Here is a 115,343-nt window from a genome sequence, read left to right as displayed (position 1 = left end):
TTGTGAAATTCGGTCATAGTGTAAGAGGTCTTATTTAAACAGGCTTTCTACAAGGAAATAATAATGGAAACTGCACCTCGCTTTAGCGCGCATGTCATGGCCGCACTTATTGCTGCTAGCCCTTTGGTCTATTCAACGATTAACCCTGCAATTGCACAAGATAGGTTTGCCGATGTCGAAGTTAAAGCGACGGCAATAAAGGGCTCTGTGCACATGCTTACGGGAGCTGGCGGAAATATCGGCGTATCAGCTGGGGAAGACGGCGTTTTGATCATTGACGATCAATTTGCGCCACTTGCTGAAAAAATAGCGGCGCAGCTTGGGGAGTTAGGCAGCGATAAACCTAAATATGTAATAAACACCCATTATCACGGCGACCATACTGGCTCTAATGCGTTTTTTCATAGTCACAAAGGTGCGACTATTCTTGCCCATGAAAATGTGCGTGTTCGTCTAGCTAACGATGAAAAAGTAAAACCCGAAGCCCTGCCAACCATCACTTATGAAGACGGGATTAAAATTTACTTTAATGGTGAAACACTTCACGTAATGCATTTAGCCGTCGGCCACACCGACGGTGATAGCGTAGTGTGGTTCGAGCAACCCAACGTCATGCACACGGGCGACTTATTCTTTAACGGTCGTTTTCCCTACATTGACCAAGGCGCAGGTGGCAATGTCGTTGGCTATATGGACTCAGTAAAGCAGCTATTGACTAAAATAAATGAAGAGACGGTTATCATTCCAGGTCACGGTGATATTAGCAATAAGCAAGAATACACCGCGTTTTTAGCTATGATCAGCGAAACTTTTGACTACGTGAAAGCACTTAAACAAGACGGAAAAACCCTTGATGAAGTGAAAGCGATGGGCTTAGATGAAAAATGGGCTGATTGGAGTTGGAATTTCATCAATGAAGAGAAGTGGATAACGACGCTCTACAAAGACGCCTAGTAAAAAATAACAGTGGGGTCAGAGTCAGGACTCTGACCCCCAATAAAATATGTTGCATTGTAAAACGCGGCTTTATCAGCGACTACTCACTAAATGTTTGAATATATAGCTGCTCTACTTTATCTCGCGCCCACTGTGTTTTTCTAAGAAACTTAAGTGACGACTTAATCGATGGGTCGTTGTTAAAGCAGTTCACCTTTATGCGGTAATACAATCCGTCCCAGCCGTAGCGCTCATGAAGCTGTATCACGACTTTCTCTAGCGTTAAGCCGTGAAGCGGGTTATTGGGTTGTTGGTTCATAGTATAGCGCTGCTCTGTCTTAATTCGAACTGCTAGTTTATCACGAACAATGGGGTCAGAGTCACAACTCTGACCCCATTCCTCTTTAAGGCTTTAGCCCGCCTAAAATAATGTGCTGAATGTTGCTTAGCGTGCTTTCAAAGAAAACGGGATCGCTTAAATCTTTACCTGTTACGGCTTTTATCTGCACGCTAAAATCGGCGTAGTGCTGCGTAATAGCCCAAATGCTGAATATCAAATGTATTGGGTCGACAGGTTTTAACTTACCTGCTTTTATCCATTCGTTAATGACGGCGCTTTTTGCATCCAGCAATGTTTTAAGCGGCGTTTCTAATTCTTTTATTAAAAGTGGCGCACCTTGTACTACTTCCATACAAAAAAGCTTAGATTCGGCTGGGTTATCTCTCGACATTTCAAGTTTTACTTTAATGTAGTTGCTTAGGGTTTCTATAGGGTCTTGTTCTGCTGAAAAGCTTTGAAGGGGCGTTAACCATACATCCAACAGGTGGGTGATAACCGATAAGTACAATCCATCTTTACTTTTAAAGTAATAAAGCAAGTTACTTTTTGAGACATTCGCTAACTCGGATACTTGCTCTACCGTCGTACCGCTAACGCCGTTTTTTGAAAATAATGATAGCGCTGCATCCATAATTCGGGTGCGCTTTTCTTGAAGCGCTTGTTCACGCCGCTTTTGAGTTGTAGGGCTAAACGCTCTTGCTGTTTTTGTATTTTCGTGACCTTCAGTTTTACTCACTTCTCATCTCTTCTTAACCGAGTTCTCCGCGATTTGATACCTAGTTTACGTGGACTTTTCGTTGCTATAAACCCATTCGCACAAATATGCACCAATTAAGTTCAATTGCACTGGACTTGGTGTTCCAATTTGAACCAATGGGTCCAATTTAAACTTTGAAATTGATTAAGTTGCTGAATTTTATGAATTTAATAATTTGGCCTGCTTTATGCTGTTCACCATGTATACCGCCACTTCAATGTTTTGAATTCGGCAACCTTAAAAAAAGCGGGGTTAACCGCTTAAAACGCATACAAGCAGAGGGAACAACATGGATATAGGTGTATTTATTCCGATTGGTAACAACGGCTGGCTAATTTCGAAAAATTCGCCTCAGTTCAAACCATCATTCGATCTCAATAAAGAGATTGTAATGAAGGCAGAAAAGTACGATATGGACTTCGCGCTCTCTATGATCAAGTTGCGCGGTTTTGGCGGTGAAACCGAATTTTGGGACTACAACTTAGAGTCGTTTACGTTAATGGCAGGCCTTGCCGCCGTGACCTCAAAAATTCAGCTATATGCCACAGCTGCCACACTCGTCTTGCCACCTGCGATCATGGCGCGTATGGCCAGTACCATCGATTCTATTTCGAACGGCCGTTTTGGGGTCAACCTTGTTACCGGATGGCAGCGCCCTGAATATTCGCAAATGGGTATGTGGCCGGGCGATGAATTCTTCGGTAACCGCTACGAATACCTAGATGAATACATTCAGGTAGTAAAAGAGTTATGGGAAACCGGAAAAAGCGATTTTAAAGGCGAGCATTTCCAAATGGATGATTGTCGCATGCTGCCCAAACCACAACGAAAAATTCCACTTATCTGTGCGGGCCAAAGCGCAGCTGGCATGGATTTCTCGGCCCGTCATGCCGACTATAACTTCTGTTTTGGCAAAGGTGTGAATACACCTACCGCATTTGCTCCCACCGCAGCGCGCTTAACCGAAGCGGCTGAAAAACACGGTCGCAGCGTGGGGTCTGCTGTACTCATCATGGTTATTGCCGATGAAACCGACGAAGCAGCCATGGCGAAATGGGAAAGCTATAAAGACGGTAAAGATCAGTCAGCGTTAGATTGGATGGCAACGCAAGGGGCCGCTGATAAGAAATCGGGTAAAGACACTAATATTCGCGATATGACCAACCCAACCTCAGCGGTAAATCTGAATATGGGCACGCTGGTAGGGTCTTACGAATCGGTGGCTTCTATGCTAGATGAAATTGCCACAGTGCAAGGTTGTGAAGGCGTATTGCTAACCTTTGATGACTTCCTTAAAGGCATGGATGATTTTGGTACTAGAATTCAGCCGTTAATGAAATCCCGTCAGCACTTGCTTAGCACATCGGGAGCAGCCTAATGTCTGCCGGTGAAGTATTTGAAGTATCGGGGTGCTTTCAAGCACGCCAAACAGGGCAGCCCGTACTGCCGGCTAAACCTGAGCCTTTAACCCTAAACCCATCTGAAACCGCCGTGATAGTTGTGGATTTGCAGAACGCTTATGCCAGTAAAAACGGTTATTTAGACAAAGCGGGGTTTGACGTTTCCACTACGGCGCCTGTCATTGAAAATACCATTAAGGTACTGGAAACCGCACGGGCTGCAGGCATGCCGGTGGTGTTTTTACAAAATGGTTGGGATGCCGACTATAAAGAAGCAGGCGGCCCGGGTTCGCCTAACTGGTATAAGTCTAACGCCCTTAAAACTATGCGCAAACAGCCAGAGTTAAAGGGAAGTTTGCTTGCCAAAGGAACCTGGGACTACGCACTTGTAGACGCACTAAAGCCTCAAACCGGCGATATCGTTATCCCCAAAACCCGTTATAGCGGTTTTTACAACACCAGTTTAGACAGCATGCTGCGCGCCCGGGGTATTCGCAACTTAGTGTTTACCGGCATTGCCACCAACGTGTGCGTGGAATCTACGCTGCGCGATGGCTTCCATCTGGAATATTTTGGTGTGGTCCTCGCTGATGCCGCTTATCAAGCAGGTCCGCCAGATATTCATGAAGCGTCTCTTTTTAATATACAAACGTTTTTCGGTTGGGTCTCTACCACGGCGCAATTTTGTGAGGTGTTTAAGTCTTCTTAGTTTCAAAGGCCCAGCCGTGAGCTCACGGCACGTAAAGCGAAAACCCATTTAGCTTCAACCCATAGCAGCTATTAAAAAGTGGGAAGAAAGCTTAAAAAGCGAAAACCGATAAGAGTAAAAATGAAGGGCAACAAATAGCGCTGCCTTTATAAAAAACTAGCTAAAGCAGTACTAAAAGCACTGTGTAAATAGCGCAAAGAATGAGGAATGTAATTATGCCAAAGAAAGCCATTATTCCAGCAGGTACATCAACGCCAATCGCTCCTTTTGTACCGGGCTCTATGGCGGACAATATTCTCTATGTGTCAGGCACTTTGCCTTTTGACGAAAACAATGACGTAGTGCATGTAGGTGATGCAGAAGCGCAGACTCGCCATGTGTTAGAAACCATAAAAAGTGTTATTGAAGAAGCGGGCGGCACTATGGATGACGTCACCTTCAACTCAATTTTTATTACCGATTGGGACGATTACGCCGCGGTAAACAAGGTATACGCCGAATACTTCCCGGGTGAAAAACCAGCCCGTTATTGCATTAAGGTTGGGCTAGTAAAGCCTGAAGCCTTAATTGAAATCGCCTCTACAGCACACATCGGGTAAGCAGTTATGTTCGGACTTCCCATTAATTGTGCCCATTGGTTTTATGTAGGTGAGCTTTATGCCTTCTAACGTGCAGACAAGCGGAGTTGATACGCACAAGGGAGTGCATTACGACATGCACTACGAATTTCACGGATTGACATCGCCCGACGCGCCAACTGTTGTTTTCAGTTCAGGGCTAGGCGGGGCTGCTAAGTTTTGGCAGCCCCAACTCTCTGACTTTCCCCAAAACTACCGAGTGATCACTTACGACCAGCTTGGAACCAACAAAAGTGTGGGTGACTTGCCAGCGAACTACAGTATTTCTGACATGGCAAATGAACTCGCTGCACTACTGAAAAAACTGGAAGTGCAGCAATGTCACTTTGTTGGTCATGCACTTGGTGGGCTGGTGGGCCTAGAGCTAGGGTTAACTCAGCCAAACTTACTGCAAAGCCTAGTGCTAGTAAACGCATGGAGTAGCCCCAACCCGCACACCTTGCGCTGCTTTGGTATACGTAAAGCCTTACTCGCTGCGGATAGGAAAGACATGTATCTACAGTTGCAGGCGCTGCTGCTGTATCCCCCTGATTGGATAGCGGCTAATGCACAGCATTTAGATGATGAAGAGGCGCATTTACTCAATCATTTTCCCGATGTAGATAACTTGCTAGCTCGTATCGGCGCGCTAAGTGCGTTCGATATCGATGACAAGCTAGCCACTATCACTACACCAACGTTAGCGCTTGCCAATAAAGACGACACCTTGGTGCCGTGGCAGCGCTCAAAAATACTAGCTGATGCCATGCCTAACGCAGAGTTATCGGTAATGGAATATGGCGGTCATGCATCGAGTATTACGGTGCCTGAGGCATTTAATAAATTGGTGTTGGGATACTTACAGCGCATAGCTTAATTGTTCACAAGTAAGCACCTTAGATAAGCGCCTCAGAACAATGCGCTCAAGAAAATACCTGGGTGGCTAAGACACTGCCTAGCAATTTGAAAACTGGAAAGACATAGAAATGACGGTATCAGAAAAAACTGAATATGAAACAAAAGGCCCTATTAGCGAAAGTGGTCTAGCCCAGCTATTTAGCGGCGCACACACGCACACTACATGGCTCGATAAAACGATAGAGGAAGCCCTGCTTAAGCAGCTTTATGACTTAGTTAAAGTTGGTTCGACATCAGCAAATTGCAGCCCGGCGAGATTTGTTTTTATTACGTCAGATGAAGGGAGAGAAAAACTTAAACCATGCCTTTCTAGCGGTAACGTAGAGCAAACCATGACAGCACCTTGCACAGTTATCGTGGCCTACGATGAAGAGTTTTACGAAGAACTTCCTACGTTATTCCCTTATGCAGATGCGAAAAGCTGGTTTACTTCAAGCCCAGAAGCGGCCTATGAGACTGCCATGCGCAATAGCTCTATGCAGGGCGCTTACCTAATTAGCGCCGCTCGTGCACTAGGTCTTGATGCTGGCGCCATGTCTGGTTTCAACCCCACATTACTTAACGAGACTTTCTTTTCCGATAGCACGTGGAAGGTAAATTTCTTACTTAACATTGGCTATGGCGATGGAAAGAAAGTGCACAAACGTTTGCCTCGCTTAAGTTTCGAGCAAGCTTGTCAAATATTGTAACGCCAACACAAAGGATATTTGTATGACTATTACAGCAATAAAAAACGCAGTAACAGAAGTGCTACCCCCGGTAACTCCAGAAGCTTATCGAGAAGGTATGTCGAGTTTAGCAGCAGCGGTAAACGTCGTTACAACAACTGGCCCAGAAGGGCGTGCTGGTTTTACAGCAACGGCAGTGTGCAGCGTAAGCGATAGCCCAGCGACCTTACTGGTGTGTTTAAACCGAGGTGCGTCTGTGCATAAGGTATTTAAGAACAGCACGCATCTAGTTATCAATACGCTAACCTCGCAGCATCAGTTAATTTCAAACACCTTTGGTGGTAAGGCGCCTATGAGTGAACGCTTCGAAATTGGCGAGTGGGTGGAATCTACGACCGGCTGCCCTAGGCTTGCTGATGCTGCCGTGAGCTTCGATTGTATTATTACAGAAGTTAAAAGTGTGGCCACTCACGACGTTATCTTTTGCCAAGTGGTAGATATCAAGCAAGACCCAGAAGCCGACGCGCTTTTATATTATCAACGCGGCTATCACAGCGCTTGCAAAGACGCATAACTAAAGGATTAGACAAATAATGAAAGTAGTAGGCCACTTTATAAATGGTGAAACCTGTACCCCAAAAGGGCGTATGCAAGATGTTTATAACCCGGCAACAGGGGAAGCAGAGAAGCTCGTTTTACTTGCATCAAAAGCCACGGTGAACGACGCCATTGTCAGCGCGCAAAGTGCATTTATTGAGTGGCGTAATACGCCAGTAAGCAAGCGCGCTCGCGTTATGTTTAAGTTCAAAAGCTTACTTGAAGAACATGCTGATGAAATTATCGCGCTAATTGGAGCCGAGCACGGAAAAATAAGCCACGACGCGGCTGGCGAGCTACAGCGCGGTATCGAGAATGTAGAGTTTGCCTGTGGCGCGCCACAGTTGCTCAAAGGTGAACATAGTAAAAATGTTGGGCCTAGCATAGACTCTTGGAGTGAGTTTCAACCCCTTGGCGTGGTGGCGGGAATTACACCGTTTAACTTCCCTGCCATGGTGCCACTTTGGATGTTTCCGCTCGCTATCGTGTGTGGCAACACCTTTGTTTTAAAGCCCTCTGAACGAGATCCAAGTTGCGCTATTTTCTTAGCTAAGCTCCTTAAGGATGCAGGGCTACCTGACGGCGTTTTCAACGTTGTTAATGGAGACAAAGAAGCGGTTGATCAAATACTTGATGATGAGCGCATTAAAGCGGTGAGTTTTGTAGGCTCAACGCCTATTGCCGAATATATCTATTCAAAAGCAAACGCGAACGGCAAGCGCTGCCAAGCCTTAGGCGGCGCTAAAAACCACGCCATTGTGATGCCTGATGCCGACGTTGATAACGCAGTTAATCAGCTGTTGGGCGCAGCCTTTGGTTCATCGGGGGAGCGCTGTATGGCGTTATCGGTGGTGGTTGCCGTGGGCGACAAGATAGCGGATGAGATTGTAGATAAGATGCAGTCGGCCATGAAAGACTTGAAAGTAGGAGCATTTGACGATGCGACTAACGATTTTGGCCCGCTTATTACACTTCAGCACAAAGAGAAAGTAGAAGGGTACATTACAAGTGCAGCTGAGCAAGGTGCTAACGTAGTCGTTGACGGGCGAAGCCCCACAGTAGAGGGGTATGAAACGGGCTTTTTCTTAGGTGCCACGCTTATCGATAAAGTCACGCCGGACATGACCAGTTACAAGGCTGAGATTTTTGGCCCTGTATTGCAAGTCATGCGGGTTGAAACTATGGAGCAAGCCATGCAGCTCATCGACGAGCATGAATACGGTAACGGTACTTGTATTTTCACCCGTGACGGCGAGGCTGCCCGTTATTTCTCAGACAACATCCAAGTGGGCATGGTAGGTATAAACGTACCGCTGCCTGTGCCTGTGTCTTATCACAGCTTTGGTGGTTGGAAGCGCTCGCTTTTTGGTGATCTTCACGCATACGGACCTGACGGCGTGCGTTTTTATACTAAGCGCAAAACCATTACCCAACGTTGGCCTTCAAGTGGCGTACGAGAAGGAGTCAGCTTTTCATTTCCAAGTTAATGTCATGGCGTACTGACCTTGATTAACCATAAATGACCATAAGAACTTTGCCCACGCACGGTAACTATTAAGCCTTTATGGCAAATAGTTGCTCGCAGCAGGTAAAAGAACAGAGATTTAGGCTCAGCCATGAGCCATCAATAATAACAATTTAAAACCGCAAGCCTTTGACAGTTCCTCTCCAGTCCTGTCTTAGGTTTGCACCCCAGTGGCAATCGATAAGCAGTTCACGTCGACCGTTACTCTTAAAAAAATATCGGGACAACACCGCCGCAAGGCTTGTTAAAAAGAACTATAAACGAGAGTAAAACATGCATACGTTAAACACACACAAGCGTCTGCTGGCGTTAACCGTAGCTATGGCTTTAAGTACGCCAGCGGCCTTTGCTGCAGAGAATGTTTGGGAAAGTATTGAAGTTACCGCGCAAAAGCGCAATGAGAATATAAGCGATGTGGGTATCGCTATTACCGCCTTTTCAGGAGAGCAGTTAGAGGCGCTTGGCCTTGAAAGCAGTACCGAGCTTATTGCGTTTACCCCAGGCGTGTCGTTAGCCGGGGATATTGGTGGGCAGCGCGCTATTTTTAATATTCGAGGCGTGGTGCAAAACGACTACGCTGATTTGGCTGAGGCTCCTGTTGCCGTATACGTAGATGGAGGCTATTTAGCCAGTACCCAAGCGCAAACCTTTGGCTTATTTGATGTCGCTCGCATCGAAATTCTTAAAGGCCCACAGGGAACATTATTTGGAAGAAATGCCACAGGGGGACTGGTTAATACGGTCACCGCAAAGCCCACTGCCGATACAGAAGGCTACGCAGAATTTACTGCAGCGCGCTTTGAACAATATCGCTTCGAAGGGGCGATATCTGGCGAGATAGCAGATGGTATTTATGGCCGTTTTTCAGGGTTTACCAATCAGCAAGGTGAAATACTCGAAAACATTTACGAAGACGGGGCAGCACCCGATACCCGTTTAGGTTCAGTAGGCGGTGGGGAAGATGGATATAACGATGATACTAAAGCGTTCCGTGCTCAGCTGCTGTTTGACATTGGCGAAGAAGGCTCGTTGCTTTTAAGCGGTAACTGGTCAGATACCACCAAAAGCGAAGGCCCGTATCAAGTGGTGAATACCACCGAAATAAAAGATGCCGACGGCAATGTGATTGACGTTATTTACGCTGCTGACGACCCGCTTGGCTGCGACACAATTCAAGCAGGCGTGTGCGTAGATGGTAATTTCAATGGTGACCCCTTCCGCCCAGTACAAGGCGGTGACTTCAACGGTAACTTCGACCCTGACGGTTCGGGTAATAAGGTTAACAAAGACTTCGCCTTCGACGATCAAAACAAAATCAAATCAAAAGGCCTGGCGGCAACATTAGACTATGCCTTTGAAAGCTTCGATTTCTTTGCCATGTCAGATTATAAAGAGTTCAAGCGAACTGTTGGTCTTGATTCTGACCAAACTGCGTCACCAGAACTTATTTTCCAATCTAACAGCACCATTGAGCAGTTTAGCCAAGAGCTTCGTTTCTCAGGTGAAACCGCAGATTTAAAGTGGGTTGGGGGGCTTTATTATCTTTCTATCGATACTGATTACAGCCAAGGCTTGGCGGGTTCACCCACTACCTTTTTCTTAGGCGGTGAAGAGAATAATACCTTAGTGGCGCTTGAAACCGAGTCTTACTCTGCATTTGGGCAAGTAGACTATAGCTTAACTGATGACTTGGTATTAGTTGGTGGCCTTCGCTACACCCGAGAAAACAAAGATTTTGTGGGGAATGTTTATCAGAACGAGAACACCAACGACCGAATTATTGAGATTAACACCAGCACCCCTTCGTTAGAATTTACAGAGCAAAGTAATGATCAAAACTTATGGTCAGCAAAGCTTCAGCTGGAATACAGCGTGGGTAATAGTTTGTATTACGCAGGTATCAATCGCGGCGTGAAAGCGGGGAGTTTCAATACGCCTTTATTTGGCGGCTTTAGCTTTTATGAACCTGAAGAGCTCACTTCTTACGAAGCTGGCCTAAAGCACAGCTTTATGCAGGGAAGCGGCGTATTTAATGCAAACGTATTTTACTATGATTACAGCGATTATCAGTCGTTTTCATGGGTGAATAACGCGGGCGTTGTAACTAACGAAGAGGCTTCGTTTAGTGGGGTAGAGCTAGAAGTGTTTTTAACGCCGACAGATAGCTTAGATGTAATGGTTAACTTCTCGTATACCGATGCAGTGGTTGAAGATTTAGAAGTGGCTTCAGGTTATTTTGCCGATACTACGCCGCCATTTACCCCCGAATATCAGGCGTCCGCCATGCTTCGCTATAACTGGGATGCCTTTAACGGCAATATGGCAGCGCAATTGTCAGCTAGCTATCAATCAGAAACCTTTCACAACGCGCGTAATTTTACCGCTCATCAAATTGATAGCTACGCCACGGCCGACACGCGTTTAACCTGGGTTGACGCTGAGGATAAATGGAGTCTAGCTGCCTACGTAGATAACCTGTTTGACTCTGACCATGAACTTATAGGCTTTGACGTGACGGGCTTTTATGGGACCAGCCAAATATCCTATGCGAAGCCAAGAACCTATGGCGTAACGGTAAGGCGTAATTTTTAATTTGAGTAGTAATGCGCTTTATTCCTATTGAATAAAGCGCCATATCTTGCTCCAAAAAATACGCGTGGCTAGCAGAGATACTAAAAGTATAAAACGGTATGTAGGTATAGCTTTATCAAAGCACGCGAAACGGCAGTGTTTTTGCTTTTCTTTTAGTCTTACAGGCAAAGACGCTGCATTTAATAAGCTAAACGTGAGTAAAAGACTTCGCGAAGAGCGACTTTTTATCAATAAGCAATGTTTGTTAAATGTCACTATGCGCACTACAAACTCAACAAGGAAAGAGATCGTGGATAACACCAACAATCAACCCATGACAAAACCTTCCCATTACGATGGCGATTTATGGAACGAAGATTTAGCGCCAACCAGTAAAATAGCAAGAACCTGGGGGTGGAAAGATTATGCGGCATTATGGGTCGCTATGGTGGTGTGTGTACCTACATACCTCTTATCTGCCGGCCTAGTATCTGAAGGCATGAATTGGTACCAGGCGGTGATTACCGTACTGTTAGGCAACGTTATTGTACTGGTGCCAATGATGTTAATTGGTCATGCGGGCGCTAAATACGGCTTACCTTTTCCTGTATTGCTACGTAGTGCTTTTGGTACCAAAGGCGCGAAGATTCCTGCTCTGGCTCGCGGTCTTGTAGCCTGCGGGTGGTTTGGTATCAATACATGGGTTGGTGGCAGCGCGATATACGTTATTTTAAATAGCGTGAGCGGCGACGCTTTTGTGGGGCAGGCGCTGCCATTTTTAGGTATAGATATTACCCAAACTCTGTGCTTCTTTGCTTTTTGGGCAATGCACTTAGTTTTTATTAAGCACGGCACCGAATCTATTCGCTGGCTTGAAACTTTTGCTGCACCATTTTTGATCTTAATGGGCTTAGCGCTTCTTGCTTGGGCATACATCAATGCCGGTGGATTTGGCGCTATGTTATCTACGCCATCTCAATTTGTCGAAGGGGGCGCTAAAGAAGGGCAGTTTTGGTCAGCTTTTTTCGCAGGTCTTACATCTATGGTGGGCTTTTGGGCAACCATGGCATTAAATATTCCCGATTTCACTCGCTTTGCTAAATCACAAAAAGATCAAATGTTAGGCCAAGCTATTGGCTTGCCATTACCTATGGCACTGTTTGCCTTCATTGGCGTAGCGGTAACGTCGGCAACCGTAACCATTTACGGTGAAGCTATTTGGGACCCAGTGGCCCTTGCGGGCAGAATGGGCGGCATGGGCGTGGTCTTTGCGCTCGCGGCATTAGCGCTTGCTACTTTGACCACAAACTTAGCTGCGAATATGGTGGCTCCGGCCTACGGGTTTTCGAATATGGCACCATCTAAAATAAGCTTCAGAATGGGCGGATACATTACCGCAGGAATTGGTGTAGCTATTTTTCCTTGGAAGCTGCTTGAAACCGCGGGTGGTTATTTATTTACATGGCTTACGGGATATTCAGCGCTCCTTGGCCCAATTGCAGGTATTCTAATCGCCGACTATTTTATCTTAAGAAAATCGACGTTAAACATCGATGCGCTATTTCAACACTCTGGCGAATATGGCGCGAACAACGGTTGGAACATGGCGGGTGTGGCTGCACTTATTATTGGTATTCTGCCTAATATTCCTGGCTTTATGCACGCCGCTGGTTTTGTAGACAGCGTACCAGCCATTTTCGATACGCTGTACGCCTACGCATGGTTCGTGGGGCTAATTATCGCCAGCATGGTTTACCTTCTGCTGTCCAACAGAGTACCCTTCACCATGCAGGCAAAAAGCGCCTCCCAATAATGGGGTCAGAGTCTGAGGGATCCCCACGAATTTAATTTCATGTGCCTGCGGCCCAGGCCCCGTCAACTATGGAGCTGTACCATTTGAGTGCAGCTTTCCACTGTCGCATAGTGAATCTTATTCGGCAAGCAACAGCTCTCAGGCCGAGATAGTGGAATGACAGCACGCTTCTGGTTTCGGTATTGGCTTGGAAGCGCCGATGCTTATTCGAAGAGACGACCACCATACCCAGTAGTATTGCCACCAGTGACGCTAACGTAATCAGCAATACCAGTATTGTTAGACGCTGCTTTTTCACGCTTTTATTCTGTTCATAGCCAAGCCCGAACTTGGTACTTTTCATGTCTCTAAAGCCTTCTTCAATCTGCATCCGCTGGCGATAAATAGCCACAACCTGTTTCGATAAGCGTCGATGAGATGCTAGTGATGTCGCTAACAGCCACGGGTCTTTCGCGCCTTGCGCATGGACTTTCGAGCGCTTCGAGGCTTTGCGTGTACCATCTGGATTTGAAGCGTGGCGTCCTTTCGTTTTCTGCTTGAACAGAACTAACGTACAGGCAAATGGGTTACCTCTAGCTATTTGGCTGTTATCAAAGCGCTTTGGTCGTCCTGTCGCTTGAGCATAAAGGTGACGAATACACTGCCACGTATTTCCTCTATCAAGCGAATAAAAGTGTGGCTTACGAATACGCCCGACAATATCCCAGCCTAACGCTGATACTTCCCTGAACCAGGGGGATTTATACCCTGCGTCGGTGACGATAATGGGCCGACAGTGGGAAGGTAATATGGCGTGCAACCTTTTTAAGAATGCCTTGTGCGTAGCTGGTTTCTCTTTGGTTTTGTTGCAGTGAACTTCTTGATAAAGTGTGACGGGCCTACCTTTTAAAGATATGGCCGCGCGTAAAAGAAAATGTGCTTTACGGTCGTCTAAATCAGACCAGTCGATTGAGATAACAGGCCGTGATGTGCTGCCACAAAATAGTTGGCAAATAGATGCATAGATAAACGGTGTTTCACTTAATAAATGCGGGTTTGAAAGCAAGCGGTCGGCACGTTTAATCCGATGCTTCTCAAAAGCTTTATTGCTAATTCCTCGACCGATACTTGTAACAGTGGCAGCGCTCCCATGAAGAAGGCTTTTCACGCACGCCGTTACTGCATCCCGACGCGCTTTATGCATTTTATAGCTGACAAGCGATACGACATTGTTCACAATAGATAGGGCATTCATGGCAGTTTGGTCTCGGTGATGTTTGGCGATTGATCTGATCACCAAACGTCATGAATGTTCCTATCTTTTTTATCTTATTGATATCGTTATATTATTTGTGGGGATACCTCAGGGTCAGAGTACATTTCTTTAAGCCCGTGGGGTCAGAGTACTTTTCTACGAAATGTACTCTGACCCCCCAAATATACTTCGACAGGGTTATTTTCGCTTCATGTTTTCAAAAAGTGAGGGTTCCCAAGGCCGCATAGCCATTAAAAGACCAATGTGCTGGCGTTCTTCAATTGGCAGGGCATTATCTTCGCTGCTGAGCTTAGCTGCTTCTTGCCTAAGCTGCTCTAGGCGCCGCTGAATAATCGAAACCGAGGTCTGGGAATAGCGGCCGCGCAAATAAAAACGGAACATCCACGGCTCGTTCTTCTTTGGAGCCATAAACTTCACCATGACTTCTTGTTCCATAAATTTCTCTAGCGGGCCGCCGGGGATCCAGCGAAAATTTTGCGCAATAAGTAGCTTGTAGCGGTTGTTCGGTAACAGCTCTATGAGCTTTAGTTTGTCTAAGGTTGTCATAAGCTTAATGCCCTCTACCTCAGAAATATCGTAGTGCTTAATGATTTCCGAAAAGCGCCAGCCATCGCGCACGCAAACTGCTGCAAGCAGTAGCTTGGGATTGGCAAGTAGCTCCATCTCTTGCTTCTCAGACAGCTGTGATATTTTTTCCTGCTGCTTTTGCGACAGGCTAAAGAGGTCGCTCAATGACAAATTTAGGCATTCACAAATCTGTTCCAGTTTATCGAGGCTGAAAGCCTGTAGAGAGAAATTTCGTTTTACGCTGGCCTCGCTTACGTTCAGTTTTTGTGCGATCTGTTTGTAGGTAAATCGCTGCTCCCGCAAACATTGTTTAAGCGTGTCGTAAACAAGGGTAATTTGGCTCATGGTATTAAATATTTATACTTGTGGTGTAATTTAATACTACACTAGCGATTGTGGTTTACGAAATTTATTCTTGGTTTTAGTGTAGAACAGGTTCAGGCACATCTCGCCTTTACATACTAGGAGCAAGTGATATGAAAAATTCGCGTTCAACATTGATGTTAACTGCACTATTAAGTAGTGCGCTTCTTACCCATTCTGTAATGGCAGATGATTCCATCGACCACAGTGGCAAAGCCAGTAAGCATAGCGCGCTTGCTGCATCTGAAGGCTTGGCAACAACAGCATCGGTAGCGAGTGCAGTAGTCGCTGTTCCCGTAATACTGACCGGCAGTGCTGTGGTGGCAGGAAGCGCCGTTGCTGAAAGTGTGATTGACGAGAGTAGCCGCAGTATTCACGAAGCTAGCCATCACTCTTCTATTGATAATAACCAGCCGTTGGTGATTACCGAAAAAATCATTACTGCAGACCCAGCACCAAACAAAGTCGTTGCGACCACAAACACAACGACGACCACGACAACTAAACGCTAACGGTTAATTAATTGCTCGAACTTTGAAGCGCGACTGGAAGCTATAAAAGTAGCTGTAGCTCGGTTTAAAAAACTGCTACAGCGAAGCGTTGTGCATCTTGTGCTTCATAATAAGTAGCGAGTGCTATCGGTGGGTGTTTTTCAATGCAAGTCGAGAGAATCTAAGCAGGGAAGAGTATGAAAACATTTTTATATTCAATAGCTTTGGCTTTGGTACTACTTACTGCCAACGCAAATCACGCTTTGGCAGGTAGTCAGCAGCACGGGAAACCTTCGTTTTCACCAGAAGCCATTGCCATTTTTTCTAAAGAAGTTGAAAAATATGCGGCAAGCCAAGGAGCTCGTGCCTTCATTATTGCAAGGCGAGGCAGACCGATTGAAGACATGCCGAAGGGCATTCGCTTCACGCACACTGCCATTGCTATCTATTCAAGTATACAGCTAGAGAATGGAGAGACAGTAAAAGGCTATGCAATCCATAATTTGTATCAAGATGCTGATAAACAAGACGTGAGTCATCTAGTTACCGATTATCCTGTAGATTTTTTCTGGAGGGCTTATGCGCTCGAAGCGGGCCTTATTATCCCTTCGATTCCAGTACAGCAAGCGCTTATAAGCATGTACAGTGAAGATAAAGCAAAATTGCTGCATAACCCACGCTATTCAGTCGTTGCTAATCCATTTAACAGTGAGCGACAAAACTGTACCGAGTACACATTAGATGTGTTGAATGCTGCGGTGTACTCCACCACAGTTACAGCCCAGCTAAAAGCTAATGCAAAAGCGCACTTCACACCGCAAAAAGTAAATATGAGCCGCGCGAAACTTGGCTTGGCGAGTATGTTCAGCGACGGCGTGACGCTGTCTGATCACGGTCGTAAGGTAGAAACGACTACATTTGGAAGTCTTGCTCGTTACATGCAGAAATACAATTTATCGGAAAAGGCAGTTATTTTTGCGAGCAACGGTGAGACAACTATTATCGAGGAATTTAACAATGCAGACTCAGAATAAACCAACAAAAGCATTTCGCATAGCTTCATTGGCAGCCTTAATTGTGGGTGTAAGCGCTTATTTTATCGGCCTTTACAATGCCCCAATGGCGCTTAATGAAAAAGGTTATTACTTCACTATTATGTTATTTGGTTTGTTTTCTGTAGTGAGCTTACAAAAAACGGTACGCGATAAAATGGAAGGTGTGCCAACTACCAAAGCGTACTTCCTGGCATCAGCTGTAGCCACTGCATCAGCCATCGCATTGTTGGTAATTGGCCTATTAAATGCTGAGCTTTTATTAAGTGAAAAAGGCTTCTTCGGCATGGCCTTCACTCTAAGCCTCTTTGCCGCTATTACGGTGCAGAAGAACGTACGCGATAACCAAACTACAGACGAGTCACGCAACACAAATAGCGATACTCAAAGCAGCGCTACTGAGCACAAAGACTCTCCCAAAGTGAAAGCCGCTTAAAAAATGGGGTCAGACCCTGAGGTATCCCCACAAATAATATAACGATATCAGTGAGATAAAAAAGATAGGAACATTCATGACGTTTGGTGATCAGATCAATCGCCAAACATCACCGAGACCAAACAGCCATGAATGCCCTATCTATTGTGAACAATGTCGTATCGCTTGTCAGCTATAAAATGCATAAAGCGCGTCGGGATGTGCTAACGGCGTGCGTAAAAAGCCTTCTTCATGGAAGCGCAGCAACCGTAACCAGCATAGGTCGTGGGATTAACACTAAAGCTTATGAAAAACATCGGATTAAACGAGCTGACCGCTTGCTTTCAAACCCGCATTTATTCAGTGAAACACCGTTTATCTATGCATCTATATGCCAACTATTTTGTGGCAGCATGTCACGCCCTGTTATCTCAATCGATTGGTCTGATTTAGACGACCGTAAAGCACATTTTCTTTTACGCGCGGCAATATCTTTAAAAGGTAGACCCGTCACACTTTACCAAGAAGTACACTGCAACAAGACCAAAGAGAAGCCAGCCACGCACAAGGCATTCTTAAAAACGTTGCACGCCATATTACCTTCCAACTGTCGGCCCATTATCGTCACCGACGCAGGATATAAATCCCCCTGGTTCAGGGAAGTATCAGCGTTAGGCTGGGATATTGTCGGGCGTATTCGTAAGCCACACTTTTACTCGCTTGATAGAGGAAATACGTGGCAGTGTATTCGTCACCTTTATGCCCAAGCGACCAATCGACCGAAGCGCTTTGATAACAGCCAAATAGTAAGGAGCAACCCCTTTACCTGCACGCTAGTTCTGTTTAAACAGAAATCTAAAGGACGTCATGCTTCAAATCCAGATGGTACACGCAAAGCCTCAAAGCGCTCAAAAGTGCATGCACAAGGCGCAAAAGACCCGTGGCTATTAGCGACATCACTGGCGTCTCACCGAAGCTTATCAAAACAGGTCGTTGCTATTTATCGCCAACGTATGCAGATTGAAGAGGGCTTCAGAGACATGAAAAGCACGAAGTTCGGGCTTGGCTATGAACAGAATAAAAGCGTGAAAAAGCAGCGTCTAACAATACTGGTATTGCTGACTACGTTAGCGTCACTGGTGGCAATACTACTGGGTATGGTGGTCGTCTCTTCGAATAAACATCGGCGCTTCCAAGCAAATACCGACACCAGAAGCGTGCTGTCATTCCACTATCTCGGCCTGAGAGCTGTTGCTTGCCGAATACGATTCACTATGCGACAGTGGAAAGCTGCACTCAAATGGTACAGCTCCATAGTCGACCGGGCCTGGGCCGCAGGCACATGGAATTAAATTCGTGGGGATCCCTCAGGGTCAGAGTACATTTTCTTCACTACTCAATGTGCTCTGGCTCCATTACTTAAATATTTTCTTACACCTTTGTTACGACTCACTCTTTTTGTGCTGCTACATATCGAGTATGGTATAGCGCAACGCTGGTTGGGTTCTCAACCAGCTTGTTTAACGCATCAAGGATGAATTATGCGCAAACCCGTTAAATACCGGATAGCTTTTCTAATAGTTGCTGCTGCCTGCTTTTATGTGGGCACATTATTTTTACCTGAAACCCTTCCTGACATAACCTTCTCCTTTGAAAGTATTTGGGCTAACGCACATTGGCGAAATACCTTGCTTGTTACGTTGGCATATTTTGTCTTTTTGCCTGTACTTTACTATTTCTGGATCATTCAAATTGGCAATCAGGCTCTGTGGAAATTATTGTTAGTTCTTTCTTTAAGTAGTTTGGTCGCACGCTATAACTATCCAGAGCACTTAGCCTATTACTTTGAATTCATTACCTATCTTAAATATCCGATTATTGCCGTATTGATGGTGATAGAAATTCTCCTTCTGGTAACGATAGTTAAAGCGCTGTGGGGGGCTCGAAAGCTCTCTGGCGACCCGCGAATACATATGCTGGAACAATACGAAGGCGATGATGTTTATGAAAAAGGGTCAAAAGAAGCAAAGAAGCTAGAGTTGGCACTTATGTTTGCTCATGAGCCAGCTAGTTGGTACTACGCCATACCTCGTTTTAGTAGAAACCATGTTCCCGGTTTGGCAAACCTGAGTTTATGGTCTGCACAATGGTGGCATGTGTCACTCGTATGTATCGCCCTTGTCATTGTAACGTATGCAAGTTATCTCGCCATTGCACTGTGGAGTGAAACAGTTGCCATTGTTGTAGCAACCTTGGTGTTTTACCTTATCGTGATGTTTATTGCTAATTACAGAGTTAGCAAGCATTACTCAGTCTATCTTATAAAAGATAAGCTCATGGTGAACAATTCATGGTGGGGCATGACCGTTATTCCACTTTCAGACATTCAACAACTAGAAACAGGCAGTTGGACAGCAGCTTCAACAAAAGAACATTTCCATTTCGGTAGAGGCAACGCAAATGTTAAGCTTACTTTTGTTTCAGAACAAACGTATTACTCGGGTTTTGCGACCTTTGTTGAGCAAATGGATACCTTATATCTCAGCGTTGACGAACCATCGGCCTTACTGGAAATTTGTCAGCCACAGCAAGACACCGCATTATCAGCTTAAAACTGAATAATGGGGTCAGAGTACTTTCCGAACGAATGTACTCTGACCCTGAGGGATCCCCACGAATTTAATTCCATGTGCCTGCGGCCCAGGCCCGGTCGACTATGGAGCTGTACCATTTGAGTGCAGTTTTCCACTGTCGCATAGTGAATCTTATTCGGCAAGCAACAGCTCTCAGGCCAAGATAGTGGAATGACAGCACGCTTCTGGTTTCGGTATTGGCTTGGAAGCGCCTATGCTTATTCGATGAGACGAGCACCATACCTAGTAATATAGCCACGAGTGATACTAACGTCGTCAGTAATATCAGTATTATTAAACGCTGCTTTTTCACGCTTTTATTCTGTTCATAGCCAAGCCCGAACTTCGTGCTTTTCATGTCTCTGAAGCCCTCTTCAATCTGCATACGTTGGCGATAAATAACAACGACCTGTTTTGATAAGCTTCGGTGAGACGCCAGTGATGTCGCTAATAGCCACGGGTCTTTTGCGCCTTGTGCCTGCACTTTTGAGCGCTTTGAGGCTTTGCGTGTACCATCTGGATTTGAAGCATGACGTACTTTAGATTTCTGTTTAAACAGAACTAGCGTGCAGGTAAAGGGGTTGCTCCTTACTATTTGGCTGTTATCAAAGCGCTTCGGTCGACAGGTTGCTTTTGCGTAAAGATTACGAATACACTGCCACGTTTTACCACTGTCAAGCGAGTAAAAATGCGGTTTGCGAACCCGTCCGACAATGTCCCATCCTAGGGCCCTAACTTCTCTAAACCAAGGTGATTTATACCCTGCATCGGTGATGATAATAGGTCGGCAATTTGAAGATAACATGGCGTGTAATGTCTTTAAGAATGCTTTGTGCGTGGCTGGTTTCTCTTTGGTCTTGTTGCAGTGTACTTCTTGGTAAAGTGTGATGGGCCTTCCTTTCAGAGATATTGCCGCGCGTAAAAGAAAATGCGCTTTGCGGTCGTCTAAATCTGACCAGTCGATTGAGATAACAGGGCGAGTTGTGTTGCCGCAAAATAGTTGGCATATAGATGAATAGATGAATAGATGAGCGGTGTTTCACTTAGTAAATTCTGGTTTGAGAGTAAGCGGTCAGCACGTTTAATCCGATGTTTTTCAAAGGCTTTAGTGTTGATCCCTCGACCTATGCTGGTTACAGTTGCAGCGCTTCCATTAAGCAGACTTTTGACGCACGCCGTGACCGCATTTAGACGAGTTTTATGCATTTTATAGCTGACAAGCGAAACGACTTTGTTCACAATAGATAGGGCATTCATGGCTGTTTGGTCTCGGTGATGTTTGGCGATTGATCTGATCACCAAACGTCATGAATGTTCCCTTCTTTTTTATCTCACTGATATCGTTATATTATTTATGGGGATACCTCAGGGTCAGAGTACTTTCCGAACGAATGTACTCTGACCCCATAACTCTCTTATCTTCAACAAAAAGTAGTAATCCTAACCAATGTCGAATTGATTCAACGTGATAGCTTGCGTATTCTCAACGTACTTTGTGAGATAACTGCTATAGGTAATAAACGCTGTGTGTGAACTTTTAGGCATGAGTGCTAACACGCCAACCGACCTCTGTTTTAGTTTTACTGGGCTAACTCGTCGCGGTGGTGAAACAGGGCCGCATAAAGATGGCTGGGGCGTCGCTTTTTACGAGGGAAAGGGCGTGCGTATGTTTCACGATCCTGAGCCTTGCGCCACATCACCCATTGCTGATTTTGTTTCGAAGCTGCCTATAAAAAGCAAAAATGCGATATGTCATATTCGTCAGGCAAATGTGGGTAATATCAACTTAGCTAACACGCACCCCTTTACTCGCGAACTGTGGGGAAGATATTGGGTGTTTGCGCACAACGGGCAACTCCCTAACTTTTCACGCCGAACAGGTATTTACGAAGCGGTTGGAGATACCGATAGCGAAGAGCTTTTCTGCGATATTATGAATAATGTCAGGCAAAACCTTCCCCGAGACGCTATGTCTGAGCAGTTAGCCGAAACGCTGGTGGCGCTTTCAAAAGAGTATGCTCAACAAGGTGTATTCAATTGCTTACTGAGTAACGGCGATTGGCTATTTACCTTCTGTAGTACAAAGTTAGCCAGCATTACCCGCAGAGCACCGTTTGGGCCCGCTTGTTTAAGCGATGTTGAGGTGGAAATTGATTTTGCAGCGGAAACCACGCCAAAAGATGTGGTGAGTATTATTGCTACCGAACCACTAACGAATGACGAGCAGTGGGATATTTACGAACGGGGCGAGTGGAAGCTATGGCAAGAGGGGGAAGTTATTGCCTCGGGTAAAGTGGATGTACCTGAACATAAAAGAGAAGCAGAGATGGTAGCGCCCGATCCGTCGCTTCACGACTAATTACGAATTGTGGGGTCAGAGTAACTTTAATAATCTGCTTTCAAAATGCTCGGCGCTTAGTTGGTAAGCCAGCTTAATAATGTACTCTGACCCCCAAGCTTAGCTCAACAATGTACTCTGACCCCCAAGCTTCACCCCAATACTTGTATGATGGCTTGTTTTATTACTTGGTAGCGGGCGGGCAGTTCGCTGTGTGCGGTTTGAACGCTGTAAAGAGGTTCGGTTACGTCGTTTTTTCCGTTGTATACAGTGAGTTTGTCTGCAAAGCTAACAAAGTCTAGTGTGCTGGTGGGGAGCACGGTGAAACCCAGTCCTTCGCTTACCGGCAGCAGAATTTGCGAAAGCTGGTTAATGTAGCCGGCATGAGGCAGCTTGTTCGGGTTGACGTTAGCCAATTCAGGTTCTCCGCAATCATTAAAGTAGCGCTGTAAGTAATGCATCGCATCGGGGTGATTGATGAGCCCTAAAGTGTTGATAATGTCTTTTAAAGCGCTCGTATCATTTAGTTCCAAGTTTCCAGCTCTGGATGAGCGTTGTGTCTTAGCATTAGCAAGCGGAATAGCGCTCTGCTCATTTTTAAATGGATTTGTAGACTTTTCTTCAAGCGCACTCGATAAGCTACTGGGTAGTATAATCCCTAATGCTTCCTCGCCTAAGTATTCGCTATGTATATCCTCGCTCTCTGGCTGGTTTGTCACAATACCAAGTTCAAGCGTATTGTTCGCTATTCCGGATAAAATTGTGCGGCGAGGCGCGACTTCCACATGAATATTAAGCCCGCTATGCTGTTTTTGCAGTACCAGCAGAGCGGGGTAAATACGCTGAGCAATTGCACCTGAGCAGGCCACAATGCACTTACCTTCAAAAGGGGCGTCAAACTTTAAGCTGGCAATAAAATTTTGTTCTTTTAACTGCTGCTCTTTGGCGTAGTGGTAAACACGTTGGCCCTGTTCAGTAAGCTGGATCCCTTTTCCTAAGCGGACCACTAATTCACACTGGCATACCTCTTCAAGTTTTTTTAGGTGCTGGCTTACACCGGGCTGCGTCATAAATCGCTGCTCAGCGGTACGAGTGAAATTTCCTGTTTCTACCAAAGTAATGAAGGTGTCTAGCCAAATAGGGTTTATCATTAAGGTATAATCTTAATTTATCATATTTAGAAAATATCATAATTTCATGTTTTTTCTTTGTCTAGCTACTATGTATGCACGTTCACTTAAGCGGTGTTCGAGTAGGTCTTCTAGTCGAGGAGGTTTGTAATAACGTCTATATCAAACGGCTTATTGAGCCTGCATTGATCTTGAATTTGAACTTGCTTTGATCTGGGCACCGAAACAGCCTAGAGGGCGGCCGCTTAAGCTATTTTATTAACTTGCACTACAGAGGAGTAAGTGATGACTGAAGCAGTAAAAACACCGTATCCACGTACGTTTTCTCATATTGGTATTTCAGTACCTGACTTAGAAGCTGCCGTAAAGTTTTACACCGAAGTACTTGGCTGGTATCTCATCATGAAGCCCACCGAAATTGTTGAAGATGACTCAGCCATTGGTGAAATGTGTACTGACGTATTTGGCGCAGGTTGGGGGAAATTTCGTATTGCGCACCTTTCAACAGGTGATCGCGTAGGCGTTGAAATTTTCGAGTTTAGTAACCAAGAGAACCCTGAAAACAACTTCGAGTATTGGAAAACCGGTATCTTCCATTTCTGTGTTCAAGACCCAGATGTAGAAGGCTTAGCCGAAAAGATTGTTGCCGCTGGTGGTAAGAAGCGAATGAAGGCGCCGCGTTATTACTATCCCGGTGAAAAGCCTTACCGCATGATTTACATGGAAGACCCGTTTGGCAACATTCTTGAAATTTATAGCCACAGCTATGAATTGCACTACGCAAGTGGTGCTTACGAATAAGCGGGTGGTTGAGCTAGCGTAATTTGAGTTGACACCTGTGGTTAACGAAGGCTGCTAGCGACGAAATACGGAAAAGGCGAGGACGCTGCAGTTAAACGTACCTCGCCTTTTTCATTTTATTAGTACTTAGGCTACCCAAACCTGCCAGACACATAAGGATTCGTGGCCTTTTCAGTCGCAACGGTAGTGGTTGGTCCGTGGCCCGGGTAAATCGTCATATCATCGGGCAATACCATGATTTTTTGCTTAATAGAGTCGATAAGCTGCTGATGATTTCCCTGTGGGAAGTCGGTTCTGCCAATTGAGCCTGCAAATATCACATCGCCGACAATAACCCGTTTGCTTGAGCGCTCTACCAACACCACATGTCCTGGCGTATGGCCCGGGCAATGAAGCACCTCAAGAGTCAAATTTCCTACCGATATCGTGTCGTTGTCGTTTAACCACTCGTTAGGTGCAAAGGGCTGAGCCGGTGGAAAGCCAAACATCTGGCTTTGCTGCATAAGTGCATCTAACCAGAATTTATCGCCGATATGAGGCCCAACAATAGGTACACCGTAATGTTCTGCGATGGCGACAGTGCCGCCAACGTGATCTAAGTGCCCATGAGTGAGAATTATTTTTTCAATACTCACGCTCTTATTTGTCGCAGCTGCAATAAGCTTTTCAATGTCGCCGCCTGGGTCGACAAACGCACCTTTGTTAGTGGATGAGTCCCAAATTAACGAGCAGTTTTGGGCAAAGGGCGTAACCGGTATAACTTGAATTTCCACTGTTTAACCTTTTGATACTTTGTTGCTTGGAGTGAAATGAAAAAGCGCTAAATAGAGCAGTGCGCCAACTGCTAATTCGCCGAGTAAAAACAACCATGCGTTGGTTGACGACTGTGCAATAGACCATGCGCAAACCGCAAATGCGACAAAGGGTATCAAACGCTTTAACAAGTTTGTAGGACTGACTTTTGAGCCTGCAGTGCCTTGAACAGAAGCGCTCTGCTGAAACGCGCTACGCAAAGAGCTTTGCTGCGCTTTCATCAGCACGACCACACACATGGCGTACACCACAAGCCGCGCCAATACGCTGGAAATCGCAAGCCACACAAAGCTGCCGCTAAGCGCCATAGCACCAGCGAAAAGACCAAGTACTAATATGGACAGATACGGCGTTGCAAACTTGTTGTGAACCCTTCCCAATATATTACCTAGCTTCCCAGGAACGAGTGACTGCTGCGCCATAGAATAGGTAAGGCGGGAGGTGGAAATCATGTTTGCCAGCAAGTTTCCGGCAACCGAGACTACAGCGGTTAGAGTCATAACAAGCGCCCCGGTTTCGCCAAATATCATGTTGGCGAGTGCGATAAGTGGTGCGCTATCGGGTTTCTCTGGTCCGACGGTCTGCCAATAAAGCCACTGCACGCAAAAGTAAAATATGGCAATGCCTGAAACAGTAAGCATTAATGCGCGAGGTATTGTTTTTTTCGGTGAATTGGTTTCGCCACTAGTCACCACCACAGTTTCAAAACCAATAAAGGCATAAAGCGTAAGTAGAGCGCCGGCTGAAATGGTATCAAATGCTGGAATAACCGGAGCAGCAGAGCTGGTTAATGCAGTAGAAAAGTCTAGCTGCCAATAGCCCGCTATAATCAATGCCACGAAGGGCAACAGCTTAAGCACCGAGATAGTATCGAGTGATCGCATGGCGGCTTTAAGTCCGACAATATTCACGAGAATTAATGCTGTTGTCAGTACAACAATCGCAAATGACTTACCTGACCCTGTATTAATTTCCGGCCATATATAGCCTGCGTACAGCAATAAAACATGCATATTAGCTGCTATAGCGGTGGCGCGAGCGAGGTAATAAACAAAGCCGGTTTGAAACGCAGCGGCATCGCCGAACCCTTTGCGCGCATATACTACAGGCCCACCTGTTTCCTGGTACAGGGCTGCCAACTGCCCAAAGCACCACACAATGGCAAGCATGAGCGCGCCAAAAATCAAAAAGATATAAGGGCTAAAGGCACCGAGCTCTGCGGCCATTTTGGCGGGCAGCGCAAAAATACCTGCCCCAATTAGCCCGTTTAATACCAAAAGGGCAGCGCCAATACTGCCGATGCCTTTGGTTAAAAGCCCTTTATTTGAACTACTCATTATTAATGCTTAGCTTCTCTTTAATAAACGCTATTGTTTCGGTGCTTGCTTGGAAAACACTTGTTCACCCGCCACATAGGTTGCGTGTACTTCTGTCTTCCAAATGTCTTTGGCATCAATAGTGAAAATATCTTGATCAACTAGAATAAAATCTGCCCATTTGCCTGGCGTTAACGTACCTAACGAATCCTCCATATGCCCCGAGTAGGCCGCATCGAGCGTAAAACCTTTAAATGCTTGTTTAACAGTTAATGCTTCATGGGCATACCACCCCTTTACCGGCTGGTTATTTCTGTCTTGACGGGTAACCGCCGCGTGAAGACCGTAAAACGGGTTGGCTAATTCAACGGGAAAGTCAGACCCTAAGGGCAATGCGATACCAGAATCTAAAAGCGTCTTCCATGCGTAAGCCCCTTTCATACGGTCTTTACCAATGCGATCCTCTGCCATGTTTTTATCGCTGGTAGCATGTGTTGGCTGCATGGAGGGAAGTACTTTTAACGATGCAAAGCGCGCTAAATCGTCTGGAGCGATGACTTGAGCGTGCTCAATACGATTGCGCAATTCGCTGCCGCCGATGTTTTCAAAAGTGGCCTCAAATTCATTCAACGCAACATGGTTAGCTTTGTCGCCAATGGCGTGGTAGTTAAGCTGAAAGCCTGCGCCGATAACGGTAGTGAAAAGCTCTGTCATGTCCTCCGGTTGTGTCAGCAATAGGCCATGTTGATGAGGCGCATCTGAGTAGGGTTCTAGCAATGCGGCTCCTCGGCTACCTAATGCGCCATCGCCATAAGCTTTTACCGAACGAATATACAGAAAATCGTCATCATCGCGTATTGGTCCATTACCCAACATGGTTGAAAGTTCAGGGTCAGTAGCGCTTACCATAGCGTAAATACGCACCGGTAAATCACCTTCCACGGCCTCTTTCAAATAGAAATCGTAAACATCTCTGCTCACGCCGGCATCGTGCATTGATGTCACGCCATTTGCTAGTAAGTGCTCACCTGCAGCATTGAGTTGCTGTTCATATATTGCATTGCTGGCTTTAGGTAAATGTTCTTCAATGAGTAGTGATGCGTTGTCAATGAACACGCCAGTAGGGTTGCCGTTTACGTCTTTTATTATTTCGCCGCCAACGGGGGACTTGGTGTCTTTAGTGATACCAGCTAGCTCCATAGCCTTAGTATTAACCCAGGCTGCATGACCATCGACCCGAGTCAGGAATACCGGCCTGTCAGACACGACTTTGTCTAAATCGGTAGCGGTGGGAAAAGCTCTGTCAGACCATAATTCTTGATTCCAGCCGCGGCCAGTAATCCAAGATTGTTGACTATTAGCAAACGCATAGTCAGCAACCATCTTGGCCGCGTCTTGCGCACTGCTACTTTCTCGCAAATTAACTTCGAGTAAGTTTGCCCCTAAGCCAAGTAAATGACCGTGAGCATCAATGAGCCCTGGTAGCATCACTTTGCCATCACCATTAATAGTCTCGTCGATGCTAGCTGTAATATCAGGCGCTGTTTTATTTACGTCTAGGGCAACCACTTTACCCTCATCCATTACAAGGTTTTTGAACGAGATAAGTTCGCCAGCCTCATTAAGCGTATACCCTTTAACATTTTCAACGAGAGTAGCCGCGCTAGCACTTCCTATGGCTGCAAAAGACAGTGCAGTGAATAATGCAGAGCTTATGGCGCCAAGTCTTAATTGTTTTCTCGTTTTTGATTTACGTAAAGTAGAGTTCATGGAGTTTTCTGCCTTTATTTAATTATTCTAAGATTGTTATTCTGCGTAACTTGTATCGTTATTCTTTGAGCTTTTTACGCCTTGGCCTAACTCGTTTCATCAAGCTCGTCGGCCTCGCTAAAATCAAGAATAGGGGGCTGTAGTAAAAAGTCACGTTCCCATATTTTTGCCATGCTCGACTGGCTAATATTTCCGCCGCTTAATATGACCAACGCAGTTTGACCTGGAGGCGTGTTTGCTGCCCATGCTGTAACCGCAGCCATAGTCATGGCGCAAGTTGGCTCAATGTGAAGCTTCAGTAAATGATGAAGCCATTGAGTCCAGTAAGCAATTTGTAGTTCATCAACTTCATAAAAATCGTCAAGTTCTTGAAGAAGTGGGAATGTGACATCGCCAACAGAAGGCGTAGCTGCGCCATCTGCCAAGGTGTCTGGAGTATGGTTTAAAGCAACAATTTCCCCTGCCTGAAGCGACATTGATGCATCATTGGCTTCAGCCGGCTCAGCCCCAATAACCAGTGCGTCGGGTTGTAACGCGCGAGTCGCCAAAAGTGTACCCGACAACAATCCGCCACCGCCGCATGGCGCAAAGACGGCATCTACCTTACCCACCTCATTAAGTGCCTCAAGCGCCGCGGTGCCTTGCCCTGCCACAATATCCTCATGATTGAACGGGGGGATCCAGACAGTATCTGGCGCTTTCGATGCATCTTTAACCGCAGCGTCGGCTTCTAGGCGGTTGGGAAATAGCTTTAATTCAGCACCATAACTTTGTGTGGCCGCGGCTTTGATAGGTGATATCGTTTCGCTTGCAAAAATTGTCGCTTTAACGCCGAAGTGAGCAGCTGCATAGGCTACCGCCTGTGCATGATTCCCAGAACTATTTGCAACCACATGCTTTGGTAAACGGCCTTCTTCTTTTAAACGAGCCAAAAAATTCATTGCACCGCGAATTTTAAACGCCCCGATGGTTTGCAAACATTCTGCTTTAAATAAAATACGGTTACCCATCCATTGGTTAAGCAACGAAGATTCCACGATAGGGGTTTTCTTAACGTTATTTTTTATACGCTCGTAAGCAAGCTTAATACTATCAAAGCTGGGAGGTGTTCTCATTTTCTGAATGCTCTTTTATTCTTTATTTTTCAATGCATATAAGGTTTTAGCGTTTGTGCCAAAATTGCAAAAGCTACTTTAAGTCTCTGTAACGTTTTATTTTAAACGTCTCAATACGCATCAAAAGAAAACTGATTTCATACAGTGCCAGATACTTTTCACTTACGCCAGTATCCTCACCGCATCGTGTATAAGGCAATTCATATTTATTTCATAATTCTACTTTAGTATACCGCCTGCAGTTTTCGGAGATAGACACATGTTAAGCAAAATAAACCATCGCATATACGCCCTGCCTGCGGTGTTATTTCTGCTTCTTTCTTTAATCTTCATATCTGCAGGCGCCTTTATTCAAAACGACGAACGTGCAGCCCGAATCTCCAAAGCCCAGTCAGTTGCCGAACAAGTAAAGATCAGTCTTGAAGTGTTCTCAAATGAACGCATTAAAGCGGTGCATAACCTTATGCAGAACTGGCCCACCTTTGAACCAAACCAAGTGGATTGGTTTAATGCTCAAGCCCTGTCGTTAATGGGTATGCAACAAGGATTTTCCTCGCTAGTATTTGTTGATGCCACTGGAAAAATCGCTTGGGTAACAACGCCCAATACGGGTATCAAGACGCGCATTGACAATACGCTTATTGGGAAGCCAATGGAGGCGCTAGGATTAAACGTCTCTAGCCTGTCTGAAAATTTAGAAAGTACGCTGCTTTATTCTCAGGAAGCTGAACATCATTTTATCGTAGTAGGCAGAGCCATAAGCCCTCAAGAACCCGATCACGGCTATTTAATAGCGGGGTTCGATGTTCAAACCATATTGGGGGTTATGTTGGGTGAATTAGTTGGCCCTCAGTTTAACTTCCAAATCTATTCTGACGACGCCACGTTATTTAAAAGCGGCGAATTTGCTGACGACGGTACGATTGTTTCTTTGGCTCCCTTTACGTTTTTAGAAAGAGACTTTTATCTTTCTATGCAGTCTCAGCTAAGCCCTTACAACGCAGGGCTCCTCATCATACTAACGGGCTTACTGATGTCAGCGCTGGTTAGCTACGTACTGCACAAACAGTTAAAGGGGGCGGTTAGTTTATCGCTCAGCCAACAGCGTTACTTAACCGCCAGCGAAGCCTCTCTCGATGCGTTGCTTATCTATCAGCCTAAAGAAAGCGACTTTTCGCTAGTCGAAGCCAATTCCTATACCCGCTATCTATTTCGCGGGGCGTGTGAAGCACTGCGCTCAACGACATTGGCAGAGCAAATGCGGTATTTAGGGTTGAGTCACGAATTTATAAATGCGCAAAACGTGTATAAGGGTGGCATACCTTATGAAGCCCATATTGCCATTGAAAGTACCGAAATTAGCCCTGAATGGATAAAAGTTCAGGTGGTAAAGGCGGGGGAGAATATCGCTTTAACAATAAGGGATGTTACCGAACGTTTTCGTGCCCAAAATGACCTTAAACGCAGCGAGGAAAAATACCGCCGCTTAGTTGATGGGATGCATAGACACTTTGTTTACACAAAAACTGTCGAGCATAATTTTATCTACGTGAGTGCTGGTATTGAAAAAATTCTTGGCTTTTCTGCGGATGATTTTTGCGTAAATGAATCGCGCTATGTACGCCAAGTACCTGATGAAACTTTCCAGATTCGCCAAACCATTGCTCGTGGCGAAAAGCCTGAACCTTATGTCGTTCATTATCAAGGCAAAGTAGGTGAGCCATTGGCGCTAGAGTTCTCCGACACACCAATATTAGATGAGGAAGGCAGGTTAGTGGCCGTTGAAGGCATAGCGCGAGACGTCACTAAGGAACTAGCGCTTCAGGAAGAAGTCTACTTTCAAGCAAATCATGATCAATTAACAGGGCTCTTCAACCGTTATGCTTTTGATGAAAAGTTAAGAGAGATCCTTAACGACACACATCGCAGCAATAAGCAAAACGCGAGTGGTAAAAACGTTGAGCTCGCCGAGCTAGAAGAGAACAATATCGTAAGTCGCGCGGGTTACAATGAGGTGACCTTCTTAAACATGCCTCATGCTCAACACAAACAAAGTGTGATGTGCTTTATCGACATGGACCGTTTTAAATTGGTGAATGATAGCTGTGGTCATCCCGCTGGCGACAAGCTACTGAAAGAGATATCTACCATATTCAGACAGTATGTAAACGGGCAAGACTTGCTAGCGCGAATAGGCGGAGATGAATTTTGTATTATATTTCGTAATCAAAGTTTAGAAGAGGTGACCAAGCGCCTAGATAAACTATTGTTGGCTATCTCCAATTACCGTTTTGTATACGACGACAAGTTGTTTTTTGTGGGCGCAAGCATTGGCGTAATCGAAATAAACGAAAGCACACAAAGCGCGGAAGCATTGATCAAAGCTGCCGACAATGCCTGCTATAAAGCAAAACACTTGGGGCGAAACCGTTACTTTGTGTTTCACGACAACGACTCACAAATGGCCATCGACGATAGTGAGAATCAAGTACTGCATGCCTTACACCACGCGCTGCAAAACGATGGCTTTGAATTATATAGCCAAGCTATTATGCCGCTTAATGTGCCCAATGAAGATAAAGCGGGACACCTTCAACATTATGAAATATTGCTTCGTCTAAACGCTAGAGAGGGCGGTCTTATCAGCCCAGGATTATTTATCCCGTTAGCTGAACGTCACGGTTTAATGAATAAAGTGGATTTGTGGGTGGTAGATAACACCCTCAAAACCCTTGAAAGTAACCCAGCGCATATTGATAACGTTGGCAAAGTGGCTATTAACTTATCGGGCATAACGCTAGGTGACGAGATGGCTCTTCATAAAATTACGCAAAGAATGCAAAGCACGTCGGTACCTGCAGAGAAGATTTGCTTTGAAATAACAGAGACAACGGCGGTAACGAATTTAAGTGCCGCTAAACACTTTATATCCACGCTGCGAGATTTAGGTTGTAGCTTTGCCTTAGATGATTTTGGTGCAGGTATGTCGTCGTTTACTTACCTTAAGCACCTTGACGTAGACTACGTGAAGATAGACGGTTCCTTTGTGCGAAACATTGTTCACGATCCAATTGATCATGCTACAGTTACTGCGATTAATAATATTGCGCACAGTATGGGTAAACAAACGGTAGCTGAGTTTGTAGTGGACAACGCTACTGCAGAGGTGCTTAGAGAGCTTAAAGTCGACTATGGTCAGGGCTTTGCTTTAGATAAACCCAAGCCACTGGCGCACAGAGTTCAATGGCGAGTAAAACTTGCCTCTGCCTAAAAGGAAATAATTATGGGTTTATTTGATACCATTATGGGTAATGCGAGCGAGACAAGCGCTTCTGATGTACAAGAAGAGCTGACGCCCATACTCGCGGCTAACGAGACCGTTACTTCTGCGTTTAAATTAGTGCGCGATTTAAGTGTATTCACGAACAAGCGCCTGATCCTTATCGATAAGCAAGGGCTTACTGGGCGCAAAGTGAACTATCACTCTATTCCTTACAAATCGATTACGCAGTTCATCGTTGAGACGGCAGGACACTTTGATACGGACGCCGAGCTTAAAATCTGGTTGTCGGGTAAAGCCGATCCTATTGAGATTGAGCTGAGTGCGTCGTCTGCGCAGGCTGTACAGCAAAACCTAGCAACCCAGATGTTTAGCTAGGCACTATTGCCAAGCTAATTTAAGGCTAATAAAAAGAAAGCGAGCAGTATAAAACTGCCCGCTATTTTAGTTTCTTTCTTTAAGATTTCGTTTCCACAATGGTTAGCTCATTATTGCAACCTCTGGCAAAAACATAATCTATGAAAGGTTTAGAAAACAACGCTAACACTTGCTGAACAGGTGGTTGTGCCTGCTTCACACACTTGATAACTATAAGTAGCACCGCCTTTTGAGCTAAGAGCATCGGTATACGCGCCGTCGTTTGCTGTGGTAGCAATAACACTTCCGTTGCGATATACATCAACATTTGACGACGTAGCATCAGCCCAAGAAAGATCTACACGTTGTGTGCCTTTTACTTTGTAGCCTGTAGCCGTAAGGGTTAAGTCGCCGGTGCCGCCTGTATCACCGCCGCCGTTATCGCCACCGCCATTATCGCCACCGCCGTTGCCGCCAGCGCAACCATTTTGCGTAAGGTAAGCATTCATATCGGCCGCTTGGGCGATACCATAGCCAAAGAAGTCGTCTTTACCTGGGGCGCCTGCGTCCATTGCAGTTGCTTTAAGCGCGCTACGGATCTCTTCACCTGTACACGTTGGGTGATTTGACCATACCAGCGCAGCAATACCTGCAACGGCTGGCGTCGCCATTGAAGTTCCGCTCATGTAGCCGTAGTCACTTGCGCCAATTGAAATGTCGATAGTAGATGCTGCTACTAATGCGCTTCTATCTTCGAACGCTGCACCTACAGCAGGGATTGAGGTATTGTTAGTATCACCTAGCGTGCCGTAAAGCATGCCTGGTTCGTTGTTGATAATAACGGCACCTACACCACCAGATAGTTCACAGTTGTTAACCTTGTCGTAGAACGACACGCTACCGCGGTCAATAACACAAACCTTGCCCGCTGCGCCAGTATCTACCGCATCGCCTAAGCCTAGGAAGTAAGTCGCCGCTGATACCGTACCGGTATTTTCCATCGCCGATGATGCAAAGCCAACACCGTCAGCGCTCATTGCAGATAGTGACGCGCCGCCTGCAGGATAGGTTGAAAGGGTGTCTACGCCACCTGCAGTTACCTCAACACAGATAGTTTCGTCGGTAGTAACGCGCTTACCGCGGCCAGAGCTACATGATGGATATTGAGAAAAGTCCGCAATATTATTATCCGCATCGTTTGCGCCAATCATCATCACTGACGAGTAGCCTGCAGGATAAGAACGAACGCTATTGCCGTCATTTCCAGCAGCAGCCACAACTAAGCCGCCCGCTGCAACGAAGTTTTTAAACGCGTTTTCTTCTGTAGAGTTTGCGCCACCGCCACCAAGGCTCATGTTTATGATGTTAGCACCAGCCTGAGAACACAGCTGAGCTGCTTGTGCTAAATCTGATGAATAGCCCCAGCCAGAAGCGTTAAATACCTTGATGATGTGCATATCAACGCCAGGCGCCATGCCCACTACACCAAAGCCGTTATCAGCCGCGCCGATGGTACCGGCTACGTGTGTGCCGTGAGGGCCACCATTTTCAAACCAATTACCAGTGCCAATATCATTATCGCCGGTAATTGCAGACCAGTTGAAATCAGCATTCGATGAATCTAGCCCTGAGTCAATAACACACACTTTCATGCCAGCGTTGCTATCAAATGCAACTTGGTCAGCCTGCGATTGATAAACAGCGTATGGCGTTAATTGGGTTTGTGTTGGGTCGCCCGCGTCATCGTTAAATAAGGCCATTGGCACGCGTTTTAGGTCAGCTTCAACTAATTTAACGTGTGGGTTGTTAAGTAACCCTTTCACGTCACTCAAAGATTTACCGCTGAACGTCGCAGCGATGAAGCCATCGGCATCAACGTGAATTTCTGCACCAGATTGTTTTGCCAGTGCTTTCACAATGCCTTTTGCGTTGTTGTCTACCTGAATGATGTAACGGTCGTCGTCTGCAAGTGCTGTAAAGCTTGAAAGTGCTAAGCCAGCTGCGATTAAAGATGGGGTAAATTTATTATTTTTCATAGGTACCACTCTGTTTCACCTGTTGTTTAATCCCACCTTTTTGATTGTTTTTTGTGGTGGGTAAGCAATATGCTCGTTTTTGAAACTACACTATGAAAAAAAATTTAACAAACCTTGTAGCAAAAAATTATTATAAAGTTTAATAACCAAAAAAAAGGGTATAAAGATAAATTATCTTTATACCCTTATATTTCAGTTGTTTATATTTACTTAATCGTTCTATTGAAAAAATTGGTTATGGTTTTGTATAAGTGAATGCCCGTTTGCTTGCCACGAATACTGTGCTTCTTGCCAGGGTAATCCATAGTTTCAAACGGGATGGCCAAGTCTTGAAGGTGCTTGTATAGCATAGTCGAGTGAGTAAACAGTACGTTGTCATCCGCCATACCGTGGTAAATTAAAAGGTCGCCTTTAAGATCTTTTGCGTAAGGGAATACTGAAGATGCAGTATAAGCATCGTCATCCGTGTTTGGGTTACCCATGTAGCGTTCCGTGTAGTGGGTGTCATATAGGCGCCAGTCAGTTACAGGCGCACCCGACACTCCAGCTGCGAAGTAATCGCCCGCTTTGAACATGGTCATGAGAGTCATGTAGCCGCCATAGCTGTGACCGTGAACACCGATACGCTCAGCATCAACATAAGGAAGTGTGCGCAAGAACTCTACGCCCGCAACCTGATCGTCCACCTCAATAAAGCCCATTTTTTTGTAAATAGGATCTTCAAAGCCTTTACCGCGATAGTTAGAGCCACGGTTATCTAACGTGAATACCACGTAGCCTTGGTCAACCCAATGTTGGAACAGCAAGCCACGGTTGCCAGCCCAGCTGTTAGTCACAACTTGTGCGTGAGGGCCGCCGTAGAGATAAACGATTACAGGGTGTTTCTGCTCAGGGTTTTGCTTGGCACTGTCAGGCGTGTAAATTCGATACTTAAGGGTTGCGCCATCTTTTGTGGTGATGTCACCAAACTCAGGTGCTGTCCAGCTATCCATATAGGTGTGCAGCGGGTGGCCTTCTTCAATCTTGTTCTCTTCAAGCCAGGTAATTCGCTCGCCGCTGGCGCTATTTAGGCTAACCTGTGCAGGTGAATTAATGGTCGAGAAACGATCGATAAAGATAGAGGCATCTTTGCTAAACGCAGCGCTGTGATATGCGCCTAGTTCAGTGATACGCGAAATCTCGCCGCCCTCTAAAGGCACGCTGTAAACATGACTTTCAAGTGGCGTGTCTTTGCGACCAGAGAAATACAAACGGTTGTTTGCGGTATCTATAGCTTCAACACTGTCTACAACCCAATCACCTTTGGTTAATTGCTTTACAAGCTTGCCGTTATTGTCGAAAAGGTAAAGGTGTTTATATCCATCGCGCTCAGACGCCCAGATAAACTGGCCTTTTTCTTTCAAGAAATAAAGGTCGTCGTGCAAATTTACCCACGTAGTGCTTTTTTCTGTAAGCAGTACGTTTTCTTTTTTACTATTAAGATCGAAGGCGCGAAGTTCTAAGGTTTGCTGATCTCGCGTTTGCCACTGGTAGGTAAATGTGGTGCTGTTTGGCATCCACTTGCCTCGTGCAAAATAAATGTCTTTATCTTCGCCTAAATCAACCCATGTGCGGTCGCCAGAACTGATGTCTTGAATAGCAAGTTCCACCAACACGTTCGGCGTGCCTGCCTTAGGATATTTTTGTTCGATAAGTTTGATATCGTCAGCATAAATTTCAGAGCGGGTGATCACGTCTACCGGGCTTTCATCCACCTTGGTAAATGCAATTTTTGTTTCATCAGGTGACCACCAATATCCAGTCATGCGGCCCATTTCTTCTTGCGCCACAAACTCCGCCATACCAAACTTGATGTTGCCGCTACCTTCTTTGGTAATGGCGGTTTCTTTACCTGATTCAATGTGTTTCACATAAAGGTTCTGGTCGCGAATAAACGAGATGTAGTTACCTTTTGGTGATAATTTAATATCAGTTTCAAAAGCGTCAGTATCAAGTAACTGTTTTGCGCCCTTTTCACCGAGTTTGTGATAAAACACGTCGCCGCCTAGCGGGAACAACAACGCTTTGCCATCGTCAGACCATTGGTAGCTAACAATACCGCTGCCTGATAAGCGCATACGTTCCCGTCGCGCTTTTTCTTCATCAGAAAGCACTTCTTCGCCGCTTTGAAGGTCGTTTGAATCGAACAGCATGCGGGTTTGACCGCTTTCAATATGGTATTCCCATAAATCTAAGCGTTCATAGTCAGTTTGTTTACCTTTAAGGAATGTAACGCGCTGACCGTCAGGTGATACTTTTAATGAACGGGGGGCGTTGCCATCCAGTGAAGGTGAGGAGAAAATACGCTCAATTGTGAGCGTTTCAGCGTTTAAAGCAGTAGAGAGCATAGCGGCTCCAATTAAAAGGGCTTTTTTCATTTTTATCTGCATATTTGACTGTCGAAAGTTTGATTGTAGTTATATCAATTTATGATACAAGGTGCGACGTATGAAATCCGCAATGGTGCTAGGAGCGACAGGTTTAGTAGGACGAACGCTTGTAAATATGCTGTTACAGGACAGGCGTTACAGTGAAGTCACGTGTTTAGTTAGAAAGCCTCTTTCTTCGAGTATGTTTAGAGACCCTTATAACAAATTAAAACCTGTTGTTATCGACTTTGATTACTTTCAAGATTACCAAGGTTATTTCAGCGTAAACCATGTGTATTGTTGTTTAGGTACAACGCTTAAAAAGGCAGGCTCTAAACAGGCATTTCGCCGCGTCGATTTTGAATACGTCCATGTGGCAGCCCAGCTCACCCGTGCGCAACGCGCAGACAGCTTTGTCTGGATATCTTCGGTAGGTGCCGATGCGAAAAGCAGTAACTTCTATTTGAAGGTAAAAGGTGAGTTAGAAAATGCGATTATGCGTATGCCGCAACTGCCAAATGCCGCGGCGGTAAGACCATCTTTATTGCTTGGTGACAGAGAAGAGTCACGCACTTTAGAAGATTTAGCACAAAAAACCGCACCTATTTGGCAAAGTTTGATGAAGGGACCACTCAAAAAGTACCGGCCAGTACACGCGATTGATGTAGCAAGAAACATGATGTCGCTGCAGCGCTGGTAGTGAACTATCATAACCTTAACGTGAAGCGTTTTAGAACTTGGTATAGAATGCGTGGCTTTTAAACGTCTCGGTAACTCAATCCTCTATGTTTCGCTGCAAACAATTTACGGTGACTCAAGACCGCTGTGCGATGAAGGTGAATACAGATAGCCTGATTTTAGGGAGTTGGGTGAACGTCGGTGCTGCCGCGCATATTCTAGATGTTGGGACCGGCAGCGGCATACTAGCGCTAATGATGGCGCAAAAAGCCGTATCTTCATCGAAAGTCGACGCTATAGAGATAGACGATAACGCTGCAGCGCAAGCGGCTTTTAATTTTGATAATGCTAAATGGTCACGCCAGCTGTCTGTTTACCATTGTGATATCTGTAAATTTGAGCCGCCTTGCCTTTATGATCTGGTCGTTTCAAATCCCCCATACTTTGATGAAGCACTCAAAAATACAAACGCCTATAAAGCTCAAAGTGAAGCTCGAAATCTGGCAAGGCAAACATCAGCCCTTCGCCCCGATACACTTTTCAGCGTAAGTAATGCGGTCTTAAATGAAGGAGGTAGCATGTATTGTTTATACCCTTCATCTTTAGACGCCGACATAGTGCAGGTAGCAGAAACTTACGGTCTCCAGTTGCAGAGAATTCTTTACATAAAACATTCAAAAACCAAGTCGCCTTATCTTTGCGCCTTTCATTTTATTAAATCTTCTTCCGCGTCCTCATTACATGGCTGTAAGAACACGCAGGAACAAAACACTATGGTTAGTAAAAATATACTGACGATAAGGAATGAAAAGGGTGATTACACGGATGAATATAAAGCGCTTTGTGAGCCTTTCTATTTGAAATTTTAATGAGCATTAGCACAGGAATATAGACTCAATGAATATTGTTGCGGAAGCTTTTGGTGCGATTGCTGTAGTTCTGAACTTCATAGGCTATCGTCAAACAAATGTGGACAAATATTTACTTATCTCGGCCTTTGCTTTAGCGGCGTTGAGTGCACATTTTTTTATGCTCGACGCAATGGCTGCAGGGGTTGGTACTCTGCTCGCGAGCGTGCGTAACTTTATTGCGATTAAGCATAGAAGTAACGTTATCCTGTTTTTATTTATCGCAATAAATATGGGGTTCTTGGCCTATGAGTGGTTCGTGCTCAACCACAACTGGATAATATTTGTTGCCTATACGTCATCGCTTATTTTCACCGTTGGCTCTCTTGTCATTAGAAATACCCACACCATTAGAAAAGTATTCCTTGTTGCCGAAACCCTAGGGCTAATTTATGCCATTTCTGTTGGCAGTATTTTCGGTACAGTATTTAACGTGAGTAACTTAATAAGCATTGTCAGCAAATTGAGAAAGCCTTAAATATTGAGGTCGAAAATAGTGTTCCCCTTGTCGTATTAGGCATATACCAAAGTACCGTATACCAAAGTGCAATGGGCTAAAGTTCAATTTAAAATTAGGTATGTAAGCGTATCATTATTAATCAGTGAGTATAGTTTCAGTAATTTTTCCTTGAGATGAGCGGAAGTAGACTCTGTATGCAGTAGTGAGGAGAGTATACGCGATGAACTCAATTGATAATTCTAAAAAAGTTGAACGCTCTGATTTGCTTGAACAATCATTTCAAAGCGCCATTAACAATGGTGCGGCGGTCAATGTATATGAGCAAGCCCAATTTTTCCGAAACGCCGCTTCGGCAAACGACAAGCCACGTCTAGTTGAAGCTCGAACCAGCCTAGAGACAGAGACGCTTTGGAAAAAGCGACTCTTTATGCTGCTGGAAGCTGAAAACAAATTGTTAAAAGTTATACGCTTACGTAAAATTACTGGTATATTTACAGTATTGAGTGTGGCTGTTTTTATATTTTCCCTGTTTGTAGCCCCTTCGATGTCTCCTAAAGCATTTTACAGCTTGGTCGCTGTGGCAGCATTTGGTATAGCCACTTACCCAGCATGGTTTTTACTTTCAAAAAGCAATAGGAAGCGACGAGACCAAATCTCTAGTTTGTTTTACAAGAGCAATCATGAAGTAGAGACGGCAGATGGCAAAATGACCTTAATAAACAGGGCGAACTATGCAAGTGTAACGCAAATACACATACTGGATCGCAAACTTGGATTATTCCCAAACACATAGGCATCATTATACTTCCAAGCTAATCGTAGTACTTTTAGTAGCGTCCCTTATTCTTGGGGCGTTACTGCTAGCGCCCATGGATGCACTCGGGCAACTTCTCTCTTCAATAGTCATTCTTATTTTCATATCGCTTTGCAGTAAAGAAGCGAGGCACACTCAAAAATATCAGCATTTATTTCGCGTGTTCGCACTGGTGTTAGCAATAGCCCTTAGTGTTAGATACTTATTATGGCGAGGTATTTACACGCTGACTTATTCTGACTTTCTTTCAATGATAGCCGTCTTGTTGCTGTTTGGCGCTGAAATATACGCCGGCGTCACATCTGTACTGGGGGCTATCGTTAATGCGTTTCCACTCAGTCGACCTTTACTATCTCTAGAAGGTGTAGATAGATCCACACTGCCTAGTGTAGATGTCATGATCCCAAGCTACAACGAAGATGATGATATATTAGAAGTAACCATTCGAGCCGCGAAAATGCTAGATTATCCAAAGGATAAACTTCATATTCACCTGCTTGATGATGGCGGAACAGACCAAAAAATTAATGCTGAAAACCCAGCTTCAGCAGCGTCGGCAAAACAACGAAGAGAGAGGCTTCAGGGCCTTTGCGAACGTTTGGACATCACCTACCACACGCGGGCAAAAAATGAGTTCGCTAAGGCAGGTAATGTTAATAGTGCAATTCAAAATACCACTGGTGATTTAATAGTTATCTTAGACGCAGACCATGTGCCTACCGCTGACTTTTTAGATAGAACCGTCCCTTGGATGCTCAAAAACGAGAAAGTATTCCTTGTTCAAACCCCCCATTTTATGGCGAACCCTGATCCCGTTGAGCGTAACTACTTCTCGGCATTCACTCGTATGCCGTCAGAAAACGACATGTTTTATGGAACCATACAAAAGGGGTTAGATTACTGGGGAAGCTCATTTTTCTGTGGTTCTGCTGCGCTAATGCGTCGGAAACATTTAGATTTAGTTGGCGGTATTTCTGGCGACTCCATTACCGAAGATGCAGAAACTGCCCTAGATTTGCACAAAATGGGTTACGAATCTGTGTATGTTGATAGGCCCATGGTGAGTGGTTTAGCGCCAGAAACTTTCGATGCATTTATTCAACAGCGTATGCGCTGGGCTCAGGGAATGACTCAGATTCTACTGCTTAAAAAACCTTTTAAAGCCGAAGGTTTAAAATGGTATCAGCGAGTTGGCTACATGAGTTCAATCATGTTTTGGCTATTTCCTTTTGCTCGGATTATTTTTCTACTAATGCCGCTAGCGTATCTTGTATTTGGCCTTCAGGTTTATCACGCCTCTATACTGGAAATTTTTGCGTTCACACTGCCCCACGTTATAGCCACTTACATGATTTCCACTATGCTGTTTGGGCGAACCCGATGGCCTCTGGTTTCCGAGCTTTATGAGATACTCCAATGTGCGTTTACGCTAAATGCTCTGATCAAAGTCTTTTTAAAGCCAAGGGCCCCTTCATTTGTGGTTACGCCAAAGGGTGAAAGCCTAGAAAAAACCTTCATATCACCGTTATCCAACATCTTCTATTGGTTGATATTAATCATAACTTTTGCTCTGGGTAGTGGGGTTTATAAATTTATTACAGAACCGCTTACGAGAGAGTTAACGGTAGTAGTAATGCTATGGAATATTTTCAACTTAATTTTATTATTATCGGTTCTTAGTGTTTTACTTGAGCGAAAACAAGTAAGAAGCCAAGCGCGACTGCCAGCAACAAATAGCGTTGTGATTAAAACGAGTACCGACGAAGCCTGGGTGGGGGATCTGGTCGATCTTTCATTAGGAGGTGCGCGATTAAGACTAAAAGGGGCAGGGGCGCTTGTACCTGAAAGCGCTACTTTTACCTCGTGGAGTCACGCACTTAGTAAAAATGTGCATATACCCATCAAGGTACTGCACTACGACAGTTCGTCGAAAATATTGAGGGTGCGTTTTGCCCCTCAAAACGACGAACAAGAAAACGAAGTTGTCGCTTATTCACTATGTGATAGTTTGCGTTGGATGTCATTTCAACGAAGAAGAACAAGAGCTATTTCATACTGGTTTGGCGCAAAACACGTGCTAAAAGTCGGGCTAAAGCCGGCTTTACTGCATATGCTTGTACTAATGGGGAAATTCTCCGGTAAATTAGGATTACTTGCTAAGCCGGCAAAGGAAAATCAATGATAAAAAAATACCTTATTCCACTATGGCTTTTGTGCATGCCTTTTACCCTTGCAGCACAAACAAACTCGTACCGACTAACCGATTTTTACGGTGGTGACGGAACGGTTCGACTTCAAGGTAAATCCGCGTCGGTAGACATTCCCATTCCCCTGAGTTTCGTCGCAGACGTGGATAGCGCCCTATTAACGCTTGAAGTGGTGAGTTCGCAAGCCTTAATTAGAAAGCGTTCGCAGCTGTATGTCAGATTCAACAATGCAACCATCGGACAGATTGCTTTTGACCCTGACAGACCTTCCCTTGTATCTGAGGTTACTATTCCCAACGCTCTCTGGCGTGCGGGGTTTAATTCACTTACTCTTGCGGTGAGCCAGCACTACGCAGAGCAATGTGTAGACGGCAACGCACCGGAATTGTGGAGTGAAATCAATGTGTATAGTTCTACATTAAAGATAGCCACCTCAATCAATGAGAAGCGTTTCACATTAGATGCATTGAGCGGGTTCTTTAACCCTGGGATTGGAGGGCAGCGCAACGTTCACCTCTATACTGCACGCGAAGTAAACCCATTATTAAAGCAAAAAACACTGCCCATTGTTGCGCAGGCATTGGCCCTTCGAAATCAGTACCAGCCACTTATTATCCAGCAGGAGAGTTTTGATGATGGCTACGTGCTTCCGCAGACCGAAGATGATTTTTGGAATGAGCAAAACATAGCACAATACGAGCGCACCGCGTGGTACCTCGAGCCAGAGCAAGAGCAACCTGTTCACGTGCTAGTGGGTACTGTTGAAGCTTTATCGCCAGTGTTATCTGATGAAGTGATCAACGATATCGACGGCGCATTTTTAAAAGCGCAGCGCACCCCAGCCTTTGTGAAAGACAAAAAGATTATTGTGCCAGCTAGCTATAGGCTGATTGTAAGTGGAACGACACAAAATGAAGTGCTAGAAGCGGCCAAGGCCTTGGCGGTTATGGATGATGCTATCAACCCCGTTTCTCAGGTAAAGGTGCTTTCTCAGTCTCAAATGCAGCCAGATACTCTGCAGCGTAACCGTATCTTGAACCCTGATAACCACTATACGTTTGAAGATTTTGGCGTACCGACAACGCAATTTAGGGATGAGGGCGACTTTAACAAGCGCGTATCCTTTAGGCTACCCGCTGATTTTTATGTTCCTGAAAACGCATCGGTCAGTTTGCTTTTAGATTTCGGTTACGGTGCAGGATTTGGACCTGGCTCAGTAATGAACGTAAAAGTAAATGATGAGTTGGTCCACGGCTTGGCACTTAACAATATTAATGGTCAATCGTACAGAGATTACCAGTTACGCATTCCTGCTCGATTCTTCAAAGGCGGCGTTAACAATCTAGATTTTGCAGTTACCTTAAGACCTCCGCTCGCCGGCGTAGCGTGCGACGACGTGCCAGGGTCCCATCTCGTTTTTCAGCTAGATAACTCTTCGGTTATTGAGCTTCCAAGTGCGGGACATGTCGCAGTGCAGCCCAATTTAGCCATGCTCTCTGAAACTGCTTATCCATTTGCGCGCTTCAAATCTGCGCCTGTTTCGAGTATTGCAATACCGTCAGATGACTACTTGAATACGGCGTTAACGTTGTCTGCTAAGTTTGCGCAAGCAGCTCAAGCTCCGTTACTAAACGTTGAAATCGTATCGGGGAGTGATATTTCTGCCGAAGGTTCGGTCCTTGTGCTTGGAACGCCAGATACCCTTTCAAGCATTGAGCAGGAAGAATTTAGTACAGCAATAGATGCGACTAAGCGCTGGTCTTACAGACTTCAAAATAATCTGTACAACCAAATAAGAAATATGACGGATGACAAGTCTTTTAAAGAAATGCGAATTGATGGAAACACTGTACAGGAAAGTGATTTGGGGGCGCAGGCGATACTCACAGCGCAAGCACACCCCGTTTCATCAGACACCGATACACTTTTCATCATGGCTGCGCAAACGCCAGAGTTACTTCAAGCGAGAGTAGAAGACTTGGTTAGCTTGTCGTTGTGGGGGCAAATGGCAGGGGATTTCTTTGCTTGGAAAGATGCGTTATCGCCATCGCTTATCATGCAAGTAAGTGAAAAATATGAAGTGGGTGAAGCTGACGATAACTGGCTGCACTTAAGACTTTGGCTTTCCAACAATCCTTGGTATTGGCTGATTGGCTTTATCATTTTGGTCTTTATCGTAAGCATGGTGATTTACCTACTGCTTAAACGTAGAAATGAACAAGTACAAGACTCATGGTAGCGCTAAGAAAAGCAACAAGGGCGCTGTCTTTTATTGGCTTTTTGTGTGTTCTGATGTCTTGTACTACAAAAGACGATAGCGAGTTCAAAGCTCAGTTCATGGCCTACAAAGCGCTATTTATTGATGGCGGTCGCGTAATTGATACGGGAAACGGTGACGTTTCCCATAGCGAGGGGCAGGGCTACGGTATGCTTTTCGCTATTGCCGCCGATGATAAAGAGACCTTTGATGCACTATGGCAATGGACTAAAAGTACGCTTATGCGTAAAGATGGGCTCTTTAGTTGGCGATATCGACCGTGCACCGGCAGCCCGTCTTCTTGTATTGATGATCCTAACAATGCCTCTGATGGAGATTTATTGATTGCGTGGGCGCTTTTAAGAGCAAGTGAAAAGTGGGGCGTAAACGAGCTTAAAGAAGATGCGCGAAACATCGTCGGAGCGATTGAAAGCACCCTGTTGGTTAAGTATGACAAGGCCGTTTTACTTTTGCCGGGTGAGTACGGATTCAGTGTAAAATCAGATGAAATCACCAGCATGCAGCTCAATATGTCCTACTGGATTTTTCCGGCACTTTCTGAGCTATCGTCCCTTTCATCAACGCCATCAAAATGGGACAACCTCTTTGAAACAGGCTTGTTTCTACTTTCGAATATGCAGTTTTCATCTTACCGTTTACCGAGCGACTGGGTTCGCTTTGAACCCAAAAGTGTGGACATCGATAACGATAAGTTTAAAGGCAGGTTGACGTTAGAAAATGTCGTATCACCAGAGTTTGGTTTCAACGCCGTTCGGATCCCGCTCCAATTAGTTTGGTCTGAAGGCGTTCGAGACGATAATGAGTTAGCAGAGCGATTGCTTGAACCCTATTATGAGTGGTGGGCGCTTGAACCAACCCCTGCGACAATAAACCTGCTTACCGAGCAAACGGCTGAGTATGAAATGACAGACGGCATGCGTTCGGTGAAACTTGCAGTAGATGAAATTATGAATTCGAAAGCCGCAAAATGGCCCACAGTTAATCGAAAAATGGATTACTATTCAGCCAGCTTAACTTTGCTTTCCATGCTAGCAGTAGCGGATAACGCCTCGTGAAAGATACATTTAAACGTACTGCTCTCGTGCTTGCTTTGGGTGCCATAACGGCTTTACTTGTGCCAACCCAGGCTATTGGGCAAACAAAAACAACCTATAAAGAGAAGGACTTAGGTCTTCTACCATCACAGCAGGTGCAGCCGGATTTGACCGGTCTTTGGTATCATATCAACGAGCGACAGGTGAAGCAGGCCAACGACGAATTTGGACGTTTAAAGGCGCTTTACCCTGGGTGGCAAGTACCAAAAGAAGTCGAAACTGAACTAAACAGACTAAATGGTAGATTAAAAGGTACATTAAACCCTGTTCCTGTAAAGCCGCTAGAACCAGACGAGCCCAAACGAGCCTCACAAGAGCGCGAGTCAACGCTTCTCAAAGCGTCACCAAAGGTTTCGGCGCTAGAGGAATTTGCTCAGCGTACGCCAAAGGCCCGCGCCAATGCCTCAGAGCAACAAGTGAGACGATTAGTTGAACTTAGTAACCAATTGAAGCGAACAGACTTTTATTTGTTGATGGGATGGACCGCTATCGATAAAGGTATGCTCGACATAGCGACGAAGCAGTTCTCTTTGGCGTTAGAAACGGCTGTACGTGACATAGATAAGCAGTCGGCGCAGCAGGGACTTGATAGCGTTACGGGTATCTGGTTACAGCAAGCGCTAGCGTTACGAGACTTTGAAGCGCTTGAAACCTTCCTTGAGCTAGATAACAGCAACTATGTCAAAGATGTACTCATAGGAGAGGCGTGGCAGCAATATGATGCTAAAAACTATATATTTTCTGAAGCGCTCTTCCATTTGGTAGATGATGATGAAGGTAAGTATTTAGCGCTGATTGCGCAGGAAACAGAATCCGCTAAACAAGACGCTTTCGCTTTAGCGTGCAGTATTAATACCGACGTTTTTATTCGTCGCTGTGCTGATGCGCTAGCAACGCGACAAGCGCAGTTTTATGACTCAATGCGTTACAAACAAAGTATTGAGGCGGGTGAAGCACTTTCCCAGTTAAGGCGACTGAGTCTTGATGAGCAAGCCCTGATTGGTTGGGCTGCGAAAGAAATACAAGATACTACAACCGCCACTGCAGCTTTTGAGCGTGTGTTATCGAAAACGCCAAATGATAGCGTTATTGCTAACGAACTGGTTTCACTTAATCAAAGTGACGATACCACATTGAATAGGTTGGCACTTAAATACACTGAAGTAAAACGTATTTTGCAAGAGCGCACTACTCGCAATGCTTGGCCAAGAAAACAGTTTTGGCTCGCTTATCAAAACGACGATCCACGAGGGGTTTTATCACAAACTAAAGATGGTCTAAGTGCTGTCTATGGAATGAATACCCGCAGTCGAAGTGGCGGAGAAGGGCTTGGCAACTTCGACGTTCTGTCGCAATATGTCGGCATTGGCAGCGGTTATAAAAACTGGCTATGGCAAGTATCACTCGACTACAAGCAGTTCTATAGCGGTCGTCCACAAACTAATGATTGGTTTGGTGATAGGCAATTAGGCAGTACATTTTCAGGAATAAGCGGTTTTGAAGATACAGCCCTTCGGGCTGAAGCGTTTTATCAGGCTCCAGACATTAATTTTTACGTTAATTTAGATTATGCCATGTTTGACCAGCCTGTGAAGGCGGAAGTGACAGGGCAAATCTCGGCAACAAAGTTCTTAGCAAATACTACCGTCGCGGCTACCTTATTTCGAAAAGCGAAAGAAGATAGCTTATTAAGCCAGACCGGCACATTCTATACTGACCATACGCAAGCTTGGGGCTACGTTATAGAAAGTGGGGTTCGGGGTTTGGTGGCTCACTCCATAACTGACAAAGTGTCTGTCGCAGGAACGGCTCAGGTAAGCCGACTCGAAGGCGAACGCGTTGCCAATAATAGCTCGCTATCAGTCCGTGGTGATATGAGTTATGACATTGCAAGTTTGGTCTCCCCCAAACTTGATTATTGGCGTGTTGGGCCATTCTTGAGCTATACAAGCTATGATAAAAATTTAAGTGGCTTTACGGTCGGCAATGGTGGCTACTTTAGCCCAAGCCAGTTCATCAGTATTGGCGGCTATTCAGAGCTATTGACGCTTGAAGCACTTAACTGGCAAATTAAGCTACGAAGCTCACTTGCGTTTTCACGTGTTGAACAAGACGATGATCTGCGCTTTCCTACAGGAGAAGCGTTTCGTCCTCAAGACTTAGATGAGGCTTTTGGTGAAAGCTCAGATACGGGCTTAAGCGGCAACTTTATGGCTGAGGGCCAATATCGTTTCAACGACAACTGGATTGCGGCAGGTTATATTGGAAAAGCGTTCGCTGTTGAGTATCAGGCGTTTGAAGCGGGAATTCAAATTAGATGGAGAGCAGGGAAAGGTGATGGCGTTACCAGCGATGAGTTGTTGCTATCATCCCCAAGAATAAGCGGCTTTGCATTGTAAAGCCGCTTCCAACTGCATTCTTTGCTATCTTTTCTTAAGATTTAAAGATTTTTTGGACGCTAGCTAGTCTTTCTACGCCTGGTTAGCATAAGACATCCTGCGCCAAACAAAATAGCGATTGAAGCCGGTTCACTGACGTTAATAGCGCCAAACCGATAGTTATTTATTTGGCCTGTGGGCGCAACATAGGTTTCGCCATTGTCATTAACCAGCTCCTTGAACGGCGTTTCAAATCTATTAGCAACCACGTTGCCATCAACATGACCATTGTAAAAACTTAGCTCTGCGTATGGCGCTAGTACACTACCTTTTACGCCCACACTGTGCAGGGTAAGATCTACAGCATCAACAAAATTAAATAAAATATTGTTAGTATAACGACCATCGTGACGCTGGCCGACATTGTTGTCGTTGTCTCTATACTGGCCGTTCTCTCTGAAATATTCATTTTCCTGCGTAAACGCGGTATTAAAGAAGCCAGTATTGAAAAGCTCTACCGTCTCACCATACACATTAATAATGTTGTAGCTGGTGGTAGAGAAATCATAAACAATGCCTTTGTCGCCAGCGCTAAACCAACTTGAATCAATGTTATAGATATTTATATCATCAGTGCCAGAAAAGGTGATGGTATGTAGTTTAGTGGTATTAGGATCGCTGCACGTTATCGCTTGTTTGGGATCCTTTACGTCTGTGCAGGACAATGTTGTTGTACCATTCGCGGTCATTGACGCAAATTCTTGAGACTGCGCTGTAGCCTCAGCTGCGATCCCGTTAAAATCAATGTTATTGACGTCGACTTTGTTCACGCTGCCCTGCTTAACAGAAGCGGCTTTTGAGCCATTAATTGCCGAGAAGTTATTGATGTCGTTCAGCGTAACAACGCCTTTCACTTCACTACTATCAAGCTCAACGCCGGACTCAGCAAAAACATTTCCGTTTTCAACCTGAGAGCCATATTCACTGGTATTGCTAATACTGCCATAAACGCTATTAGGCCCACCAAGCTTGACGGTGTTCGCGTAGACATCACCGGAAACTACTTTTGAATTCCCTAGTTTTACGTCGCCTTGCGATGAAATACCGCCAGATTCGACAGTAGAGTTGATTAGGTTTACGGTCTGCTCGGCATTTACTGCCTTATCGAAAGAGAGTTCAGAGCCAAATACCATACCCGATACGGTAGTCGAGCCGCCGTGTACGTCGCCGCGAGTGAAATGCAGGTTACCACCTACAGCAAGCGCCGACTCTGATAAGTCTGGAGACAGCAATAAGCCAACGTTAAAGTCGGTGACGCGCATCTCTCCACCAACAGCAAGACGACCTTCTACATCAGAAGACTTTCCTTCAAAATCTTGGAAGATAAACGCGTTGTAATTAAACGCTTCGCTTAATTCAATTTTGGCTGCCGACACCTGAGGTGCTGACACCACTGCTACTAATACAGCAGTGTTGAGTATTGTTTTGTGCATAATGGCTCCAGTGACATCCGAGTCTGGAACCGAGTTTCAACATGGATTTTCCAGACACACCGAATAGTACGATCTGAACAAAATTCATGCGATAGCACAAGAGATACTTTGGTATAAGACCTTATACGAAAAAAGCCACCCGAAGGTGGCTTTCATATATTTCATAAGTTAATAAGAGCTTGTTAGCTACTCTTCTTAACCAAAACGGATACTTTATCGATACCCGCAATTTTAACTTGGTTCATTACTTCTACCACAGTACCGTGCTCACTGTCTTCGTGTGCCTGGATTGCTGCCGTATCTGTATTGTTTTCCGCTAAGTATGTCTGTGCGTTAGCTACAACACGACGAATATCAACTTCACGACCACCCATCATAATTGTGCCATCGGCATCAATACGAATAGAAAGCGCTTTTGAAGGCTTATCGTTTTTAGCTTGATTATCTTCAGGACGGTTTACATCTAAACCTTTCTCTTTCACGAACGAGGTCGTTACGATGAAGAAAATCAACATGATGAACACGATGTCCAACATGGGGGTCATATCAATCTGAGCCTCGTCTTCAGCCGAGGTATGCTTCTTTCTTTTCATCTCGTCTTCTTTCTTCTGTTACGTTCGAGCCATTTAGTATACTGCTTGTTACAAAAATATACAGACTTTTGTATAAAAACAGTGTGCTCATTAACACTTGTTGTTGAAAAAATACTCAGTTTCACGGTAATAAAACAACAAACTATGTTTGTTTTCGTGAAATAGCGACACCTAATTGGTAAAAATACAACATCAATGCCTGATTGAGTGATGTACGCAAGTTACCATGAGGATAAATGCCAAGTCTAGCTTCCGTTGATTTTTTTGTCCCTTGCACCAAGAACGCATTTTTGATCTCGTGATCTTGGATGCAGGCTTCAAATGCCCGGGCAGCCATCTCCTGAGGCATAGCATAATAATACATTTTTAGCGCGCGATCAGCTTCTACGGATCGCACAAAGTACTCATTTGGCCTTTTTTGATCATTTAAGAAGAGCTGAGAGAAACAATCGCTCAATTTTTGATTCAATGGGTGAGGGTTCATAGGTGCATTGTCCAGCCATGCCTGCGTTGCAAAGCTACCTGCACCAATGCCGTCGAACATGCGTGGTGCTATGTAGTGATCGAACGCGTGAAACCATTCGTGTGCTAACGCACCGGCACCAGCGTTTTTAGCCAGTGCAAGCTGTCGCTTTGCGCTATTGTAATGAGCACTACTGTGTTTTTGTCCTCCGCTACCAAAAGCAAGCGATAGGGAACCGTTCAGCGACAAAACCTGCTCGTTAATGTTTAGGATCGTAACCAGATCGTAAAGCGCATCAAAAAATAAATTGGCTGCGATCTGCTGTTCTTCAGCCGTTACCCATCGACCCACAGTGATCGTAGCGAAATTGAACAGCTTGCGAATATCTTGAAATGAAACGTCAGCGCCGTCTCTGTGGCTTGGACCATTGCGATAAAACTGCTGATGAATACGGCCTTTATTTTCCAACGCTGATATCCAAATATAATGCGGGCTTAGGCCATCGAGACCAGCAACTGCTCACACCATGCTTCGATGCGTGCGTCTGTTTTGTCGTATTGGTTTTCATCGTCAAGAGACAGGCCAACAAACTGAGCTTTATCTTCGGTTAAGGCTTTTGATGCAGTAAACTCATAGCCTTCATTTGGCCAGTAACCGACTATCTTGCAGCCTGAGGGCAAAATTGCATCGTGGAGCATACCTAACGCATCTTGGAACCATTCTCCATAACCGAGCTGATCGCCAAGGCCAAACAGGGCAATAGTTTTCCCAGATAAATCTAAGCCGTGAACCTCTTCCCAGTGAGACTCCCAATCCTCTTGGAGCTCGCCAAAATCCCAGGTTGAAATGCCGAATATAATAATGTCGTAGTCGGCAGTGCGCGTTAGATTCACGTCCTTGATGTTATGAAGGTCAACAATGTCTTCGTCAAAAAGGCTATTGAGCTGCGCTTGGATTTTTTCCGCCGCCATTTCGGTATAGCAGGTTGTGGAGCCGTAAAATAATCCGATGGACAGTGCGCTATCACTCATTAGATACCTCTTTTGAACTAATCGTCTTTAGAAGTTGGGAATTCTACCTCTTTACCGTTGCTCAACAAAGCCTTGCACTGAACATCAGTGTTTTTCTGTGAAATTTTTAATACACCAATGGCGCAACCGTTGAATAATTCACCATACCCCATGCTTGGTTCCCTTGCTTTCACAGACATATTTCTACGTCGGGTAAATACGTTGAGAGGTGACTTCGAGCGGTAAAGCACGCGGTTTAACCTATCTAACCATTTTATCAACCCATCGGGAAAAGCGTTTTTTAAACCGCTACACGTAAACTGAGTAATATGAGGGCTATTGCGTCTGAAGCGCAGACGCACATCGTATACAAAAGAGTAGTGCACATCGCCAGAAAGAATAATGAACTCAGGCGGCGTTTTGTAATGCCTGAAAATATTTAAAATTACGTTAGCCGTACCTTTATGGGCCATCCAGTTCTCAGCATCTACGGTGAGGGCTTTGCCGAAAAAGGTAAACACTTTTTGAATAGCCTCAATGACTTTCACGCCATATATAGGTGCGGCCGAAACCACAATGACAGACTCTTTGCCGATAATGGAATGCTGGAAATCACACAATGCTTCCCAATCCATCAGCCCTGATGGCTTGTTCATATTAGATTCTGAACGCCAGCGCTGTGTGCGCGTGTCTAACACCTCGATGGGAGGGGTTGTATCTATACGGTAATGCCACTGATCAAAGTCCAGCAACTCATCAACAATCTCATTATGGGCGGCCAACCCTTGCTTATCCAACGACGCCTTTACCTTTTGAATCAGTAAAGTTACTTTTTCTGGCGCATTACCCCAGCCCTGGCATAGCAAATAGCCGATAAGGGCGTTGCCAATCATACGTTTCGATAGGGGGTTACCATAGACCTCTTGTTCCCAACCTCGGGTTAAGTTCCAGTCGTCGGTCACGTCATGATCGTCGAAAATCATGTAGGTTGGAACGTGTGCTAACGCTCTACGCACTTGTAAAAGAGGTTTCACAAAGCCGGTAAGCGCTTCATTTTCTTTATCGAATATAGCGTTATACTTTTCTGGGATCCCATCTTTATCAATGACGATATCCGTCCATAGTGTGTCGGACCATACCAGTAAATACATAGCGATAATTTCAGCACTGCCTATTAAGTGATTTTGGGCATTAACTGAAGTAAACACCGGCTTTTTCTTAGCTCCAAAGAAAATTGAAGATAGGACCGTATTGGTCGCAATTTGTGGCAGGAGCTGCTCTCGTTCATAAAAGCCGTGTTCGTGGGTTGCAAGATCACTGGTGTTGTTTACGACCGCTCCCTCAAGTGCTTCGTGATAAAGGCCTAAACGCGCAATTACACAATGTATGGCTTTAAGCATCGGTCCTGCAACGTCGTCAGCGTAGATCTGATCGCCTGTCATCAACAGTAAGTCAGGGAAACTTGCTTTTTCCTCAAACGCGATTTTGTGAAGATTATCTACCTGAACAAGTGCATCATCGCCATGAAAATGGGGCTTTCGACATGAGCCGTGCAAAATTGTTTCTGGGGTGCCAGTATAATGAAAGCTCAGACTAGCCTGATCTTTATAAAGCAAAGCGCGTTGCTCTTTTTCCCACGCATTTTGCTGTTGGTGATCATTAAAGATAAGTTTGTAGTTTATTCGTTCTCTGTCTTCAAATAACGTTGATGCAGAAAAGGTAACTAGATGAATAAACGCGTGCTTACCGACGCGAACAGTGTCGCTTTGACTGTCGCCAGCCAATACCGAATCACCATGAGATAAAGAGAGCGAAGGTGCGTCAGCGTTGCTGCTAACGAGCCACACATGACACGAGTTTGATGTCACTTTTCTAACTATTGGCCCTGCGATAACTTGGGGCAATTGCTGCGTAGAAATAACGCTCTCCTCTGACATAAATTGCGCGAAGCGCTAACAAAACTAACGTTTAAAACGTGAGACACATTCTTAACATAATCAACATGGTGTTTCGCTTTCGATATAACTTTACTCTTTTTTGTGCATAAACGGTATGCTCGTTATACTCCCTTACAATTTTTTAGTAATAGGCCGTGTTGCTCTCTGCTTTAAAAATGTACAGTAAAGAGCATCGCGCCTCAGTAGTAGTTCTCTTTCGCATGAAAGGAGATAGGAATTCAAGACATGTTTAAATACGTAACAAGTGCGGTGATAATGACCATGCTGCTTAGTGCATGCAGTGAGCCGGTAGATGTGGTTATTACGCCTGAACCCAAGGACCTGACAGAAGTAGCAGTTGGTAAATGGATTTTGGATGATAACGGTAACGTTATGTTCGACCCGCAGACATCAGGGCTGGTTGTAATGAACGACACGCTGGTTACAATTGCAGATGCCAGTGCTGATACAGCTCAGCAGTTAAAGCTTCATCATATTTCGCCTGCTACTGCAATGTTGGTATCGTCGAGTGAGCGTTTTTCATTTTCGCAAAATGTGCGAAGAAGTTGCTTTTTTAACTACTTAAATGAAGAACCAGATTTAGAGGCATTAGCAGTAGACCCCAGGGATCCGAATGTAGTCTATACGGTCACCGAAGATGCAACTCGAACAGGAGCATTAAGTCCGCGGTGTGAAACTAAGTATGAGGATACTGGCTCTACTGATTATCCCACGTTACTCGTAAAGCTGACACGCAAAGACAATGGAGCTGTTGAGATGGCAGGCGTGCGGCCGTTGCAATTCCCTGTTGAATTTGAAGTGGGGAACTTTCCTAACGATGGGATAGAGGGCCTGACGATGGCTAATGACGGCACGTTATACTTAGCGTTGGAAAAAGACAAAGCAGCGCAACCTCGTATTTTTTCGTTAAATATTGATGATGATTTTTTTGCGTCGAAGGAGTTTGCAACAGTAGATGAGCCTGATTTACAGCTGCCATCATTTACGTCAGGCAATCATCCTCTCAATGGTTTAGCTATGTATACCCATTCAACGGGGGCGTCTTATTTATTTGGCGCAGCAAGAAACGATAACGAACTTTGGGTAATTGATACCAGCGGCAGTAAAGCCACCAAACGCATTCCCATCACTTTTGACGTGGCAAAAGACGAAAGCTGCGACCAATACACGATGGATAACGCGTCAATGGAAGGTTTAGTGTCAATTGACGATACTCTGTGGATTATCAACGATCCTTGGGAAAAAAATTATTTGAAAAATGCCACATGCGATGCGCACTTACGTCGTTACGAGGATTTGGCCCCTCTTCTATTTTCCCTTAAAATTAACAATGCGTGGTTTGAATAGTTTAAACGATACTCATAAGAAAGGGTTGCCAAGCAACCCTTTCTTATTTCTGAACCATTAAGTCAGGCTCTGATTAGATAACTTTTCCATTACGCATCACTGCGAAGGCGTGAAGCAAAGGTCTTTTTAAACTTTGCGAGCTTAGGGGCAACAACCATTGAGCAATATTGGTTCTGCGGATTATTTTTAAAATAGTCCTGATGGTAATCTTCGGCATCATAGTAATTATTCACTTCTACAACCTCGGTCACAACAGGATCTGGCCAAATTTCATCTTCAGTAATTTCTGCAATAATCTTCTCTGCTTCCGCTTTTTGGGCGTCGTCGTGATAGAAAACTGCGCTTCGATACTGTGTGCCCACATCATTTCCTTGCCTGTTTAGCTGGGTAGGATTATGCAGCGCGAAGAAAATTTCTAAAATTTCACGGTAGCTGATGCTATCTGCATCAAATGTTACTTGTACTACCTCAGCATGGCCCGTGTTACCCCCGCAAACTTCTTCATATGTAGGATCAGCTTTATGACCTCCCGCATAACCAGAAATTGCTTTTTCCACACCATCAACACTGTTAAAAGCTGATTCTATGCACCAAAAGCATCCGCCTGCTAAGGTTGCGACTTGTAAATTTGCCATAGTAAAACCTCTATTAATCTTTGAACCTAGTGTGGGTGCGAGCAGCCTGCAACACAAGTCATCCAAGCGTGTTTTTTTATCGTATAAACGAATATTAAATAAGAATAACGCAAAGCGGTCCAAAAAGATTTTAAGCTATTGGCACTTAGAGATAAGTGCTGGTCGCTGTGCGCACGCTTTCAGAAGCAAACGCACTGAAAACGAAGAGACACGCTCGGTTTAGCAGAGGTATTTTAACGTGATTATATTTTACGACGGCTATTGCCCACTTTGCATGGCCGAAATGAAACATTTAAGCAAACGAGACAAGCACAACAAATTGACGTTGGTAGACATTCAGTCTCCGGATTTCTCATCGAATTATCCAACATTAGATTGGGATGCCCTTAACGCCAGAATTCATGGTCTTCGCGACGATGGTACTTTGATAACTGGGCTAGACGTGACTCATGAAGCGTGGAAGGCAGTAGGAATGGGTTGGCTTTATGCTCCGCTTCGCTGGCCGATTATTCGTTATTTCGCGGATGCATTCTACAATGTGTTTGCCAAACATAGGTACACTATTTCCTATTTACTGACGGGGAAAAAACGTCAATGTGATCGCTGCATTCCAGGAGACGCAAATGAAAAATAATGTGCTAATTGTAGGCGCCTCAGGTGGCATAGCCAGCGCACTTATCGAGCAATATCGCCTTAATGACGCGGCAGTTATTGCGGTTAGTCGAGCGCCTGCGTCTGAATTTACGCCAAAAGAAAACGTTACCTATCACCAGATAGCGCAACAAGATGATGCGCATATTGGCGCTTTCGTTAAAAAGTTAAACGAACAGGGTGTCGTGCTAAATACCGTTTTAATTACCACGGGTTTTTTGCATAACGAGGAAAAGGAAGTACACCCTGAAAAACGATTGGAAGACATCAGCGAACAGGCATTGTCAGCTTATTTTTCTACCAACAGCATTACGCCTGCGTTATGGCTTAAGCATCTCGTTAACATTGTTAGCAAAGAGGGTTCAACTCTTGTCTGCTTGAGTGCTCGGGTTGGTAGTATTTCCGATAACGGACTCGGCGGTTGGTACGGTTACCGGGCATCAAAAGCGGCGCTTAACATGTTCGTGAAAACCGCATCGGTCGAATATAAGCGCAGGGTGAAAGACGTTATGCTCGTTTGTTACCATCCTGGAACGGTTGATACAGGACTGTCGAAGCCTTTTCAGAAAAACGTTGCTGCTAAGAAGCTATTTACGCCTGAATTTACCGCAAAACAACTCATTACTCATGTTTCGAAGCTAGATCGAGACCAAGCTTGCCATTTTATCGACTGGAATGGTGAAGTGGTAACTTGGTGATACGCTCTTTCATCGTTTCAACAAGTTCAACATCAAGACTTTTTATTTCACTGCTGTTACCATGCTCTTTTGGGAATGGTGCAGCGTATTGATGAGCCCATAGAGGTAGCAATACAACGCGTTGACGCCACACGTGAGTCATAACAACAAACGCCATCCTGATAATAATTAATACCAGTTCGCGCGGTAAAATAAGTACAAATAAAACGTACACATAAGGTATCGACCCCGCGAATTGCTATAACAATAACTCAACAAGAGGAAGGGATATGAGCGGGGCCAGAGAACAGTTCGGATCGCGCATAGGTTTTATTTTGGCTGCTGCAGGTTCTGCGGTAGGCATTGGTAATTTAGTAGGTTTTCCTGTCGGTGCGGCTAAAAACGGTGGCGGTGCATTTTTATTAATGTACGCGATTTTTGTTTTTGCCATTTGTTTACCGGTTATGCTGGCTGAAATGTCAGTGGGCCGTCATGCTAAAAAAGACCCATTGGGTGCATACAGCGATATTAGCGGCAATGAGAAAAAATGGAAGGTTGCGGGCTGGTTAGCTATTGCTACCCCCTTTATGATCGCCGTTTTTTATATGGTAATTACTGTTTGGCTTTTCGGTTACTTATTTGAAGCCGTAAGCGGCAATTTAGATAAACTCGCGGATCCTAATACGTTCGGAATGTTTATTAATTCCGAATCTATTTTCGCCTACATGGCCGTGGTTGTGGGCGTGGTATACCTCATATTGCAGGGTGGGGTAAAAGAGGGTATCGAAAAAGCGGCAAAGCTTCTTATGCCAGCGCTTTTCGTAATGCTAATAGGCTTAGTCATATTCGTACTTACGCAAGACAACGCAATGGCAGGCGTGACCTTCTACATTGTCCCAGAGTTTTCTAAAATAACAGCAGAAGTGGTTAATGGCGCGCTGTCTCAGGCATTTTTCTCCTTGTCCCTTGGTATGGGTATTCTTATCACTTACGGAAGTTATATCGATAAGCGAGCAGATGTACCAAGCGCTGCAAAGTTGGTGGCGTTAACTGATACTGCAGTTGCGTTCACGGCAGGTCTAATGATTTTGCCAGCTATTTTCTCTTTTAATCCTGATATCAATCCTGATGACTTAAGTGAATCGTCAGTAGGAATGATATTTACTTACCTGCCTAGCATATTCTTGGCGTTGCAGGATTCTATTGGATATATTGGCGCATCGATAGTCGCAAGCTTGTTCTTTTTACTTGTATTCTTTGCTGCTATTACTTCACTCGTCTCTATTTTTGAGGTGCCGGTGGCTGCATTAATGGACGAGAAAGGCGTTAGCCGTAAATGGGCGCTCGGCTCTCTTGGCAGCATTATGATTATTCTGGCAATATTGAGTGCGCTATCTTTTGGTAAAGTTGAAATGCTCACGTCATTTATGCATTACGCCGGTGCCGATAAATCCTTATTTGACGTAATTTACGATGTATTCTACGACACCATTTTACCGCTTAATGGCCTGTTAATTTGCTTGTTTGTTATTTACCGCTGGAAAAGCGCGAACTTTAATGCCTCGCTTGAAGAAGGAAGCCAAGGCTATAAAGGTAGTTGGTTTGAGAAGTACGTAGATGTGTCTTTGAAAACCTTCATACCGCTAATATTGCTCGTGATTTTTGTTAACACCGTTGCGGTTAAATACTTTGGGTTAAGTCTCTTCGGCTAACGTAATTGCAAAATAAAAAACGGCAAGTTTGGAAACAAGCTTGCCATTTTTTTGCTTTAAAACATGCTGTAGGGGTCACTGTACTGTGGCGAAACACCAAGCAGCTCCCAGCTCTTGTGGGCATCGATGACTTTCCCTGAGGGAGAGTTCTCAGTATCTGCAAAGCAGGGCGGTTCAATGTTCAACGCTTTTGCGGCATCAACATAGTAGACCCCTCGCTTTGGATGAGACAAGCTACATAAATGCAATATGCCGTTAATTGGCACACTACCAATAATTTTTTTAAGTGCTTCCACAACATCGTTAATGTGGACAAGATTAACTCTCTTATTACCTGCATCTAGCTCCCGTCCGCTAAGTGAACGTGCGGGGTGACGGTCGGGACCAACAAGGCCGGCTAGTCGAAGAATGCTAACGTCAATTTGGTCTCGTTTTGCAAGCAAATAGTTCTCGATAGCAACATGCGCTTTTGCTGATTCTGTTTGCGGAGCCGTAGCGCTGGTTTCATTTATCAATTCATTAGTGCTATCTCCGTACACCGATGTAGTACTAACAAACACGATATGACGAACGCCAGCACTCACCGCTGCATCTATAAGTGCAGTCATATTGGCAGTGAACGTTTCTAAGTGCGTGCTTTTTCGACCCGGCGGTACATTGAGTAATAGCGTCGCATTTGATAAGTGACGGCATACTACTTCAGGATCATCGCCTAGTGTGTATTCAACTCCTTCAATGCCTTGGTCTTTTAATGCTAAACATTTTTCGTGACTCCGGGTGGTTCCGATAATATTAACATCGCCTGCCAGTGCCTTACCGACGTATCCTGCTAACCATCCATAGCCGGTAATTACTAAATTCTGTGTCATTGTCTAGATACCTTTTCTGTCAATACGCGTTACATCAATTTACTTAAACTATGTTTGTATTCTATAGGGAATCGGTGGGTACTGTGCAATACAAGGTGCTATTGGAATGAGATATTTTTTTAAGGCGAGCGTTGTGAACAATGCCTAGTGGGAATTTGAAAGGGAAACAGCTATTCCTGCATTCCCACGCTTCGCTAGGAAACTTGCCAGCACCTTGTGAGTGGGCAATTATCTATGCAGATTAATGGTATTAAATAAAAAGCTGGCTATGCGTATGACACATAGCCAGCAGGGTGCTTTTAGCTATGAAGTGATAAAGCGATTACATTTTCATTTCTGAATGAAGGTCGATATCCAGCAAATTGAGCCCATCAAGACCAGAAATAGAGGCCTGCATTTTGCCTTCAGCATAGTCGGCTTTTTTGAGTACTTCGCACAGGGCATCACCTTTTTCTTCTAACGACGCCGCTTGGCTTTCTAGACGATACTCTAGGTCTTCACCCCAGCGTTCCATCTTCTCTTCGAATTCAGACATGTCGCCGCCTTCCCAAAGCATTTGAGTGCCAACAGCGATCAAGATTCGACCCATGGATTCACTAATTAAAGACTCAATTTGCGATTCGAACTCTTGTTCCCAGCTTTCGTCAAACCAACCTGGCTCTTCAAATTTGGTTGAATCGATGCGGATATTGCCAGCATCATCATAAAATGAGGTTTGCAATTTCGCATCGAGTGAGTCAAACAACTCGCGAAAATCATCGCCCATCTGGTCACCACCTAACAACTCAGTAAATACTTCAGTTACGGCGACGTTAGCAATTTTCAATCCTTCACTCGCAATGGTAAGCGTCATAGGAATTGCGGTATCTATGTTATTGTAATAATCGCTAACCCATTTCTGTTGCTCACGGTCAAGTGAGACAGGTTCACCATTGATCTTTAGATTGCGCTTCGCGTCAATTTCCATCACCGAACCATTGTCCATGGTTACGGTTAGGTTGCCTTGGTAGTACTGAATGTGACCATCAAGTTCCATGTCACAATTATTGGTCTGAAAGCTCTTGTCATGAGCAAAGGCGTGTCCACTGATTAAAGCGCTGGTAACGGCAACTGAAAGTAATAGTTTCTTAGACATTGGTTATTCCTTAATTCACTCGTGACAAGATTGTATTTGTACAAAACGTAGCCTTGCTCTGTCACTGATTTACTAAAGCTACAAAATGATGTTCTTTGCACTGAATAGAGCAATGCCCTTGCCAAGATTAAATTTCTTTATTTTTCATTGCTTTATTTGTTGTTGATGCATTGGCTAGCTTAGTCTTTATTAACTATTTGGTGAATAGACTAATAAATTAGCAATTTTGACTAAGATCAATTTTTGGTTCACGGTAGTGTATTAAAACCAATCCAGCATGTTCAAAACTGAATTATTGGTGCATAATACCGCCAATTATTTTAAGGGGTTATCACAATGGCTGATTGGATTAATGCAATTATGTTTGGTGTTGCGCTAATTGCCTTTACGCTAGGGCTAAGCAGCATCGTTATGGGCTTAATGACTGCTAAAGCAGGTGCTGAAGGTATGCAGGAAAAAATCGAGTACGGTTTTTTTGGCGTTACAGGTTTAGTACTGTGCTTACTGATGGCCTATGCCTTGGCGTAAACATTAAGCGTTATAAAAAAACCGGCATTTGTGCCGGTTTTTTTTCGCGTATTATTTGGCTTAGGTGCTCAAGCCTCAGTGTTTTGCTCTGCTAGCTTCTGGCTATGCGCTTACTTTGAGAATGAATTGCGCTATTGACCTTCATTACGAGGGGAATCGTAGCTTCCCTCATCGTTTTGACTTTCGCGAGCATTACGCTCTTCGTGTTCTTTCGTATCATGCTTGTATACACTCTGTTCACGGCTTGCCAAAAGTGAGAGATGTCCGTCTCTTTGATAAGCACGCAGGTCGAATAGGTCAAGCATCGCCATTACGTGGTCAAAAATATCAGCCTGTACTTTTTCATACTTCACCCATTCCTTTTCTGCGCTAAAGCAATAAATTTCTAGGGGAAGGCCAAGTTCATTCGGGGGTAATTGTCTAACCATCAAGGTTAGCTCTTGATTAATATTAGGATGCTTGCGTAAGTAAGCTTCCAGATAAGCCCTAAAGGTGCCAATGTTCGTCAGGCGACGGCTATTTAGTAAGTCAGACTCATCAATAGAGTAATCTCTGTGATAAGCACGCAGTTCGTTTTTCTTTTTATCAATGTATTCGTTGATATAGCGAATCTTTGAAAAACGCTCCAACATATCGTTGTCGCAGAGCTTGATTGAATGCACATCGATAAAAATGGCACGCTTAATCCTGCGCCCACCCGATTCCTGCATTCCACGCCAGTTCTTCACTGCCTCTGTAGTAAGACTATAGGTAGGCAATGTCGAAATAGTTTTATCCCAGTTTTGTACCTTAACGTTCGTTAACCCTATCTCAAGAATTTCACCATCTACTTCATACTTGGGCATCGCAATCCAATCGCCGGTATTGAACATACGGTTGGCCGCAATTTGAATGCCGGCAACAAAGCCCAAAATCGTGTCTCTGAAAATTAATAGCAATACCGCAGCAATGGCGGTTAGACCAGACACAATAAGCAGAGGGCTTCTATCTACAATCAACGAAATACTAAGAAGTATGGTGATAATAGCGAAAGCTAGCTTTGTAACCTGAATGAACCCTGTAATGGGCGCTCTGCGTGAAAAGGCCGACGCATTGTAAACGTCTTCTACGGTACTCAGCATTGCGTAGAGGGCCAGTAAACCGCTGTACAACATATAAAGCTGGGCACTTTTAATAACCATGCCATGCATGACGGCTTCGCCATCTATTAAAACCGGTGTGGTGACATAAATAAACAGCGCAGGGAAAAGATGCATTAAACGCCTAAAAAAGCCGTGCTCTTGAAGTGCGTTATCCCACCTGTTATTCGATTTATATACCCAATTAGCGATTTGAGGGCGCACCAACAATCGCGCGATAACATAAATAAGCGCTGCGATAATCAGAATAGACCCAAGCGCTATCACGCTATATAGAGGGTCCTCTGTTGTTAAATTTGGGAAAACGTCGTTTACCAAATTGATAAAGTGATCGCGTACTGATGCACTGACTTCCATTGACTAGGACTCCAACAGTTTCTTTATACGATTATCTTTATTTTCCCATAGACCGTTTAACCAGTTTTGAAAATAAAGACGAAATTCAGACTCCGTGCGTTCTGACTGCTGTTGTAACTCAGGAACCGGCGTAACGTTTACATCTATGACAATCTTCGTCATTCTGCCGCTTAGCATTGCCATCATAGGGTGGCGCTTGTTCTCGGGATAAAGTAATGAGATATCTAAAACGTTAGTGAATAGCTCACCCATAGCCGACAAGGCAAAGGAAACGCCGCCAGCTTTCGGCGGCAGTAAATTCTTGTACGGGCTTTGTTTGGAAAGATGTTTTTGAGGCGTGAACCGCGTTCCTTCAACAAAATTGATTACCGTAGTAGGCACAGTTCTAAATTTCTCACAGTAGGCTTTGGTTGTTTCCAGATCTTTGCCTCTTTTTTCAGGATATTTTTCTAGATAAGCCCGGGTGTATCTGTGCATAAATGGCATATCCAGAGCCCAGGCCCCAAGCCCTACAAAAGGTAACCAAATAAGCTCTTTCTTTAAAAAGAATTTAGGGGCAGGGATGCGGTGGGTGGCAAATTCAATTAGTAAAATGATATCTAAATAACTCAAGTGATTTGCAATAATCAAATACCAACTATTTTTAGATAACACACCGTGAACAGAACACTGAATATCTACGTTGTTAAAAAGCCTGATTAACAGAACGCTTATACGGCCAAAGCTAAACATCAGCGCATGCATGACCTTATTCCAAGCTGTTCTGATTTTTCCGTTAGGCAGCAGAAGCTTCACCAAGCCTAGCAATATTATAAGTCCACCCCAAAAGGCGAGGTTTAGAATTTGCAGTGTGGTGTGTAAAACAAAAATAAATGGAGCAAGTACTACACGAATCATAATGGCTTTTGAGTTGCGTTAAGTGAATCTAACAGTTGGTCTTTGGCGTGCCAACGTTCGTTTAGCCACGTTTGAAAACGGGCGCGAACTTCGGGGTCGTCAAAATAATTCTCATTGAAAATGCCGTTTTCCATAATTTCTTTGATTGGCATTACGTTTATATTCACGCGAATATTGCGGACCTTGCCGCTTACAAAGTCCCAGAACGAGGGGACGCCGTTCGGGTAGTCAATAGTAACATCAATCAGCTTATGTAAATTATCACCCATTGCAGATAATACAAATGCAACGCCACCTGCCTTGGGCTTGAGTAAGTGAGCAAAAGGCGAGTTTTGCTTATCATGTTTTGCCTGAGTGTAGCGGGTACCTTCTACAAAATTCATGATACTTACCGGCTTGTTACGAAACTTTTCACACGCTTTACGCGTGGTTTCCATATCCTTGCCTTTTAAATGCGGATTTTTGGCTAAAAATGATTTTGAGTAACGTCGCATAAAGGGGAAGTCAAGTGCCCACCAAGCCAGACCTAAAATAGGGACGTAAATAAGCTCTTTTTTGAGGAAAAACTTTAGAAACGGTATCTTTCTGTTGAAAACACGTTGAAGAACTAAGATATCGACCCAAGATTGATGATTAGCAATAACGAGATACCAACCATCTCGGGTTAATTTTTCTAGTCCGTTTACCGTCCAATTTGTGCGGCCACTTATACGCTGGTTGATATTATTTACACCAATCCACGCAGTTGCGCATGCATCTGCCAAATAGGAAATGAATCGTCGCCAAGGCGCGATGGGTATAAGTTTAAAAACCGCCAGTATAAAGATAGGCGTTGACCATATAACTGTGTTTAAGAAATAGCAGATGACCGAAATAGTGCCAACAATATGATGCAGCAGTGCTTTTACCATTGTACTTACCTCAAAAATTAGGCGCTTAGTGTAAACGAACTTGATCTAAAATCCGATAGAGCCTTTACTGATTCCACGATAAAGGTGCAAATTTACGAATTTAAGGAGCTGTAATGGAGCTTATTGGCGAAAATAGAGCATTCGGCGGGCGTCATTTACGCTACACGCATAAAGCTGAAACAACACAGTGCGATATGACCTTCGCAATCTTTCTTCCCCCGTTTGCCTCAAAGGATAAGCCGGTTCCGGTACTTTATTGGCTATCAGGGCTGACTTGTACTGACCAGAATTTTATGCAGAAAGCGGGCGCGATGAAATTGGCGGCCGAGCTTGGAATGGCGATTGTTGCGCCAGATACTTCGCCGCGTGGAGAGGGGGTACCTGACGACGATGAGGGCGCCTACGATTTTGGCCTTGGCGCTGGGTTTTACGTTAATGCAACGCAGTCACCATGGAACACGCATTACAATATATACAGTTATATCGTTGACGAACTTCCTGCGTTAATAGAAAACGAATTCCCCGTCACCAAAGAACGGGCCATCAGTGGGCATTCCATGGGGGGGCATGGCGCATTAGTTATCGGCATGCGCAATCCGAATAAATTTGTTTCAGTTTCTGCTTTTAGTCCTATTGCTAACCCTAGTGACTGCCCTTGGGGTCGAAAAGCATTGGGCCGATACTTAGGCGATGACAAAGAAGCGTGGAAAGAGTATGACGCTTCTTTGCTTCTGGCGAGCAAAACGCACAATATTCCTCTTTTGGTGGAACAGGGTACCAAAGATGAGTTTTTGCATGAGCAGTTGAAACCCCAGGCATTAGTACATGCTGCCCAACAGTCAGAGACGCAGTTAACGCTTAACATGCATGAAGGTTATGATCATAGTTACTTCTTTATTGCTTCATTTATTGAAGAGCACTTGGAGTTTCACGCGGGGCATATGGGCTTAATTTAAAGCTTCAGGCGCCATAAAAACAAAAAACCGACATTAGCTCGTAAAAGCTGATGTCGGCCTTGTTAGCAAATATCGAAAATATAAATTCGTTCTCAGGACGTTATCTTAACTTTTTTGCGGACGACACGAACTCTGAAATAGCCACTGGGCGTTGATACAAATAACCTTGCCCATACGTGCAGTGATGGCTTTTTAGAAAATCTTGCTGCTGTTCTGTTTCGATACCTTCGGCAATAATTTTGATATTTAAATTGTGCGCTAGACTCAAAATAGCCTGCACAATCGCTTGATCTTCAGTATTGTCTTCAAGTTCACTAACAAATGAGCGATCAATTTTAAGCTCATCAATAGGTAGCTTTTTCAGATAGACCAATGAACTAAAGCCCGTACCGAAGTCATCAATTGATACAGTTATTCCCATATCGCGAAGTTCGTTTAACAGTATCGACACCGAGTCTAAACTTTCTACAAAAACGCTCTCGGTAAGTTCGATAGATAGACTGGACCCAGATAATTTGTGATCGTCAAGTGCGTTCTTGATCTGCGTTAACAGCGCCAGATCTGTAACTTGTCGTCCTGAGATATTAATTGCTAAGCGAATGTCTAAATTTGCCGCTTTAATTGCTTCAATAGCTTCGCACGCTTCATTAATAAGCCACTCACCAAAAGCAAATATAAGGTCGCTTTTTTCGGCAAGAGGAATAAAAACGTCAGGAGGAATGAACTCACCGCTTGATGTTTTCCACCTTGCTAGCGCTTCGCACTTAACAATTTTTCCGGTTGCCAAATTGACGATTGGTTGTAGGAAAAGGGTTAACTCGTTACCTTCAATCGCCTTGCGAAGTTGGCGCTCGAGTTCATTTGAAGCATTGTGTTGCTTGTGTAATTCTTCGCTGTAGATAAGTACGTTGTTGCGGCCTTGATATTTTGCAGCCTGTAATGCGATGTCGGCGCACTGAAGCAGAGACTCAGCAGAATTACAATCGCTGGGAAAATTAGCAATACCCACGTTTACACCTAAATGGGGTTCACTCCCATTAAGCACATTATAGGTTTGTGTTAATTTCTTTATGAGTTCTTCTGCGTAGTCTTCGCTGGTGTGCTCTCTAAACGTATCACTGCGTTTAACAAGCGCAAATTCGTTACTCCCAATTCTGGCGATAAACCCGTTATTACCCACATAGCTTTGAAGGCGAAGGGCAAAGGTCTTGAGGATCTCATCACCAGACTGATAGCTAAGCGATTCGTTGATTTTCTTAAAGCCACAAATATCAATGAGAAACAGTTCAAATGCACTTTGCTCATTAACTGAGCGTTTAACCGTATCAATAAATAAATTGCGGTTGGCTACTTTTGTTAATGAATCCATCCCACTGGCAATAAGTGCGCCCTCTCCATTGCCGTGAATATGCGTAATATCAGTGAGTAAATAGACCCAGTGAGTAAGTTGGTCACCCTGCAATACCGGATGGATAGTAACTTGTAGCCAAACCTTATAATCATCTACAGGTTGCCAAAAAAGTTCTCCTTGCCAAGGTGTTTTCTTTTCTACTAATGCAGGTAGAAATGTGGGTGGAGCGTCGATGTCTTTTATTAGCTCGCTTATGCGAATGGAACTTGGCGTTGAACTGTTGCAATAAAGAAGCCTGTGAGACGCTTTGTTGTCGAGGACCAAAGCTCCATCATTATCGAGAATAACTACGCCTGTGTCTAAATCGTGAATGGCTTGTTGAATTGGGGGAACGAGTTTCTGTAATCGCGTATTTTTACGCAGCACGTTGTTTAATTTATGCCTTATATATTCGTGCTGCCCAACAATTTCATGGTGGCTTAGCAGCAACTCCCTCGCGGCTTGTAGCGTTCTTCGCTTTTCGTCGAACTGTTCTTCGACGTTCTTTACAACTAGGTAACGTGCTCCAGACTCGCTATTAATCGCTAATGCTTCTAGGCGGAGTAGATGGCTTTCATTTTGCTCAGTCCAGAAACCAGAGGAAAGGCTAAACGAATTGCTGCCCTTCCACACCTCATTAGCGTCTAGAAAAAAATCGTCTAAGAAAATAGAAGGTATATGCTGTTTTTCGAGATTATTGTTAGCATCGAGCGTAACGACTTGGGAAAGCCATGGTAGTTCCGGTGTTAGACATTCAAGCTCATGGGAGTCTGTGTATTTAAACAAGGCACAGTTTGTAATTCCTAATGCATTTAATAAATGGATGTCCATGGAGTTCTCCTACCAAAATGCAATTGTGTTAAATAAGCTCTCTACATTTTCACCGGTTTTCGCGCTAGTTTTGGTCAGTAACGCAAATTTTTGAGAATAGCTGTCTAACTCGTCCTCACTCCAATGCCAGCTAGTGGGTAAGTCAGTCTTGTTTATGACGAAAAAAGCAGGGATATCAGGATAATGCTCTTTTGCCAGTTCAAGAATTTCCATGCCTTCAGTTAGCGATTGTGAACGTGTTTGATCAACAACGACGATATAGGCGCTCGCACCTCTTAGATAGCGGGGATTAAACCCACAATATCTGTCTATACCCTCTAAATCCCAGATCAGAAGCTGTATCCCACGGCCTTCTTTGTTAACTTGTTTTTTGTCTATTTTTACACCAATCGTTGTCTTGTACTTCTCGGAGAAAATACCTTCGACAAACTGCTTTATGAGGCTTGTTTTACCAACCCCTGTAGGTCCTAAAATACACACTTTTTTCTGTATCACTGAGATGTTTCCTTACTACAGTGCACTGGATAATAATACGTTTAACATAACCGAACGTCCCATTGATGGATTTTGTAACGGCAGCTCTCCTAGACTTACAGGAATGAGAACGCTGCTTTCAACACCGAGCGAGATTAATGAATTAACAACATTTTCAGCTCTCTTTTGGCTCAATTCACGATTTCGTGCACTTGAGCCAGAATTATCGCTGGCGCCCATCACAACAATGCTAACTATTGTATTTGTCTTCTTAGCTACAGACAGGAGCTGTTTTACATCATTTGCTAATATTTCTAACTTTGCTAACTGTACTTCAGAAAGCGCCTCTTGGTTAGTAGCAAAAAGTACACTTTGTGAAGAAATTTTATTAACCAAACGGGTCAGAGCGACTTTTTGAAGCGCGGCATTATCGATTTCATACTCTGCTTTAATACTAAGTGGTGAGGTATCTACCTCTAAACTTGAAATACCAGGGAGGTTATTTATTTTTTGCGTAAGGTTTGTGGCTGTGGAGGCAAAAACATCACCCAAGACAATCCACTTATTGTCATTCTGTTTATCGAGGGAAAGGGTTTCGTGCTCGCTCAACGGGTAATCTCGAATGAGTTTTTCTAGCTTGCGTTCTACTATACTCGGTTTGAGTGAAACAAACGGCTCCTCGCTTACTATAATGCGAGAGAGGTCGATGTCGCTGTCGTTAAACCATTTTTCAATATTGTCTGCGGCAGGGTCTCGAAGGATTTTAGTGTGTACTTTGCCATTTGAAATGTAAGCATCAGTGACGACTACCCCAGGTGGCGGGGAGAGTTCATGCAAGTCGCTTTTCAAAATGCTGAGGGATAATCGCAAGAACGAAAGCGTACACAACGCAATGAGAACGACAAGTAGGAGAGCTGCGCCAACAAGCCGCTTTGATTTCTTTCCCTCTCCCTCTTTCTTTTCACTAACCAGGCAGTCGGCAAGTATTGTCTCGCAACCATCAAATGCAGCGTTGTCGCCTTCATAGTTAATGAGCGGTTGCTGATAAAATCTGTGAAAGTCTTCTAGCGCTTGCTGGAGCTTACCGCGAACTTCTGGAGGGATGCTTCCAGTGACGGCAGCGACGAGCAATGCCTGAGGGCCAATTTTGATAAGCAGGGTAAAATCTTCGGTTTTAATTTCACCCAGTTCGTTTTCTGGTTCATTGCTGCTTACGCCAAAAGCATCAGCAACGAAGTCATTGATGGCAACCAGCATAGATGAGATTAAGTCTGCATCTTTCTCTTTTTCGGGATCTGCGGAAATACTGTGAAGCAGCGTGCCGGTCTCGCGGTGAATAACAAGAAGCTGCTGCACTTGATATTGGTATATTTGCGCGGCGACATACTCGGAATACTTTATTCCTGACTGCCAGGCTTTAAAGCGCCAAGAAATGCTCTTTGGACTCAAGCTGTTTTCAATTAACGCGTTGGTTCGCTCTACAAATTCGACCAGAAAAGCGGACACTGCTTTTCTTACAAGCGCACCGACAAGTGGATAAAGCGTACCAACGATTTTTTCGCTGTTTGCTTCAATAGAGCGATTCAACGACTTTTCAACAAGAGGAACGAGTACTTTATTGACAGAACCATCTTTAGACTCCCGCTCCAACAATGCTTCGGACACAACATTGCTCACGAAACCTTTTGCATCGTGGTCTAATTTTTCTCGAACAAATTTGTCGTCCCGCCCAATAAGTAATTCTCTAACTTTTTCTAGAGAATTGTCCGTAAACTCTGACGGCGGCACCTTATCAGTCATTAATTAATGATCAGTTGCGAGATTGGTAGCCATGGTAGAAAGTAAATTCGCCAGCGTTTTTCTATCGGTTTTACTTTCTGAAAGATCGCTCGTTACCTGCTGTAATTTCTCTAGTAGTTCTTGATGACGTTTACTAAACAAATTATCTAACGACTCAAGCTCTTTGACTACGTGCGCTTCTAATGCATCGTTATCATTTTTTGCTGCTGCTTCGGCGATTTCCAGCTCACTTTGTAGCTTATCAGTGGTGTTTTGGAGTTGCTCTTGAACATTACTGTGACTGTCGTTCGCGCTAGCTAGCTGATTAGACAATTCACTGATCTGGTCATCGATAAGTTTACGAATATCGTTAAATTGATTATCAAGGTGCGCGTTCAGCTTCGTGAAACTGTCGTTTACCCGTGACTCTAGGGCAGAAAGATCTGCGCTGAAAGCCCGGTTTGTTTGACCAAATAAAATTTCTCTTAGTTGACCAAGTTCGTCTGTTGGTTGAGGCGCGCTTTCAGTCTCAATACTGTTTTGCACTTGCTGGTCCTTCCGCTTGTTGTCCGCCATAACATGTCTCCGAGGGTTGCAGTGCTATCGCATACTTACGCTATGACGCTGCATTCACATTTTCGTATGTGCTAATAATTATGATTGTAGCTTTATACAATAGCCTCTAATTGCAAACATTGAAATACACTAAAAGCATAATAATGATAATAAATAAGACGAAAAGTATCTCTTTTTCAGCGAGTTGTGAGAATGAGGGGGAAACGAAAAATTAAGAGAAACTAGCGCCTCTTAGTGACAATCTTTTTCATTCGTTTAAATGTACGGAGCTCGACATTGTTTTTTTATTAAACATAGGTACTATACGCCGCTCGCGCTAATTCGCGACTCGTTAAGTAACAATTGTTCCTGAGGTCTTTGCTGTGTCTATCACACCGTTAAATCGTAAATTCTCTGTTGCCCCAATGCTGGATAGTCACGCCTAATTTTAAAAAGCGTTGATATATATGGGGATTTCGGTAAAAAGTGACATTCGTTGTATTCCTATTGTGTTCCTCAGTGTAAGGATATTGACGGAAATATCCAGAAACAACAGATGGTTTTACCCTCCATTTAGCCTATCTTTTATAATCTCTATGAGTATGTCGGCTTCTTCATAACCTGCGACAGTGTACTTTGTTATATCAACCTTTAGGCGCTCTAAGACACTATCGTTGTTTAGCAGAGCCTGCTTTATGTAGGTCAATGTTTTTTCCCTTACTATGGCCGCGACTTCGTCGGCCAACAACATTGCGGTGGCATTCATAATGTCATTATCCTGCGCATCCATATAATCTTGTTCGTAAAGCGCATCTACAACCTCAGGAATCTTGCTGTAGTGTTTTATTACATAATAGATATCAATAGCGTCTTTTCCCTGATACTCGCGCCCTCGTTCAGTCCAGGCGATAAGTTTTAGCAAATAGGATGCCTGCCGGAGATGCTACTTTTACACTAAGTTCAGGATTTTTTGACAGGGCAACGTCCCATGCGTTTTGATAGACTTCATCGAACCCTAGCACGCTCATTACAAAATCTTGTTTTGGCGGCCAAGCGATCTGGCCGTGCTCATCACTGACTCCACCAAACGGAATCAAGTCGATTTCCCAAGGCAAGCCGTCACTGTCAGTCGTGTTTAGTTGATGTGCCTTCTTCGAGTGCGGTGTAAATCCCGCTTCTATCAGTGCAGTTCGTAACACTTCGTAATGCTCCCAATTCTGCACTTCGATACCAAAGTCCACATCTTTCGTACCGCGCTCGATAGCAGCGTTATAGCCGTGAACCAAGATAATATCCCGTGCAGTAGCCCCTACAATTAGCAACGGAACACTTAGCTCTGCGGCAATACCGTGGATTTGACTATATACCTCGACAAGCCCTGTGGGCAGTTTTTCGGATACATCAAGCGAGGTGGTCATGGTAGATCCTTTTGGCAGTTTCAAGGTTGCGAGGGTCATCGCTGTTGAGTAGTTCAGCATAGACTAGCAATGGCGCGATATAGCCAGGTAACTCACCCCTAATTTTTTCGATTCCTACAGGCGGCTCTATAATTTTCAGTATATTAACATCTGTCTCTTCAGCACGTAGTCGGCGTAGCCTGAACGTTTTTAATAGGGCTTTATGTGCTTCAGTATCAGCATATATTTGATATGTTTTGGGAGTAAGGTAATGAGTATAGGCATCAGCGGCGACCTCTCCGCCCCAGAGTGCTCCGTACTTATCTAGCGGTGCGTTACGAAGCTGCTCAATATTCTGAGGAACATATAGCTTTTGCTCCAGTTTTGCTTCCATGTTGTGTGGATAAGCGTCCAGCCATCGCGTTAGAAGCAGATCTTTTTCGTTGAGGACGAGTCCCTTTTTCCCTTTTTCGAGAACAAATGTGAGTTGCTTAAGGTCATCTAACACTTGTTTTACCGTGCCTAAAGCAATTTCAGCTTGCTCCGCAAGTACCCGCATTGGCTGATTAACAAGCTCGGGCTTCAATAACAACATCATGACCAGCTTCATACCTTTAGGTTGAAACGCCTTTCCTGTTAGCTTTCTCGCGTGTTGTATTTGATGCTCTTGAGGTGGTTTCTTGCCTCTAATATCGATATAAAAAGGAGGTATGTTGAGGTGCGCATTACCTGCCAGATCGAGATAATCGATTTGCAATTCCTGGCAAAGCTCGGCAATGTTCTCATTGATATAGGTTGTGACTATAAGTGTTTTTTTGTTGTTAAAAACTATTTTTTCTAGTTGAAGCTTGTGTAGTCTGTGGCGAGTAAGCTTCTCCTTTTCTTCTATACACCAAGTATGTTTCTGGTTTCCGTGAATGATCGTCAGCTGTCCGTCCGTTTCCTCAGCGTTTCGGGCATTGTGATGCGTATAAGTGACATTTAGCTTGGTATTCGCGGCTAATAGTTTCGCAGCTTCAGCTAGTAAGTTATCCATTCGTTCATTTATCTTTTATGTTCACTATTATTGAACGGTACGAAAAAATGAACAATATTGCAATTGTTGTTCATTATTTTTAAGTGTTCACTTTTAGTGAACGTTAGCGTTTAATGAACAAGGAGGTATCTACGTCTAACATTTTGTAAAAGGAGAAAGAGGGGTCGATTCGATTTGGCTTTGTAATTCTCATACTCGACAATCAACTCACCAAAAGACAATTCTTTATAACCTGCGACTAAACTTGTCTCATCAGCTTCTAGTTGCGTTATCAGTCCGCGTGCCCACTTCAGTGCCGATGTGCGTGAAGTGAATGTTTTAGACTTGGAGAAAACTATCTTGCCTTTGTTTTTCTGTTTTACAGAAGTAGAATATACGGTTCGTTCTCCGCGAAGCCGCTTGTTGATTGAGTAAAACGCCATATTTTTGTATTCCTATTGTGTTCCTGAAAGGGAAAAATCGACGGAATACCACGGAAATGTCACTAATTTTGAAATCGGTAAAAATGCGATGAGATTTACTTTTTTACATATTAATCAAGGTTTTAATGTCTATGTCTGACATCTCTTTCAACCGCAAATTCTCTGTTGCCCCAATGCTGGATTGGGCTGGTTGAATCATCTCGAGTGTTGTTTTATATAGCGTTTATCTAAAGGTCTTTACCCCAATTCCCCTATTTGGTCCTCCCGTTAGAGGACTAATACATCAATATACTGAGAAATACTGCAATTGCTAGTTTGCATCGAAGCATATTTCAAAATCTGCACTGCTCACTTTCGAGTTTCATGGTTTCCCCTCTACGAGCCTAAATAATTTTAGGACTTAAAAGGAGAACACTATGAAGATCAAAAAAGAAAGTATGTTTAACACGCTAATCCGATGCGCGAATAGTTGTATGAAACTAGGTTATATATTCCTCTCATTCACACTATTTCCATGGGCACACGAATGTATTTCAGTTGCTTTTCGCTGGAAATCAATTGTAGAGGCTAACTTAGAATTTAATGATTACTTTTATTATCACTGTGTTTGCGTTTTAGGATCGCTTTTTTTCGCGCTGTCTGCGACTGTTCTTTTACGCTACATGGAGGATGAATAATCCGAAACGATTTACGGGCACTTTGTGCCCGTTTTCTTTTTCACTTAACTTCGAATAATTTATGAACGGATAAGCTATATTTTTCAGTAAGTTATTGTCTTATCCGTTGTCATGTGCAAATCTACGCACTAAATAATTGTTAAAACAAGGATGTAATTCAAGTGTTTAAGCTGCCACTAGTTTTTCTATCAATTGCTGTCGCGGTAATTCCCACGATGGTCTCCGCTTCATATATCAACTACACAAAAGACTTAGATACAAATATCATTACAGATGGTTCTGGCCTTGAGTGGCTTGCATTTACTGAAACTAATGTAATGTCAGTAGAGCAGGCATTAAGTGCCTATTCTGATGATGGGTGGTTTGTGGCATCAGCACAAGAAGTTGACCAGTTATACGATGACTTTTTCGGCGAGTTTGATTGGGTTGGGGTGCGTGATAATCATATTTCGCAATATGAAAATTCTGCGTTGACCGCAGTTACCGATGAAAGTGTTGCTCGGTTTCACGAACTCTTCGGTAAAACGTCGGCAGATGATGCTTGCTCTGATTATCCTGGTAGCCTTTACACTTGTGAGATAGAAGGCCATCGTTACACATTAAATAGAACTGATTTTTTCTTTTCATCTCTTGAATTTAATATTGCCGACGAACCAAGATTGTGGACCTTTTATTCTGCGATGGTGGGCAGTAAGTATGGTCAAAGATATACATTTGCTGAAAATGGAAGGATTATTCCTGCTAGCGTTTATACACGCTCGAAAGATCCCTCGCGTTTTAAAGGACGAAAAGATGGTTATGCGATCGCGCTGACACGCTCAGTTCCTGATGGTACGACCAATAACCAGAATAAATCAACTGAGGTGTCAGCACCTGCTACGTTGTCTTTATTCATTCTGGCATTTATCGCAATGAATGTTCGAAGAAAGAGTTAATCCAACGAGTCAGGATACACAGCAATTTGATGAGCGTTACATAGTGAGTTATCGACAACATATGTGCCGAATGTACTAGTTAACGGCTTGTATTTTAAATTTTTCTGTTAGTCGCTGAGACATATATTCTACTTAGTACACATAATTATAAAGCAATTAAGTGTCTAGAGAAGTCTGGTCGATTCATGTAGCGCCGCTAAAGAAATAGTATTATTAGTTTTCTCAAATTCTGCTGATCTCCAGTTATATAGAAATTAACTTTTCCAACTATTAAAAAACATAATCTCTGCGTACACGCCTAACTCAAATACGCTGTGATTGTGTGTCAGGATGCCTTACCAAAGTGAGTGCGATTGACTTACCATGGGATGACAACTGCGTTAGACTTAGAGTTCAACTGGTTGATACGAGGTTGATTTGGTTCATCTCCTTAGTTTATCCTAACCAAGAAGGCCGCAAGATAAATTAGCTTCGTTTAACTAATACTTTTTGAATGACAGCTTCTGGAACGAAGTGGCCCCGCATTAACGGGGCTGGCTAGGGAAAATGAGTTCTTCAGAATAAACAGATTTTTATATCGGCTTTTATTCTTGAGCTTTTTCTTATCATTCTGGGATAGGCCCCATTAAATACTCAGCAAGATCATTTACCATTACAAATTTAGGTGCTCTTGCTGAGTCATAGAAAGTGAAAGCCATGAAAGACTCATTTGTGAGCGCTTTTGTGTAGCCAACTGCGGATCCAATACAACTATCACTAAAAAGCTCAAGCGATAATGCCTCAAGGGGTATAAGGCAAGTTCCAAATTCTTTAATCAACGCATTTATTAGGATTTGTTTCTTCTTATCATTTGATAAAGACTTCACGTACTGAAATTTCATTGTTCATTCATCTGACTATTAATGAACTCTAGAAAATCGTACGTCAGCACTAGGTGGGGTGCTTTATTCGAGTCAACAAGTTTAAAGGTGTCCGTCCGGTAATCCCCACATTCAATTCATAAATTAGCTACGGCATGGTGTTCGCTTTGCAAAGGAGAATGACCATGCAGCAATATCAACGAAGAGAAGTGCAAGATTGGCTCAATTTATTTGAGCAACAAAAACAAAGCGGACTCACCGCAGTGGAGTTTTGTCGTCAGCAGCAGATTAACGTTCAAACTTATTATACCCGACGTCGCGATATTCGGCTTCAACGAACAAGTAGCAAGTTTGTTCAGGTGAACCGTGAAGTCACGAAGGTTGAATCCTACACCGAAGCAATGGGTGGCGAACTTCTCTTGCAACTTGGAAATGCCCAACTTACCGTGCCAACCAATATTAACCCTCACTGGGTTGCTACTGTGATGAAGGCATTGGCCGAATGAAGATGTTCGTAGAGCCTGCCGACATTTACCTGTACATGGATATCGTCGACTTCCGCAAATCGATTAATGGCTTAATTGTCGTGGTTGAGCAGGATATGAAACTGAATCCGTTTCGCGATGCGCTGTTCGTCTTCTGCAACAAAAAGCGCGATAAGGTCAAAATACTCTATTGGGATAAAACGGGCTTCGCACTCTGGTATAAACGCCTCGAAAAACATCGCTTTAAATGGCCTGTCGATGCGAACTTAAAACAGATGCATATGAGTGAACAGCAACTACAGTGGCTGTTATCGGGCTACGATGTCATAGGGCATCAGCCGTTGCACTACAACGCATCCGGCTTATAACCTGTGATCATAAGTAGCGATTAACGATCACGAAATAGTCTTAATAATGTAAGGTAATCAGCAGCTTAATACGGGATAATAGCGGTATGAACGAGAAAGAATACCAATCCCGCATCGCTGAACTTGAAGCGCTTCTTGAAGAGAAGCGCGCGCGGATTGCCTATTTAGAAGAACAGTTCCGTGTTGCCCAGCACAAGCAGTTCGGAAAAAGCACCGAAGGTCACCCTGGGCAAGGTGAGTTGTTCAATGAAGCGGAAGAATTAGTTGTTGAGGCTGAAACTGAAACAGCTGAAGAAGCGATTAGCTACACTCGTAAAAAGCCCACACGTAAATCGCTACCTAAAGACCTGCCTCGTGAAGTTATCGTTCACGATATTAGCGACGAAGAAAAAACCTGTGACTGCTGTTCGGGCGAATTACACCGCATTGGTGAAGATAAGGCAGAGACGCTTCAGTTTATCCCTGCTCAGGTAAAAGTGATTGAGCATGTTCGCCCTAAATATGCGTGCCGTACCTGTGAAAAGGGCGGTATCAGCAACACGATTAAACAAGCGCCCGTACCTCACAGCGTTATCCCAAAAGGTTATGCGACGCCAAGCTTATTAAGTCAAATCATTACCAGCAAATATCAGTATGGCTTACCGCTGTATCGACAAGAAGCGATGTTCAAACAGCATGGTATCGAATTAAATCGTAAGACGATGGCGGACTGGATAATCCGCTGTGCTGCGTTGTTTAAACCGCTTTACGAGCAGCTTCGTCAACACCTGTTAAAGCAAGCTGTTATCGCGGCGGATGAAACCACGCTGAAGGTGGTTGAATCTGATAAAGCGACTAGCTATATGTGGCTGTACGCCTGTGGTGCTGACTCACCTGGCGGAAATATACCTGGTACAGAGACACCCAATATCGTGCTGTACGACTATCACAATAGTCGCGCAGGGCAATGCGCGGTAAACTTCTTGAAAGGCTATAACGGCTACTTACAAGTGGATGGCTATCAAGGCTATGAGCAAACGCAAGCGACACTCATTGGCTGTTGGGCACATGCACGTCGTAAGTTCATGGAAGCCAAAAAAGGCGCAGGTAAAAAAGGCAGTGGCAAAGCAGACTGGGCACTCAATCACATCCAAAAGCTCTACCGCATCGAAACACAGTTAAAAGATAAAACAGTGGAAGAGCGCTATCTCATCAGACAAGAAAAAAGTCTGCCACTACTCAATCAGTTCCATACATGGCTCACAAAGTCAGTGCAACAGGTGTTACCGAAAACCAAATTAGGTGAAGCGATACAATACTGCTTGAACCAATGGGAAAAGCTTGTACGTTATACACTCGATGGGCTACTCAGTATTGATAATAATCGTGCTGAGCGCGCAATTAAACCGTTCGTCATCGGCCGGAAAAACTGGCTGTTTAGCCAAACTGCCACAGGCGCAAACGCCAGCGCAGTGCTCTACAGCATGATCGAAACTGCTAAAGCCAACGACCTCAATGTGTTCGAATATATGATGACTTGCCTTGACGAACTCAGCTTCCCCAACGTCGATATTGAGCAACTGCTACCATGGCAGTTTGCTAAGCGCTAGGTGGTATTGCCGGACGGATACGTTTAAAGACTTTTAAGCCTTTTTGCTTGAGCGTATTAATGTATTGCTTATCTAATTTCGACTTGAAGCCAAAGAAGTGAGATAGGTCTTGTATGTTTATCAAAGTACCAAACTGCACCGATAGCTCGAACGCGAGCTGACTTGTTGATATCTTATTGTCCATGTAAATGCTCACCTCTTTTTTGCAAAATAACGTCAGCCAACTTTTCGAGATCTACACTGTCGTGAGAAAACAGCTCTTGAAAGCTAAGGTCAAATTCGTTCTTTTTTAGTTTTGACTTAAACTGTCTCTCCGCTAATCCGGTCAACAGACACCCAAGTTCTAGCGCAGGAACGTGAGGTGCTTTGAATTCGTAAAGTAGTGCAGAAAAAACATCACTTTTTTGCATGAAAACTCTCTAGGTATTTGGGGTGTTTAATAAATCTAGATATATTTTCTATCTAAAAAACAGTGTATTGCAAATTTTCGAGAAAAATGAAAACGTCAATCAGTTTTCATATTTGAGCGTCTTCTCGTATGTTTTTCATTTACTTAACGACAGTTGGACAAGATCTTCAAAAATTATATAAGACACCCTGTTTGCGTATTTTCTAGTACGTATTTCATTAACTTAACGAAAGTTGAACAAGATCTTCAAAAAAAATAAAAAAACATCTTATTTGCGCCCTAATTAAAAAAAAGTTGCCGATTATTTGAGCTTTAGTGGCGGTGTAAGTCTTTTTACCTAGCTAGCCAAGGCATAAAAAAGCCAGCATAAAGCTGGCTTAAAAGTTTCGCTGAAGGTGTCAGAACGACACAATACTCTTGAAGAACTCAGTCATCGTTTGCCCAAAAAAGGCTTGAAATAGCTTGTAGTTTTCTTGTTTTTTTTGGAAGCAACGAATTTTGAACTCATGTGTGAGCAGCTTCGAATACTCACAGAAATCGAGTAAATACTCGCTTTTCGGAATTTCATCCGATGATTGTCTTGCGACCAAAAGAATAAACTCTTCATTTCTTAAAATATTACGATGAAGAACAATTTGCTCCTCTTCAGATTCGAATAGAACAATATACTCGTTCGCCCAGTCGTGCTGCCCATACTCTGTGTACATATCAGTCATCTCCTATTTTTTGACCTCAATGTTATCTAGTCCCACGCAGGGGAAATTTAATGCCATCGAATATTTAGCCTATCGAATCTTCAGTGCAATGCTCTCTGTAGGTAAAGCAGAGAATAATTTTCCGTTGCTTGTTACTACGTAGCTGAGAAACCAAAACAAATAAGGAAAATTATGGAAAGAAAGAATGAACAGCTAACGTTTGACTTTGCGCACACAAAAAATCCGCTAGAAGAAGCGGTGTTTGCGCTATATGAAATTGTCGTTTTAAAATCTTTTGAAGCTGAAACTGGCGATAATTTCGCGAGTTTAAAATCTGACGAACAGAAGCGTCTATTGGTGGCTTATACGAGAGATAAAATACCAGAATCTTGGATAGCTGAGCCAGTAGTTTCGTTAATCGAAAAGCTACATAAACCTAACTACTCTTTTTACTGAGATAAATAGAGTTTATGAATTGGTATGAAAGCGAATGTTAAGTTCGCTCTCTGTAATTTTAGTGAATGTGATTACCGATCGACTTTGTCGTGATAAGCATTCTCGACAATAGCTGCGTTATATTTCTTCTTACTTGAGTGATTGCAGTTTACATAAAGAGAAAGGTAGCACTTTAAGGCATAAATGTCGGCAATAAGTTCACAAGTGGACCTAAGCCTTTCATCTTGCCTATGGTAAGAAGTCCGACACAGCAGACATATGCATGGAGTATTCTCTCGGCCGGTTTCAGGCCTAAAGCCGACGTAACAAGTTGGATTTGATACCAACTTCTTTGTGTAACTATAAAGCTATAGAAGTCTTTCCCCTATATTCAAGAAAACGACCCAATCGCGTGTTTGCGTCCTGGAGCTAATTAGATTTATTTTATTGCAGCCATTGACTGCGCTGGCTTTCACAAACTTGATAATCGTGGCAGTATGAAGAAAAATGAGCGATTAGTCGGCAGAAAAACGCGCAAATTGCGCCGTATTAAACTGTTAGCACCTGGTATGAAAATGGAATTCGAACTAGTTAAACTATCAAACTCGCGGAATGAATCACTATTTGAAGAAATAGAAGAGTTTAAATTTCGAGCGTTAGACTTGTGTAGCTTTGCGAGAAATACGAAATGGGGCATGTTCGAGTATTCAGTCTGCCGCTCAGATCCAGAACGACCTACTATTTCAGGTACGTTACCTAATGAATCATTGTTAACGACTTTCTATTCAAAGTATCGACATGTTTATTTGTTAAAGGAAAAAGCAAACTTCTTTAAAATTGCTAAATCGTTGTCAGTTTCTAGTAATTCAGATTTGTTTACTTTGTATCATCGCTATCATCTTAAGAGGTCTTTTTATAAAGAATTCTTGCTGAAATTTGCATTTATTAAAAGCCGAACATCTTTTTCGCCTGAGCAAGTTATCGATATTTGGTTCAATGCTTATTTTTTTCATGGTCAGGTAAAAGAGAGAGAAAAACTAAGGACTCTTGAATATTTGGTCTCAGAGCAGGGAGCCAAAGTTGCCCTATGGCAAACTATTTGGCAGTCTCATTTAGTTGTTGGTGAGTTAATGCAAAATCTTGACGATACGACAAAAGACTACCCATATATGAAAGTGCCTAAGTTTTGCAGAATCTAGGTGATTTGGGTGCTAACAAACAAATTAAGTCGTACGCTAGGGCGCACTGGGACACAAATACTCAGGCGGCTTCGTCATTTTCGCCAACGTGTCTGTGCCCCTTATTTGGCCGTTATGTTTCAAGGAGGAAAATTTGGAATTAAAAGATTTCGTTTCACAAAGTATTACTGAGATAGTTGACGGCATCGAAGATGCTCAGAAACGTTTGGAAGATTCTGACACAACTATTAACCCTGCACTTTACAATGTCTTTTCTGGCTCACAGAGTGGCGGCACCAACCTCGCTTTAGGCTGGGACCAAAAAAATAACCTCGTGAGCACTATAAACTTTGATGTAGCCGTTACTGTCAACGATGGTACTGAGACAAAAGGAACTATTGGTGTGGTTGCAGGTATGTTTGCTTTAGGTTCGCATGGTAAATCCTCACAAAGTAGTCAATCTATTTCTCGGCTTCAATTTAAGGTGCCAATATCGCTAACAAAGGCATTTAAGAAATGAAACAAATCTTCAAACAACCTAAGTAAAGAAAATTTTATGGAAGATATTGAAATTCTATTTATTGCAGCGACTATATTTATTCTCTTTTTGGCATTTGCATTCTGGTTTGATTACAAGCGGCGTAAAGAAGAGAAGCAAACCCATGAAAAATTATGTGAACTAGTCTTTAATTCATCTAGAAACGATGCCATTAGAAATCTCGATGACGTAATTGATATAGCAGAGTCACTCTACGAAACCAAGCTCATATTACTATCAGATTTTAAGAAAGTTGAACTAGCGCTACAAAAAACAAAAGCTAAATTGTCACAATATACTTTTAACTCTAAAGAAAGAGAAGTGAATCTGGAGAAGATAAACGAACTACTTAAAGAAATTAAATCGAAGATTGAGGAAGAAGAAAAAGTGGCTCCTTTTGAAGGTGTTCCAGATCCAGAAAGAAGTCAACTTGAGTTAATATATACAGTCACTGATGCAGGTAATAAGGCTGCCATATTAGCACCACTGCAAATTATATCTAAATCAATCAAATCTAGAGCAAAACTACTGGAAGAAGAAAAGGTTAAGTCGCAAAAATATAGTAAGTGGGGAATATTAGCGACATTTATCACTTTTGGGATAGCTATGGTTATAACATTTTTGAACTCTTCGGCCACAGGTGGTTAAAAAATGAAACATAACAAGCGCATTAAACGCGCGCGGCGTGCTGCGGACACAAACACAGCGCCGCTTCGCGATTATATTGCTGTGTTTGTGCCGTTTATGCGAAAGTTAGGTGCCAAACTTATCAGTTGACCTAGTGGCTTCTAAGCAGCCAAAGAAATATTTGACAAAGCACTTTCTTTTACAATTGAGCGGAATCATCGTCGGCGCTTAACTTTGGTACTGGATGATAAGTAAGTTCGAAAACTTTGAGTTATGGTTTGATGGACGTCGGTCTGGTGGTTATGGTTTTATCGCACGTGTGGCTCTAATAGCCGTTTGTCTTTGGGATATGTTAGCCAAGATAATTCGTTTGCTCATAGAGACGCGCAAATAAATGGTAATGTCACATAGCAAACAACTGTTGGCACATATATAGGCAGATAATATAGATATGGAATGGTTAGCAGAGAATAAAGATTGGCTTTTTAGTGGTGTTGCCATTGCGCTACCTCTTGCGATTGTAGGCTGGTTTATTTCTTCTAGAAAAAATAAACAAAGCCAAAAGGGTGGAGATAGTTCCACGAACATACAGGTTGGTGGGGATTTTAAAATGGGTAATAGCAAGGATGATGGATAAGCAAAGCCAAAAAGGTGGAGATCAGTCTACAAATTTGCAAGCTGGTCAAATGGTCGTGCACATAGGAATTGATGAAAAACGTGCACGTGAAGTATTTCAAGAAATGAACCTTCATTTAAGGCAGGAATATACTCAGGAAGCACTGGAAATAGCAAACGCCAGGGTCTCCGAGTTTGAGAATAGTCTAATGCCAAAAATGGAGAGGGTTGAAGGCGCTCTGGAGGCTTTTGGCGATCCAAGCTTTCAATTGTTGCTGGTTGACGCACAAAAAGCAGCTGCATCCACAGAAAGGGCAGCTGACTATGACTTGTTATCTGAACTGCTTATTCACCGATTTAAGAAGGGTGACAATCGCATTGCAAGAGCAGGTATTAGTCTCGCGGTAGATATTGTTGATAAGGTTTCTGATGAGGCTTTATTAGGATTAACCGTCGCACATGCTGTTAATAGCTTTCTGCCCGTTACCGGTGATATTAACCAGGGCTTAGATGTTTTGAATGATCTATTTGAAAAGGTTATCTACGAAGATTTACCTTCAGGCCATGAGTGGCTAGACCACTTGGACATTTTGAATGCAGTTCGCTTAAACTCGTTTGGTAGTTTAAAAAAAGTACAACAATATTATCCCGAGATTCTTCCTGGTTATATCGATGTAGGTATAGAAAAAGCCTCCGAAAATTATACTAAAGCCTTAGAAATACTAGACCACAACAATTTACCTAGAGGATTGCTAATTGAACATAGTCTAAACACTGACTATGTAAGAATCCCTGTCCCTAATAGAGCACAGATCGATTTTATTTCATTGCAGCAACAGGTACTCAAAGGTGGGACCTTGGTCGTTGTACCGGTAAAGCTAACAGAGGCCCAAAAAACAGCGATAAACAATATCTACGACCTCTATTCTCAAGATGGCGGATTAAAGCAGAACAATATTAATTCATTCATAGAAGAATGGGATAAAAGGCCAAGTCTTAAGGCTCTTAAAGATTGGTGGGATACTATTCCAATTATCTTAACAATTACAGCCGCAGGAAAAGTTTTGGCTCACTCTAATGCGCAGAGGTGTGATGAAAGGCTACCACAGATGGATTAGGTGCTTTAAGCTTAAATGTATAACAAAGACGGCCAAAGGGACCAAACAAACGCCGCTTTGCCCTAGTTTTTCGGCCCCTGCTGGGGCGTTAGCTACCACAAAGATTATATGGCCGGATTATTTTTTCGGACTAGTTATAGTAGTCTTTGCGTATCCATTGTCCTTCGTCATTCTTGGCTACCTTATCGCGGTAAAACAGATGAGAGGCCTCATTGCTGGTGGGGATGAGTCAAAATATCTAAATCTTAAAAATTTGCTAAATGGATTGGTTTTTCTGTTCTGATACTAGGTGGACTAATTGTATCCGTCCGGCAATACCACCTAGCGCTTAGCAAACTGCCATGGTAGCAGTTGCTCAATATCGACGTTGGGGAAGCTGAGTTCGTCAAGGCAAGTCATCATATATTCGAACACATTGAGGTCGTTGGCTTTAGCAGTTTCGATCATGCTGTAGAGCACTGCGCTGGCGTTTGCGCCTGTGGCAGTTTGGCTAAACAGCCAGTTTTTCCGGCCGATGACGAACGGTTTAATTGCGCGCTCAGCACGATTATTATCAATACTGAGTAGCCCATCGAGTGTATAACGTACAAGCTTTTCCCATTGGTTCAAGCAGTATTGTATCGCTTCACCTAATTTGGTTTTCGGTAACACCTGTTGCACTGACTTTGTGAGCCATGTATGGAACTGATTGAGTAGTGGCAGACTTTTTTCTTGTCTGATGAGATAGCGCTCTTCCACTGTTTTATCTTTTAACTGTGTTTCGATGCGGTAGAGCTTTTGGATGTGATTGAGTGCCCAGTCTGCTTTGCCACTGCCTTTTTTACCTGCGCCTTTTTTGGCTTCCATGAACTTACGACGTGCATGTGCCCAACAGCCAATGAGTGTCGCTTGCGTTTGCTCATAGCCTTGATAGCCATCCACTTGTAAGTAGCCGTTATAGCCTTTCAAGAAGTTTACCGCGCATTGCCCTGCGCGACTATTGTGATAGTCGTACAGCACGATATTGGGTGTCTCTGTACCAGGTATATTTCCGCCAGGTGAGTCAGCACCACAGGCGTACAGCCACATATAGCTAGTCGCTTTATCAGATTCAACCACCTTCAGCGTGGTTTCATCCGCCGCGATAACAGCTTGCTTTAACAGGTGTTGACGAAGCTGCTCGTAAAGCGGTTTAAACAACGCAGCACAGCGGATTATCCAGTCCGCCATCGTCTTACGATTTAATTCGATACCATGCTGTTTGAACATCGCTTCTTGTCGATACAGCGGTAAGCCATACTGATATTTGCTGGTAATGATTTGACTTAATAAGCTTGGCGTCGCATAACCTTTTGGGATAACGCTGTGAGGTACGGGCGCTTGTTTAATCGTGTTGCTGATACCGCCCTTTTCACAGGTACGGCACGCATATTTAGGGCGAACATGCTCAATCACTTTTACCTGAGCAGGGATAAACTGAAGCGTCTCTGCCTTATCTTCACCAATGCGGTGTAATTCGCCCGAACAGCAGTCACAGGTTTTTTCTTCGTCGCTAATATCGTGAACGATAACTTCACGAGGCAGGTCTTTAGGTAGCGATTTACGTGTGGGCTTTTTACGAGTGTAGCTAATCGCTTCTTCAGCTGTTTCAGTTTCAGCCTCAACAACTAATTCTTCCGCTTCATTGAACAACTCACCTTGCCCAGGGTGACCTTCGGTGCTTTTTCCGAACTGCTTGTGCTGGGCAACACGGAACTGTTCTTCTAAATAGGCAATCCGCGCGCGCTTCTCTTCAAGAAGCGCTTCAAGTTCAGCGATGCGGGATTGGTATTCTTTCTCGTTCATACCGCTATTATCCCGTATTAAGCTGCTGATTACCTTACATTATTAAGACTATTTCGTGATCGTTAATCGCTACTTATGATCACAGGTTATAAGCCGGATGCGTTGTAGTGCAACGGCTGATGCCCTATGACATCGTAGCCCGATAACAGCCACTGTAGTTGCTGTTCACTCATATGCATCTGTTTTAAGTTCGCATCGACAGGCCATTTAAAGCGATGTTTTTCGAGGCGTTTATACCAGAGTGCGAAGCCCGTTTTATCCCAATAGAGTATTTTGACCTTATCGCGCTTTTTGTTGCAGAAGACGAACAGCGCATCGCGAAACGGATTCAGTTTCATATCCTGCTCAACCACGACAATTAAGCCATTAATCGATTTGCGGAAGTCGACGATATCCATGTACAGGTAAATGTCGGCAGGCTCTACGAACATCTTCATTCGGCCAATGCCTTCATCACAGTAGCAACCCAGTGAGGGTTAATATTGGTTGGCACGGTAAGTTGGGCATTTCCAAGTTGCAAGAGAAGTTCGCCACCCATTGCTTCGGTGTAGGATTCAACCTTCGTGACTTCACGGTTCACCTGAACAAACTTGCTACTTGTTCGTTGAAGCCGAATATCGCGACGTCGGGTATAATAAGTTTGAACGTTAATCTGCTGCTGACGACAAAACTCCACTGCGGTGAGTCCGCTTTGTTTTTGTTGCTCAAATAAATTGAGCCAATCTTGCACTTCTCTTCGTTGATATTGCTGCATGGTCATTCTCCTTTGCAAAGCGAACACCATGCCGTAGCTAATTTATGAATTGAATGTGGGGATTACCGGACGGACACGACTAATTATATTCATTTAGTCACTAAGTGAAAATGGAATAATCGTAATGAACGATTAGGCTCAAGGAAAGATATGCTCTACGAACCCACTATTAAAAAGAATCCTCGACAGTTAGCGATTGAACAGCATTTTCATACAGCGCACGCTATTTCGTTGTTCTATGACTTCGATAAAAAAGTAGAAGTGATGGAGCTTTCATCTGGTGAGATAGTTCGAAGGCATAAACGCGCAAAAATTTTCTGCACTAAACGAACGTGGGATCAGTAGGCGGAAACAGGGTATATGGTACGAATCGAAAATGCATTCCACAAAGAGATTGACTGTGTTAAAGCATTTTCCAAGAGAAACCATGAGGCGATATCTAAATACTGGTTTCTATGGAGACTCAGGCACGAGTATCATTTAAGTAGTCCTGCTGATTCAGTGCTTAATGGAATATATGGCTCAGGTTTAACCAAAGAACAAGAAGAAATACTAGAGAGCAAGGGGATAGGATTTATTCGTGAAGGCGGAATTGTGCCTTCGCGTTTTACTACAAGCATTCAAATACAAACTTTCCTTGACCGAGATTGGGATACTTGCAGCCATTTTAAGTGGGGGGTAATCGAAGCTCCGGATGGAGAGTTTATTGTCGCAGATGGCTATGGAGATTTTGCTTTTATTCCTATCTCACCAAAGAAAAAGTTTTGGGCTGGTCAAGATGATCAGATAATTACCCGACAGCAATTAGCAGAAGTAAATAAAGAGTCAGTATCTAGAGCAAGACAATATTACTTTGCTCGTAAAATCAGTGAGTGTCCAATTGCCTAGCAAACTAATCAACTACAAACCTGCGGCACACAGCATACACACCGCTGTGTGCCAGATGGAGGTTATAGCAGTTATGGATGACAGCTCCTTGTCTACAGGTGTCCTTTACGCAGTGGCGCTGATAAGTTCGTTAAGCGGCTATTGAAGCCTGAACTATTTTTTAGCGTGATTTTTAGCGATGTAAATCGAGCCAAAAATCATGATCGCGAGCGGCAATAAAAAAATAACTTCTGCTGGCATGAATCGCACCTTTTTCAAAGTTTCTCAGGATGTTTGATGATGTAAACAGCGACCGCAATGATAACACCGAAGATGATTGCCATCGGCAACAGCGTCACGATTGAGTCTATAAAATTTGACATAAATCAGATTACTTCTTTTTTAGATGATTAATCAATAAGCCTAAAACTGCTATACCGCCAATGGCGACACAAATTCCGAGTATTTGAATTTCGCTCATCACGCTTTCTGCTCATTATTCCTTCTATTATAGCTTAATGAAAATTTCGCACTTGCAAAGTTTTCTATTAATTTTGTATGCCTAACGGCTTATTTTTTATATTTCATAAAAGCGCTCGTATCCTCTAGAAACAAACCTCTGTTTCTAGAGGATAGAAAAAACATGTTTACTTTCGTTCTTAGCTGACTTTTCGGTGAGGTTTTAAGCCTGTTTATCGAATTATTCAAATATGCTCTGCTACATGCAATTCTCTTCTCCAGCGGTCAAGCGTGCTTACACTTATGTTATGTCGTTTTGCTAGTTGTGAACGAGAAATACTAAGGGTGTTTAGTTGTTTAACTATTTGAATACGCTTATCAAGTGTGTACTTATATCGTTCGCCCCCTTGCTCGACAAGTTCCCTCGTCTCAAGCTCGTCATGAAATCGTGGTTCAATACCTTCGAATATATTGTGCCATTGTGGCTTCTCCGACATGACAAAATAACTAATATTCTCGCGGCAATTAGGTGAGGCCGTTGTTATCCTCTCCACTTTGCGCCAAATATTTCTAAAGATAGCTTCGGAGCGACAAACAAAGATTTGCTCTACATTTTCGAAGTCTGGATATACGATGCTACCGGTTTCATCTACATTTAGTAACTCTCGAAACAAGCCTCTAAGGGAGTCTGAATAACAATCTTCTTTTTGATATTTTTCCGCAAAAACCTCTAACCAGTGCGTCAAGCTACCTGCGTGTTGTGATATGCCCCTACTTGAATTCTCAACTTCGATGATGAGTAGCGTCATATCAGTCGTTATAGCTAAAATATCTGGGACGCACTGAAAAATAGTGTTGGCAGTATTTTTGACTGCCTGAATCTCATGCTCGGATTTAATACAGTTGATTATGTGATTACCAAATTCGATTTGTTCCGATTGCAAGGCGATAAGAAATTCGTTGGCTAAGTGACGATGGTACTGATGTTCGAAGTTACTTAAGAAGCCGCTGGATTTATAAAAAGTCGAGACTTTTTCTAATAAGACACTTCTTTTATCATTCTTAAGCAATGAGGCCCCTCGGCGTGAGAGTGCGAAAGCTTTTACGCCAGGAGAGCCACTATAAGTTTCTATCCAAATAAGTTTGTCTGCCACCATACGCCTGAGTACATGTCGTATTGTTTGAACGCTGATTTCGCAATACATGGCAAGCTGGCTTTGGCTAAGCCACCCAAATTTCCCCAGTGCGAAAAGAATATTTATTTCATTTTCTTCACCTAAGAAGATTTGTTTCACTGCTGCTCCACTTAACTTTTTGCGGTTTTGCATATTTTTACTTTCCTAGTTATTTGTCGACTGAAAAATAACTAGGCCTTTGATGTGCAAACTCTGGCTACACCCTCATATAAGCGAGGGTGTAGCCAGACAAGAGCGCGATATCTTCGGGCTGGACGCCCTGCAATATCTTTGGTTTTCGGGCTTTTAGCTCTCCGCTGCTGGACGCAGCTACATTCTAAAAGCACACGAAAAGCCGCCCTACGTCGCATGCGCGACTCCGAGCAACCACCACTTTCAGTGAATTGGCGTTGTACGGGGCGAGGTTGCACCTCTTCGCACGAACTGACAATTCATCTTTCAAGTCGAGGTTGCTCGGAATCGCTGCGCATCCTCGGGCGGGGGCTAGCCCCCACAATGTTTACGTTGCTGGGGCAACTTCTTAACGCTGGGGCGTGCGAAAAAATTGCGGCTCCCCCAACTTTGTCGCTGAACGCGCCTCAGTTTAAAGACAAAAAAGCCGGTCGATGTTAGATAATAAATGCTCACGTTATACGTAGGTACTGCTTCGCGAAAATTCTTACTTTTAAAGTCAAGGCACCAGACTTTGCGTTTATTGTGAGTAGATAACACCCAAGTGTCTCGAGCATCAATTAATTCGATGAATCGAACATTATCTAAAGCAAGTGTGAGAAATTTTTGCATGGCAGGTGCATATATAAAGGTAGAACACTAGGTAACTGCTGTTCCGTCAGGTCTCTCAAAAAATCGAGAGCTGCGTAAATAAAAGTCTGGCTTTGTTAACGTAGCGAGAGAGATGCCTCTAGGCAGATGTAGAGGTACTGATTGCAAAACCATTCCTTGCTAGTTTCGTTCTGCAACAGCATATTGACGTCTTTTGGATTTTTACAAAAGAGAAAAGAGCACTTCGTAAGAAGTGCTCTTTTTGTAGCAAAATTTCACTTCATTTCAATGCAGTCAGCTGACTCTTATTAAAAAATAGTTGCTTATGAAAACTCAATCATTAATGTATTTATTCAATAAATATTGTGTGCAGAATTCATATGGATGAGTCAAAGGCAATGAAGTGTGTGCTGGCTGTTTTGAGTGCAGTTACAGCAGTGTGTATGCCGATATTTTTGTACTACGTGAGCATAGATTTACTTGAGCTTGCATGTATTTTTGCACTTATCAACATGGGTGTATTTTGGAAGCTTTATTTGGGGGCAAAAAGGTACTTTAAGCAGCAAGAACTCGGCTTAAATGAGCCTTCAGGTAAAAGATTACTGAGTTATGCTCTTTTTGAGTTCTACTAGCAATTTAAAAGTAGCGACGATCTAAGTGTTCTGACAAAAAAGTTTATGTCCTCTCGGCCAAGGATGGCCGAAATCCCCGTTTGAAGCGCCTATGTAATATGAATTAAGACAAAAAAGGAAAATCTGATGAGATCATCAAAACGTGCAGTGATTGATATTGTCGCACAGGCGGTAATGGAACTCTTAAGGGCATTTGCTTATTGTGCTGTGATTGTATTTGTACTGAATACTATTTTTGAAATTGAATTAAACAAAGCAATAACGGTAGGACCTGGTTTTATATTGTGGACGGGCTTGGCGGCATTTTTGTCCTCGACAGCTATAAAAATCTACCTCCTGAGGGACCCAAACAGAATGCTTAGCTAACGCAGTTTAACGCCCGAGAGGGCGTTTTTTATTACGCTAAGGCTAGTATTTCAATGCAAATGAAGATCTCTCAAAAAGAAAAAATTAACGTTTAAAACACCTCACAAAAGTAAGTCGCCGTAGTCAGCCAGATAACCCTTAATACATTCTCTACTTTAGTATATAGTTTGGGCAGTAGACTTGTTAAACAGGGAACGTTGTATGGTGTTCACAAGTAATTTCGAATTTCTAAAACCGCATGGAGCTTGGTTTTATAATCTTGCGGCTAGTGCCGAACGTAATTTTTCCTCCGACCCAAATACAACACTTATCAAAATGCGCCAACTTGGCGAGGCCATTGCTCAAAATATTGCTGCACGAGTCGGCGTTGAGTATGGCAACGATGTGAAGCAAGTCGATTTACTCCGCGATATTGACTATTCCCTCAGACTGGATGACAACGTTCGAGACGCTTTTCATACTTTAAGAAAGTTAGGGAATACAGCAACTCACGAGTTTGATAGTAGCAGTCACCGCGACGCCCTAAAATCGATGATGGTGGGCCATGCGCTTTCCATGTGGTTTCACAGCACATTTGGGGGAGACAAGGCCAAAGGCTTTAAAATTTCCAAGTTTGTGAAACCTGAAGATCCCTCCGCTTACGTTAGAGAAATAGAAGAGCAATTAGAACAACTCAAGACCGAATCTCAACGCACATCAGACCGTATAAAAGTTGCTGAAAAGCTTAGTCAAATTGAGCATGAAAAAGCTGAGGCTGAACGCCTTCGTGCAGAGCGGATGGCTGAAGAGCGTGAGATATGGGAACAATTGGCGCATGAGCAAGAAGAAGCGCTTGCCAATTATCGCGCTGAAGTTGAGCGTGAAAACAAAGTCAACTTTGACCATTTCAAAGCGCAACCAAAAGAACAGCAAGCCGCTGAGCTTCAGCGCATTGAAAAGTCTCACTTTGAAATGGATGAGGCGGAGACCCGTGTCATCATTGACCAGCAACTTATTGATGCAGGTTGGGAAGCTGATACGGAGAACTTACGATTTTCCAAAGGCGCTCGCCCAGAACCCAATAAAAACCGTGCTATTGCAGAGTGGCCCACAGATTCTGGGCCAGCGGATTACGCACTCTTTATCGGCACAACGCTAGTGGCTGTTGTCGAAGCAAAGAAAAATGCCAAGAATGTATATGGAGCTATCGACCAAGCCAAACGTTATGCGAAAGGTATTTCATCGTTAGCTGACGATGTTGAAGTAACAGAATACGGTGAATTCAAAGTACCGCTTACTTTCGCAACCAATGGCCGCGCGTATTTAAAACAATTGGAGCAAGAAAGCGGGATATGGTTCTTAGACGTTCGTGATACCACTAATCGCCGCAAAGCATTGAAAGGTTGGTACTCCCCTCAAGAAATCAAAACATATTTGCGCCAAACACCTCAAAAAGCCAACTCACAACTAGATGACATGGGTTTCGAGTACGAACTTCAGTTACGTGACTATCAGAAGCAGGCCATTCTCAGCGTTGAGCAAGCCATTAAAGATGAAAAAGAGCGTGCGCTTGTAGCAATGGCAACCGGAACAGGTAAAACAAAAACCTGTATCGCGCTGGTGTACCGTCTTCTAAAAGCTGAACGTTTTCGCCGAATCCTGTTTCTGGTAGATCGCAGTGCGCTAGGTGTTCAGGCCACTGTCGATTTTGGTGAAGTGCGTATGGAAAATCTCAATACGTTCGCAGATACCTTTGACGTGCTAGGAATGGAGCCAGAAAAAAATCCGAAACCCACGCCCGATGACGACACAAAAGTACACGTAGCTACGGTGCAAGGTTTGGTTAAGCGTATTATGTACCCGTCAGAGGATGCGACTAAGCCAGGAGTAGGGCAGTATGACTGCATTGTTGTGGATGAGTGTCACCGTGGTTACTTGTTAGACCGAGAGCTAAGTGAAACCGAGGTAAAGTTTAGAGATCAGCAAGATTATGTTTCGAAATATCGCGCCGTAATAGACTACTTCGATGCATTCAAAATTGGGTTAACGGCAACGCCAGCCATACATACCACCGATATCTTTGGCGACCCAGTATACTCTTACAGCTATACAGAGGCAGTTATTGATGGCTATCTGGTTGATCATCTACCCCCTGTAAGAATCCATACCAAACTCAACACCGATGGTATTCATTACAATGTGAATGAAGAAGTACAGGTTTATGACCCACAAACCAATCAACTTGAACTCATTCACACACCCGATGAACTCGATTTTGATGTTGCGCAGTTCAACAGAAAAGTAATAGCACCAGAGTTTACCAAAGCGATAGCGAAGTGGTTGATAGAAAGTGATTCAATTGACCCATACTCTCAAGAGAAAACACTCATCTTTTGTGTAACCGACAAACACGCTGATGAGATGGTGGAGGCGCTTAAGGACGCGTGTGAGCATTATCACGGGGCCGTTGACGATGACGCTGTTATGAAAATAACGGGTGCATCTGATAAGCCGCTCCAGCTTATTAGACGTTATAAGAACGACCGTCTTCCCAATATAGTAGTGACGGTAGACCTGCTGACCACTGGCGTGGACGTGCCCTCCATTTGCAACCTAGTATTCATGCGCCGCGTGAACAGTCGTATTCTTTACGAACAGATGTTAGGCCGTGCTACACGTCGCTGTGACGACATCGCTAAAGAACGGTTTCGTATTTACGATGCTGTAGACATTTACAAACAGCTCGAAAAAGTGAACACCATGAAGCCCGTGGTCACGAACGTAGACATTACCTTTAGCAAGCTAGAAAGCGAGATTAAAGAGGGTAAAGACAGCAAGCTTCAGGAACTCGCGAGAGACCAATTTTTGAGTAAGCTTCAAAGTAAGAAGCGCTACCTTACTGAAACTCAGCAAAGCGAATTCGAGTGTATTGTTGGAAAGCCGCCTCAGGAGTTTGCGCAAGAATTAAAAGCAAAGCCTGTGCAGGAAGTAGCAGACTGGTTTTTAAATAATCCAGGCTTAGGCGAGCTGCTCGATATGAAAGTAAAGGGCACGGGTGGGTTTAATCGTATCGTGGTATCTGAGCATGAAGACGAGGTGCTAGATACATCAACAGGCTATGGCAGCGGCCAGAAGCCAGCGGACTATCTAACTTCCTTCAACGACTTTGTGAATGCTAACAGTAATAGAATGGTTGCAATTCAAACAGTCATTCAACGTCCGTGGGAATTAACCCGTGAAAGCTTGAAACAATTAGCGTTAGAACTTGAAAAAAACGAGTTTAGAGAAGAAGATCTTAAGGCGGCATGGAAAGAAGTACGAAACGAAGATATCGCTGCCAGAATTATTGGTTACATTCGCCAAGCCGCTATAGGTGAAGCCCTTATCCCATACGAAGAACGAGTAGATAGAGCATTAGATAGAATACTTGCAAGCCAGCCGTGGAAAACACCGCAGCGGGACTGGTTAAGCACCATTGCCAAACAAATGAAAGCTAACATTATCGTTGATGAAGCCAACTTGAATGAAGGTATTTTTAAACAAAGGCTTGGTGGCATCAATCGCGCCAACAAACTCTTCGACCAGCCTATCACCGACATCCTCGCCCAGTTTAATCGTGCATTGTGGGTAAACGATGATGATGGCGGCTACACAGATGATAAAGCAACAGCCTGATTTCAGGCTGTGCAACGAAACAAATAAGAGACAGTAGTATGAGTACACAAGATTTAATCGGCAAGTTATGGAACCTTTGTCACGTATTGCGCGATGACGGCGTAACTTACCACGAGTACCTGAACGAACTAACTTACCTAATTTTCCTGAAAATGGTTGAAGAGACAGGACAGGATCATCTCATTCCTGAAAATTATCGCTGGAGCGATATTGAAAACTTCAACGCAGCGACACGTTTAGAAGAATATAAAAAGCTACTTATTCACCTTGGTTCACATGGCTCGTTAATTACAAAAGCGATTTTTGCTGATGCAGCAACATGTATACGTAAACCTGCAACATTGAATAAGCTGGTAACTGAAATCGACAAGCTAGACTGGTACTCAGCCAAAGTAGAAGGCTTGGGCGACATGTACGAAGGCTTGCTGGAAATCAATGCGAGTGAGAAGAAGTCGGGCGCAGGCCAATACTTCACGCCAAGGGTGCTTATTGATGCCATGGTAGAGTTAATGCGCCCAACGCTAGATGACGTTGTGGTAGATCCAACAGCTGGCACAGGCGGGTTTATCATCGCTGCGCATAAGTATTTGGAAGAACACAACGACATCTCAAGCCTTTCGGAAACTGCATACGACAAGTATCAGCACAAAACCTTCTTCGGTATGGAATTAGTACCAGATACACGCCGCTTGGCAATGATGAACCTAATGCTGCACGACTTAGCGATTGATGATGACAACGCAGGTGTACTGTATGGCGACACCTTGTCAAACGAAGGTAAAGCCTTACCCAAAGCCTCGCTAATTCTTGCTAATCCACCTTTTGGTACGAAACAGGGTGGGGGCGTGCCTACCCGTGATGACTTAGTACATTACACCAGTAATAAGCAGTTAGCCTTTCTTCATGCCATGTACCAAACCATGTTAAAGCCTGGTGGGCGAGTAGCAGTAGTGCTACCTGATAACGTATTGTTCGAAGGCTCGACAGGCCGCAAGATACGTAACGATTTGATGGAAAAGTGTAACCTGCATACCATTCTTCGTTTACCGACAGGTATTTTCTATGCGGCGGGCGTAAAAACAAATGTGCTGTTTTTCGATAAGCCAAAAGATGTGAATCAAGACACAGGTAACACTAAAAACGTGTGGGTTTACGACATGCGAGCTAACATGCCGCAATTCGGCAAACGTACCGTGTTAACCAAAGCACATTTCGATGAATTCTACGAGGCAGTAGGCAGCGACGTTACTCAAGTTGATGAAGCTCAACGACAAGCCTTTATTGACAATCATCAAAACGGCAGTGATGTTGGCAATGTCGATACCTGTCGCCTGCGCAAATTCACTCGTGAAGAAATTGCAGCAAAAGAAGACTCATTGGATTTGGCTTGGATTCGTGATGATAGCGTTGAAGACGCTTCTAAACTGCCTGAACCAGATGTGCTTATTAACGAAGCCATTGAAGAGCTAGCTGGTGCGATTACTGATTTGCAGTCGATTCTTGTAGAGTTAGACGTAGCAGAGACTTCGGAAGAGGTTGTGCTATGAGTGAGTTGCCTAAGGGGTGGAAACAAGTCGAAATTGGTGACGTCTCCAAAGTCGTTTCGGGAGGAACTCCTAAAGCTTCTATTTCCGAAAATTTTTGCAAGCCAAGCGACGGTGGTCATGCCTGGTTAACTCCTGCTGACCTTAGTGGTTACAAGCAAAAAATGATTAGCCACGGTAAACGAAATATTACTGACAAAGGTTTAAAAGAGAGTTCTGCGAAACTAATGCCTGAGGGCAGTATTCTGTTTAGTAGTAGAGCGCCAATTGGTTATGTAGCGATTGCTGAGAATGAAATTGCAACAAATCAAGGGTTTAAAAGTTTCGTATTCACTGACGAAGTAGAGCCTTCTTATGCATATTATTATCTAAAGAGCATTCGTGATTTAGCAGAGAGTTGGGGTACGGGCACAACGTTTAAGGAATTATCGAGCGCAAAAGCTAGAAAGCTTCCTTTTATTTACCCTAGTATTGATGAACAAAAACGCATCGCAGACAAACTCGATAGCGTGCTCGCGAAAGTCGAAGCCGCTCAAGCCCGCCTCGACAAAATCCCCGCTATTTTAAAACGCTTCCGCCATTCTGTGCTTGCTGCTGCTACTTCTGGGGAGTTGACGAAGGATTGGCGCAAGCAAAACACAACCTGTCAGTGGAATCTTGAAAAGCTAAAAGAGACTATCTATCAAAATTGGTTAGTCGAGCGAGAAAAAGAATTTTTGCGGAAGGGTAAGCACCCTAAAACAAAGACATGGCTGAGTAAGTTTCCAAAAGTAGAGCCTCAACTCTTAATCGATAAGAATTGGGTTCAACTATCTTTGCAGAATATTGCTGAAGTTATCGATCCCAACCCTTCGCATAGAATGCCTAAATATGTAGCTGACGGCATTCCTTTTATTTCAAGTGAAAATATTCTAGCGATAGATAAGTTGAATTTTGAAAAAGGAAAAAAGATAACTTTAGAAGAGGTTGAGAAACAAAGAACACGTTATGAAATAAAGTCTGGAACATTTGCATTTACTCGAATAGGTACAATTGGCAAATCAGTTTTATTACCTAAAACGCATGATTATGGTATCAGTCATGCAATGGCTGTTGTAAATCCTTACAGAGAAGTAGTTGATAGTACATATTTGATATGGGTAATGAATTGTGAGTCCATTTTAAATCAAGCTTTACATGGTGTTCAGAGTGTAGGAGTACCTGATTTAGGAATAGGGAAAATGAAAGACTTCAAAATACCTCTACCACCACTCGAAGAACAACAGGAAATAGTGAGCAAAATCCATAAATTTTTCGAACACGCTAATACTGTAGAAATTCAATACAACTCGGCCAAAATCCGGTTGGACAAATTAACTCAGTCGATACTAATGAAAGCATTTAAAGGCGAGCTATTACCAAGTTCAGTCGATTCACATATCGAAGCAATAGAAAACTCAGTTGAGACGCTTAATGCGTGAACTTGGAATTTGTAAACAGACAGGCAGAGTTTATGAAGGAAGTTCGGGTTCAGGCATACCGATTGAAAGTCGCTCACACCTGTTCCCGATAACCTTTCACGAGCTAAGTGTAGATGCACCAACTCACAGTGTTGACGGTTTTGCGCCTTTACTGTTTCGAGAAGACAGCTTCGACCCTATTACTAAAATTCGTCGTGGCCGAGTGGTAAAGCTGTCCACCGAAACGCAGCCAAAGGTCTGGCGGGTACATGACCCTTTCAGAAAAGACTTAAAGTTAGTTGGTTGGGCAAGCGGCGCTGCGCAAGAAACCGAACTCATTACCTATCAGCGTTCACCACTGAACGAGTTAAGAGGGCTTTCAAAGTTTCCAAATGTCACAATTGGTGAGGCACCACATCATAGTATCTGGAGTATTCTTTCGATTGAAAAACAATACGATGGAGCGTTGTTGCTAACGCTTAAAGCAGTCAGAAGCTTAGGCGTTGTACCAGACGTTAACTTCAATAAATACTCTGCGCCTGCGAGAAAAGAGTTAAAGCGTGCTCTGGAGCAAGTCGAAGTCAGCGCCAATAAACTATCTCCAAAAGATACCGTAGATAGGTGCCGAGATGCGCTAAGTATAATCTTTGGTGATTTAGCTGATAATTTAACGTTAGATTTAGGCCAAGGAATTAGTAAATACCTTGAACGCAATAAAGTAAGAGACCCAAAACGTGATGGTCAGGATTTAATTTCTAAAAATGCTGATATTGTTCGCGTACTGCACTCGCGTGGCAAACCAAATGAAAGCCATAAACACAGTACCAGACCAATAGACGAAGAAGACGCCAATCTTGCTCTCAATTCCCTATGGTTTGTTTTGACTGAACTGGATGCTCGGTAATGGCAGATGAAAAACAACCCGTCCAGCATGAGTTGCCGCTTTTTGAGATTGATTGAAATCTGTAAATAGGTAGTTAGAGTTTAAGAAGCAAGTTCAGACTCAGGCATATCGATTAAAGGTCGCTGATGTATTTTCCCGATAGTCTTCAATGAGTCTCATTTTGATGCACCCACATGCAGTATTGACGGCTTTCCGTTTCTATCATTTCAGAGGATAGCTTCGGGCCAAATACCAAAGTTCGGCTTAGCGGAGTGGTAAAGTTGTCTAGTCATGCAGATGGCGACCGCCATCCAAAATGAGAATCTCGTTCACTAGGTTGTGAAGCAAGGAATGGTTAGCAGGTGAGCACCAGATTTAGTATTTTCTTTTACAAGATAATTATTTTTATAAATCTAATGGCGAAGTAGCCAATAAAATCCATCAAAAAATACTAGTACCGTTAATGTTGCTTATACAGTCCCGACTATAAGGATATTACTCGTGATAAGTCCCCCTTCGAAAGTCTATACGTGTGAAAGTATATCCTTTAGATAAAGTGGAAGATGTAGAAATGAACCTTCATGAAACCTCTGCGCTTCGACTCCAAAAACTGGCATTTTTAACTCCCTGTCATAATTACTGAAAGCGAAAATTATATCTATTGAGGCGCATGTACCCCGTCTTCTTGGCGTTGAACCACAACCCTCGGGAGATTGCCTGTCGAAAGATCCTGCAAAAAGCTCCAGAGCGTTTACTGCCTCGGTTGCAATTTCAGCATTTTTACTACCTATATCTCTTACGTAGAAAACTACTCTCTCCCCATTCAATTGTTCTTCGACGATGAATTGAAGCTCCATAATCACATGGAGCCTATCCTTTGAGTTAATTAATCTGTCGTTTTCGTTAATGAGTAACTCGATAACATAGACATCAGCATTCGGTCCAGATGAGAGAACATCTCGACCCCCCCGAGATGAACTCGCAGATCCAAAACAAAGCGACTTTCCTTTGTTTTCTAAGGAATGATTGAACCCAAAAATAAACGTTGGATCTTTTTTGTCTATGAAAAGATAGGAAATTGATAAAGTTTCAGAGGGTCTCTTTGGATTAAATCTAGAGTAATAGCTTTCACTTCGCTGAAACAAACTGTGAGGGTCGATGAATTTAAGATAACGCGAAAAAATTAAGTTAGTTGATGGGGCGTTATACGACTCATTAAGGTATAAAAGGCAAAATGCTTTCACTTTTCTATGTTTTGCTCCGAAGTCATCTAGTCGAAATGTTTCAATTGATTCACGTTTCTCATCTATAAGTTTTGTCATTAGCTCACAGAATTGAAGTATCGAAACACTAGCTCTAGTTAAATAGAAATACTCATCTTCTAGAGATGTTTTTTCACTATCTTTCGTTAACATCAAATCTGTACATGACGAAAGCACACTTCGATAGCAAACAGATATAACGTTCGCTTGATTTGAATTCTCTCCATAAAGGTGGTGAATAGCACGTTTCGTAATAGAGAACAGAGTTTCATTGCTTGCTAGAGAAAAAAGCTTTTCTGTAAAGTTCTTGCGAACCAATGACTCAACTCGGCGGTCATTAATAGACTCATGTGTCAAATCAGATATAATTTCCGCAATAATCACTATTGATTGTAAATTTTCGACCGTACTTTTAGCATCAATATAATCCGAGTCTTCTAATAGGTTCGAATGACTTTGAAGCTCATTAGCCTGCGCTTGCAACTGTTCCACTGATTTGCCAATTTGATTGTTACTATCTTGCAACTGCTCCGTTTTTCTTGCAATCGAAATCGCTACATAAGCTCCGGCTAGTCCAACAGAGGTTGTAAAGATTAACTGTAGATAACTAGCGATTAGAGTTTCTATTTCGACTTTGCTTTCAGATTTCTCTGTAAGAAAAACGTATTCTAAAAGAAACTTACTACCTGATGTTGCATCGATTAATGCAAGTGCAGACAAAAAGCATAGAATAGAAATGAAAATTACTATAAGAACAGTGAAGCGCTGGTGGTAATTCGATTTTTTCATTATTTTTTAAATTTTACTCGTAAGTCACTATACCATATCGTTTATGTTTTAAATTTCATATGGATTATTCGAATTTTTTATTGGTATGAATAGACTTATGGTCTGATATTTTCCGACGCTTTTCATAGTAAAATGTAACCTAAATCACAAGAGAGAAATCCTCTACGAAAAAAATCAACTCTAATCATTTTAATTTAATGAGTTAGCAAAATCTTTTATATAGACGGACGGCGGCTAGAAGCCATAAGCAATACACAAATGGTATTTGGACATTCGAAACATAATCAACAATTGTCCATGTTATGAAGCCGAATCCGACCAGTGATAGGTCTCGGCAATTATCGCTGAGCTTAACTGTAAACTCATTGCCTATTTACTGAAGCATGGTCGTAGCCTTAATAGCTTAATATTGAGACTTTATAGTAAAGCCCGAGTCACCCGTAAAACTATATCTGTGGCTTCTTGGGAAAGAATACGAAATGGCCGCTTCACGTAGGGGCAAGTGACGCTATGCATTGCCTCCATTTTTCACGCAATCTCTTATTACCGTATTCTCGATTTGCTTTGCAACCAGTTCTATCGGCGTACCTAGCATAATCAGTTTTTAATTAAGAAATTTTTTTGTAGGAGAATGCTCACGTCGGGTCTGGCTTCTTAAGCAGAAGTCGCGAACTTTAACAAGTACATGATGAGAAGGTGAAAAAATGAATTAGAAATGTAACAGGGTTTCAGTAACTGGGAGCTGACTGGTTTTGCGTACGACTAACGCTCATAGAATGAAGACTCGACATCTTTAATTTGCTAACGAATTGCGATAACAACAACTTTACTATTGGCAGAGGAACAATTTTGCAATAGGGGAACTTTCATTAACGCATTATCGAAGCCCTCAACAAGTAAGAGGGCGGCACAATGTCATTAACTATTCGAACACTGCTAAGAAAGCGGTGAGTAGGCTATTGACTATTCATCCCATCTTGACATATTTCTACACCCTTCAACTAAAATAGTCGACCGTCGATGCCTATCTCGAAAAGTCTAAAGCGTCCCTGATTGCATACGATTAATTTGCGTAATCAAGCTTAAATTGGTGGAGACTCTGTGGGCACACAAATTTGTGTAAATACGCGTAATAGTTGAATGTTCGCGATGACCGGTAAAAGATGCCACGATCGCAACAGAAAGCCCCAACTCTAGCATACGGCAAATGCCCTCAGTTCTTAAGTCGTGTAATGACAGGCCATCAATTCCTGCACCTTTCGCTATTTTAGTGAAGCTCGTAGACATAGTTTTGCCTTTTATATGAAAAATCGGATCTTTTAAAGAGGCGTTTTTAGGGCGAAGTTTTAAAAAAAGTTTTCTTGATTTATCGAGCATCGGCAATGATTTTACTGAGCCTGTGTGCTTTCCTTTTTGCTTAAGAACTACCACTTTGATTGTTGAATTTTCAAAGTCTATATTTCCCCAAGTGAGAGACAGCAACTCTGAACAGCGCAATGCCGTGCTTATATAAAGGCGAAGTACAAGCGTATAGTCTCGCCTTAATTGTTCAGACTTTTTTTGCTTGTATAGTTCTTTCAGCAATCGCTTCCACTCGCCAGTCATTAACCGTCGATCCTTTTCACCCGAGGATTTAATGAGTCCGTTTTTTCGGAGTAGTTGCCTAGCTTTTATCAAGGAGCTGTCATCGAAAGTGATTCCCAGCTGCGAATTGACATCACTAATGACGCGGCTGATTGCAGACATGTCGATATTTAGTGTACTGCCACTAGGCTTAGTGTTCGATTGCGCTCGCTGCATCATGTAGCGATATAGAATTGAATAATTTAATTTGTCGACCGGTGTTCTAACAATATCGTAGTCGAGCATGTGTTTTAGACATGCAATGGTACTTGCAGCTGGTTTCTTGGGAACATCACGAATAGCTCTTAGCCAAAATGTAATGTACTCCTTAAACTGTGATGAGGCTGAGATTACTTTCTCATTTCGTTTCATGAAAATGTTTTTTTGGGCAGGCCCTTTGTTTTTTATGACTCCATATGTGTTAATCATCTTCGACCGCCACGCAATAGCATCTTTTTCACGATCGAATTTAGCTTCTCTATCTATCTGATGTTCAGTGTTTCTATAACGACAAATATACCGATTATTTTTAAAGCGAATCGCAGGGCGAATATTGTGTTGAATTAACTTCTCTAAAAGCATTGCTGACATTATTTAAACTGAATTATTGTTGGTGGTTTATGTAATGTTCGTATTCTTTTTTATAAAAATCAAATGGTTGAGATTTACGCTTTTCTGTGAAACGGTGGGTTTTGTTTCACGGTTTTGGTGGAAGTTTAGGCAATTTTTTTGAGTGTTTTTACTCACGATTTTAAAATCCCAGGTTTTACATCGTTTTATTCAGCATGTAGAACGAAGTCGCACGGCAATTATTGTTACAATAATTGCCGTGGTGTATGCTTTTCAATCTACTTTAGGTCTCTTTTTGAACTATATCTATTTGTTATATGGTTATTCTTATTTGGGTCAATACCGTCGGTGCAAGAGCTGTAACTTAAAAGATTAGGTCCACATGCTGGTGAAGCCGGCAGGTTAACCTTCTTTACGCTCTAAAAAGTGTTGAGGTCTGATATTTACGTAAACACGCCACAATACGTTTAGGTCACGATGTCCAGTTACCCGCGCGGTCTCTTCGACTGAATAACCCATTTCAATCAGTCTACTTGCGCCTTCCCGTCGTAAGTCGTGATAGCGAAGATCGGAAATATTTAGCTTTTTCCGAGTTCGCCGAAAGCCTGCTGTAATCGAACGAGAATTAAATGGGAATATACGCTCGTCAGTTTGGGGCTGTCTTAATATGATACCAAGCGCATCGCCAAGAAGTGGTAGAATGCAGTGGTTGCCAATGCTTCCATTTGGGTTTTTTCTATCTCTCACCAAAATTGTTTTTTGCTTTATATCTAAATCTCGCCATTTGAGTTTGCATATCTCGTTTACTCGGCAACAAGTGAGTATCGATATGAGAAATAGATCGTGGTATGGAATTAGACAGCAGTGATGTTGCTGCTTTTCTTTTAACGCATCTAATAGTATTTCAAACTCGTTTTCTTCTAATCTACGCTCTCTTTCGTTACTTCGCGAAATCAGCTTTAAGTCGTGTAGTGCTGGGTAAGCATCAACGATAGAGCGATCGTCTACATTAATACCGAACATGCTTTTACCCACACGAAAAACTTTCCTAATACAGCTAACGTCGACCGAAAGAGTAGAGGGCGAGGGCGATGAGTCAGACTTTTTGCGTTCAAGACAGAAGCTAACAACGTCGTTGGCGTTTACCTTAGAGACAAGCATTTTACCAAAGGTGCTTTTGGCTATATTTTGTAGGGTGTAAAAAGCAGTTCTACCGATAGGTTTATTACTATTTTGCTTCGCGTCTAGGTATTTTTGAATAAGTTCACCGACTGTACAATCAACTAATCCCATATCAATATCAATGAGTTGCCGTTCAACTTTATGAACCATGTTTTTTGCCCACTTACAGGCGGATGATTTACTGTGAAAGGTTTTTGATGTTGAAAAAGTCACTATTCCAGACTCTTTATTTCTAACCCTCGCACAGTAAACAGTTTGATTTTTCCTAACTCTCTTTGAAATGCTATAATGCGCCATCAAATTATTCCTTAATAAAAAAAGCAGTTCCCCCGAAGAAGCTTTTCAGTTCCCCCGAAAGAGTGAAAATAAGGAATGAAAGGGATAAATACCGCACTTGGTCTTTACTCAAGAAATTAGATATTATCAATACAAAACAAAGGCTTAAATTGAATACTACTGTTCAAACTCTTGACCGCAGGTTCTCTGTCGCTCCAATGCTGGATTGGACAGACCGCCACTGCCGCTATTTCCTGCGTTTGATGTCTAAACATACGCTGCTTTACACAGAAATGGTAACAACAGGTGCGATCATTTATGGTAAAGGTGATTATTTAGGGTACAACAAAGAAGAGCATCCAATCGCCGTGCAGCTTGGCGGAAGTGATCCTTCTGATATGGCTAAGTGTGCTGAGTTATCACAAGAGCGCGGTTACGATGAAGTCAATATCAACGTAGGTTGTCCAAGTGATAGGGTAAAAAACGGAAGCTTTGGTGCTTGTTTAATGGCCCAGCCAGAGGTAGTCGCAAGCTGCGTTAAAGCTATGCAGGCAGCGGTGGATATTCCCGTTACGGTAAAATGCCGCATCGGTATTGATGATATGGATGAAGATGAAGATTTTGCCCGCTTTATTGATATTGTTGCTGATGCTGGCTGCGATACATTTATTGTTCATGCGAGAAAGGCGTGGCTGCAAGGCCTAAGCCCAAAAGAAAATCGCGAAATCCCGCCGTTGAACTACCCGCGGGTTCACAGATTGAAACAAGCGCGTCCTGAATTATCTATCAGTATCAATGGTGGTATCAAAACGCTTGCAGAAACCCAGCAACAGCTAGAATTTGTCGATGGTGTGATGGTGGGGCGTGAGGTTTACGGCAACCCTTATATAATGTCGTCCGTTGATAAAGACATATTCGATGATAGCAGTGCACAGAATTTGTCTCGTCGTGAGATAGTACTTCAAATGCAGCAGTATATTGAACGCCAAGAAGACCCGTATTTTAAACCTTGGCATGCTGCGCGTCACATTCTAGGGCTTTATCAGGGCCAAGCAGGTGGACGTATCTGGCGTAGATACTTAAGCCAGAATGGTACGGGTAAAAATCCTGACCCTAACTTACTTCTCAATGCATTAGACGCCGTAGAAAATGCGCAAAGGGAAGTGAATGAATACAATAGTCAAAAAGACTAACAAAGTAGTCTGTTTGACTAAAGTTTAATATTTGTTCAGTCCCATTCAAATCCGCTTTGGCTCGTGATTTTCAATTAAGTCTATATATATCATTGGTTTATTGTTGGCTTGGGGAGTTGGCACAGCTCTCGCAATCCTCTAGATATCGCAACAACAGCGTGTTGTTGCACTGACTAGATTTAGAGGGACAATATGAAAACTTCACTTATTGCAGCAACCATTTTGACAGCAAGCATGACAAGTAGCGTAGCAAATGCAGAGGAGTCAGTGCTTCAATCGTTTGTCACTAATATGGTTTCAAATGTGGTAGCTACCACGACTTATGAAATTAAAGCTGATGTATATCAAGCAGTGGCAAATGCAGCCTATCATTTTGAACTAAGCCCTACAGAGGCGCGTTCGAATGCAAAGGTCAGCGTGACTGATCTGGTGGCTAGTACACCGTCTGATGAAGACGTTTCTGAGAAAGATGCAGACTAAAACTATATAAGTTTTGAAAAGCGCCAATAGGCGCTTTTTTTGTGCCTGTATCAACGAAAAACTCGCTTTAGAAGGTGTGTTTCTAAAGTGGTCTAATTTGCAAATACGTTGGTTAAATTCGCTAATAAGTTGTATTCAGCTAAATATAATAAAAACGAATTTGTTAGGTAATTTTGAAAAAACATTAAAAATCAGTTGGTTAAATAAATGGCACAACGATTGTAATAGTTAAGGTGTTGATAAGAACTCAGTCGGCGGTAACCAGCAGCGAGTTTGTAGGAAAGAGCGCTGGAAACCAACACACTATTTTTAACGGAGAAATAATCATGGGTATGTTTTCACGCATTAACGATATTGTTCAAGCAAACATCAACGCGATCTTAGATAAAGCTGAAGATCCTGAAAAAATCATTCGTTTGATTATTCAAGAAATGGAAGAAACCCTAGTTGAAGTTCGCACTGACGCGGCGCGCTTTATAGCTCAGCAGAAAACGCTAGCACGTCAAATCGCGTCAGCAAACAAAGAAGTGGAAGGTTGGCAGCACAAAGCACAAATTGCAATGAACAATGATAAAGAGTCATTAGCAAAAGCGGCTCTCATAGAAAAGCAAAAATATGTGTCTAAACTTGCATCTCTTGAAGAGCAGGAAGCGCACCTTGCAGAAAGTATCGAAAAGATTCAAGGCGACACTGCTCGTTTGAACAGTAAGTTGGCGGAAGCAAAATCGAAACAAAAAACGTTAGTTCAGCGTAAATACTCAGCGCAAACCCGTCTTAAAGTTAAGCAAGCTGATCACGAAGGCAAAATTGATGATGCGATGATGCGTTTTGAAAGCTACGAGCAACGTATTGAGCATCTAGAAGCACAAGTGGATTCATATGATTTAACTAAGTCAACGGAAGCTGCATCACTGCAAGCTGAGTTCGAAGCGATGGAAGCAGATGAAGCCATCGAGAAAGAACTTGCTGAGCTTAAAAAGAAGAAGGTCGCTTAAGCGACCTCGAATTCTGCTTGCCCATATTGTTGATATCGAAAGCTAAAATTTTTGGAGAAGATGATGAAATTACCATCGCAAAAACGAATTTATAGAGACCTTGATGCTGGAATTATCTCTGGTGTATGTGCAGGTGTTGCACGTTATTTTGATATAGATGCAGTATGGGTAAGAGCAGCGGCGGTAGCGGGTTTATTCATCGCTACACCTATTACGCTGGTGGCCTATGTCGCCGCGGTTATATTGTTGCCGAGATTAGTGTAATGAAAAACTTTCTGATTGCGCTGGTGATAGCCATCGTTCTGATGAACTGCCTTGGTAGTTTAGTGGATAGCTGGTTGGGTATGCACTTAATTATGTCGGATGAACTACTAAGCCCCTGGGAAAATGTAGCGGTATTATCATTAATCGGTGTGGCACTCGCCATTGTAGGTTTTGTGGTTGCTGTGAGTGTAATAGGTACAATTCTACTTGCACTGGGTGCTGGATTCTTAGCGCTTTTGGTTATGGGCGTGAGTGCTTTTTGGCCAATTATACTCATCGTTATCGCATTATATGCATTGAAAAACAGAAACTCTGCAGCGTATAAGCAGCAAAATGAGCGAAACATGCACCATACTTTATAACTAATATAATTAAGTTTAAATTGTGTTAACGTAGTAAAAGATGGTGATATAACAGTACCGTCATAAAGGTTTCGCATTTTTCACATAGTATTAATAATTACAAATAGCTGACTGCAGTCGGCTATTTGTTATTTAAAAGGAAGGTTGGTGTTTATATGAGACAATCAATTAACTCAAAACGGATAGCGATTGTCGCTGTGGTGATTGTATTATTGTTCTGGCTTATTGGATGGTACTGGAGTCTTTCTCCTGATACGTTTGATGTTAGAAAGCGTCTTGAGCAAAACTCTTCAGTAGAAAATCCCACGAACATTGCCGGTTACACATTAACGTCTACAATGATTGACGTGTCGCAAACATTACTCGATAAGCCTGGCGGGTATCTTTCTAACGACATTACACCTCCAGGGATTTTTCTAGACAACATGCCAGCCTGGGAGTTTGGTGCATTGGAAATGGTGCGCGACCTTGCGCTTTCAATGCGCAAAGACTTTAGCCGTTCGCAGTCCCAATCTATCGAGAACCCTTACCTTACTAAAGCTCATCCTAAATTCAACATGGATCATAAAAGTTGGGCATTACCGTCTTCTGAATCGAGCTACTCAGACGGTATAGATCTGCTGATAAAATATAGAGACGAGCTTGCGGTTACACGCAATTCTGACAGTCAGTTTTACACCCGCGCAGATAATTTGCGAGAGTGGTTAAAGCAAGTAGAAAAACGACTAGGTAGCTATTCACAAAGACTAAGCGCCAGCGTAGGATCGGCCCGATTGAATACGGATTTAGCCGGCGACTCAAATGCTAAGCAGTCGTCACCCGTTGCCAGTCAGCGCGTAGTGAAAACCAGCTGGTGGAAGTTGGATGATAATTTTTATGAAGCGCGCGGTGCTACGTGGGCTTTGCTACACTTTCTCAAAGCGGTAGAAATTGAATTTTATGATGTGCTTGAAGACAAGAATGCATTGGTAAGTCTTCAGCAGATAATCAGAGAGCTGGAGGCTACCCAACAGTCTGTTTTCAGCCCCATGATTTTAAATGGTAGCGGTTTCGGTATGTTAGCAAATCATTCACTTGTTATGGCTAACTATATTTCACGCGCAAACGCTGCTTTAATTGAACTTTCAGAACTTCTTAATCAAGGATAATTAATGAAAAAGGGTCTTATAGCTGCCGCATTGGGATGCGCATTATTTTCTATTTCATCTCAAGCAGACACTATTGCAGGCGTTTATGTTGGCGCACAAGTATGGCAGACCGATACGCAAGGTGGTTTTGCTGACACCAACAATACTGCTGATTTTAATTTTGATGATGAAACCAATACAGCGCTATATATTGCCTTCGAGCATCCAGTGCCTTTTTTGCCGAACGTAAAGGTTAATCACACTACGCTGGACAATTCTGGTACAACAACGCTTGATGCGAACTTCACTTTTGATGATCAGTTATTTACACAAAGTGCTGTGGTTAATACTGATATCGAGCTTGATGCCACCGATTTTATTTTATATTACGAGTTATTTGATAACGATTTAGTTAGCTTTGACCTTGGTGTGAACGCCAAGTACATTGATGGGGCATTGTTTGTTGTTGATACCGCTAGCAATACCAGTGGCTCTGCAGAGTTTTCAGGTATTGTTCCTATGGCCTATTCCAAAGTACAGCTTGGTTTGCCTTTCACGGGGTTATCAGCGTATTTTGAAGGAAGCTATTTATCATTCGATGACCATGAACTAAGTGATTACCAAGCAGCTATTCAATATTCTTTCATTGAAAGCTTAGCCGTTGATATGACGCTACAGGTCGGTTACAGAAATGTAACGGTTGATATTGAAGACCTTGACGATGTGTATGCAGATATGGAGTTTGATGGCGTGTTTGCTGGTTTAGAGCTGCATTTCTAAACGCCAGTAAGCGAATTTAAAAGGCGTGATTGCGTTGGCATATCGCGCCTTTTTTGTATCTACAGCTTGCAGCTAACCCGACTTATTACCAAATCATGTAGCCATTAGCACTTTCAGTAATAAAAAAGTCTCTTTTATTCTTTTCTCTTCTTGTTGAAAGCCGTTAGCCTTAGCAGCATTGAAAAAAGGCTAAAAGACTATGTCACAAGATTCTAATTCGAACTCAGCGCCAGGCGCGGTATTAAACGAACAACAGTGGAATGCAATTACGCAAGCCATTGCGGGCTTAAATCGTGATCAACTAACTTGGGTAAGTGGCTATGCTGCTGGTATGGCGGCTGCACAAGGCAGTTCGATTGCTCCAGCGTTACAAAGCGTACCGGCAGCTGCAGGTGACGCTCCGACGCTAACCATTCTATACGGTTCTCAAACCGGCAACGCTAAAGGTCTGGCGGCGCAATGTCAGGCAAAAGCAGAAGAAGCGGGTTTTAATAGCAAACTCGTGAGTATGGCAGATTACAAGCCACGCAATTTAAAGGCTGAAACTCACGTTGCGGTATTTGTAAGCACGCACGGTGAAGGTGATGCTCCCGATGATGCCATTGAGCTTCACGAGTTTTTAGCAGGCAAAAAAGCGCCTAAGTTAGCAGACACAAAGTATGCTGTTGTGGGTCTAGGAGACAGTAGTTATGAGTTTTTCTGCCAGACTGGAAAAGACTTTGATGAGCGTTTAGCTAAACTAGGCGGTAAACCTATTATAGACCGTCTTGATTGCGACGTTGATTATGAGGCTGAAGCAGAAGCGTGGCTAAATAAACTTATTGAGTCGCTAAAAGGGGATTTTAGTGCAGCACCGCAAACAGCGGTAGCGGCACAAACTGGCGCAGCGGTGCAAGGTGTAGCTGCACAAACCTACACCAAAAAAGCACCGTTTAAAGCAACGCTTATCGACGCACTGAAAATTACCGGTCGTGACTCCGTTAAGGATATTCGACATATTGAAATAAGTTTAGAAGACAGCGGAATTACTTATCAGCCTGGAGATGCGCTAGGCGTATGGTTTAAGAATTCAGCTTTGTTGGTATCTGAACTTATTGGTATTTTGTCACTAGATGGCAACGCAGAAGTTTCTGTGGGTGATGCGAAAATGTCGCTTACTGAGGCGTTAACGTCTAAGCTTGAATTAACACTAAGTTATCCAAATTTCATCAAGTCTTATCAGGCTGCTACAGGCTCTGAAACCTTAGCTACGTTAATGGAAGATAAAGCTCAGCTACGTACCTACATGGCTGAACGTCAAATCATTGATATTGTGCGCGACCATCCAGGCAAATTATCTGAACAGCAGCTTGTAGATGCGCTACGTCCACTAACACCACGTTTGTATTCTATAGCGTCAAGCCAAGCAGAGGTGGAAGAAGAAGTGCATTTAACGGTAGCTCACGTTGATTATGAAGCGTTTGGGCACCGTCACCAAGGGGGCGCATCAGGCTTCCTATGTGAATATTTAGAAGAGAATGGTGATGTAGAAGTCTTCGTTGAGAGCAACGACAACTTCCGTTTGCCGGCCAACCCTAATACTCCAGTCATTATGGTTGGTCCGGGTACCGGCATTGCGCCATTTAGGGCTTTCATGCAAGAGCGTGACGTGCAAGGTGCTGAAGGCAAAAATTGGTTGTTCTTCGGGAATCCACACTTCACGCAAGATTTTCTTTATCAAGTAGAGTGGCAAGGCTACGTTAAGGAAGGCCTGCTAGATAAAATTACGCTGGCATTCTCTCGCGACCAAGAAGAAAAAGTATATGTTCAGCACCGCTTATTAGAAAACGGTAAAGAAGTTTTCGAGTGGCTAGAGCAGGGCGCACATTTTTATGTGTGTGGTGATGCAATGCACATGGCGAAAGATGTAGAAAACGCCTTAATAAGTATTGTGCAGGAGCACGGCGGTAAATCTGAAGCCGATGCCAAAGCGTATGTTGTAGAGTTGAGAAAAGCGAAACGTTATCAGAAGGATGTCTATTAATGAGTAACGAAAAATCACCATTTATCGTTGAGGGCAAACTGGCTGACAACGAGCGCTTAAAACGTGAAAGTAATAATTTGCGTGGAACTATCACCACAGATTTAAAAGATGATCTGACGGGCGGGTTTACAGCTGACAATTTTCAGCTGATCCGTTTCCACGGTATGTATCAGCAAGATGACCGTGATATTCGCGCTGAGCGTGCTAAACAAAAACTTGAGCCGTTGCATAATGTAATGTTGCGCGCGCGTTTGCCTGGTGGTGTTATCACTCCAGACCAATGGTTAGCGATTGATAAGTTTGCAGCCGACCATACAATGTACGGCAGCATTCGCCTGACTACTCGCCAAACATTTCAATTCCACGGTGTGTTGAAGCCTAAAATAAAGTCTATGCACCAAATGCTGAATAAAGCGGGCATTGACTCTATAGCCACGGCAGGTGATGTAAACCGTAACGTGCTGTGCACCTCTAACCCAGTTGAATCAGAGCTACATCTACACGCTTTTGAGTGGGCTAAAAAGATAAGTGAACACTTACTACCAAAAACGCGTGCTTATGCCGAAATTTGGTTGGATGGTGAAAAAGTTGAAACAACTGAAAAGCCTGTTGAGCCCATTTTAGGCGATAACTACTTACCCCGTAAGTTTAAAACAACGGTGGTTATTCCTCCGCAAAACGACGTTGACGTTCACGCGAATGATCTTAACTTCGTTGCAATTGCGGAGAATGGTCAGCTAGTTGGTTTTAACGTGCTTGTTGGTGGCGGTCTTGCCATGACTCACGGTGATAAGAGCACATATCCCCGCAAGGCGTCTGATTTTGGCTTCATTCCTCTTGAGCATACGCTTGATGTTGCCGCTGCAGTAGTTACAACACAGCGTGATTGGGGTAACCGGGTTAATCGTAAAAATGCGAAAACAAAGTATACGCTTGAGCGCGTAGGCGTAGAAAACTTCAAAGCAGAAGTTGAAAAGCGTGCAGGTGTGACGTTCCAGGAGAGTCGTCCTTACGAATTTACCGGCCGCGGAGATCGTTTCGGATGGGTTGAAGGTATTGATGGAAAGTACCATCTTACCGTGTTTATCGAAAACGGCCGTATCTTGGATTATCCGGGCAAAACCCTTAAAACCGGTTGCGCGGAAATCGCAAAAATACACAAAGGTGACTTCCGCTTAACAGCAAACCAGAACTTAATCATTGCTGGTGTAGCTCCGCAAGATAAAGACAGGATTGAAGCGCTAGCTCGCGAACATGGTTTAATCGCCCCGTCTATTTCTAATCAGCGTCTAGATTCAATGGCTTGTGTGGCATTGCCAACCTGCCCGCTAGCGATGGCAGAGGCTGAGCGCTATTTGCCAGATGCCGTTACTGAGTTAGAAGGTTTATTAGCTAAACACGGATTGGAAGAAGACAGCGTTATCTTCCGCGTTACTGGCTGCCCAAATGGTTGCGGGCGCGCGATGTTGTCTGAAGTCGGCTTGGTCGGTAAGGGCCCAGGCAAGTATAACCTTCATTTAGGTGGTAACCGAGAAGGTACGCGTATTCCGCGTATGTATCGTGAAAACATTAGCGAACAAGAAATTATGGCAGAGCTTGATTCGCTGTTTGGTCAATGGGCTAAAGAGCGTGACGCAGGTGAAGCCTTTGGCGATTATGTCGTTCGCGCTGGTGTTGTAAAACCAGTAGTAGACTCCGCACGGGATTTCTATGACGAATAATACAGCAGAAAAGCAGCAGCCAATTACGCTTGATATCAGCAAAGAAGAGTTGGCTGATATCAATGAAATGCTAGAGCAGATGACAGCGCAAGAGCGGGTTGCTTGGGCGTTGGATAATTTGCCAGACACCCATATTGTTTCTTCGAGTTTCGGAGCACAATCGGCGGTTATGCTGCATATGCTTACTAAAGTGCAACCGGATATCCCGGTTGTACTTACCGATACTGGCTATCTTTTCCCTGAAACGTACAAATTCATTGATGAACTTGTTGAAAAGCTCAACTTAAACTTGCACGTCTACAATGCGAATATGTCATCCGCTTGGCAGGAAGCGCGTTTTGGCAGACTTTGGGAACAAGGCATCGAAGGTATTGAGAAATACAACAAGATGAACAAAGTTGAGCCTATGCAGCGCGCTTTGAACGATCTTGACGCGGGCACGTGGTTTGCTGGCTTACGTAGAAGTCAATCGGACACTCGGGGTAAACTTCCTGTTCTCCAAAAGGTAGGGCAACAGTTTAAAGTGTACCCTATTATCGACTGGAGCAATAAAGACCTCCATTATTACCTTAAAGATAATGAACTGTCTTATCACCCGCTTTGGGAACAAGGCTACGTATCAATCGGCGATTGGCATACCACGCAGTCTTTGCAAGAGGGAATGAGTGAGCAAGATACTCGTTTCTTTGGGCTGAAAAGAGAGTGCGGTCTTCATGAATTTGGTGATGGTATTTAACTAATGTTAAATACCTCATTTAATACTAGTTTGAGTTGATTGAGATACGCTTCATTTTGCGATTTGGGCACAAGCTTATAAAGTTCGCTGCCCACTGACGTGAATTTATAATAAACCAGCGCGACGCCCGAAGATTTGCACGTTAACGTCATCAAGTCATTGTTGCATCGCCATGATACTTCCTGACCTTCAGTATATTCACCGCTTTCTATTTCACTGGCGTAAATCAGTTTCATTTCTTGTAAAGATAATAAGTCAGGGTAGCTCAATCCAACCGTCGATAAATTTATCTGCTCAGGGACGGGTTTCCGAAATAAAGAAAACAGACCCTTACGTCTGTGATATCCGACCAAAATGCGTGGAACTGCGTCGTTATTACTGCGACTCGCTATATTTACCGCTTTATTAAACACTTTCGCATCGCGATGTGTAAGTGTTTTTAAAAGTTGAAGGGTTCTTAGAGAAAAACTGCCAGGTCGAGCTACCTCAACAGCAAAGATTTTTCCCCACAATTCTTGCATCGGTGGACTATAAATTTCCTCTGCCATCGAGCTAAATGCGAAAAACCAGTCTGGGTCAAGATTATCGCTAGTTTGTTCGTTGATCGAAACATTTAGTGCTATATTTAAAACAGCTTGAAGATTGCTCGCTTTTTGGGTTTCTAAAATATGTTTTCTTCGTTCCAGTGCATGTTTTTGCTTCTTAGGATCGGAAGACTGCATTGCAGGGCTGATACCCACTCTAGCAAACCATGAAAGCATACGTTGGCGGCCAGCCTCTGCTTTCATCGTTCCGGATATATTTTCCGTGGGAGCTTGAGCACTCTGATTTTTAACCTTAGGGCTATCTGCGGCCTGTGGTTTCTTTACCTCAGGTGGAAAGTGTTGGGGGCTAATCTTCATAATGCGTGTATGATTGAATGTTACATTGCGTGTACCATAAGAGCACTATTGCACTGCATAGATTTTTTATCAATGTGAACGTCCTCTAAATGCGGTGCTCAGCATATTCTTGTTTTGTTTGTATCGGGGAAATGAGCAGTAATGTCGGAAATGGATTACGAAAACGACGAGTTAATTTTTTTAGATGATGATAGTGCAGCGGAAGAGCAGCCTTTACTAGGAAAAGACTGGAATATTCTCATCGTAGACGATGATGAAGAAATCCATACTGTAACGCGCCTTGCGTTGTCTGACCTTATTGTCAACGAACGTAGACTAAACTTCATTAATGCATACTCTGCAAAGCAAGCAAAAGAACTGCTTCACGAATACGGCAATACTATCGCCATTATCTTGCTCGATGTCGTTATGGAAACAGATGACGCAGGGTTCGACGTAGTTAAATATATTCGTGAGGGCATGAAATTACTCGAACCGCGAATTATTCTGCGTACAGGCCAGCCAGGCTACGCCCCCGAAGAGCAGGTCATCAAGCTCTACGACATCAATGATTACAAAACGAAAACAGAGCTGACGCGCGCAAAATTACTCACCACTATCATTTCTTCCCTTCGCTCTTATCAGCAAATTATAACGATTAGTCAAAGTAGGGTAGGGTTGGAGAAGATAATCACTTCTTCAGCAAATTTGTTTGAAGAGCATTCAGTTAAAGAGTTTTGTGAGGGGGTTGTTACTCAGATAAGCTCACTTATCGGGCTAGATACCGAAGGCTTACTGTGTGCTAGAGCTGGTGCATTATTAGATAGAGACGATGAGGGCGTGTATGTGCTCGGTGCAGCAGGTGAATACGCGGGGTTTATCAATCATCCTGTTTCTGATGTTAAAAATATCGAGATAGAGGAAAATATAGGCCGCTGTTTACGTATTAAATCCCACATATTCGAACGAACTTGCACCGTGCTTTACATTAGTCGTGCGGGTTTTGAAGCCGCTGTTTACATTAGGCAAACCAAAGAAATTAGCGAGTTGGATAAAAACCTGCTGGAGGTGTTTTTATCCAGTATTTCCGTTGGATACGAAAACGTAAATCTTTTCCACGAATTAAGAAATGCGGCATTCCGCGACT

106 protein-coding genes (1 of these 106 running past the window's edge) are annotated in these 115,343 nt (G+C 43.4%); 62 read left to right on the top strand and 44 right to left on the bottom strand.

Features of this window, described 5'->3' with window-relative positions; all coding sequences use genetic code 11:
* Window positions 1-63 precede the first annotated feature (63 nt).
* Entirely contained in the window at window positions 64-954 is an 891-nt protein-coding gene (locus tag ACM0P2_RS16760; protein ID WP_159120461.1) for an MBL fold metallo-hydrolase, read from the top strand.
* A gap of 82 nt (window positions 955-1,036) precedes the next feature.
* Here ACM0P2_RS16760 and ACM0P2_RS16755 read toward each other — a convergent pair whose 3' ends face one another.
* Window positions 1,037-1,255, bottom strand: a complete 219-nt coding sequence (locus tag ACM0P2_RS16755; protein WP_159120462.1) for a VF530 family DNA-binding protein — start codon at window positions 1,253-1,255, stop codon at window positions 1,037-1,039.
* 85 nt (window positions 1,256-1,340) lie between these two features.
* Complete coding sequence (gene rutR / locus ACM0P2_RS16750; protein WP_159120463.1) at window positions 1,341-2,012, bottom strand: HTH-type transcriptional regulator RutR; 672 nt, start codon at window positions 2,010-2,012, stop codon at window positions 1,341-1,343.
* Between the two features lie 310 nt (window positions 2,013-2,322).
* Here rutR and rutA point away from each other — a divergent pair, with 310 nt between their 5' ends.
* The 9 genes from rutA to ACM0P2_RS16705 all read left to right on the top strand — a co-directional run bounded on the left by rutA (window position 2,323) and on the right by ACM0P2_RS16705 (window position 12,851).
* Complete coding sequence (gene rutA / locus ACM0P2_RS16745) at window positions 2,323-3,411, top strand: pyrimidine utilization protein A (protein ID WP_159120464.1); 1,089 nt, start codon at window positions 2,323-2,325, stop codon at window positions 3,409-3,411.
* The gene (rutB, locus tag ACM0P2_RS16740; protein ID WP_159120465.1) at window positions 3,411-4,142 is read left to right on the top strand and encodes a pyrimidine utilization protein B; all 732 of its coding nucleotides are present in this window, start codon (window positions 3,411-3,413) and stop codon (window positions 4,140-4,142) included. Before rutA ends, rutB begins: the two co-directional genes overlap by 1 nt.
* 215 nt (window positions 4,143-4,357) lie before the next feature.
* Window positions 4,358-4,741 carry a pyrimidine utilization protein C gene (gene rutC / locus ACM0P2_RS16735; RefSeq protein WP_159120466.1) on the top strand — a complete coding sequence of 128 codons (384 nt, stop codon included), beginning with the start codon at window positions 4,358-4,360 and terminating at the stop codon, window positions 4,739-4,741.
* 58 nt (window positions 4,742-4,799) lie between these two features.
* Complete coding sequence (gene rutD, locus ACM0P2_RS16730) at window positions 4,800-5,636, top strand: pyrimidine utilization protein D (RefSeq protein WP_236547232.1); 837 nt, start codon at window positions 4,800-4,802, stop codon at window positions 5,634-5,636.
* A 109-nt stretch (window positions 5,637-5,745) separates the two neighbouring features.
* Window positions 5,746-6,366: a malonic semialdehyde reductase gene (locus ACM0P2_RS16725; RefSeq protein ID WP_159120467.1), complete on the top strand. Its 621-nt coding sequence runs from the start codon at window positions 5,746-5,748 to the stop codon at window positions 6,364-6,366.
* Window positions 6,367-6,388: 22 nt separating this feature from the next.
* Window positions 6,389-6,919, top strand: a complete 531-nt coding sequence (locus ACM0P2_RS16720) for a flavin reductase (RefSeq protein ID WP_159120468.1) — start codon at window positions 6,389-6,391, stop codon at window positions 6,917-6,919.
* A gap of 19 nt (window positions 6,920-6,938) precedes the next feature.
* A complete protein-coding gene (locus ACM0P2_RS16715) occupies window positions 6,939-8,429 on the top strand; it encodes a CoA-acylating methylmalonate-semialdehyde dehydrogenase (RefSeq protein WP_159120469.1) in 1,491 nt (496 codons plus the stop codon).
* Between the two features lie 311 nt (window positions 8,430-8,740).
* Window positions 8,741-11,059 carry a TonB-dependent receptor gene (locus ACM0P2_RS16710; protein ID WP_159120470.1) on the top strand — a complete coding sequence of 773 codons (2,319 nt, stop codon included), beginning with the start codon at window positions 8,741-8,743 and terminating at the stop codon, window positions 11,057-11,059.
* A 289-nt stretch (window positions 11,060-11,348) separates the two neighbouring features.
* Complete coding sequence (locus ACM0P2_RS16705; RefSeq protein WP_159120471.1) at window positions 11,349-12,851, top strand: NCS1 family nucleobase:cation symporter-1; 1,503 nt, start codon at window positions 11,349-11,351, stop codon at window positions 12,849-12,851.
* A gap of 37 nt (window positions 12,852-12,888) precedes the next feature.
* Here ACM0P2_RS16705 and ACM0P2_RS16700 read toward each other — a convergent pair whose 3' ends face one another.
* Window positions 12,889-14,127: an IS4 family transposase gene (locus tag ACM0P2_RS16700; protein ID WP_419226851.1), complete on the bottom strand. Its 1,239-nt coding sequence runs from the start codon at window positions 14,125-14,127 to the stop codon at window positions 12,889-12,891.
* A 156-nt stretch (window positions 14,128-14,283) separates the two neighbouring features.
* Entirely contained in the window at window positions 14,284-15,018 is a 735-nt protein-coding gene (locus tag ACM0P2_RS16695) for a helix-turn-helix domain-containing protein (protein WP_159120615.1), read from the bottom strand.
* 131 nt (window positions 15,019-15,149) lie between these two features.
* Between ACM0P2_RS16695 and ACM0P2_RS16690 the strand changes: the two genes are divergently transcribed.
* The 5 genes from ACM0P2_RS16690 (at window position 15,150) to ACM0P2_RS16670 (ending at window position 19,606) form a co-directional block, all read left to right on the top strand.
* Window positions 15,150-15,548, top strand: coding sequence for a hypothetical protein (locus ACM0P2_RS16690; protein ID WP_159120616.1), 399 nt, complete (start codon window positions 15,150-15,152; stop codon window positions 15,546-15,548).
* Between the two features lie 176 nt (window positions 15,549-15,724).
* Complete coding sequence (locus ACM0P2_RS16685) at window positions 15,725-16,561, top strand: DUF2145 domain-containing protein (RefSeq protein ID WP_159120617.1); 837 nt, start codon at window positions 15,725-15,727, stop codon at window positions 16,559-16,561.
* Window positions 16,545-17,015: an inner membrane protein YiaA gene (gene yiaA / locus ACM0P2_RS16680; RefSeq protein WP_159120618.1), complete on the top strand. Its 471-nt coding sequence runs from the start codon at window positions 16,545-16,547 to the stop codon at window positions 17,013-17,015. The genes ACM0P2_RS16685 and yiaA overlap by 17 nt, the downstream gene beginning before the upstream one ends.
* Before the next feature lie 86 nt (window positions 17,016-17,101).
* The gene (locus ACM0P2_RS16675; RefSeq protein ID WP_419226850.1) at window positions 17,102-18,346 is read left to right on the top strand and encodes an IS4 family transposase; all 1,245 of its coding nucleotides are present in this window, start codon (window positions 17,102-17,104) and stop codon (window positions 18,344-18,346) included.
* Window positions 18,347-18,535: 189 nt separating this feature from the next.
* On the top strand, window positions 18,536-19,606 hold the full coding sequence (locus ACM0P2_RS16670) for a hypothetical protein (RefSeq protein ID WP_419226849.1): 1,071 nt from the start codon (window positions 18,536-18,538) through the stop codon (window positions 19,604-19,606).
* Window positions 19,607-19,673: 67 nt separating this feature from the next.
* Here ACM0P2_RS16670 and ACM0P2_RS16665 read toward each other — a convergent pair whose 3' ends face one another.
* Both ACM0P2_RS16665 and ACM0P2_RS16660 read right to left on the bottom strand, forming a co-directional pair.
* On the bottom strand, window positions 19,674-20,597 hold the full coding sequence (locus tag ACM0P2_RS16665; RefSeq protein ID WP_419227715.1) for an IS4 family transposase: 924 nt from the start codon (window positions 20,595-20,597) through the stop codon (window positions 19,674-19,676).
* Window positions 20,573-20,926, bottom strand: a complete 354-nt coding sequence (locus tag ACM0P2_RS16660; protein ID WP_419226848.1) for a hypothetical protein — start codon at window positions 20,924-20,926, stop codon at window positions 20,573-20,575. Before ACM0P2_RS16660 ends, ACM0P2_RS16665 begins: the two co-directional genes overlap by 25 nt.
* A gap of 226 nt (window positions 20,927-21,152) precedes the next feature.
* Between ACM0P2_RS16660 and ACM0P2_RS16655 the strand changes: the two genes are divergently transcribed.
* Window positions 21,153-21,986, top strand: a complete 834-nt coding sequence (locus ACM0P2_RS16655; RefSeq protein WP_159120376.1) for a class II glutamine amidotransferase — start codon at window positions 21,153-21,155, stop codon at window positions 21,984-21,986.
* 131 nt (window positions 21,987-22,117) lie between these two features.
* Here the strand turns inward: ACM0P2_RS16655 and ACM0P2_RS16650 are convergent, their stop codons facing one another.
* On the bottom strand, window positions 22,118-23,116 hold the full coding sequence (locus ACM0P2_RS16650; RefSeq protein WP_159120377.1) for a LysR family transcriptional regulator: 999 nt from the start codon (window positions 23,114-23,116) through the stop codon (window positions 22,118-22,120).
* Between the two features lie 264 nt (window positions 23,117-23,380).
* Between ACM0P2_RS16650 and ACM0P2_RS16645 the strand changes: the two genes are divergently transcribed.
* Window positions 23,381-23,896: a lactoylglutathione lyase family protein gene (locus tag ACM0P2_RS16645; RefSeq protein ID WP_015068113.1), complete on the top strand. Its 516-nt coding sequence runs from the start codon at window positions 23,381-23,383 to the stop codon at window positions 23,894-23,896.
* 131 nt (window positions 23,897-24,027) lie between these two features.
* On the opposite strand, the gene ACM0P2_RS16640 is transcribed toward ACM0P2_RS16645, so the two are convergent.
* The 4 genes from ACM0P2_RS16640 to ACM0P2_RS16625 all read right to left on the bottom strand — a co-directional run bounded on the left by ACM0P2_RS16640 (window position 24,028) and on the right by ACM0P2_RS16625 (window position 28,910).
* Window positions 24,028-24,669 carry an MBL fold metallo-hydrolase gene (locus tag ACM0P2_RS16640; RefSeq protein WP_159120378.1) on the bottom strand — a complete coding sequence of 214 codons (642 nt, stop codon included), beginning with the start codon at window positions 24,667-24,669 and terminating at the stop codon, window positions 24,028-24,030.
* Between the two features lie 3 nt (window positions 24,670-24,672).
* Window positions 24,673-26,046, bottom strand: coding sequence for an APC family permease (locus tag ACM0P2_RS16635; RefSeq protein ID WP_173360892.1), 1,374 nt, complete (start codon window positions 26,044-26,046; stop codon window positions 24,673-24,675).
* 30 nt (window positions 26,047-26,076) lie between these two features.
* On the bottom strand, window positions 26,077-27,795 hold the full coding sequence (locus ACM0P2_RS16630) for an amidohydrolase (protein ID WP_173360893.1): 1,719 nt from the start codon (window positions 27,793-27,795) through the stop codon (window positions 26,077-26,079).
* 86 nt (window positions 27,796-27,881) lie between these two features.
* Entirely contained in the window at window positions 27,882-28,910 is a 1,029-nt protein-coding gene (locus ACM0P2_RS16625; protein WP_159120381.1) for a serine/threonine dehydratase, read from the bottom strand.
* A 259-nt stretch (window positions 28,911-29,169) separates the two neighbouring features.
* Between ACM0P2_RS16625 and ACM0P2_RS16620 the strand changes: the two genes are divergently transcribed.
* A complete protein-coding gene (locus ACM0P2_RS16620) occupies window positions 29,170-32,181 on the top strand; it encodes a putative bifunctional diguanylate cyclase/phosphodiesterase (RefSeq protein WP_419226847.1) in 3,012 nt (1,003 codons plus the stop codon).
* A 12-nt stretch (window positions 32,182-32,193) separates the two neighbouring features.
* The gene (locus ACM0P2_RS16615) at window positions 32,194-32,568 is read left to right on the top strand and encodes a PH domain-containing protein (protein ID WP_014950757.1); all 375 of its coding nucleotides are present in this window, start codon (window positions 32,194-32,196) and stop codon (window positions 32,566-32,568) included.
* A 149-nt stretch (window positions 32,569-32,717) separates the two neighbouring features.
* Here ACM0P2_RS16615 and ACM0P2_RS16610 read toward each other — a convergent pair whose 3' ends face one another.
* Window positions 32,718-34,583, bottom strand: a complete 1,866-nt coding sequence (locus ACM0P2_RS16610) for a S8 family serine peptidase (RefSeq protein ID WP_419226846.1) — start codon at window positions 34,581-34,583, stop codon at window positions 32,718-32,720.
* Between the two features lie 206 nt (window positions 34,584-34,789).
* Window positions 34,790-37,000, bottom strand: a complete 2,211-nt coding sequence (locus ACM0P2_RS16605) for a S9 family peptidase (RefSeq protein ID WP_173360896.1) — start codon at window positions 36,998-37,000, stop codon at window positions 34,790-34,792.
* Window positions 37,001-37,070: 70 nt separating this feature from the next.
* Here ACM0P2_RS16605 and ACM0P2_RS16600 point away from each other — a divergent pair, with 70 nt between their 5' ends.
* The 8 genes from ACM0P2_RS16600 (at window position 37,071) to ACM0P2_RS16565 (ending at window position 47,829) form a co-directional block, all read left to right on the top strand.
* Window positions 37,071-37,691: an NAD(P)H-binding protein gene (locus ACM0P2_RS16600; RefSeq protein ID WP_173360897.1), complete on the top strand. Its 621-nt coding sequence runs from the start codon at window positions 37,071-37,073 to the stop codon at window positions 37,689-37,691.
* A gap of 130 nt (window positions 37,692-37,821) precedes the next feature.
* Entirely contained in the window at window positions 37,822-38,538 is a 717-nt protein-coding gene (locus ACM0P2_RS16595; RefSeq protein ID WP_419226845.1) for a tRNA1(Val) (adenine(37)-N6)-methyltransferase, read from the top strand.
* Between the two features lie 28 nt (window positions 38,539-38,566).
* Window positions 38,567-39,055, top strand: a complete 489-nt coding sequence (locus ACM0P2_RS16590) for a YgjV family protein (RefSeq protein WP_105930357.1) — start codon at window positions 38,567-38,569, stop codon at window positions 39,053-39,055.
* A 202-nt stretch (window positions 39,056-39,257) separates the two neighbouring features.
* Window positions 39,258-39,830 (top strand): hypothetical protein, encoded by a 573-nt coding sequence (locus ACM0P2_RS16585; RefSeq protein WP_159120387.1) that lies wholly within the window; start codon window positions 39,258-39,260, stop codon window positions 39,828-39,830.
* Window positions 39,808-42,033: a UDP-forming cellulose synthase catalytic subunit gene (bcsA, locus tag ACM0P2_RS16580; RefSeq protein ID WP_173360899.1), complete on the top strand. Its 2,226-nt coding sequence runs from the start codon at window positions 39,808-39,810 to the stop codon at window positions 42,031-42,033. Before ACM0P2_RS16585 ends, bcsA begins: the two co-directional genes overlap by 23 nt.
* Window positions 42,030-44,297 (top strand): cellulose biosynthesis cyclic di-GMP-binding regulatory protein BcsB, encoded by a 2,268-nt coding sequence (locus tag ACM0P2_RS16575; RefSeq protein ID WP_159120389.1) that lies wholly within the window; start codon window positions 42,030-42,032, stop codon window positions 44,295-44,297. Before bcsA ends, ACM0P2_RS16575 begins: the two co-directional genes overlap by 4 nt.
* A gap of 53 nt (window positions 44,298-44,350) precedes the next feature.
* A complete protein-coding gene (locus ACM0P2_RS16570) occupies window positions 44,351-45,391 on the top strand; it encodes a glycosyl hydrolase family 8 (protein ID WP_236547228.1) in 1,041 nt (346 codons plus the stop codon).
* Window positions 45,388-47,829 carry a cellulose synthase subunit BcsC-related outer membrane protein gene (locus tag ACM0P2_RS16565; protein WP_419226844.1) on the top strand — a complete coding sequence of 814 codons (2,442 nt, stop codon included), beginning with the start codon at window positions 45,388-45,390 and terminating at the stop codon, window positions 47,827-47,829. Before ACM0P2_RS16570 ends, ACM0P2_RS16565 begins: the two co-directional genes overlap by 4 nt.
* Window positions 47,830-47,888: 59 nt before the next feature.
* On the opposite strand, the gene ACM0P2_RS16560 is transcribed toward ACM0P2_RS16565, so the two are convergent.
* From ACM0P2_RS16560 to ACM0P2_RS16540, 5 genes are all read right to left on the bottom strand, one after another.
* Window positions 47,889-49,301, bottom strand: coding sequence for a collagen-binding domain-containing protein (locus ACM0P2_RS16560; protein ID WP_159120392.1), 1,413 nt, complete (start codon window positions 49,299-49,301; stop codon window positions 47,889-47,891).
* Window positions 49,302-49,483: 182 nt separating this feature from the next.
* Complete coding sequence (locus tag ACM0P2_RS16555; RefSeq protein ID WP_105930350.1) at window positions 49,484-49,894, bottom strand: ExbD/TolR family protein; 411 nt, start codon at window positions 49,892-49,894, stop codon at window positions 49,484-49,486.
* Window positions 49,895-50,036: 142 nt separating this feature from the next.
* Window positions 50,037-50,825, bottom strand: a complete 789-nt coding sequence (locus ACM0P2_RS16550; protein WP_159120393.1) for a CLCA_X family protein — start codon at window positions 50,823-50,825, stop codon at window positions 50,037-50,039.
* 26 nt (window positions 50,826-50,851) lie between these two features.
* Window positions 50,852-51,388, bottom strand: coding sequence for a flavodoxin FldB (gene fldB / locus ACM0P2_RS16545; protein WP_105930348.1), 537 nt, complete (start codon window positions 51,386-51,388; stop codon window positions 50,852-50,854).
* 17 nt (window positions 51,389-51,405) lie between these two features.
* Window positions 51,406-53,271, bottom strand: a complete 1,866-nt coding sequence (locus ACM0P2_RS16540; RefSeq protein WP_419227714.1) for an alkaline phosphatase family protein — start codon at window positions 53,269-53,271, stop codon at window positions 51,406-51,408.
* Between the two features lie 279 nt (window positions 53,272-53,550).
* On the opposite strand from ACM0P2_RS16540, the gene ACM0P2_RS16535 reads away from it, so the two are divergent.
* Entirely contained in the window at window positions 53,551-54,672 is a 1,122-nt protein-coding gene (locus ACM0P2_RS16535) for a hypothetical protein (protein WP_419226843.1), read from the top strand.
* 89 nt (window positions 54,673-54,761) lie between these two features.
* Here ACM0P2_RS16535 and msrA read toward each other — a convergent pair whose 3' ends face one another.
* On the bottom strand, window positions 54,762-55,307 hold the full coding sequence (gene msrA, locus ACM0P2_RS16530; protein WP_159120396.1) for a peptide-methionine (S)-S-oxide reductase MsrA: 546 nt from the start codon (window positions 55,305-55,307) through the stop codon (window positions 54,762-54,764).
* Between the two features lie 238 nt (window positions 55,308-55,545).
* On the opposite strand from msrA, the gene ACM0P2_RS16525 reads away from it, so the two are divergent.
* Entirely contained in the window at window positions 55,546-55,941 is a 396-nt protein-coding gene (locus ACM0P2_RS16525) for a thiol-disulfide oxidoreductase DCC family protein (RefSeq protein ID WP_105930345.1), read from the top strand.
* On the top strand, window positions 55,931-56,656 hold the full coding sequence (locus ACM0P2_RS16520; protein WP_159120397.1) for an SDR family NAD(P)-dependent oxidoreductase: 726 nt from the start codon (window positions 55,931-55,933) through the stop codon (window positions 56,654-56,656). Before ACM0P2_RS16525 ends, ACM0P2_RS16520 begins: the two co-directional genes overlap by 11 nt.
* Here ACM0P2_RS16520 and ACM0P2_RS16515 read toward each other — a convergent pair.
* On the bottom strand, window positions 56,622-56,798 hold the full coding sequence (locus ACM0P2_RS16515; RefSeq protein WP_159120398.1) for a hypothetical protein: 177 nt from the start codon (window positions 56,796-56,798) through the stop codon (window positions 56,622-56,624). The genes ACM0P2_RS16520 and ACM0P2_RS16515 overlap by 35 nt on opposite strands.
* A 127-nt stretch (window positions 56,799-56,925) precedes the next feature.
* Here ACM0P2_RS16515 and ACM0P2_RS16510 point away from each other — a divergent pair, with 127 nt between their 5' ends.
* Window positions 56,926-58,347: a sodium-dependent transporter gene (locus tag ACM0P2_RS16510; RefSeq protein ID WP_159120399.1), complete on the top strand. Its 1,422-nt coding sequence runs from the start codon at window positions 56,926-56,928 to the stop codon at window positions 58,345-58,347.
* A gap of 56 nt (window positions 58,348-58,403) precedes the next feature.
* On the opposite strand, the gene ACM0P2_RS16505 is transcribed toward ACM0P2_RS16510, so the two are convergent.
* On the bottom strand, window positions 58,404-59,216 hold the full coding sequence (locus ACM0P2_RS16505) for an NAD-dependent epimerase/dehydratase family protein (RefSeq protein ID WP_419226842.1): 813 nt from the start codon (window positions 59,214-59,216) through the stop codon (window positions 58,404-58,406).
* Between the two features lie 322 nt (window positions 59,217-59,538).
* The gene (locus ACM0P2_RS16500) at window positions 59,539-60,351 is read right to left on the bottom strand and encodes a DUF2884 family protein (protein ID WP_159120401.1); all 813 of its coding nucleotides are present in this window, start codon (window positions 60,349-60,351) and stop codon (window positions 59,539-59,541) included.
* 336 nt (window positions 60,352-60,687) lie between these two features.
* Between ACM0P2_RS16500 and ACM0P2_RS16495 the strand changes: the two genes are divergently transcribed.
* A complete protein-coding gene (locus tag ACM0P2_RS16495) occupies window positions 60,688-60,879 on the top strand; it encodes a hypothetical protein (protein ID WP_159120402.1) in 192 nt (63 codons plus the stop codon).
* A gap of 131 nt (window positions 60,880-61,010) precedes the next feature.
* Here the strand turns inward: ACM0P2_RS16495 and ACM0P2_RS16490 are convergent, their stop codons facing one another.
* The 3 genes from ACM0P2_RS16490 to ACM0P2_RS16480 are packed head-to-tail and all read right to left on the bottom strand — an operon-like array spanning window position 61,011 to window position 64,183.
* Entirely contained in the window at window positions 61,011-62,375 is a 1,365-nt protein-coding gene (locus ACM0P2_RS16490) for a mechanosensitive ion channel family protein (protein ID WP_419226841.1), read from the bottom strand.
* A gap of 3 nt (window positions 62,376-62,378) precedes the next feature.
* Window positions 62,379-63,272 (bottom strand): acyltransferase, encoded by an 894-nt coding sequence (locus ACM0P2_RS16485; RefSeq protein WP_159120403.1) that lies wholly within the window; start codon window positions 63,270-63,272, stop codon window positions 62,379-62,381.
* Entirely contained in the window at window positions 63,269-64,183 is a 915-nt protein-coding gene (locus ACM0P2_RS16480; RefSeq protein ID WP_159120404.1) for an acyltransferase, read from the bottom strand. Before ACM0P2_RS16480 ends, ACM0P2_RS16485 begins: the two co-directional genes overlap by 4 nt.
* A 113-nt stretch (window positions 64,184-64,296) precedes the next feature.
* Between ACM0P2_RS16480 and fghA the strand changes: the two genes are divergently transcribed.
* Window positions 64,297-65,139 carry an S-formylglutathione hydrolase gene (fghA, locus tag ACM0P2_RS16475; RefSeq protein WP_419226840.1) on the top strand — a complete coding sequence of 281 codons (843 nt, stop codon included), beginning with the start codon at window positions 64,297-64,299 and terminating at the stop codon, window positions 65,137-65,139.
* A gap of 100 nt (window positions 65,140-65,239) precedes the next feature.
* On the opposite strand, the gene ACM0P2_RS16470 is transcribed toward fghA, so the two are convergent.
* The 7 genes from ACM0P2_RS16470 to ACM0P2_RS16440 all read right to left on the bottom strand — a co-directional run bounded on the left by ACM0P2_RS16470 (window position 65,240) and on the right by ACM0P2_RS16440 (window position 72,601).
* A complete protein-coding gene (locus ACM0P2_RS16470; RefSeq protein ID WP_159120406.1) occupies window positions 65,240-67,360 on the bottom strand; it encodes a putative bifunctional diguanylate cyclase/phosphodiesterase in 2,121 nt (706 codons plus the stop codon).
* A 9-nt stretch (window positions 67,361-67,369) separates the two neighbouring features.
* Window positions 67,370-67,855 carry a Rab family GTPase gene (locus ACM0P2_RS16465; RefSeq protein ID WP_105930334.1) on the bottom strand — a complete coding sequence of 162 codons (486 nt, stop codon included), beginning with the start codon at window positions 67,853-67,855 and terminating at the stop codon, window positions 67,370-67,372.
* A 15-nt stretch (window positions 67,856-67,870) separates the two neighbouring features.
* Complete coding sequence (locus ACM0P2_RS16460) at window positions 67,871-69,634, bottom strand: OmpA family protein (protein ID WP_159120407.1); 1,764 nt, start codon at window positions 69,632-69,634, stop codon at window positions 67,871-67,873.
* Between the two features lie 3 nt (window positions 69,635-69,637).
* The gene (locus tag ACM0P2_RS16455) at window positions 69,638-70,189 is read right to left on the bottom strand and encodes a hypothetical protein (RefSeq protein WP_159120408.1); all 552 of its coding nucleotides are present in this window, start codon (window positions 70,187-70,189) and stop codon (window positions 69,638-69,640) included.
* A gap of 541 nt (window positions 70,190-70,730) precedes the next feature.
* Window positions 70,731-71,090, bottom strand: coding sequence for a hypothetical protein (locus tag ACM0P2_RS16450; protein WP_419226839.1), 360 nt, complete (start codon window positions 71,088-71,090; stop codon window positions 70,731-70,733).
* Complete coding sequence (locus ACM0P2_RS16445) at window positions 71,065-71,586, bottom strand: hypothetical protein (RefSeq protein ID WP_419226838.1); 522 nt, start codon at window positions 71,584-71,586, stop codon at window positions 71,065-71,067. The genes ACM0P2_RS16450 and ACM0P2_RS16445 overlap by 26 nt, the downstream gene beginning before the upstream one ends.
* Window positions 71,570-72,601, bottom strand: a complete 1,032-nt coding sequence (locus tag ACM0P2_RS16440; RefSeq protein WP_159120410.1) for a type IV toxin-antitoxin system AbiEi family antitoxin — start codon at window positions 72,599-72,601, stop codon at window positions 71,570-71,572. Before ACM0P2_RS16440 ends, ACM0P2_RS16445 begins: the two co-directional genes overlap by 17 nt.
* A gap of 1,260 nt (window positions 72,602-73,861) precedes the next feature.
* On the opposite strand from ACM0P2_RS16440, the gene ACM0P2_RS16435 reads away from it, so the two are divergent.
* Entirely contained in the window at window positions 73,862-74,635 is a 774-nt protein-coding gene (locus ACM0P2_RS16435) for a hypothetical protein (protein WP_419226837.1), read from the top strand.
* A gap of 605 nt (window positions 74,636-75,240) precedes the next feature.
* Here ACM0P2_RS16435 and ACM0P2_RS16430 read toward each other — a convergent pair.
* A complete protein-coding gene (locus tag ACM0P2_RS16430; RefSeq protein WP_419226836.1) occupies window positions 75,241-75,516 on the bottom strand; it encodes a pyocin activator PrtN family protein in 276 nt (91 codons plus the stop codon).
* A 164-nt stretch (window positions 75,517-75,680) separates the two neighbouring features.
* On the opposite strand from ACM0P2_RS16430, the gene tnpA (ACM0P2_RS16425) reads away from it, so the two are divergent.
* The 3 genes from tnpA (ACM0P2_RS16425) (at window position 75,681) to tnpC (ACM0P2_RS16415) (ending at window position 77,937) form a co-directional block, all read left to right on the top strand.
* A complete protein-coding gene (gene tnpA / locus ACM0P2_RS16425) occupies window positions 75,681-76,001 on the top strand; it encodes an IS66 family insertion sequence element accessory protein TnpA (RefSeq protein WP_159120620.1) in 321 nt (106 codons plus the stop codon).
* Window positions 75,998-76,348: an IS66 family insertion sequence element accessory protein TnpB gene (gene tnpB / locus ACM0P2_RS16420; protein ID WP_008305429.1), complete on the top strand. Its 351-nt coding sequence runs from the start codon at window positions 75,998-76,000 to the stop codon at window positions 76,346-76,348. Before tnpA (ACM0P2_RS16425) ends, tnpB (ACM0P2_RS16420) begins: the two co-directional genes overlap by 4 nt.
* A gap of 86 nt (window positions 76,349-76,434) precedes the next feature.
* On the top strand, window positions 76,435-77,937 hold the full coding sequence (gene tnpC, locus ACM0P2_RS16415; protein ID WP_419226713.1) for an IS66 family transposase: 1,503 nt from the start codon (window positions 76,435-76,437) through the stop codon (window positions 77,935-77,937).
* Here tnpC (ACM0P2_RS16415) and ACM0P2_RS16410 read toward each other — a convergent pair.
* The 3 genes from ACM0P2_RS16410 to ACM0P2_RS16400 all read right to left on the bottom strand — a co-directional run bounded on the left by ACM0P2_RS16410 (window position 77,927) and on the right by ACM0P2_RS16400 (window position 79,053).
* On the bottom strand, window positions 77,927-78,121 hold the full coding sequence (locus ACM0P2_RS16410) for a hypothetical protein (protein WP_419226835.1): 195 nt from the start codon (window positions 78,119-78,121) through the stop codon (window positions 77,927-77,929). The two genes, tnpC (ACM0P2_RS16415) and ACM0P2_RS16410, sit on opposite strands and share 11 nt — an antisense overlap.
* On the bottom strand, window positions 78,111-78,347 hold the full coding sequence (locus tag ACM0P2_RS16405) for a hypothetical protein (RefSeq protein WP_419226834.1): 237 nt from the start codon (window positions 78,345-78,347) through the stop codon (window positions 78,111-78,113). Before ACM0P2_RS16405 ends, ACM0P2_RS16410 begins: the two co-directional genes overlap by 11 nt.
* 397 nt (window positions 78,348-78,744) lie before the next feature.
* Window positions 78,745-79,053, bottom strand: coding sequence for a hypothetical protein (locus tag ACM0P2_RS16400; protein ID WP_419226833.1), 309 nt, complete (start codon window positions 79,051-79,053; stop codon window positions 78,745-78,747).
* A 180-nt stretch (window positions 79,054-79,233) separates the two neighbouring features.
* Here ACM0P2_RS16400 and ACM0P2_RS16395 point away from each other — a divergent pair, with 180 nt between their 5' ends.
* The 6 genes from ACM0P2_RS16395 (at window position 79,234) to ACM0P2_RS16370 (ending at window position 83,552) form a co-directional block, all read left to right on the top strand.
* On the top strand, window positions 79,234-79,497 hold the full coding sequence (locus ACM0P2_RS16395; protein ID WP_419226832.1) for a hypothetical protein: 264 nt from the start codon (window positions 79,234-79,236) through the stop codon (window positions 79,495-79,497).
* 476 nt (window positions 79,498-79,973) lie between these two features.
* Window positions 79,974-80,675 carry a hypothetical protein gene (locus tag ACM0P2_RS16390; RefSeq protein ID WP_419226831.1) on the top strand — a complete coding sequence of 234 codons (702 nt, stop codon included), beginning with the start codon at window positions 79,974-79,976 and terminating at the stop codon, window positions 80,673-80,675.
* 133 nt (window positions 80,676-80,808) lie between these two features.
* On the top strand, window positions 80,809-81,174 hold the full coding sequence (locus ACM0P2_RS16385) for a hypothetical protein (RefSeq protein ID WP_419226830.1): 366 nt from the start codon (window positions 80,809-80,811) through the stop codon (window positions 81,172-81,174).
* Between the two features lie 36 nt (window positions 81,175-81,210).
* A complete protein-coding gene (locus tag ACM0P2_RS16380; protein ID WP_419226829.1) occupies window positions 81,211-81,840 on the top strand; it encodes a hypothetical protein in 630 nt (209 codons plus the stop codon).
* 430 nt (window positions 81,841-82,270) lie between these two features.
* Window positions 82,271-82,456 (top strand): hypothetical protein, encoded by a 186-nt coding sequence (locus ACM0P2_RS16375; protein ID WP_419226828.1) that lies wholly within the window; start codon window positions 82,271-82,273, stop codon window positions 82,454-82,456.
* Window positions 82,449-83,552: an LPO_1073/Vpar_1526 family protein gene (locus ACM0P2_RS16370; RefSeq protein WP_419226827.1), complete on the top strand. Its 1,104-nt coding sequence runs from the start codon at window positions 82,449-82,451 to the stop codon at window positions 83,550-83,552. Before ACM0P2_RS16375 ends, ACM0P2_RS16370 begins: the two co-directional genes overlap by 8 nt.
* A 321-nt stretch (window positions 83,553-83,873) precedes the next feature.
* Here ACM0P2_RS16370 and tnpC (ACM0P2_RS16365) read toward each other — a convergent pair whose 3' ends face one another.
* From tnpC (ACM0P2_RS16365) to tnpA (ACM0P2_RS16355), 3 genes are all read right to left on the bottom strand, one after another.
* Window positions 83,874-85,376 carry an IS66 family transposase gene (gene tnpC, locus ACM0P2_RS16365; protein ID WP_419226713.1) on the bottom strand — a complete coding sequence of 501 codons (1,503 nt, stop codon included), beginning with the start codon at window positions 85,374-85,376 and terminating at the stop codon, window positions 83,874-83,876.
* Window positions 85,377-85,462: 86 nt separating this feature from the next.
* A complete protein-coding gene (tnpB, locus tag ACM0P2_RS16360; protein ID WP_008305429.1) occupies window positions 85,463-85,813 on the bottom strand; it encodes an IS66 family insertion sequence element accessory protein TnpB in 351 nt (116 codons plus the stop codon).
* Window positions 85,810-86,130 (bottom strand): IS66 family insertion sequence element accessory protein TnpA, encoded by a 321-nt coding sequence (tnpA, locus tag ACM0P2_RS16355; protein WP_159120620.1) that lies wholly within the window; start codon window positions 86,128-86,130, stop codon window positions 85,810-85,812. The genes tnpB (ACM0P2_RS16360) and tnpA (ACM0P2_RS16355) overlap by 4 nt, the downstream gene beginning before the upstream one ends.
* Before the next feature lie 150 nt (window positions 86,131-86,280).
* Between tnpA (ACM0P2_RS16355) and ACM0P2_RS16350 the strand changes: the two genes are divergently transcribed.
* The gene (locus tag ACM0P2_RS16350) at window positions 86,281-86,475 is read left to right on the top strand and encodes a hypothetical protein (RefSeq protein ID WP_419226826.1); all 195 of its coding nucleotides are present in this window, start codon (window positions 86,281-86,283) and stop codon (window positions 86,473-86,475) included.
* Window positions 86,476-86,490: 15 nt separating this feature from the next.
* Window positions 86,491-87,018: a hypothetical protein gene (locus ACM0P2_RS16345; RefSeq protein ID WP_419226825.1), complete on the top strand. Its 528-nt coding sequence runs from the start codon at window positions 86,491-86,493 to the stop codon at window positions 87,016-87,018.
* Between the two features lie 683 nt (window positions 87,019-87,701).
* On the opposite strand, the gene ACM0P2_RS16340 is transcribed toward ACM0P2_RS16345, so the two are convergent.
* Window positions 87,702-88,784, bottom strand: a complete 1,083-nt coding sequence (locus ACM0P2_RS16340) for a hypothetical protein (protein WP_419226824.1) — start codon at window positions 88,782-88,784, stop codon at window positions 87,702-87,704.
* A 1,010-nt stretch (window positions 88,785-89,794) separates the two neighbouring features.
* Here ACM0P2_RS16340 and ACM0P2_RS16335 point away from each other — a divergent pair.
* The 6 genes from ACM0P2_RS16335 (at window position 89,795) to ACM0P2_RS16310 (ending at window position 97,953) form a co-directional block, all read left to right on the top strand.
* Window positions 89,795-90,046 carry a hypothetical protein gene (locus ACM0P2_RS16335; RefSeq protein ID WP_419226823.1) on the top strand — a complete coding sequence of 84 codons (252 nt, stop codon included), beginning with the start codon at window positions 89,795-89,797 and terminating at the stop codon, window positions 90,044-90,046.
* Between the two features lie 126 nt (window positions 90,047-90,172).
* Window positions 90,173-90,412, top strand: coding sequence for a hypothetical protein (locus tag ACM0P2_RS16330; RefSeq protein ID WP_419226822.1), 240 nt, complete (start codon window positions 90,173-90,175; stop codon window positions 90,410-90,412).
* 201 nt (window positions 90,413-90,613) lie between these two features.
* Window positions 90,614-94,066 carry a type I restriction-modification system endonuclease gene (gene hsdR, locus ACM0P2_RS16325; protein WP_419226821.1) on the top strand — a complete coding sequence of 1,151 codons (3,453 nt, stop codon included), beginning with the start codon at window positions 90,614-90,616 and terminating at the stop codon, window positions 94,064-94,066.
* 38 nt (window positions 94,067-94,104) lie between these two features.
* Window positions 94,105-95,613, top strand: a complete 1,509-nt coding sequence (locus tag ACM0P2_RS16320) for an N-6 DNA methylase (RefSeq protein ID WP_419226820.1) — start codon at window positions 94,105-94,107, stop codon at window positions 95,611-95,613.
* On the top strand, window positions 95,610-97,070 hold the full coding sequence (locus tag ACM0P2_RS16315; RefSeq protein WP_419226819.1) for a restriction endonuclease subunit S: 1,461 nt from the start codon (window positions 95,610-95,612) through the stop codon (window positions 97,068-97,070). Before ACM0P2_RS16320 ends, ACM0P2_RS16315 begins: the two co-directional genes overlap by 4 nt.
* Entirely contained in the window at window positions 97,063-97,953 is an 891-nt protein-coding gene (locus tag ACM0P2_RS16310) for a hypothetical protein (RefSeq protein WP_419226818.1), read from the top strand. Before ACM0P2_RS16315 ends, ACM0P2_RS16310 begins: the two co-directional genes overlap by 8 nt.
* 503 nt (window positions 97,954-98,456) lie before the next feature.
* Here the strand turns inward: ACM0P2_RS16310 and ACM0P2_RS16305 are convergent.
* The 3 genes from ACM0P2_RS16305 to ACM0P2_RS16295 all read right to left on the bottom strand — a co-directional run bounded on the left by ACM0P2_RS16305 (window position 98,457) and on the right by ACM0P2_RS16295 (window position 103,508).
* Window positions 98,457-99,983: a hypothetical protein gene (locus ACM0P2_RS16305; protein WP_419226817.1), complete on the bottom strand. Its 1,527-nt coding sequence runs from the start codon at window positions 99,981-99,983 to the stop codon at window positions 98,457-98,459.
* Between the two features lie 1,038 nt (window positions 99,984-101,021).
* Entirely contained in the window at window positions 101,022-102,188 is a 1,167-nt protein-coding gene (locus tag ACM0P2_RS16300; RefSeq protein ID WP_419226816.1) for a tyrosine-type recombinase/integrase, read from the bottom strand.
* 390 nt (window positions 102,189-102,578) lie between these two features.
* Entirely contained in the window at window positions 102,579-103,508 is a 930-nt protein-coding gene (locus tag ACM0P2_RS16295) for a site-specific integrase (RefSeq protein WP_419226815.1), read from the bottom strand.
* A 344-nt stretch (window positions 103,509-103,852) separates the two neighbouring features.
* On the opposite strand from ACM0P2_RS16295, the gene dusA reads away from it, so the two are divergent.
* From dusA to ACM0P2_RS16245, 10 genes are all read left to right on the top strand, one after another.
* On the top strand, window positions 103,853-104,827 hold the full coding sequence (gene dusA / locus ACM0P2_RS16290; RefSeq protein WP_419227713.1) for a tRNA dihydrouridine(20/20a) synthase DusA: 975 nt from the start codon (window positions 103,853-103,855) through the stop codon (window positions 104,825-104,827).
* Window positions 104,828-105,019: 192 nt separating this feature from the next.
* A complete protein-coding gene (locus ACM0P2_RS16285) occupies window positions 105,020-105,307 on the top strand; it encodes a hypothetical protein (RefSeq protein WP_105930330.1) in 288 nt (95 codons plus the stop codon).
* A gap of 326 nt (window positions 105,308-105,633) precedes the next feature.
* On the top strand, window positions 105,634-106,302 hold the full coding sequence (gene pspA, locus ACM0P2_RS16280; protein ID WP_419226814.1) for a phage shock protein PspA: 669 nt from the start codon (window positions 105,634-105,636) through the stop codon (window positions 106,300-106,302).
* A gap of 63 nt (window positions 106,303-106,365) precedes the next feature.
* Window positions 106,366-106,566, top strand: a complete 201-nt coding sequence (locus ACM0P2_RS16275) for a PspC domain-containing protein (protein WP_159120413.1) — start codon at window positions 106,366-106,368, stop codon at window positions 106,564-106,566.
* A complete protein-coding gene (locus ACM0P2_RS16270) occupies window positions 106,566-106,928 on the top strand; it encodes a hypothetical protein (protein WP_159120414.1) in 363 nt (120 codons plus the stop codon). Before ACM0P2_RS16275 ends, ACM0P2_RS16270 begins: the two co-directional genes overlap by 1 nt.
* Before the next feature lie 155 nt (window positions 106,929-107,083).
* Window positions 107,084-108,076: a DUF2333 family protein gene (locus ACM0P2_RS16265; protein WP_159120415.1), complete on the top strand. Its 993-nt coding sequence runs from the start codon at window positions 107,084-107,086 to the stop codon at window positions 108,074-108,076.
* 3 nt (window positions 108,077-108,079) lie between these two features.
* Window positions 108,080-108,835, top strand: a complete 756-nt coding sequence (locus tag ACM0P2_RS16260) for a TIGR04219 family outer membrane beta-barrel protein (protein WP_105930326.1) — start codon at window positions 108,080-108,082, stop codon at window positions 108,833-108,835.
* Window positions 108,836-109,034: 199 nt separating this feature from the next.
* On the top strand, window positions 109,035-110,858 hold the full coding sequence (locus tag ACM0P2_RS16255; RefSeq protein ID WP_173360900.1) for an assimilatory sulfite reductase (NADPH) flavoprotein subunit: 1,824 nt from the start codon (window positions 109,035-109,037) through the stop codon (window positions 110,856-110,858).
* Window positions 110,858-112,579 carry an assimilatory sulfite reductase (NADPH) hemoprotein subunit gene (gene cysI / locus ACM0P2_RS16250; RefSeq protein WP_173360901.1) on the top strand — a complete coding sequence of 574 codons (1,722 nt, stop codon included), beginning with the start codon at window positions 110,858-110,860 and terminating at the stop codon, window positions 112,577-112,579. Before ACM0P2_RS16255 ends, cysI begins: the two co-directional genes overlap by 1 nt.
* Window positions 112,569-113,315 carry a phosphoadenylyl-sulfate reductase gene (locus tag ACM0P2_RS16245; RefSeq protein WP_159120419.1) on the top strand — a complete coding sequence of 249 codons (747 nt, stop codon included), beginning with the start codon at window positions 112,569-112,571 and terminating at the stop codon, window positions 113,313-113,315. Before cysI ends, ACM0P2_RS16245 begins: the two co-directional genes overlap by 11 nt.
* Here the strand turns inward: ACM0P2_RS16245 and ACM0P2_RS16240 are convergent.
* On the bottom strand, window positions 113,312-114,217 hold the full coding sequence (locus ACM0P2_RS16240) for a TIGR03899 family protein (RefSeq protein WP_159120420.1): 906 nt from the start codon (window positions 114,215-114,217) through the stop codon (window positions 113,312-113,314). The two genes, ACM0P2_RS16245 and ACM0P2_RS16240, sit on opposite strands and share 4 nt — an antisense overlap.
* Window positions 114,218-114,358: 141 nt before the next feature.
* On the opposite strand from ACM0P2_RS16240, the gene ACM0P2_RS16235 reads away from it, so the two are divergent.
* A protein-coding gene (locus ACM0P2_RS16235) for an EAL domain-containing protein (protein WP_419226813.1) crosses the window boundary here: on the top strand, window positions 114,359-115,343 show its beginning. The gene runs 1,241 nt beyond the window's last position; the window shows 985 of its 2,226 coding nt (coding positions 1-985); its start codon is at window positions 114,359-114,361; the stop codon falls past the right edge of the window.

This window comes from Alteromonas sp. OM2203 (assembly GCF_048517045.1).
Taxonomy (GTDB): domain Bacteria; phylum Pseudomonadota; class Gammaproteobacteria; order Enterobacterales; family Alteromonadaceae; genus Alteromonas; species Alteromonas gracilis.
The sequence above is the reverse complement of the archived record's forward strand: the minus strand, read 5'-3'. Positions and strand labels throughout refer to the sequence as shown.

Bases quoted from the DNA above. Each gene is read 5' to 3' on its own strand.
- dusA (WP_419227713.1), top strand. From the start codon at position 103,853: ATGCTGGATTGGACAGACCGCCACTGCCGCTATTTCCTGCGTTTGATG.
- ACM0P2_RS16490 (WP_419226841.1), bottom strand. From the start codon at position 62,375: ATGGAAGTCAGTGCATCAGTACGCGATCACTTTATCAATTTGGTAAAC.
- ACM0P2_RS16395 (WP_419226832.1), top strand. From the start codon at position 79,234: ATGGAAAGAAAGAATGAACAGCTAACGTTTGACTTTGCGCACACAAAA.
- ACM0P2_RS16255 (WP_173360900.1), top strand. From the start codon at position 109,035: ATGTCACAAGATTCTAATTCGAACTCAGCGCCAGGCGCGGTATTAAAC.
- ACM0P2_RS16265 (WP_159120415.1), top strand. From the start codon at position 107,084: ATGAGACAATCAATTAACTCAAAACGGATAGCGATTGTCGCTGTGGTG.
- ACM0P2_RS16755 (WP_159120462.1), bottom strand. From the start codon at position 1,255: ATGAACCAACAACCCAATAACCCGCTTCACGGCTTAACGCTAGAGAAA.
- ACM0P2_RS16295 (WP_419226815.1), bottom strand. From the start codon at position 103,508: ATGGTTCATAAAGTTGAACGGCAACTCATTGATATTGATATGGGATTA.
- ACM0P2_RS16650 (WP_159120377.1), bottom strand. From the start codon at position 23,116: ATGATAAACCCTATTTGGCTAGACACCTTCATTACTTTGGTAGAAACA.
- ACM0P2_RS16575 (WP_159120389.1), top strand. From the start codon at position 42,030: ATGATAAAAAAATACCTTATTCCACTATGGCTTTTGTGCATGCCTTTT.
- ACM0P2_RS16510 (WP_159120399.1), top strand. From the start codon at position 56,926: ATGAGCGGGGCCAGAGAACAGTTCGGATCGCGCATAGGTTTTATTTTG.
- ACM0P2_RS16240 (WP_159120420.1), bottom strand. From the start codon at position 114,217: ATGAAGATTAGCCCCCAACACTTTCCACCTGAGGTAAAGAAACCACAG.
- ACM0P2_RS16275 (WP_159120413.1), top strand. From the start codon at position 106,366: ATGAAATTACCATCGCAAAAACGAATTTATAGAGACCTTGATGCTGGA.
- ACM0P2_RS16345 (WP_419226825.1), top strand. From the start codon at position 86,491: ATGGTACGAATCGAAAATGCATTCCACAAAGAGATTGACTGTGTTAAA.
- fldB (WP_105930348.1), bottom strand. From the start codon at position 51,388: ATGAGTGATAGCGCACTGTCCATCGGATTATTTTACGGCTCCACAACC.
- ACM0P2_RS16590 (WP_105930357.1), top strand. From the start codon at position 38,567: ATGAATATTGTTGCGGAAGCTTTTGGTGCGATTGCTGTAGTTCTGAAC.
- tnpA (WP_159120620.1), bottom strand. From the start codon at position 86,130: ATGCAGCAATATCAACGAAGAGAAGTGCAAGATTGGCTCAATTTATTT.
- ACM0P2_RS16715 (WP_159120469.1), top strand. From the start codon at position 6,939: ATGAAAGTAGTAGGCCACTTTATAAATGGTGAAACCTGTACCCCAAAA.
- ACM0P2_RS16310 (WP_419226818.1), top strand. From the start codon at position 97,063: ATGCGTGAACTTGGAATTTGTAAACAGACAGGCAGAGTTTATGAAGGA.
- ACM0P2_RS16560 (WP_159120392.1), bottom strand. From the start codon at position 49,301: ATGCACAAAACAATACTCAACACTGCTGTATTAGTAGCAGTGGTGTCA.
- ACM0P2_RS16625 (WP_159120381.1), bottom strand. From the start codon at position 28,910: ATGAGAACACCTCCCAGCTTTGATAGTATTAAGCTTGCTTACGAGCGT.
- ACM0P2_RS16405 (WP_419226834.1), bottom strand. From the start codon at position 78,347: ATGCAAAAAAGTGATGTTTTTTCTGCACTACTTTACGAATTCAAAGCA.
- tnpA (WP_159120620.1), top strand. From the start codon at position 75,681: ATGCAGCAATATCAACGAAGAGAAGTGCAAGATTGGCTCAATTTATTT.
- ACM0P2_RS16400 (WP_419226833.1), bottom strand. From the start codon at position 79,053: ATGTACACAGAGTATGGGCAGCACGACTGGGCGAACGAGTATATTGTT.
- ACM0P2_RS16520 (WP_159120397.1), top strand. From the start codon at position 55,931: ATGAAAAATAATGTGCTAATTGTAGGCGCCTCAGGTGGCATAGCCAGC.
- ACM0P2_RS16505 (WP_419226842.1), bottom strand. From the start codon at position 59,216: ATGACACAGAATTTAGTAATTACCGGCTATGGATGGTTAGCAGGATAC.
- tnpB (WP_008305429.1), top strand. From the start codon at position 75,998: ATGAAGATGTTCGTAGAGCCTGCCGACATTTACCTGTACATGGATATC.
- ACM0P2_RS16585 (WP_159120387.1), top strand. From the start codon at position 39,258: ATGAACTCAATTGATAATTCTAAAAAAGTTGAACGCTCTGATTTGCTT.
- yiaA (WP_159120618.1), top strand. From the start codon at position 16,545: ATGCAGACTCAGAATAAACCAACAAAAGCATTTCGCATAGCTTCATTG.
- ACM0P2_RS16725 (WP_159120467.1), top strand. From the start codon at position 5,746: ATGACGGTATCAGAAAAAACTGAATATGAAACAAAAGGCCCTATTAGC.
- ACM0P2_RS16350 (WP_419226826.1), top strand. From the start codon at position 86,281: ATGCTCTACGAACCCACTATTAAAAAGAATCCTCGACAGTTAGCGATT.
- ACM0P2_RS16380 (WP_419226829.1), top strand. From the start codon at position 81,211: ATGGAAGATATTGAAATTCTATTTATTGCAGCGACTATATTTATTCTC.
- rutB (WP_159120465.1), top strand. From the start codon at position 3,411: ATGTCTGCCGGTGAAGTATTTGAAGTATCGGGGTGCTTTCAAGCACGC.
- ACM0P2_RS16260 (WP_105930326.1), top strand. From the start codon at position 108,080: ATGAAAAAGGGTCTTATAGCTGCCGCATTGGGATGCGCATTATTTTCT.
- ACM0P2_RS16330 (WP_419226822.1), top strand. From the start codon at position 90,173: ATGAGATCATCAAAACGTGCAGTGATTGATATTGTCGCACAGGCGGTA.
- ACM0P2_RS16485 (WP_159120403.1), bottom strand. From the start codon at position 63,272: ATGATTCGTGTAGTACTTGCTCCATTTATTTTTGTTTTACACACCACA.
- tnpC (WP_419226713.1), bottom strand. From the start codon at position 85,376: ATGAACGAGAAAGAATACCAATCCCGCATCGCTGAACTTGAAGCGCTT.
- ACM0P2_RS16460 (WP_159120407.1), bottom strand. From the start codon at position 69,634: ATGACTGATAAGGTGCCGCCGTCAGAGTTTACGGACAATTCTCTAGAA.
- ACM0P2_RS16635 (WP_173360892.1), bottom strand. From the start codon at position 26,046: ATGAGTAGTTCAAATAAAGGGCTTTTAACCAAAGGCATCGGCAGTATT.
- ACM0P2_RS16370 (WP_419226827.1), top strand. From the start codon at position 82,449: ATGGATAAGCAAAGCCAAAAAGGTGGAGATCAGTCTACAAATTTGCAA.
- ACM0P2_RS16605 (WP_173360896.1), bottom strand. From the start codon at position 37,000: ATGAAAAAAGCCCTTTTAATTGGAGCCGCTATGCTCTCTACTGCTTTA.
- ACM0P2_RS16600 (WP_173360897.1), top strand. From the start codon at position 37,071: ATGAAATCCGCAATGGTGCTAGGAGCGACAGGTTTAGTAGGACGAACG.
- ACM0P2_RS16305 (WP_419226817.1), bottom strand. From the start codon at position 99,983: ATGAAAAAATCGAATTACCACCAGCGCTTCACTGTTCTTATAGTAATT.
- ACM0P2_RS16335 (WP_419226823.1), top strand. From the start codon at position 89,795: ATGGATGAGTCAAAGGCAATGAAGTGTGTGCTGGCTGTTTTGAGTGCA.
- ACM0P2_RS16670 (WP_419226849.1), top strand. From the start codon at position 18,536: ATGCGCAAACCCGTTAAATACCGGATAGCTTTTCTAATAGTTGCTGCT.
- ACM0P2_RS16375 (WP_419226828.1), top strand. From the start codon at position 82,271: ATGGAATGGTTAGCAGAGAATAAAGATTGGCTTTTTAGTGGTGTTGCC.
- ACM0P2_RS16535 (WP_419226843.1), top strand. From the start codon at position 53,551: ATGTTTAAATACGTAACAAGTGCGGTGATAATGACCATGCTGCTTAGT.
- ACM0P2_RS16300 (WP_419226816.1), bottom strand. From the start codon at position 102,188: ATGCTTTTAGAGAAGTTAATTCAACACAATATTCGCCCTGCGATTCGC.
- rutC (WP_159120466.1), top strand. From the start codon at position 4,358: ATGCCAAAGAAAGCCATTATTCCAGCAGGTACATCAACGCCAATCGCT.
- ACM0P2_RS16630 (WP_173360893.1), bottom strand. From the start codon at position 27,795: ATGAACTCTACTTTACGTAAATCAAAAACGAGAAAACAATTAAGACTT.
- ACM0P2_RS16440 (WP_159120410.1), bottom strand. From the start codon at position 72,601: ATGGATAACTTACTAGCTGAAGCTGCGAAACTATTAGCCGCGAATACC.
- ACM0P2_RS16445 (WP_419226838.1), bottom strand. From the start codon at position 71,586: ATGACCACCTCGCTTGATGTATCCGAAAAACTGCCCACAGGGCTTGTC.
- ACM0P2_RS16455 (WP_159120408.1), bottom strand. From the start codon at position 70,189: ATGGCGGACAACAAGCGGAAGGACCAGCAAGTGCAAAACAGTATTGAG.
- ACM0P2_RS16430 (WP_419226836.1), bottom strand. From the start codon at position 75,516: ATGAAATTTCAGTACGTGAAGTCTTTATCAAATGATAAGAAGAAACAA.
- fghA (WP_419226840.1), top strand. From the start codon at position 64,297: ATGGAGCTTATTGGCGAAAATAGAGCATTCGGCGGGCGTCATTTACGC.
- ACM0P2_RS16720 (WP_159120468.1), top strand. From the start codon at position 6,389: ATGACTATTACAGCAATAAAAAACGCAGTAACAGAAGTGCTACCCCCG.
- cysI (WP_173360901.1), top strand. From the start codon at position 110,858: ATGAGTAACGAAAAATCACCATTTATCGTTGAGGGCAAACTGGCTGAC.
- ACM0P2_RS16595 (WP_419226845.1), top strand. From the start codon at position 37,822: ATGAAGGTGAATACAGATAGCCTGATTTTAGGGAGTTGGGTGAACGTC.
- ACM0P2_RS16610 (WP_419226846.1), bottom strand. From the start codon at position 34,583: ATGAAAAATAATAAATTTACCCCATCTTTAATCGCAGCTGGCTTAGCA.
- ACM0P2_RS16710 (WP_159120470.1), top strand. From the start codon at position 8,741: ATGCATACGTTAAACACACACAAGCGTCTGCTGGCGTTAACCGTAGCT.
- ACM0P2_RS16320 (WP_419226820.1), top strand. From the start codon at position 94,105: ATGAGTACACAAGATTTAATCGGCAAGTTATGGAACCTTTGTCACGTA.
- ACM0P2_RS16645 (WP_015068113.1), top strand. From the start codon at position 23,381: ATGACTGAAGCAGTAAAAACACCGTATCCACGTACGTTTTCTCATATT.
- ACM0P2_RS16390 (WP_419226831.1), top strand. From the start codon at position 79,974: ATGAAGAAAAATGAGCGATTAGTCGGCAGAAAAACGCGCAAATTGCGC.
- ACM0P2_RS16470 (WP_159120406.1), bottom strand. From the start codon at position 67,360: ATGGACATCCATTTATTAAATGCATTAGGAATTACAAACTGTGCCTTG.
- ACM0P2_RS16500 (WP_159120401.1), bottom strand. From the start codon at position 60,351: ATGTCTAAGAAACTATTACTTTCAGTTGCCGTTACCAGCGCTTTAATC.
- ACM0P2_RS16570 (WP_236547228.1), top strand. From the start codon at position 44,351: ATGTCTTGTACTACAAAAGACGATAGCGAGTTCAAAGCTCAGTTCATG.
- ACM0P2_RS16695 (WP_159120615.1), bottom strand. From the start codon at position 15,018: ATGAGCCAAATTACCCTTGTTTACGACACGCTTAAACAATGTTTGCGG.
- ACM0P2_RS16760 (WP_159120461.1), top strand. From the start codon at position 64: ATGGAAACTGCACCTCGCTTTAGCGCGCATGTCATGGCCGCACTTATT.
- msrA (WP_159120396.1), bottom strand. From the start codon at position 55,307: ATGGCAAATTTACAAGTCGCAACCTTAGCAGGCGGATGCTTTTGGTGC.
- ACM0P2_RS16685 (WP_159120617.1), top strand. From the start codon at position 15,725: ATGAAAACATTTTTATATTCAATAGCTTTGGCTTTGGTACTACTTACT.
- ACM0P2_RS16285 (WP_105930330.1), top strand. From the start codon at position 105,020: ATGAAAACTTCACTTATTGCAGCAACCATTTTGACAGCAAGCATGACA.
- ACM0P2_RS16495 (WP_159120402.1), top strand. From the start codon at position 60,688: ATGGCTGATTGGATTAATGCAATTATGTTTGGTGTTGCGCTAATTGCC.
- hsdR (WP_419226821.1), top strand. From the start codon at position 90,614: ATGGTGTTCACAAGTAATTTCGAATTTCTAAAACCGCATGGAGCTTGG.
- ACM0P2_RS16410 (WP_419226835.1), bottom strand. From the start codon at position 78,121: ATGGACAATAAGATATCAACAAGTCAGCTCGCGTTCGAGCTATCGGTG.
- ACM0P2_RS16620 (WP_419226847.1), top strand. From the start codon at position 29,170: ATGTTAAGCAAAATAAACCATCGCATATACGCCCTGCCTGCGGTGTTA.
- ACM0P2_RS16245 (WP_159120419.1), top strand. From the start codon at position 112,569: ATGACGAATAATACAGCAGAAAAGCAGCAGCCAATTACGCTTGATATC.
- ACM0P2_RS16515 (WP_159120398.1), bottom strand. From the start codon at position 56,798: ATGACTCACGTGTGGCGTCAACGCGTTGTATTGCTACCTCTATGGGCT.
- rutD (WP_236547232.1), top strand. From the start codon at position 4,800: ATGCCTTCTAACGTGCAGACAAGCGGAGTTGATACGCACAAGGGAGTG.
- tnpC (WP_419226713.1), top strand. From the start codon at position 76,435: ATGAACGAGAAAGAATACCAATCCCGCATCGCTGAACTTGAAGCGCTT.
- ACM0P2_RS16340 (WP_419226824.1), bottom strand. From the start codon at position 88,784: ATGCAAAACCGCAAAAAGTTAAGTGGAGCAGCAGTGAAACAAATCTTC.
- pspA (WP_419226814.1), top strand. From the start codon at position 105,634: ATGGGTATGTTTTCACGCATTAACGATATTGTTCAAGCAAACATCAAC.
- ACM0P2_RS16270 (WP_159120414.1), top strand. From the start codon at position 106,566: ATGAAAAACTTTCTGATTGCGCTGGTGATAGCCATCGTTCTGATGAAC.
- ACM0P2_RS16615 (WP_014950757.1), top strand. From the start codon at position 32,194: ATGGGTTTATTTGATACCATTATGGGTAATGCGAGCGAGACAAGCGCT.
- ACM0P2_RS16555 (WP_105930350.1), bottom strand. From the start codon at position 49,894: ATGAAAAGAAAGAAGCATACCTCGGCTGAAGACGAGGCTCAGATTGAT.
- ACM0P2_RS16480 (WP_159120404.1), bottom strand. From the start codon at position 64,183: ATGGTAAAAGCACTGCTGCATCATATTGTTGGCACTATTTCGGTCATC.
- tnpB (WP_008305429.1), bottom strand. From the start codon at position 85,813: ATGAAGATGTTCGTAGAGCCTGCCGACATTTACCTGTACATGGATATC.
- ACM0P2_RS16690 (WP_159120616.1), top strand. From the start codon at position 15,150: ATGAAAAATTCGCGTTCAACATTGATGTTAACTGCACTATTAAGTAGT.
- ACM0P2_RS16315 (WP_419226819.1), top strand. From the start codon at position 95,610: ATGAGTGAGTTGCCTAAGGGGTGGAAACAAGTCGAAATTGGTGACGTC.
- rutA (WP_159120464.1), top strand. From the start codon at position 2,323: ATGGATATAGGTGTATTTATTCCGATTGGTAACAACGGCTGGCTAATT.